At 62.6% G+C, this 115,343-nt stretch carries 80 protein-coding genes, 1 tRNA gene and 1 other RNA gene (2 of these 82 only partly in view); 40 read left to right on the forward strand and 42 right to left on the reverse strand.

Translation table 11 applies throughout. The features are described from left to right. The 3 genes in view from F600_RS29570 to F600_RS0123455 are tightly spaced (at most 34 nt apart) and all read right to left on the reverse strand, a layout consistent with a single transcriptional unit that may run on beyond the window. Positions 1-1,847, reverse strand: partial view of a helicase-related protein gene (locus F600_RS29570; protein ID WP_081629039.1) — the 5' portion only. 1,327 nt of this gene lie to the left of the window's left edge; the window shows 1,847 of its 3,174 coding nt (coding positions 1-1,847); it begins with the start codon at positions 1,845-1,847; its stop codon lies off the left edge, out of view. Then, positions 1,840-3,540, reverse strand: a complete 1,701-nt coding sequence (locus tag F600_RS0123450; protein ID WP_026306882.1) for a UvrD-helicase domain-containing protein — start codon at positions 3,538-3,540, stop codon at positions 1,840-1,842. The genes F600_RS29570 and F600_RS0123450 overlap by 8 nt, the downstream gene beginning before the upstream one ends. Positions 3,541-3,574: 34 nt before the next feature. Beyond that, entirely contained in the window at positions 3,575-8,203 is a 4,629-nt protein-coding gene (locus F600_RS0123455) for a DEAD/DEAH box helicase (RefSeq protein ID WP_245541614.1), read from the reverse strand. Positions 8,204-8,470: 267 nt separating this feature from the next. On the opposite strand from F600_RS0123455, the gene F600_RS29575 reads away from it, so the two are divergent. The 7 genes from F600_RS29575 (at position 8,471) to F600_RS0123510 (ending at position 16,659) form a co-directional block, all read left to right on the forward strand. Then, positions 8,471-9,544, forward strand: a complete 1,074-nt coding sequence (locus F600_RS29575) for a DNA cytosine methyltransferase (RefSeq protein ID WP_040632300.1) — start codon at positions 8,471-8,473, stop codon at positions 9,542-9,544. Between the two features lie 80 nt (positions 9,545-9,624). Further along, a complete protein-coding gene (locus F600_RS31385) occupies positions 9,625-10,041 on the forward strand; it encodes a very short patch repair endonuclease (protein WP_211220116.1) in 417 nt (138 codons plus the stop codon). A 1,233-nt stretch (positions 10,042-11,274) separates the two neighbouring features. Continuing rightward, positions 11,275-12,546 carry a DNA cytosine methyltransferase gene (locus F600_RS0123485; RefSeq protein ID WP_162141469.1) on the forward strand — a complete coding sequence of 424 codons (1,272 nt, stop codon included), beginning with the start codon at positions 11,275-11,277 and terminating at the stop codon, positions 12,544-12,546. Then, on the forward strand, positions 12,543-13,583 hold the full coding sequence (locus F600_RS0123490; protein WP_018163116.1) for a DNA cytosine methyltransferase: 1,041 nt from the start codon (positions 12,543-12,545) through the stop codon (positions 13,581-13,583). The genes F600_RS0123485 and F600_RS0123490 overlap by 4 nt, the downstream gene beginning before the upstream one ends. Positions 13,584-13,633: 50 nt before the next feature. Then, positions 13,634-14,431 (forward strand): hypothetical protein, encoded by a 798-nt coding sequence (locus F600_RS31950; RefSeq protein WP_162141470.1) that lies wholly within the window; start codon positions 13,634-13,636, stop codon positions 14,429-14,431. Then, a complete protein-coding gene (locus tag F600_RS30850; RefSeq protein WP_018163119.1) occupies positions 14,428-15,249 on the forward strand; it encodes an AAA family ATPase in 822 nt (273 codons plus the stop codon). The genes F600_RS31950 and F600_RS30850 overlap by 4 nt, the downstream gene beginning before the upstream one ends. A 27-nt stretch (positions 15,250-15,276) precedes the next feature. Further along, complete coding sequence (locus F600_RS0123510; protein ID WP_245541637.1) at positions 15,277-16,659, forward strand: McrC family protein; 1,383 nt, start codon at positions 15,277-15,279, stop codon at positions 16,657-16,659. A gap of 580 nt (positions 16,660-17,239) precedes the next feature. Here the strand turns inward: F600_RS0123510 and F600_RS0123515 are convergent. From F600_RS0123515 to F600_RS0123530, 4 genes are all read right to left on the reverse strand, one after another. Continuing rightward, a complete protein-coding gene (locus F600_RS0123515) occupies positions 17,240-19,441 on the reverse strand; it encodes a UvrD-helicase domain-containing protein (RefSeq protein WP_018163121.1) in 2,202 nt (733 codons plus the stop codon). Further along, positions 19,441-25,662 carry a DEAD/DEAH box helicase gene (locus tag F600_RS0123520; protein ID WP_018163122.1) on the reverse strand — a complete coding sequence of 2,074 codons (6,222 nt, stop codon included), beginning with the start codon at positions 25,660-25,662 and terminating at the stop codon, positions 19,441-19,443. Before F600_RS0123520 ends, F600_RS0123515 begins: the two co-directional genes overlap by 1 nt. Next, on the reverse strand, positions 25,659-29,114 hold the full coding sequence (locus tag F600_RS0123525; protein ID WP_211220112.1) for an Eco57I restriction-modification methylase domain-containing protein: 3,456 nt from the start codon (positions 29,112-29,114) through the stop codon (positions 25,659-25,661). Before F600_RS0123525 ends, F600_RS0123520 begins: the two co-directional genes overlap by 4 nt. A gap of 842 nt (positions 29,115-29,956) precedes the next feature. Then, a complete protein-coding gene (locus F600_RS0123530) occupies positions 29,957-32,587 on the reverse strand; it encodes a helicase-related protein (protein WP_245541615.1) in 2,631 nt (876 codons plus the stop codon). 385 nt (positions 32,588-32,972) lie between these two features. Here F600_RS0123530 and F600_RS0123535 point away from each other — a divergent pair, with 385 nt between their 5' ends. From F600_RS0123535 to F600_RS29595, 9 genes are all read left to right on the forward strand, one after another. Continuing rightward, entirely contained in the window at positions 32,973-34,250 is a 1,278-nt protein-coding gene (locus tag F600_RS0123535; protein ID WP_156024795.1) for a DUF6361 family protein, read from the forward strand. Beyond that, positions 34,247-36,007: a phospholipase D-like domain-containing protein gene (locus tag F600_RS0123540; RefSeq protein ID WP_018163126.1), complete on the forward strand. Its 1,761-nt coding sequence runs from the start codon at positions 34,247-34,249 to the stop codon at positions 36,005-36,007. Before F600_RS0123535 ends, F600_RS0123540 begins: the two co-directional genes overlap by 4 nt. Before the next feature lie 95 nt (positions 36,008-36,102). Beyond that, entirely contained in the window at positions 36,103-39,087 is a 2,985-nt protein-coding gene (locus tag F600_RS0123545) for a DEAD/DEAH box helicase (protein ID WP_018163127.1), read from the forward strand. A gap of 620 nt (positions 39,088-39,707) precedes the next feature. Further along, entirely contained in the window at positions 39,708-40,883 is a 1,176-nt protein-coding gene (locus F600_RS29585) for a DUF726 domain-containing protein (protein WP_162141472.1), read from the forward strand. Positions 40,884-41,353: 470 nt separating this feature from the next. Continuing rightward, on the forward strand, positions 41,354-41,623 hold the full coding sequence (locus tag F600_RS31780; RefSeq protein ID WP_156024797.1) for a hypothetical protein: 270 nt from the start codon (positions 41,354-41,356) through the stop codon (positions 41,621-41,623). A gap of 249 nt (positions 41,624-41,872) precedes the next feature. After that, the gene (locus tag F600_RS29590; protein ID WP_018163131.1) at positions 41,873-42,577 is read left to right on the forward strand and encodes a phosphate signaling complex PhoU family protein; all 705 of its coding nucleotides are present in this window, start codon (positions 41,873-41,875) and stop codon (positions 42,575-42,577) included. Positions 42,578-42,713: 136 nt separating this feature from the next. Continuing rightward, positions 42,714-43,991, forward strand: coding sequence for a serine hydrolase domain-containing protein (locus tag F600_RS0123575; protein WP_081629006.1), 1,278 nt, complete (start codon positions 42,714-42,716; stop codon positions 43,989-43,991). A 117-nt stretch (positions 43,992-44,108) separates the two neighbouring features. Beyond that, the gene (locus F600_RS0123580; RefSeq protein WP_018163133.1) at positions 44,109-45,578 is read left to right on the forward strand and encodes an APC family permease; all 1,470 of its coding nucleotides are present in this window, start codon (positions 44,109-44,111) and stop codon (positions 45,576-45,578) included. Between the two features lie 16 nt (positions 45,579-45,594). Further along, a complete protein-coding gene (locus F600_RS29595; protein WP_018163134.1) occupies positions 45,595-46,956 on the forward strand; it encodes an FAD-binding oxidoreductase in 1,362 nt (453 codons plus the stop codon). Here F600_RS29595 and F600_RS0123590 read toward each other — a convergent pair. Beyond that, a complete protein-coding gene (locus F600_RS0123590; RefSeq protein WP_018163135.1) occupies positions 46,928-47,872 on the reverse strand; it encodes an oxidoreductase in 945 nt (314 codons plus the stop codon). The two genes, F600_RS29595 and F600_RS0123590, sit on opposite strands and share 29 nt — an antisense overlap. Positions 47,873-47,923: 51 nt before the next feature. Next, positions 47,924-48,337 (reverse strand): MarR family winged helix-turn-helix transcriptional regulator, encoded by a 414-nt coding sequence (locus F600_RS0123595; RefSeq protein WP_018163136.1) that lies wholly within the window; start codon positions 48,335-48,337, stop codon positions 47,924-47,926. A gap of 92 nt (positions 48,338-48,429) precedes the next feature. Between F600_RS0123595 and F600_RS29600 the strand changes: the two genes are divergently transcribed. The 4 genes from F600_RS29600 (at position 48,430) to F600_RS0123615 (ending at position 52,473) form a co-directional block, all read left to right on the forward strand. After that, positions 48,430-50,238 carry an ABC transporter ATP-binding protein gene (locus tag F600_RS29600; protein WP_018163137.1) on the forward strand — a complete coding sequence of 603 codons (1,809 nt, stop codon included), beginning with the start codon at positions 48,430-48,432 and terminating at the stop codon, positions 50,236-50,238. A gap of 86 nt (positions 50,239-50,324) precedes the next feature. Continuing rightward, the gene (locus tag F600_RS0123605) at positions 50,325-51,146 is read left to right on the forward strand and encodes an SDR family NAD(P)-dependent oxidoreductase (RefSeq protein WP_026306884.1); all 822 of its coding nucleotides are present in this window, start codon (positions 50,325-50,327) and stop codon (positions 51,144-51,146) included. Positions 51,147-51,222: 76 nt separating this feature from the next. Then, positions 51,223-52,026 carry a transglutaminase-like domain-containing protein gene (locus F600_RS0123610; protein WP_018163139.1) on the forward strand — a complete coding sequence of 268 codons (804 nt, stop codon included), beginning with the start codon at positions 51,223-51,225 and terminating at the stop codon, positions 52,024-52,026. A gap of 96 nt (positions 52,027-52,122) precedes the next feature. Next, positions 52,123-52,473: a UBP-type zinc finger domain-containing protein gene (locus F600_RS0123615; RefSeq protein ID WP_026306885.1), complete on the forward strand. Its 351-nt coding sequence runs from the start codon at positions 52,123-52,125 to the stop codon at positions 52,471-52,473. Positions 52,474-52,477: 4 nt separating this feature from the next. On the opposite strand, the gene F600_RS0123620 is transcribed toward F600_RS0123615, so the two are convergent. The 3 genes from F600_RS0123620 to F600_RS30860 form a co-directional block, all read right to left on the reverse strand. Then, a complete protein-coding gene (locus F600_RS0123620; RefSeq protein ID WP_040632306.1) occupies positions 52,478-53,638 on the reverse strand; it encodes a S1C family serine protease in 1,161 nt (386 codons plus the stop codon). Between the two features lie 209 nt (positions 53,639-53,847). Beyond that, positions 53,848-53,920, reverse strand: a tRNA-Ala gene (locus F600_RS0123625). A gap of 53 nt (positions 53,921-53,973) precedes the next feature. After that, the gene (locus tag F600_RS30860) at positions 53,974-54,735 is read right to left on the reverse strand and encodes a maleylpyruvate isomerase family mycothiol-dependent enzyme (RefSeq protein ID WP_018163142.1); all 762 of its coding nucleotides are present in this window, start codon (positions 54,733-54,735) and stop codon (positions 53,974-53,976) included. A 91-nt stretch (positions 54,736-54,826) separates the two neighbouring features. Between F600_RS30860 and F600_RS29605 the strand changes: the two genes are divergently transcribed. Further along, on the forward strand, positions 54,827-55,405 hold the full coding sequence (locus F600_RS29605; protein WP_018163143.1) for a TetR/AcrR family transcriptional regulator: 579 nt from the start codon (positions 54,827-54,829) through the stop codon (positions 55,403-55,405). Here F600_RS29605 and F600_RS0123640 read toward each other — a convergent pair. From F600_RS0123640 to F600_RS0123650, 3 genes are read right to left on the reverse strand one after another with little or no spacing between them, the layout of a single operon-like run. After that, on the reverse strand, positions 55,386-56,102 hold the full coding sequence (locus tag F600_RS0123640; RefSeq protein WP_156024798.1) for a DsbA family protein: 717 nt from the start codon (positions 56,100-56,102) through the stop codon (positions 55,386-55,388). The two genes, F600_RS29605 and F600_RS0123640, sit on opposite strands and share 20 nt — an antisense overlap. Beyond that, the gene (locus tag F600_RS0123645) at positions 56,099-56,560 is read right to left on the reverse strand and encodes a MauE/DoxX family redox-associated membrane protein (protein ID WP_018163145.1); all 462 of its coding nucleotides are present in this window, start codon (positions 56,558-56,560) and stop codon (positions 56,099-56,101) included. The genes F600_RS0123640 and F600_RS0123645 overlap by 4 nt, the downstream gene beginning before the upstream one ends. Positions 56,561-56,569: 9 nt before the next feature. Further along, positions 56,570-57,754 carry an MFS transporter gene (locus F600_RS0123650; RefSeq protein ID WP_018163146.1) on the reverse strand — a complete coding sequence of 395 codons (1,185 nt, stop codon included), beginning with the start codon at positions 57,752-57,754 and terminating at the stop codon, positions 56,570-56,572. A gap of 70 nt (positions 57,755-57,824) precedes the next feature. Here F600_RS0123650 and F600_RS0123655 point away from each other — a divergent pair, with 70 nt between their 5' ends. Continuing rightward, positions 57,825-58,490: a TetR/AcrR family transcriptional regulator gene (locus F600_RS0123655; protein ID WP_018163147.1), complete on the forward strand. Its 666-nt coding sequence runs from the start codon at positions 57,825-57,827 to the stop codon at positions 58,488-58,490. Positions 58,491-58,528: 38 nt separating this feature from the next. Here F600_RS0123655 and F600_RS0123660 read toward each other — a convergent pair whose 3' ends face one another. From F600_RS0123660 to F600_RS29610, 3 genes are all read right to left on the reverse strand, one after another. After that, positions 58,529-59,209: an 8-oxoguanine DNA glycosylase OGG fold protein gene (locus tag F600_RS0123660; RefSeq protein ID WP_040632531.1), complete on the reverse strand. Its 681-nt coding sequence runs from the start codon at positions 59,207-59,209 to the stop codon at positions 58,529-58,531. Between the two features lie 74 nt (positions 59,210-59,283). Continuing rightward, positions 59,284-59,649 (reverse strand): hypothetical protein, encoded by a 366-nt coding sequence (locus F600_RS0123665; protein ID WP_018163149.1) that lies wholly within the window; start codon positions 59,647-59,649, stop codon positions 59,284-59,286. Next, positions 59,639-62,050, reverse strand: coding sequence for an AAA family ATPase (locus F600_RS29610; protein ID WP_040632534.1), 2,412 nt, complete (start codon positions 62,048-62,050; stop codon positions 59,639-59,641). Before F600_RS29610 ends, F600_RS0123665 begins: the two co-directional genes overlap by 11 nt. Positions 62,051-62,271: 221 nt before the next feature. On the opposite strand from F600_RS29610, the gene F600_RS0123680 reads away from it, so the two are divergent. The 6 genes from F600_RS0123680 (at position 62,272) to F600_RS0123705 (ending at position 70,801) form a co-directional block, all read left to right on the forward strand. Next, positions 62,272-65,292 carry a PD-(D/E)XK nuclease family protein gene (locus F600_RS0123680; protein WP_018163151.1) on the forward strand — a complete coding sequence of 1,007 codons (3,021 nt, stop codon included), beginning with the start codon at positions 62,272-62,274 and terminating at the stop codon, positions 65,290-65,292. Continuing rightward, positions 65,289-68,507: a UvrD-helicase domain-containing protein gene (locus F600_RS0123685; RefSeq protein WP_018163152.1), complete on the forward strand. Its 3,219-nt coding sequence runs from the start codon at positions 65,289-65,291 to the stop codon at positions 68,505-68,507. Before F600_RS0123680 ends, F600_RS0123685 begins: the two co-directional genes overlap by 4 nt. Positions 68,508-68,626: 119 nt before the next feature. Then, complete coding sequence (locus F600_RS31785; protein ID WP_018163153.1) at positions 68,627-68,800, forward strand: hypothetical protein; 174 nt, start codon at positions 68,627-68,629, stop codon at positions 68,798-68,800. A gap of 172 nt (positions 68,801-68,972) precedes the next feature. Next, positions 68,973-69,617, forward strand: coding sequence for a vWA domain-containing protein (locus F600_RS0123695; RefSeq protein WP_018163154.1), 645 nt, complete (start codon positions 68,973-68,975; stop codon positions 69,615-69,617). A 1-nt stretch (position 69,618) separates the two neighbouring features. After that, positions 69,619-69,879, forward strand: coding sequence for a hypothetical protein (locus tag F600_RS0123700; protein WP_018163155.1), 261 nt, complete (start codon positions 69,619-69,621; stop codon positions 69,877-69,879). A gap of 25 nt (positions 69,880-69,904) precedes the next feature. Next, positions 69,905-70,801 (forward strand): arginase family protein, encoded by an 897-nt coding sequence (locus F600_RS0123705; protein ID WP_018163156.1) that lies wholly within the window; start codon positions 69,905-69,907, stop codon positions 70,799-70,801. A gap of 54 nt (positions 70,802-70,855) precedes the next feature. Here F600_RS0123705 and F600_RS0123710 read toward each other — a convergent pair whose 3' ends face one another. The 4 genes from F600_RS0123710 to F600_RS0123725 form a co-directional block, all read right to left on the reverse strand. Next, positions 70,856-71,728 (reverse strand): DUF4192 family protein, encoded by an 873-nt coding sequence (locus F600_RS0123710; RefSeq protein ID WP_081629008.1) that lies wholly within the window; start codon positions 71,726-71,728, stop codon positions 70,856-70,858. Positions 71,729-72,373: 645 nt separating this feature from the next. After that, on the reverse strand, positions 72,374-72,607 hold the full coding sequence (locus F600_RS0123720) for a hypothetical protein (protein ID WP_018163159.1): 234 nt from the start codon (positions 72,605-72,607) through the stop codon (positions 72,374-72,376). Between the two features lie 255 nt (positions 72,608-72,862). Further along, positions 72,863-73,247: a transfer-messenger RNA gene (gene ssrA / locus F600_RS31390) on the reverse strand. A gap of 53 nt (positions 73,248-73,300) precedes the next feature. After that, the gene (locus tag F600_RS0123725; RefSeq protein WP_018163160.1) at positions 73,301-73,870 is read right to left on the reverse strand and encodes a TetR/AcrR family transcriptional regulator; all 570 of its coding nucleotides are present in this window, start codon (positions 73,868-73,870) and stop codon (positions 73,301-73,303) included. Positions 73,871-73,963: 93 nt separating this feature from the next. On the opposite strand from F600_RS0123725, the gene F600_RS0123730 reads away from it, so the two are divergent. Next, complete coding sequence (locus F600_RS0123730) at positions 73,964-75,664, forward strand: nitroreductase family deazaflavin-dependent oxidoreductase (RefSeq protein ID WP_018163161.1); 1,701 nt, start codon at positions 73,964-73,966, stop codon at positions 75,662-75,664. Positions 75,665-75,688: 24 nt separating this feature from the next. Here the strand turns inward: F600_RS0123730 and F600_RS0123735 are convergent, their stop codons facing one another. The 3 genes from F600_RS0123735 to F600_RS29615 all read right to left on the reverse strand — a co-directional run bounded on the left by F600_RS0123735 (position 75,689) and on the right by F600_RS29615 (position 77,957). After that, positions 75,689-76,549: a type IV toxin-antitoxin system AbiEi family antitoxin domain-containing protein gene (locus tag F600_RS0123735; protein WP_018163162.1), complete on the reverse strand. Its 861-nt coding sequence runs from the start codon at positions 76,547-76,549 to the stop codon at positions 75,689-75,691. Between the two features lie 86 nt (positions 76,550-76,635). After that, positions 76,636-77,475, reverse strand: coding sequence for a DMT family transporter (locus F600_RS0123740; protein WP_018163163.1), 840 nt, complete (start codon positions 77,473-77,475; stop codon positions 76,636-76,638). Further along, positions 77,472-77,957, reverse strand: coding sequence for a MarR family winged helix-turn-helix transcriptional regulator (locus F600_RS29615; protein WP_156024799.1), 486 nt, complete (start codon positions 77,955-77,957; stop codon positions 77,472-77,474). Before F600_RS29615 ends, F600_RS0123740 begins: the two co-directional genes overlap by 4 nt. A gap of 80 nt (positions 77,958-78,037) precedes the next feature. Between F600_RS29615 and F600_RS0123750 the strand changes: the two genes are divergently transcribed. Further along, positions 78,038-78,829 (forward strand): alpha/beta hydrolase, encoded by a 792-nt coding sequence (locus F600_RS0123750; RefSeq protein ID WP_018163165.1) that lies wholly within the window; start codon positions 78,038-78,040, stop codon positions 78,827-78,829. On the opposite strand, the gene smpB is transcribed toward F600_RS0123750, so the two are convergent. From smpB to prfB, 8 genes are all read right to left on the reverse strand, one after another. After that, positions 78,813-79,286, reverse strand: a complete 474-nt coding sequence (gene smpB, locus F600_RS0123755) for an SsrA-binding protein SmpB (protein ID WP_018163166.1) — start codon at positions 79,284-79,286, stop codon at positions 78,813-78,815. The genes F600_RS0123750 and smpB overlap by 17 nt on opposite strands. 18 nt (positions 79,287-79,304) lie before the next feature. After that, on the reverse strand, positions 79,305-80,204 hold the full coding sequence (ftsX, locus tag F600_RS0123760) for a permease-like cell division protein FtsX (protein WP_018163167.1): 900 nt from the start codon (positions 80,202-80,204) through the stop codon (positions 79,305-79,307). Positions 80,205-80,206: 2 nt separating this feature from the next. After that, the gene (gene ftsE, locus F600_RS0123765; RefSeq protein ID WP_018163168.1) at positions 80,207-80,896 is read right to left on the reverse strand and encodes a cell division ATP-binding protein FtsE; all 690 of its coding nucleotides are present in this window, start codon (positions 80,894-80,896) and stop codon (positions 80,207-80,209) included. 20 nt (positions 80,897-80,916) lie between these two features. Beyond that, positions 80,917-81,588: a class F sortase gene (locus tag F600_RS29620; RefSeq protein ID WP_162141473.1), complete on the reverse strand. Its 672-nt coding sequence runs from the start codon at positions 81,586-81,588 to the stop codon at positions 80,917-80,919. A 29-nt stretch (positions 81,589-81,617) separates the two neighbouring features. Further along, complete coding sequence (locus tag F600_RS0123775) at positions 81,618-82,664, reverse strand: hypothetical protein (RefSeq protein ID WP_026306891.1); 1,047 nt, start codon at positions 82,662-82,664, stop codon at positions 81,618-81,620. Positions 82,665-82,889: 225 nt separating this feature from the next. Further along, entirely contained in the window at positions 82,890-83,138 is a 249-nt protein-coding gene (locus tag F600_RS0123785) for an Rv3103c transmembrane domain-containing protein (RefSeq protein ID WP_018163171.1), read from the reverse strand. After that, entirely contained in the window at positions 83,135-84,037 is a 903-nt protein-coding gene (locus F600_RS0123790; protein WP_018163172.1) for a mechanosensitive ion channel family protein, read from the reverse strand. The genes F600_RS0123785 and F600_RS0123790 overlap by 4 nt, the downstream gene beginning before the upstream one ends. Before the next feature lie 54 nt (positions 84,038-84,091). After that, positions 84,092-85,192 (reverse strand): peptide chain release factor 2, encoded by a 1,101-nt coding sequence (gene prfB / locus F600_RS0123795; RefSeq protein ID WP_018163173.1) that lies wholly within the window; start codon positions 85,190-85,192, stop codon positions 84,092-84,094. A 135-nt stretch (positions 85,193-85,327) separates the two neighbouring features. Here prfB and F600_RS0123800 point away from each other — a divergent pair, with 135 nt between their 5' ends. The 8 genes from F600_RS0123800 to F600_RS0123835 all read left to right on the forward strand — a co-directional run bounded on the left by F600_RS0123800 (position 85,328) and on the right by F600_RS0123835 (position 96,100). Continuing rightward, on the forward strand, positions 85,328-86,182 hold the full coding sequence (locus tag F600_RS0123800; protein WP_156024800.1) for a type IV toxin-antitoxin system AbiEi family antitoxin domain-containing protein: 855 nt from the start codon (positions 85,328-85,330) through the stop codon (positions 86,180-86,182). A 46-nt stretch (positions 86,183-86,228) separates the two neighbouring features. Then, on the forward strand, positions 86,229-87,014 hold the full coding sequence (gene hisN, locus F600_RS0123805) for a histidinol-phosphatase (protein WP_040632539.1): 786 nt from the start codon (positions 86,229-86,231) through the stop codon (positions 87,012-87,014). A 102-nt stretch (positions 87,015-87,116) separates the two neighbouring features. Beyond that, complete coding sequence (locus F600_RS0123810; protein WP_018163176.1) at positions 87,117-88,508, forward strand: acyl-CoA dehydrogenase family protein; 1,392 nt, start codon at positions 87,117-87,119, stop codon at positions 88,506-88,508. Positions 88,509-88,544: 36 nt separating this feature from the next. Further along, a complete protein-coding gene (locus F600_RS0123815; RefSeq protein ID WP_018163177.1) occupies positions 88,545-89,771 on the forward strand; it encodes an acyl-CoA dehydrogenase family protein in 1,227 nt (408 codons plus the stop codon). Between the two features lie 139 nt (positions 89,772-89,910). Then, positions 89,911-91,230, forward strand: a complete 1,320-nt coding sequence (locus F600_RS0123820; protein WP_018163178.1) for an FAD-dependent monooxygenase family protein — start codon at positions 89,911-89,913, stop codon at positions 91,228-91,230. 67 nt (positions 91,231-91,297) lie between these two features. After that, on the forward strand, positions 91,298-93,058 hold the full coding sequence (locus F600_RS0123825) for an acyl-CoA synthetase (protein ID WP_018163179.1): 1,761 nt from the start codon (positions 91,298-91,300) through the stop codon (positions 93,056-93,058). A gap of 10 nt (positions 93,059-93,068) precedes the next feature. Continuing rightward, complete coding sequence (locus tag F600_RS0123830) at positions 93,069-94,724, forward strand: acyl-CoA synthetase (protein WP_018163180.1); 1,656 nt, start codon at positions 93,069-93,071, stop codon at positions 94,722-94,724. Between the two features lie 14 nt (positions 94,725-94,738). After that, positions 94,739-96,100, forward strand: a complete 1,362-nt coding sequence (locus tag F600_RS0123835; RefSeq protein WP_018163181.1) for an outer membrane protein assembly factor BamB family protein — start codon at positions 94,739-94,741, stop codon at positions 96,098-96,100. A 15-nt stretch (positions 96,101-96,115) separates the two neighbouring features. On the opposite strand, the gene F600_RS0123840 is transcribed toward F600_RS0123835, so the two are convergent. The 9 genes from F600_RS0123840 to F600_RS0123880 all read right to left on the reverse strand — a co-directional run bounded on the left by F600_RS0123840 (position 96,116) and on the right by F600_RS0123880 (position 108,497). Further along, positions 96,116-97,078 (reverse strand): zinc-binding metallopeptidase family protein, encoded by a 963-nt coding sequence (locus F600_RS0123840; protein WP_018163182.1) that lies wholly within the window; start codon positions 97,076-97,078, stop codon positions 96,116-96,118. Next, positions 97,071-97,961 (reverse strand): transglutaminase family protein, encoded by an 891-nt coding sequence (locus F600_RS0123845; RefSeq protein ID WP_018163183.1) that lies wholly within the window; start codon positions 97,959-97,961, stop codon positions 97,071-97,073. Before F600_RS0123845 ends, F600_RS0123840 begins: the two co-directional genes overlap by 8 nt. Then, on the reverse strand, positions 97,958-100,486 hold the full coding sequence (locus F600_RS0123850; protein WP_018163184.1) for a circularly permuted type 2 ATP-grasp protein: 2,529 nt from the start codon (positions 100,484-100,486) through the stop codon (positions 97,958-97,960). The genes F600_RS0123845 and F600_RS0123850 overlap by 4 nt, the downstream gene beginning before the upstream one ends. A 58-nt stretch (positions 100,487-100,544) precedes the next feature. Beyond that, complete coding sequence (locus F600_RS0123855; RefSeq protein ID WP_018163185.1) at positions 100,545-103,796, reverse strand: transglutaminase family protein; 3,252 nt, start codon at positions 103,794-103,796, stop codon at positions 100,545-100,547. A gap of 49 nt (positions 103,797-103,845) precedes the next feature. Beyond that, the gene (locus F600_RS0123860; protein ID WP_018163186.1) at positions 103,846-104,826 is read right to left on the reverse strand and encodes a patatin-like phospholipase family protein; all 981 of its coding nucleotides are present in this window, start codon (positions 104,824-104,826) and stop codon (positions 103,846-103,848) included. A gap of 4 nt (positions 104,827-104,830) precedes the next feature. Then, positions 104,831-106,039: an esterase/lipase family protein gene (locus F600_RS0123865; RefSeq protein WP_018163187.1), complete on the reverse strand. Its 1,209-nt coding sequence runs from the start codon at positions 106,037-106,039 to the stop codon at positions 104,831-104,833. A 71-nt stretch (positions 106,040-106,110) separates the two neighbouring features. Continuing rightward, complete coding sequence (locus F600_RS30865) at positions 106,111-106,404, reverse strand: DUF202 domain-containing protein (protein WP_018163188.1); 294 nt, start codon at positions 106,402-106,404, stop codon at positions 106,111-106,113. Beyond that, complete coding sequence (locus F600_RS0123875; RefSeq protein WP_018163189.1) at positions 106,405-106,764, reverse strand: YidH family protein; 360 nt, start codon at positions 106,762-106,764, stop codon at positions 106,405-106,407. A 23-nt stretch (positions 106,765-106,787) separates the two neighbouring features. Further along, positions 106,788-108,497, reverse strand: coding sequence for an AMP-binding protein (locus tag F600_RS0123880; RefSeq protein ID WP_018163190.1), 1,710 nt, complete (start codon positions 108,495-108,497; stop codon positions 106,788-106,790). Positions 108,498-108,947: 450 nt separating this feature from the next. Between F600_RS0123880 and F600_RS0123885 the strand changes: the two genes are divergently transcribed. Then, complete coding sequence (locus tag F600_RS0123885) at positions 108,948-114,947, forward strand: Ig-like domain-containing protein (protein WP_018163191.1); 6,000 nt, start codon at positions 108,948-108,950, stop codon at positions 114,945-114,947. A 28-nt stretch (positions 114,948-114,975) separates the two neighbouring features. Beyond that, on the forward strand, positions 114,976-115,343 hold the start of the coding sequence (locus tag F600_RS0123890) for an AAA family ATPase (protein ID WP_018163192.1). Its footprint extends 604 nt past the window's final position; only the first 368 of its 972 coding nucleotides appear in the window; the start codon lies at positions 114,976-114,978; its stop codon lies beyond the right edge, outside the window.

Raw genomic sequence — 115,343 nt, forward strand, 5'->3', positions numbered from 1 at the left:
TCGTCCTGGACGATCAGGTCTGGGCGTGAGTAAGGTCCGTCAACCGATAGCAGTGACCCGACCTCGGGCCGCCACGCCATCATCGCGAACTTATCGACCGTTCCGATGATCAGCGACGGCTTCGCCCGATACACGTCCTCGTCGGTCACCCAGCACGGCAGTCCCTCGCGGAATTCACAAAAGCTGCTGGAGCAGCGGATGTGAAGTTCGCTATCGGCCACGACGACATAGTTGCTATGAGAGAGCTTGCTGGCACACCACGGACAGCGAAGCAGCTGAACAGGTGTCGATCCCTCCACCTCACCGCCTGACGCGATCTTTCGGAGGATCGCCGCGGCATCCTTGACACTGTTCGGAGTCGCCTGGTTCCCCACCCACAGGCCGAGCGACACTGGGGCGGAGTCGGGGACCTCACGACGGCGTATGAGCTCGAGAGCACAGATCAGGCCTGCTGCGCGCTCGAACTGCTGGCGGGTCAACAGTCGCAAGGTGTACCGCATGATCGCGGAAACCCCACCATCCCTCGGATTTCGGAGCCGCCGGAACAGAATCGAGAAGCCTATGCAACCCAGGTAGGCCTCGGTTTTGCCACCACCAGTGGGAAACCAAAGAAGGTCCACAACGTCTCGGTCCGCGTGATCTGGCGACGCAAGTCCAGGCAGGTTCATGAGAATGAATGCGAGCTGAAATGGACGCCACTCCTGGGGGCGCGGCTTTGTCCCGCGGCTGCGATCTTGTGCATCGCGCTGCGAGACCATCGCTTCATTCATGAGTCGAAACGCGAGAGCCACCTCCTCGTCGGCAAGAGCATCGATTCCCAAGCGCATCCGTGCAGCGCACTGCTCAGCGAGCGCCAAATGTTCCAGAGCCGTCCCCCGCACACTCGGGTCGAGAGCCGCGGCCTCAACATGCCGTGCCGCGATCCATTTCGAATACGCTGCAACCATCGCTTCCAGTTGTTCGACGTCGGCGTGCTTCGCGAAGGCGTTCATTGATAACTGATAGGTCCCATAAGGATCGGATTCACCGCCACCGGCCGGGTTGGCAAGTCGAACCTCATGCGTTGGTAGGAACGTAGTCCGAAGCTCCGTCACTGGAGAGACGTCGGCATCCCATTCAACGGCGCATCCATGTCCGACCGCTAAGGACGGCACACTTCGGTACAGAAATTCGGCCGATCGGACGTCGGGGTCTGAGGCAACGCCAGAACGCTGCCGCCGTCGGTCGACGAACCCTGGCCCGACTGCACGCACGGTGAGAGTTGGCCTGAACCAACACACCGAGTCCGCATGTCCGGGTGCATCCTCGTTTGTGTTGAGGAGCGACAACGTCACACGAACCTGACCGTCGACCGGTGTCCGAACGAGCCCGACAAGCCGCAGATTCTCGTTGGTGGCGACGGCGACATCGACCGTACCTGGCTTTGCCATTGACAGGACGTGAGGCGTATCGAAAGCGACATCCACCGCACGCCAGTCCTCAGACTCGTCCTTGGCATAGCGCCGCGCACTGACGAAGACCTCGACATCCTGTGTCACACCCGCCAGCACACTGAAGGACAAGCCCATAGACGACGGCTTTTTCGAGCGAGAAAGTGCGACAGTCGTCTCCGCTGATTCGTCATTCGCACCGGCCCCGTCGGACTCCCCAGCCGCGTCATTCTCCATGCCCTCTAGGTATTCAGCGCTGGCACTATCCGGCCTGCGAGGATACAAGACCCCAACGATGATCCGGTCCAGGGGTGGCTCGGCGAGGGGGATGGGTTCGGCCGGCCCCAGCAGCTCGGCTTCCAGATCGTCGACTATCTGATCCCGCGCGTCGTACCACGACGACAGATCCTCAACCATCGCTTCCACCGCTGCCTTCCCTATCGAGGTGCGAGAACCCAAAGACTCTCGGATGTAACCAGAATTCGAGGTCGCCCTCGACGGACCACCGAGACTCCAAGCCCTCGAGCCACACGGGCCCAAGGCTGGCTAGGCCTGAACCCGTGCGTGCGACTTGCGCTACTGCCTTGCCGAATTCCGCTGTCGTCACTCCCACAGCTACTCCGCCGATACAGAGACGATAAAGCGGCCAGTCCGAAACAGAACTCATTCGTTGGATGCCTACTCGAGTCGGAGTCCCCAACCACCCACGGAGCGTCTGCTGGGCATCCGGTCCGCCAACGGGATAGTCCGTTCGGAGGTCGCGCGGCAGCACCTGGACGGCGACCGCACGATGGAACGGCATCGCAGTCTTGTAGAGCATCTCGGAACCAGGTCGTTGACGAGTCACGGGGCCTTCCCAGTTCACCGTGACTACCTTGTCTCGTGCTCGACTCAGTGCCACGAACAGAAGCTCGCTCTCGGGTTCACTCCGGCCGACGGGACGCAGCAGAGATCGAGTGTCGACCACCGCCACGTTGTCCCATTCGAGGCCCTTCGCCTGGTGGATCGTCGACACAACAACTGAAGCATAAGGACGCACGATGACCGGACAGTCGAGATCAGGAGTTCGACCGCACAGGTTCGCGATCGATCGCCAAGCGACCGACGAATGTGAGCCCGTCGCGTATACAAGCCACCGAAACCAAGCCTCGTCGACATGGTCGCGGGTTCGCGCGAATTGACGAAATGCGTCCGCCGTGACTGCGCTTCCACCAGTCTCGAACCACAACTCAGCAACCCACGGTGCAATGGTGGACCGTGAGTTCATCGCCGACTCGCGAATCGCGCACTGCACTCCGAGGCCCATCAATTGATCGAAGATGGCGAGCACATCGGCGTTCGTGCGCGCCAGCACTGCCACAGTCCCGGTCCAACTCCGAGAACGGATTGCCAAGTCCGACAACGACACAGGCGTCAGGTCACTCACCAGTTCGTCCAGTTGGTCAATTCGGTCGAGCGCTGAGGCGGAACGCATTCGGCTACCCGCCGCCATCACCTTCTTCGGGGCACGGCCGCGCGCGCGAAATTGCCCATCGAGCGACAAAGTCGTCGTGATGTTCAGCCCCTCCAGCTGCCGCTTGAGTTCCTGCCAACTGGAACGACCTTCGGACCGATCACCGTCCAGGAATTCATAAATTGACTGGAGCGGGTCGCCGAAGACTGTCACGCCAGCCTGGTTCGGGAGTCTCTCGATAATCGCGCAGAGGAGGTTTCTGTGGTCAGCCGACAGGTCTTGAGCCTCGTCCACGATCAGGTGCGAAACATCATCCAGGGATCCGTCATATTGGGCCCGCAGCATCGCCGCTGCAGAACGAACAATCTGATCGAACCGTGGAGCTCTTCCTTCGTCATACTGCTGCTCAATCAATTGACCGGCCAACGAGTCCAAAGTCGTCACGACAACGTTCGCGTCCTCGAAGCCTCCACCAGATTCGAACGCCCGCATCGCGGCACTTGCAGCAGCACGGGAAAAAACTACGAACAGAATTGACTCATCGCCAGCTGAACTTGCCTCAGCAATCCACTCGATCATCGCGATGCTGGTCGTTGTCTTCCCGCTGCCCGGTCCCGCTTCGACGATCAGACGACGTGAAGCCGGCCCTTCCAACACTCGCTGCTGCGAGGCGTCAAGATCCGCTCGCAAACTACTTCTCCTCGGCGTCGAGGATCTCGGTGAGGTCGAAGACAATGCTGTCTCCGAATTCCATGACGTTATCCATTAGATTGACGATCAGAACACGATCGCTGCCGCCATTCTTCGGACCACGCAATCCGCGACCGATCATCTGTAGGTAACGCACTTCACTACTTGTCGGCCGGGTTATGTAGACAGCGCGCGTCATCGGCGCGTCGAAGCCCTGCGATAGGACGGCGTAATTAGTCAGCACCTTCAGGTCTCCCGACTTGAACCGCTCAATCGCCAATCGCCGATCGTCAGGACTCGTGTCCTGATCGATCGAGGCCGCGGACCGACCCGACAGCGTGAGAAGAGTCGCGAGCGTCTGCGCATTTTCGACCGACGCGGCAAACACCAGGATCGGCCAGTCAGCAGGCTTGCTGAGGATGGAGTTCACCAGCTTCCGAGTGCGATCCTCGTCGCGCCCAAGCCGCCTTTCAGCGGCTTTCGGCATCCATTTCTTCTCCTTAAACTCTGTCATCTCCGCCGCGGACAGCTGTATGTCACTTCCCGACAGAATCTCTAGTTCAGCGCGGGCGAGAACCTGATCGCGCTGCAGCCGCACCTGTGGGATATCAGCACCGAAGACACCGCTGTCAAGAAGGTTGTCATCAAAGCGCTTGAGCAGACTCGCCGTTTCATCGGACTCACGCCTGCCGCGCATCGGCGTTGCGGTCAGGCCCAGTAACGGCTTGTCTCGCTGACGTGTTCCGCGCCCCAGCCACTCGAGGATCTTTGTATAGCTGGGGCTATATGCGCCGTGCGCCTCGTCGATGATGACGAGCGGCGATTCGGAGAGCCACGCGTACTCAGTGGAATCAACTGCACGTACGACCTTCTGCCAGTTCGCGACGACGACCTGAACGCCGCTGGTCTCCTCCTCGACGTCGTAGTTCGCCCAAAACCGGCTCAGCACCAGTTGCGTATCGCGACGTCCCGCTGCACGCCAGAGGAAGGACCAGGCGTCGATCGCCTGTTCGCATAACTCCTCACCGTCGGCGAGCCAAAGAATCGGACCTCGGAATTCGTGGTCCCTATCGAGGTCGCCGTCGGCGACTGCCCGGATGATCGATTCGACTGCAACGCGGGTCTTTCCGGCACCGGTCGGAAGTGAGATGATCCCGCGATTGTGCTTCCCCTCGCCACGCAGCAGGGCACGGAGTCTGTCAGAAACCGCCTGCTGGTAGTCGTGGAGCGGCGCGAGTTCGGTCGGTCCATCGATGTACTCTGCCGGCTTGTTGCGCTGCTTCGCCCGCTGTCCGGCCCACTCCTCTGAGAAGCCGATCTCCGCGGCCCACTTGCGCGTGTTAAACGACCCGTTCCATGTGGACGGAGGTGACACCGGAAGTGTGTGTGGATCCACTTTGCAAGCACGCTCAAGAGCTCGAACGCCGAGCGTAGTGACGACCAACTTCGCAAGGTCCAGCCCCGCGGGCACTCTCGCGCTCGAGTGACGTAGGTAGTCCAGCGCATCCTGCGGAATAAGCGATTTCAACCTGTTCTCGCCCGCCAACGCGAGCAGTCGGGCCTCGTCCGAGGGGGCCTGCCGTAGCTCGCGCATGAACTTCGAGTTCCGCTTTGCGTCGAGTGCTGACAGGAACGCACGAACCTGCTCATCCGAGCTGTCTGCACCCAAGCCGAGCAGGATCTGCTTCAGTAGCAGAAAATCCGATTCACCGGTGACGAGAATGGTGTTGCCCTCCCTGGCGAACTTGGCATCCGTTCGGAGCTCGGCACGTCCAGGGACCGCGGCAACCTTGCTGATCGACAGGCATTTCTGAACGAAGATCGTCTCGGGATCATCGTCGAGCTCGACTTCGTCGAAGATGTCGAACGCGTCGACCAGGCATACGAGTTCGGCACTCGTCTCGTAGCTAAAGGTGAAGGGAAGGTCACTACCGTCGATACAACCCCACCGTTCCCGGAGGTTGAAAACGTCCGCCGGGTCGTAGGCCAGCATCGACGGAATTCCGAATGCGTCGAATTCCGCTTGTGCTTCTTCATCCTTTGCGATTGCCACCTGCGTCGGCTCGACATCTCGCCATTCCCCGCCCAGCAGCACACGAATTGCGGGCGGCGGTTCCGCAGAGGCTTCGCACCACCAACAGTAGGCCAGCGCTACCATATCGCGATCTTTGCGCTGGACATGCGCATCGACCAGCCGCGGGTATTCGTCCGCACCGAGTTCATCAATCGTCTTGCGCAAGCCGAGTCGCGCCGTCAGCTCATCGGAAAGTTCCACGTCGACGAGCGTGGGCAAGAGGCCCTCGTACGTGGCCGCGGCGGATGGCACGAACGTTAGTTGGATGGGGAACGCCCCTTGCGTTGTCGGCAGGAGCCCGTGCTGCCGTAGCCACCACACTTCGGGCGAAACAGCCTTGATCGGCTTGTGTACCTGCGGATGCCGGACGCTCACACGCGGTTCATCAATCTGCTTGAGCACGGCAAGTGTCAGTGCGACCCGATTCGTCGCGCTGAGGCTAGGCAAGAATTCGAGCGGGTTCAAGACCGATCCGAGACCGTCGATCTGCAGGTTCTCGCGCGACTGAACGCCGAGCTTGAGATAGTCCCCCAGCTCGGCCCTGACGAATTTGACGTACGGCCCGATCCACGACTCCCGGTTGCCCTTTCGGAGTCGACCTGGTCGCGTTCGAACGCCGAGCAGGGCGAGGATATCGGCATCCACCCCGTGGAACGACGCGTCGACCAAGTAATGCGCATCCTCCTTGAGGGCCCGAAGCTCACCCGGAAGATAGAGATCGGTCGGGAGCACCCACTTTCCGTCCGCTCGAAGGACGTGGACGATCATCTCTGCCTTGCCTGCGAGCGTCTTGTCGAATCCCTCCTCGACCGCGGCCGCACCCGAGCCTCGCATAGCGGTCCAGAGTTCGGTCCAGTCCACTTTCTCTCCATGCGCCAACTGCGTGAGCAGTTGGAGCATCTCGCCGCCCTGTTCGAACTGAGTGATACCAAGGCTCTCGAGCGCCGAGCGGGTCGATTCGCTCTTCGTGACGATCGAGTGAACAAAAGCCTCGCCCTGCTGGGCTTTGTTCGACCGAATGAAGCATCGACCCCGAATCGGCCGCTCAAGCTTCCCGCTCTCGAGCAGCACGATTCGTGAATCGCGGACGTCCATTCGCGCCGCGTCCGAAACACCCGCCGTGTACTGAAGCATCGAGGCGATCTCCACAGCCGCAGCAGAGTTCTCAGGCTTCGCCACGGCGACGATACTCTGCAGCCAATCGAGAACACGCCCGGTCTGTTGGCCGCTCCCTTGCATTAGTCGCTCGACCTTGGAGCGCCGCTCGTCGTTGTTCGTGCAGTCGGGATGCACCCACTTGTCACGGTTTCCAGTGTGACGCATCCACATTTCGGTGAATTCTGCGACCAGCTTGTTGGGTACCCGCTGAACCGATGCCGGAGACCTCAGGTCCCCGTCCAGATCTGGCAGACAACGCGCATCGCGCAAGGCCGCGAAGATCGGCTCGTTGATCACTCCGTCGGCCCAACTGCGAACTTCCTTGCCACGAGCCGGCAGGACATCGATATAGCGTGCAGGCCCGAGCTCACTCACCAAGTCCTTGCGGGCTTCGACAACCAACATCGGCAGGACATCGGCAAGCAGCTCACGATTGAATTCGCACGGAATCACATTTATTCGGTCGTCGGAGAGCTTCCAGGGTGCGTTCACACGACCGCTGAGAGTGAGGTCCGACTGAACCGGAAAGTATGCCGCCATTTGGCCGACCCGGTTGCCGGTCTTCGGAACGGCCCACGTGATCTCGACGGCATCGCGTCGCGCCGAGTGGCCAGCCGATTCTAGGGCGGCCGGGGACGGCTTGTGCGGCCGCGAGAAAACCAGCCATTCACGCTCGCCCTCGTCGGTCGTGAGGGCGATGCGATTACCGGACTTCTTCGAGGAGAACTTCCGTGTCTTTCCGACCGTCTCGTCTCGCAACGCGAGTTCACGCACGTGCGGTGCAAAAAGGTTGAAGGACTCGTCGAACTCGGCGATCTCCTGCGAAAGCGCTGCCACAGCATTTGGAAGCAGAGGAATCTTGACAATGGTGACCGCCCAGGCCGAAAGACTCGCGAGCACAGCGTCGGTGCGCATCTCGGTTTCGGCATCGAGCACCCACGCGAGCCGTAATGCGGGCACCTCCGATGCCGAGTAGGCACGTCCAAGCGCGGCACTGAGTTCGCTGACCGTCTCGTCGCGGGAGAATTCGAAGGACACCGACTGACTGAAGATCTGCGGCTTGTCCGAAACGCCGCTGATCGACTTGAATCCGAGACCAAACCGTCCGATCTCACCGCCGACCTTGTTTGAAAGATGCGTGTATAGCAAGGCTCGAACGCCGGTGTCGACGAACGGTTTTCCTTCGTTTGCGACGTATAGGCAATCTCCGGTCAGCACCACCTCCACGCGACCGGGTGCACCACGTAGTGCATCGGCCGCGTTCTGCACGAGCTCCTGAGCCTGCTTGCGACCGTAACCGCCCTCGGCGATGCCGCGCTCCTTGCCGGCATCCTCTTCAACGCGGTTCGGGTCTTGCTTGTAGACCTCCAAGCACTTCGCCCGGAAGTCGTTTACCAACTTGACGAGGCTAGAATCCTGCCGACGCCAGGCCTGCCGAACCACTGAGCCCTCCAGTCGGCTGCACCCGGCAGCAGGTCGAAAAATGTGTTGATTCAGTCTTACCAACGACCTCTGACAAATTCGATCGTGCTGAGTCACAAGACGAATCAACCCGTCCCGAATGTATTTCGTTCGAATGACAGTCCCGTTGTGCCGGCGCAGGATCCACCGGCCACTCGTGGCAGTAGTTCGGGAGGCCCCAGACAGCGATTATGATTCGGCGACATGACCTCGTCACCCACTCCAGTGCAGGCGGACGTCGTCGACTTGTTCGCCGGTCCGGGTGGCTTGGATGTCGCCGCATCGTGGCTCGGGCTCGACGTGATCGGGGTTGAGATCGACCCGAACGCATGCGCAACTCGTGACACTGCCGGCCTCCGAACAGTGCAGGGAGATGTGCGAGCTTTTGGTGTCGAAGATTTCCCGACGGCCCGAATTCTCGCCGGTGGGCCACCGTGCCAGACGTTCACGATGGCTGGCACCGGGTCTGGCCGCAAGGCCCTCGACTCAGTGATCAGCCTCGTTGAGGACATGGCCGGCGGAGCCGACATCGGCAGCCGCACGGGCGAGTTCGACGACGAGCGCACAGGCTTGGTTCTCGAACCGCTCCGGTGGGCCCTGGCGGCAATTGAAGCAGACCGACCTTTCGAGGCGATCGTGCTCGAGCAGGTGCCCGCGGTGCTCCCAGTCTGGCAAGCCATCGGTGCTGTGCTGCGCGACCGGGGATACGGAGTCGACCATCGAGTCCTTCATACCGAGCAGTTCGGCGTTCCACAAACCCGTCGCCGTGCTTTGCTTGTTGCCCGCTACCAGGACTCTGTCGAACTGCCGCTTCCCACTCATGAAGGATTCCGTCGCGGCGCAGCCCACCAGCATTCGCTCGGTTTGCGCGCCTGGGTGTCGATGGGGCAAGCGTTGCGACGAACCGATCCCTTCGTTGTCGTCTCGAACTACGGAAGCGGCGGCGACCCCAGGAATCGCGGCACACGCAGCTCATCCGAGCCAGCGGCAACCATCACCGGCAAGGTGACCAGGAACCGGATCGTCAATGCCGACGGAAGCGAGTCACGTCTGAGTCACAGCGAGGCTGGCGCATTACAGACGTTCCCGTCGGACTTTCCCTGGTCGGGAAGCGACATATCGCAGCAGATCGGCAATGCTATCCCGCCGCGTTTGGCCCTACACGTCCTTGCCGCAGCTCTCAAGATCGAGATTGGTGAGAGTTTCGTCGACGAAATGGTTCGAGCTGACTGGCGTTCGTTTGCCGATCGCCCAGAACCCGTTTCGACTGTCGCCTGAGAGGATCTCCTTCTCACTCCGTCAGTAAACTTGGAGTTGTGCACACTTCGTGGGCATCCTCACCAGCTGCCCGTGCCACGATGCAGGCGAACCGCGGCCGCGATACGAGGCCCGAGCTGACCCTTCGCCGAGCACTCCATCGACGTGGACTGCGGTTCTTCGTCAACCGGCGGCCAATAGGTGACTTCAGGCGAACTGCCGATATTGTCTTCCCGCGCAAACGCGTGGCGGTATTCGTCGATGGGTGCTTTTGGCACGGCTGCCCGGAGCACTATAGTCGCCCACGCGCGAACCAGGAATTCTGGGATCGAAAGGTCGCGGCGAACATCGCGCGCGACAAGGAGACGACCGCTCGACTCGGTTCGGAAGGCTGGACAGCGATCCGCATCTGGGAGCACGTCTCAGTCGGCGACGCAGTCGAAATCGTCACCGCGGCAGTGCGGACATCGAGTGGCAGCGGCCCGTCAGATTCCGTTGCTAGTGTCAAGCCAGAGTGAGCGATAAGTCAGGTCTCGCCATGGCTCAGGGATCTCCGCCAACTGCAGGCGCATTGGACCAGAACGACCGATCCTTTCATACCGTTCGACGATGACAATGACGTCGACGGATGGGTCGACATCGTACAAACGGGTCGTGGTCATGCCATCGACCCCCGACGGCGCGACGAGATCCGGCAGGTCGGGATCCGGGAAATCAAAGGTGTGTACAAGTACCACCGGGCGATTCCAACCCGTCGCTGCGGATCATTTTCCGCGGTCTTCATCGGGTCAGCGCACCGCCGAGAGGATGAAGTGGCTGCGCATCGTGAATCGCGCAGACTGCGACGAGGACCTGCGGCTGACGATCAACGCCCCTGGCACCCTGTTCTGCTTCGTCGCCCCAGTGCTGCCGATCGGTTGCGCGCGCTGCCCGGTGAGCCGCAGGGATGACACTGCGAATTGGCGCGAGTTTGCAGGGCTAAATTGACAACCGCAGCGACAACGCAACAGGTCGGTCCGGCAGAGAGCGGAGCATGTCCGATCGCCCGCTATCCTGCCCAAAGCGTGCTGCGGTACGCCTCCGCCGGCGACGGCCCTGAGGCGACCACCGGAGTTCGTCTCGGCGCGCGCAGCGCACCGCTCGAATGATGGAAGCAAATTCGGCAGTCAGCTGGTCCTGTCGCTGTGCTCCGGCGGGTGATGCGCGACAGGTGTCCACCAGTTGATGTGCGACACCGGCCGCGCTCGGCACACTGGGTCGGGACGTATCCGTGGGCGTCCCGGACTCTGGGACGCGGTCCGGGGCCCTGTTGGCGGGCATGGCGATCACCGAGTCGCTGCCAGGCCGGGGTTCATCGCGCGACGGTGTACTGCTGCCGTGTTGGTCGATATCTGACGGGCCAGATCGGCGGGCTGGTGGATCCGTCGCACAAACCGCTGTCGTGCCCGCACCAGGTCGACGATGTCGTGGAGATCGCGGTCGCGGAGATGCGACGAGCCCATCCGCGCTGGGGGTCAAGACGTATCCAGACGGTAGAGACGAGGCATCCCCACCGCATCCGGAGCTCCTCCGCAAGGCAACGACCCTTGCGGCCTGTCACCAACGGTCCGGCCGAGTACATTGAGTCACCAGACAGCTGCATAAAAGCCCGCACACCTCGCCGTCGCTCCGAACCACACGATCGACGATCGTGTCCCGTCGACGATCGTGTCCCGTCAAAGATGTCGGACCCCTCCTGTAAGAATTGGCAGGTGTCAGCCATCGGTTCACCCGCCGCAATCGCCATGACAGATCAGCCCGAGTGGGAGAAGGTCGCCCAGATGGCGACCGAGTTGGCGACTGGTCGTGTCTTCGTACTGCCTGGTGGACGAGTTAAGGATCCGGCCGTCCAAATTGTCGACCTGTTTTGCGGGGCTGGTGGATTGTCAGCGGGCTTCGAGATGCTCGGCCGACGTACAGGACTATGCGCCGTCGTCGGGGCCGCGGACTTCGAATCCGAGTACCGCGATACCTTTGAAACGAACCTTGGCGTTCGTCCGTCCGACGCAGACTTGGGCGAGATCGCCGCCGACCCCACGGCAATAGAGTCTTTTATAAACTCGCTCGAGCTCGACAGGGATAGGCCTCTAATTCTGGCTGGCGGTCCCCCGTGCCAAGGTTTCTCTGCACATCGCAAGCGTCACTGGTCATCGGAGGACGTACGTAACCAGCTCGTGCCGGCATTTGCTCGCATAGCTGTGGCCCTGAGTCCCGAAGTGGTCGTCATGGAGAACGTGCCAGAGCTCTTGTCCGGCAAGTACTGGGCGCACTTCGAGACGTTCCGTGACCAGTTGGAAGCTGCTGGCTATTCTGTATCAGCGCAGATCCACAACCTCGCCGGCTTTGGTGTCGCACAGGAGCGCTTTCGAGCGCTCGTCATCGCGTCGCGCCGACCGATCGGCGGCCCATCGCCCGTGCTGACTGGGTCCGAGTTTCGCACCGTCTGGCAGCAGATCGGCCACTTGCCAGCGATCGAGCCGGGAAGTGCGTGGCCACTCGATCCGATGCACCAGTGTTCGCGCCATCGCAAAAGCACCATCGACGTGATTCGACAGGTACCAATTGACGGCGGCAACCGACCAAAGGGCGTCGGGCCCGCCTGCCTCCAGAATGTAGACGGCTTCCGAGACGTCTACGGACGGTTGGCGTGGGACCGTCCGTCTGTCACGATCACAGGCTCGGCCCGCAACCCGGCAAGTGGGCGGTACGTGCACCCCGATCAGAACCGTGGCCTGTCACTCCGTGAAGCGGCCCTTATCCAGGGTTTCCCTGACAACTACCTGTTCACAGGCACGAACGGGTCTCGCTACCAACAGGTGGGTAACGCCGTTCCGGCCCGCTTTGCCGTCATTCTCGCTGCTCACCTAGTGCGTCATATTCTCGAGCCTGCGTATAACCCAATTGGCGCCGACAGACTGTCAACTCCCGCTCGTGACTCGTTCTCAAGTTCGCTCTGGGGTCTAAAGAGTGGTGCCGCAGGATGACCAACTCCGCACTTACTGCGATCGACACGTTTGCTGGCGCCGGTGGCGTCTCCCTTGGACTAGCCTGGGCTGGCTTTGATGTCCGGGCTGCGTTCGACTTCAATGTGAAGGCCGTGGACACGTACCGACGCAATCTTGCGGGCCACATTATTGAGGCCTCGTCAGAAGAACTGTCCGCTCCCGATCTCCTTGGTCTAGCCGGCCTTGGTGCTGGAGAGGTGGACCTCCTGGCGGGCGGCCCACCCTGCCAAGGATTCTCGGTCCAGCGACGTGGCTCCGACGTGGACCCGCGCAATGCACTGATCGGTGATTACCTGCGACACATTCAGGGACTTCGTCCGCGGGCATTCATGATGGAAAACGTGCCAGCGCTCGCCGGCCGGCGCGGAGATGCGATCCTTGCCGAATTCACTTCGGGCGCGTCAGCCCTCGGCTACTCGGTGGCTATGCAGATTCTCGATGCCGCTGACTACGGGGTTCCGCAGCATCGCCGCCGCCTGTTTGTAGTCGGCCTTCTCGGCGCGCGCGCATTCGAGTTTCCAGCACCCACCCATAACTCACAGACATGGCTTACAGTTCGCGACGCGATTGGCGATCTCGCAGATCCTCGACTTTCCGGAGCCGTTTACCGCCTGGCCAACCATGATCCCGACAATGTTTCGGACATGAACCGGATCCGGATCTCGCACGTGCCTGAGGGCGGTGGGCGGGACGACATCCCCTGGGATCTCCGCTTGCCATGTCACCGAGTTCCTGTGGAAGTATCTGGGCATCGAGCGGTGTATGGCCGACTCTGGTGGGACCGTCCAGCGAGTACCGTTACCACGAAGTGCAATAGCTTCACCCGCGGCCGTTTCGCTCATCCAGCACAAGACCGCAACATTTCGATGCGCGAAGCCGCGCGTCTGCAAGGCTTCCCGGACGAGTTCGTTTTCCAAGGTGGTCGCGTGGACGTGGCTCACCAAGTCGGCAACGCGGTTCCGCCGCTGTTGGCGATGACAGTTGGAGCTGCAATCGCAAAACAGTTGAACCAGTAACAGACTCAGTCCGAAGACAGCTGGAACTCGCCGACACTAATGTCTGTCGAGTGGTCGTCGATGTCGTGTGGGATATCAATCTGCGGGCAAACCTGCGCCTGTGGCCAGAACCACTGCCCAACGTGCGGTCCTTGGCTGCCGCAATCGGCTCGCCCTGGGACGAGACGCAAATCGCTACCGAGTACTTCGGTGCTGAACCGGGTGAAGATCGTCGACGCGCCGTGCGCCAGACCTATGAGGCAATGGCCTATGAGGGACTCGTACACAGGACCTCTGAGGGGATCCTTGAGGCGACTCGGCTAGGTGACTTTGTTCTTAGGTTTCTTGGACTCACTGGCGACAGAACCTTCATCTGTGATGCGAACCGTGCGATTGCTGCGGGACCAATGATCTACGGCCTGTCGATCATTACCGAGGTCCGAGTCATCTGGAGTCTGATGCGGATGCTCGACAATAGACTCTCCAACGAAGAGCTGAACCGGGCGATGGCCCGGATACATTCGACTGCAGACGTCACCGCGACTGCGGCCTCAATCCGGAGCACACGTGAGTCCGGGGATGTCGCAGATATCGGACCGCGCTTGTACGACGACGCCGGATACGGAACTGGCAACGAAAGCGATCAACGCAAGGCCATGAACCCGCACTTCCTGCTCGCGGGCGGTGGCGGTCTCTTCATCAGCGTCGATGCAGGCGAGCGGCGCCTCCACCCTTCGGTGCTTCGCCAGATCGACGGAGCGCTACGGAGCAGCCCCCGCCAGATCCACGCTGGCACGGAAAGCCAGATCATTCAAGCAATCGCGCGCGCATCCATGGCACCGCGCCATTACATGAAGGACGCATCGTGACAGCGACCGCAGCGAAGGTACAGGAAGTCGTTAACGCATGCGCGACCTACGGCCACCAGGACATCATCGTTCTGTCGGGCGTCCCTGCCACGGGCAAGACGCACATCTCCAGGATCGCTGCAGAGACTGTCGCTGGCCACCCCGGCTTCGTGCGACGCACGCAATTTCACCCTGGCTACTCGTACGAGGACTTCATGGAGGGCCTCCGCCCACTGCCCACGGGTGGCTATCAGGTCGAGGATGGCGTTTTCCTTCAGTGGAACCGCATGTCGCTCGCCGACCCAGCCAACAAGTATGTGCTCCTTATTGAGGAGTTGTCGCGCGCCGACATACCCTCTGTGATGGGCGAGTTGATGACATTCATCGAGCACCGCAGCGAGTCCTTCGTACTTCCGGTTTCGCAGTCATCGGTCGAAGTTTCTGACTCGCTGATCGTGATCGCGACCATGAATCCTCGTGACCGGAGCGCCCTCGAGATCGACGAAGCCATGGCGCGCCGCCTACGCGTAATCGACTGTCCTCCTGACATCGACCAGTTGGCGGAGATGCTGACCAAATCGCTCTCGGTGCAGGACGACGAGGTAGCTGAGATTATCCAGAAGGCCACGACGATATTTACAACCTGCGAATCGGAATTCCCCGAGACGTACCTCTCGGACATGCCGTTCGGTCACGCGATCTTCGACAGGGTCGAGTCTACTGTGCAATTGGTCGACCTGTGGCATCAGCGAATCAAGCGCATCCTGTACCGCAGCCAAGGACTTACGCATCCATTTGCTGACGTTATCGACGCAACATATCCCTGGAAGAGCCGTTAGGTAGTGACGACCAGCACGAGCCGGTTGATGGTCAAGGAGCGTGGGACTGCATCAGTCTCACGATCGACGTACGCGTTCCTCAACGAGCACCAAGGATTCGCAGGACTAGTCGACGACGGCATCGTCACTCTTGTTCGATCGAAGAACGCGGGAGCCGCAATCCGGGCCGGCGCATACGTCGGCTCCGCGCACCTCGAGGGTTTTGGGACGATCTCGATCGTCCCAAAGATTCCCGGCGCATTCGAAGCGCTACTCGAGTGGGCGGTTCCGGATGACGTTCGCGAGTCCGTTACTCCGTCAGTGGTCGGGGCCGGAGCACCAATTCTCGACCAATTTCTCACGCGATTCCTCGATGCGATGGCAAGGTACCTCACTGATGGGAGGCGCCGTCAATACGACTTTCGCGACCGCGTTGGAGCCGTTCCCCATGGACGCCTCGACGTGCGCCGAACCGTCAAGCTCGAGTCACGCGGACGGGCGGGAGTCTTGGCCTATCGTGAGCGGCATCTCAGTCCAGCCAACGACTTGAATCGCTTCCTAGCGCTGGCGCTTTTTGCTGCCGAGGAGTACTGCGCTTCAGTTGGTTCACCTCGACAGCTCGCGAGAACACGCACGTACGCATCGCTGTTCGAGGACGTTGACTGGCGCGGCTTCGTCACAGCACCTCTGCAGCGGACCCTGGACCTCTTTCAGAATGCAGACGCCCTAACGACAACCGACTTCGCACACAACGCGGTGCAGTATGGGCGAGCCCTCCTCCTACACCTTGGAGCCTGGCCAACAGACGGATCGACGGGTGTGACAGTCCCGCACTCGTTCTTCCTCAACCTGGAGACCCTCTTCGAGGATGCCGTCCGGAACGTGCTGGCGAGCGTATCGCCCGTCGCCAAGGGTGCCACCTTGAAACGAACGATGTTCACGGACTTGCCCGGCATCTATGTAGCTGACCCCGACGTGGTCGCCGACGTGGACGAGTGTCGGATCGTCCTGGACATGAAGTATCGAGATCTGAAAGGCGGGACCCCAGACAACGGGGCCTTCTATCAATTGCATTCGCATGCGAAGACTCTCGGAGCTGCTGCCATGGCGCTCGTGTATCCGCTGGAGGCGGCCGGCGACGACGCGTGGACCGTCCGGGCACTTGGCCACACGCGGGACAAAATCAAATCGTTCGTGGTGCAGGTCGACGTATCACGGATCGCGGACGGCATGATCGGCGCATGGTACGAGCTAAGAAACCAACTCAGAGACGAGGACCGGGTCCGGCCAACACGCATCCCGCATAGTCGGGGCGCCCGCGTGGACTGGCGCGTCGAACCGAATCCTCCGACCTTTCTTCCGACTTGGCCATTCCGCGACAGCAAGGATCCGACAGGTACGCTGACTCGCTCGACGCTGTTTGATTACTGACACTCGGTCGAGTCGACCTGCAGAGTGATCACCGAAGCCGGCTCCCGGTGACTGTTGGGCGCCGCGCGCTAGCATTCGATCAAAACCAGAGATTTGCACTGCGAAAGACCTCGGCAACGCCCTCGCGCACGCGGCGAATGAACGGCGTAACTGGCGTCGAGTAGGCCCGCTGCGCATTTGTAGCGTGTCAGCGCCGATCTACTGCAAGGACGGGCCGGGATCACGGTCTGCGGCGTCGCGAACAGTCGGGGAATAGACGTTCTGACACGACATCCATCGGCGAATGGGAGTGGCTCAGGTCGGAGGGTTCCCGGTGTAGTCGACGCTTCCCTGACCCCGCGCAGTTATCCACGAATTTGCCACGTCACATCAGGTCGCTCCAGTGACAGAATCCAGGGAGGCGAGCCTCTAAGATTTCTCTTGGGGCCAAGAAACAACCCGATCGATCGATGAGACAAACGTGGCAGCCGACATCCGCCCTCGTTTGGTGAATTGATCTTGGTCGCCATGGCCAAACACGCGACAACACGGCGGAACTACGTCCGCTGGGATTTGATCGACAAACGTCAATGGCGATCCATCAGATTGCAGGCAGCAGATCACTCGGCTCACCGCTGTACAGGACCGCGAGGACGTCACGAGCCCTCGTCGCCGCCACGTACAGCAGAGACCTCTCCCGACGGAGAACTTCCGCACGCTCGGCTTCGGGTAGCAACGACATCCGATACTCCGACGGAATGCCGTCCTTGCTCACACCCAACAGGATGACCCGCGAGAACTCCATACCTTTGCTTCGGTGCATCGTCATAACGGTTGGCTTGCCGGCTACCGCCTGGCCGTCTCGATCAACGAAACGCGCCTCAGCACCGTGTTCCGCCAGCCGACGGGGAAGGTTCTCGCCGTCTTTCCGGGTGGAGACAAGCAGCCCTATTGGACCCACCGAATCTCCCCACTCGAGCAGCAGCTGGGCAGCCTTCGCGTACACATCTCCGAGTGAGTCGCACCTGATCACGAGCGGCTTGGGACCACTTCGCGCCGACCGGTAACCCGCATTCACGACCGGCTCGTCTCCAAGATCCACATACTGCTCGCCGCTGAGAATCCCGAGCGCGTACCGGAGATTCTCCTCGGTCGTTCGGTAGTTCAACGTCAGTCGACGAGACCGACCTCGTATGTCAAAGCCGAACCGACTCAGCACAATTTGGTTTCCGTAGATTCGTTGATTCGAATCCTCGGCCAGAAACACGTCGTTCGGACCAGGACGCACAAGCGCTCGAAGAAGAACCAGTCGTGTCGGACTCAAGTCTTGCGCCTCGTCGACGAGCACATGATCCGCTAATCGCTTGCCGGACATGTCGAGATACTTCGCAGCGACCATGGCGCGCTCGTCCCAGTCGCTCGCTCCACTCGCCGCCGCGGCCGACCGATACGCCTCGAACACATCCCAAACCATTGAACGCTTTGGACGGTCAAGCGCAACTCCGCGACCTGGCCGCCTGACCCGCAAGTACCCCTCCCGGGTCGTGATCCCGTTCGGAAGAACCACCAGCGAATACTCGGACGAGAGGAATCCTGGCGACCGAAGCTCGGACGGGAGGCTAGACCCTGCTGCTGCGTTCGCCCAGGCGCCGTCCTCCACCAGCCCCAGGATGTTCGCTCCACGCGGGCCGAGGACCGCTGCCACCGGACCCGAATCCTGGGCCGAGGCACCAAGCGCATGCCCGGCGGTTGTCAGAATGCGGTGACCGATCGCGTCAATGCCGCCGATGTAGATACCTGGTTGACCAAGGTCGGAGGCAATCTTTACGTCGCGGTCGAGGACTTTGAGTTGGTCTTCCAGGGCATCTGCCAGCGTGCGGTTGAATGTCGTAAGGATGATTCGGGCAGATGGATTCGCCCTCGCCAGCGCGCGCGCTCGGTGCAGCAGCACGACCGTCTTTCCGGTGCCCGCGCCACCCGAAAGCCGTGCTGAACCGTTGTAGTGCTTCTCGACATAGGCCCTCTGCTCAGGGTGCAGATACACCCGCCAGGCGTGAAAGTCGTTTTTCTCGAGAATGTCGCGAAGCGAATCGTCATCGCCGTTGATGAATGCAAATTCCATTTGCGCAGCTGGGTGCTTTAGAGCGACCAGCAGATCGTCGTCGGACTCTGCGTCTGTCGACGTCTCGGAGATCGCATAAGCCTCGCGCACTTCGGAGAGCGGCTTGCCGGTGTAGATATCGAGCAGCGCCTCACCTTGCCACTTCGCCGGGGCTGTCCCCGCATAGTCGAGCAGAACTGACGGGTCAGCGATGTCGAGAGCTCCTTCGGCAAAAGCTGCGTCGATGCCGAGGTTGCTGAAGTCCGCGACAGTGAATTCACGCTGCCGGAGAGTCTTTTCGCCGCTCGAAGGCGGCTCTGCGACAACAGGCTGTTCCGGAACGGCCGGCGTCTCGCCCGCCTGCGAATCAGCGTCTGCTCGAATGAGCTCGGCAATTCCATTGCGCGGATTGACTGACAGCCTGACCTTGCGGGCCATTGCGATCGCGTCATCGTGCGGGAGCGTTCCGAAGTAGATGTAGTGCGCCTCGGCACCACTCCCCTGCACCTTCACCAACACCGCGCGGTAGAAGTCGTTGACTCGGCCGGTCCGGACACGAGGATCAATGCAGTTGTTGATCGGCTCAATGTGCAGGCCTGGCGTGGTGTCATCCTTCTGCAACTTGGAAAGGAACGCGTAGACCGCTTTCTGCGCGCTGCCGTCGACTTCGGCAACCGGAGGTCCCAACACGATCTGCGGCATTAGGACGACACCTTTCCAATCACTGCGGAAATTGCTGATACGTCGGCTTCGACGAGCTGCCAGCCAAGTTTGACGAGGTCGTTCTTATCTTCGTCAAACAACTCGACGTCCACGACGACTCGGCTGTCGGGCCACGTAATGCTCGTAGGTATTCCTTCGACTTCGGCGCCGACGGTCGGCCTCGGAAGTCCCGACTGCGCGATCTTGACGAGCAACTCGACCTCGAAAGCCGAGGGCAGCGCGTCCGCCAGCTCCTGCCAGCCTTCGGGCAACCCCGACGCATCAACATCGGGTTGGGCGCCAGTCTCGACGGCAGGACCGCCAAGCGCCATGTGCTTCCGAGTTGTAATGACGGTTTCAGCCACCCGCAGATTCAGCAGATTCGAAAGCCAGAGCCATTCCTGCCAGGATTCCTTGCCGTCGAGTCCAGCCTCCTCGTCGTCAAGGACAACAGCGGCCGCAAGAGTCGATCCATCAGCGACCGGGCGCAATGCGACAGCCAATCGTTCGCGCCGCCACACGATTGCATCTTGGCCGGGCGAGAGAGCCTCGTCCAGCGCAGCAATTGCGACCTCAGCCAGGTCAAATCCGACACCAGTCTGGACCTGGGAGGCTTGGGGCACCAGGAAAAACGGAAGCCAATGCGCGAGCCCACGCTTCTCTTCCGCTGACGGCGACTGAATCCACGCGAGCAGTTGTTCCATCGGTCCGCGTGCGATCAGATCGACCGCTCGAGCTGAGAGCTGGTCTCCTGCAGCTGCAAGTACGTGAGGAACCACTGCAGCCGAGAACCACGACGGACTCCGCGCCTCATTTACGTCATCCCAGCTGAACGACATGACGATGTATCCCTGTCCCCGCAAGTTCTGTCGCTTCTCGGCGTCATCCCAGAGTCGGTTGTTCACCACGCTCGCGTGGAACTCGAAACCATCAGTAAAGATGGCGACCGGAGGCACACCCGGCTTCTTCGACCGGAGTACAAAATCCGGCTTACTGCCTGCGATGTTCTGCTGCGGCTGAAGCGTCCAGGCGGAACCCGAACCGAGCGAGAAGTTCCACGCAATTCCCGTACCAGTCCAGAACGGCTCAATCGTCGCACCGAGAGCCTTCAGTCGCTCCTCAAGCACATTCCGGAAACGGATCTCGAGCGTGGATTCGCCAGGCTTTGCTGCCGGCCAGTCATGATCGACCGCCCACTTCATTTCCGTCGAGTCGCCAAGCAATTCGCGCAAACGGTTCTCCGCATATGCACGGTCGGTGTACTTGACCTGCGGAAGCCAGGCGAAGGGCAGCAGGCACTTATCGCAAGCGAGCTTTCCATCGTCTTTACACGGGCACTCCGCGACAACGTCAAGTGCCAGCTTGAGAATTGACCACACGATCGTCGGGTCAGCCAACTCAGCGAGGTAGCCGGTTCCTCCGGGAACGATGTCGTGAATCAGGAGTGCTCGCGCACCGCTGTCCGGATCTTGGACGGAGGCGATCTGGAGATGATCGGGAGCACCGCCGATCCTCTGTTGTAGCCCTAGCAGGAGCGCGGCAGTCATTGTTGGAATCGCGAACGGGTCGCTGGCGGTGGTCCAGTCACTCGGCAACCGCATGACCAAGCCTTCGGTAACCATCTTGCGTGCCAGCGCAATGCTGACAGTCTTCTCTTCCGGCGCATTTCGCAGCGAGCACCACGGACGGTGCTCCCGAGCCGAGTTCTGACCAGTCGCGAGATCGAGCTTTCCGCACTCCGAGCACAGGCGGAACATCGCGGCATTCCACTCGTCACCGGCTATCCAGCGCGAAGTTCCGGGAGCGTGGATCTTTCCGACATTCAGCCAGCGGAGGGTCAGACCGCGGATATGCTTCGCTCCCAGCCCAACGTCCTTGGCGTACCACTTTCGAGACTCGCCAGCACCGTCGATATCCGCGGCGAGTGCGATGTCGAAGCGCTCCCGCGTGCGCTCGTCGCGTACGTCGTCAATCGTGGCTTCTTCGCGACGGATCGCAGATGAAACAGCGGTCAGTTCGACAATGGGAAGTCGTTGGCCAATATCCGAGATGCCTGCGTCTCCGCACCTGGGACAAGTTGCCGGCGTTGCCTCCTCGTCGATGAATCCGCACTTCGGGCAGCACGCCCAGCGCCGAATCGCCTCGCCTTCGACGCCCAGGTCAATTGCATCAATCGCGATCGCAAAACCGTTTGCATAGAAGGTCGACCCCGGCGCGAAATCCCGAAGAGCCTGAGCAGATCCGCGGGACAGCTCAAATGAAGTGTCGTCGTAAGTCTGCGTTTCGGGGTCCATCCACGACACAGACACGGCAAGAGTGACTGAGTCGTCGAGCAGCGTGTAGTTCGGGAAAAGCCCGAACGCTTCGAGCGTGCTGATCCAGTATTCGCTGCGCAGGTCGCTGATCTGCTTGTTGGTCAGGTTCAGGGCCGCCAAGGCGGTCCGATACTGTCGGCGATCGTCTTCAGTTGCTGCAGCTGAATTGGCTTTTTCCTGCAATGCGGGGAGTACGCCTTGAACCTGTGTGCGCCTGTGCCCCAACGTCTCCAGACGCTTGCCCCATGCCAGCGAAGCTTGGTGGCACCGCTCTGCAAGACCGCCGCCCGGCGCCGCCCACTCCCGAAGCCGCTCAACAACGTCATCATCAAGCGACGCGAACCCACTGACGAAAGCATCAATCAACGATGCGTCGCTTTCAGCCACGTGAATAAGCGTCCCAAGATAGGTGGCTTCGCCGGTCGACGACAGAGCTTCGACCGTGTTTCGGGGGTGCGGCATGTCCTTTGCACGCGCCAGCCGGTCCGCGACCGATGCGACGAACTGGCGACGAAGGATCTCTTCCGCATCAAGGTAAGTCGCGGGCGGCCTTACGGCCCCATTGATTACTTCAAGCGGACGCGAGAAGCGCGGTAGCTGATCACCCCGAGCAGTCACGAACGCCAGGTTGAAAGCATTGCCGGTGATGCGGCCGGCACGACCCACGCGCTGCAGGTAATTCGCGACGGTCTTCGGCAGCGATGCAAGCATGACCGCTGACAGGTCTCCGATGTCGATACCCATCTCAAGGGTCGGCGTCGCGACGAGCACGTTCGGCGCGTTCGGCGCCGGTTCCTTCGCCTTGAACTGGTCCTCGTACTCGAGCCGAACCTTGTCTTCGAGAAGGCTCGTGTGCTCCCGCGCGACGACTCGGCGGACGTCGTGCGATCCGTACATCTGTCGGTAGAAGTTGTCCCGCAACGGCATCGATCGCTGAGTTCCCGCGCACCGAGTGACGAAGCACGGTCCTTTCGCGAGCCGGTCGACAACGTGTGGAGCGGCGATCGTGACGGCATTGCAGTCGTCGCACTGTAGGGCGACGTCACCGCTGGCCATCTCGTCAGCAGTGACCGCCCGGACGACGACCTTGCGTGGGTCGAGGTGATAGGTCGTCGCGCCACTGGTCGAGGTCGCTGTCCCCAACACTCCACGGCTCGCCAACTGAAGAAACAGCAGGCGGGACAGCGTTGCACCGTCGTTGTTGCTGTCGAGCCCAAGAGCCTTCTTGGTCCATCCGGCATACCAGCCGCGGCTGGAAGCCACAGGCTCGAGATCGGCATCTTTGGTCTTGATCGTCCCGAGCACTGGGAAGCCTGGCGCGGAATTGCCCTTACCGAATCCGGGCATACCTTCTTGTCGTTTGCGTCCACCGGTAATCCACCAGCGGTTTCCGTCGTCATTCCGGAACTTCGCGAACCACTCGTGCTCGATCGCGCCGCGCGTGCGCAGGCGCTCGATGACCCCGACCACCCACCGCAGTAGGTCCTGCTCGGTCGTCTCCTCAATCGCCATCTGTGTTCCGACCGCTGCTTCCCAGACATCGCGTGCGCAACGTGTGAGAAGAGCCGGGTTCTCGTCGAGCTCGGCAATCGCGCTTCCCGAGAGTTCAAGGGTGCGACCTACGTCTGACCGCAAACCGAACTCAAGCTCGATATCCAGCAGTAGACGCTTCTCAACCCAGCCGCGAACCTGGCGCGGGACCTGTCGCAGCGTGGGTGCCGACCAGAACTTTTCAAACTTCTCGCGGGCCGCTAGCTCGGGCGGAAGCAGACGGTAGCGCTTACCTTGGTCGTCGCCGGCTAGGTCGACTACACGATCGACGAGCTTCGTCAGGCTGATTTCCTCGCCACCAATTGCCTGCCGGATCAACGATCGAAGCGTCAGGGCATGCGAACGCGCCTGAACAAAACCAGCGCGGTGCGCGGCGTCCTGAACGCTGTCGGTGAAAACCAGTGCTTTCTTTTCACGGGGATCCAGTCCAGGGGAACCGAACAGCCCGAATAGCGAGACCGACAGCATGGTCGCTATAGCTGAACCAAGGAACCGAATACCTTCCGCACGGAGGCACGATGGGCAGACGTCCTTGCCGGAGAGCTCGGCGGCGTTGTCGCCCTTGTGCGTCAGCACCGGCAGGACAACCGACTCCTCGTCGCCTGCGTGCTTCGAGACGAGCTTTCGCTCGCCGACGTCGAGCCACATCAGGCCAGAATCGTCCTCCGGCTTCTCCCCTGCGCGGTCCCCTTCCGCGGGTGCGTAGATCAGGGGACGGAATCGGTTGTCGCCTTTGAGGTGCTTGGACCGAATCGATTCGTCGTTGCTCTCAAGGTCCCACCCGGTCGGGGCAAGCACAACGCCCCACCCAGACCGGTGACAGTGCCGGCAGTAGATGGCTGGGAATGCACGAAGCTTGTGTCCGGCGTTGTCCGTGGTGATGACACCGTCGTCTTCCCAAACCAGTCGCGGCGAGCCGGCCGCTTCACGTCCGACGCGAGTGAGTTCACGAATCCATAGGTGCGCTTCAACCGAGACTGCAGCTCGGTCGCATTCCTTGCGGAGATGACTCAACATCCCGATAACGGCTTCGAAGAACGCCTCTACGTCGGCGGGTTTCGCAACGGCAATTTCGCGTGCATTGACGGTTGCGGCGGCGAGGTCAACCAGCGAGATCGCGTCAGTTGACACAGTGATCACCGACTGGATGAAGTGGTGCTGCTTCGCCAGTTCGAGAAGATCGCCTGGCTCCGAATTCGAAATCGCTTCGCGGGCCGCCGGCTCATATAGGGCCCCAAGAGTTTCAACTGCCAAATCGGCGGGACGAGTTGGCTTGGGGAGCTTCGCGATCCGTTCAGTGACCTCGCGAATCAGTCCTGCGTCGACCTCGACTTGCGTCCAGCCGGACGGTTTCGACTGGGCCCATTCTTCAATGCTGAGACGTGACTCAGTGACGACGGCCGACTCGTCGAACCGTTCACCGAATACGGTTTCGGCGAACGCAAGCATCGTCGTCGGATCGCCCTTGTCGCCCAGTGTTGCTGATGTCGCAATCGGCGTGATGCGACCAAGGGGCCGCTGCCAGTCCTCAGACGTGAGAGTCGAATCTTCCTTGTTCCAGTAGCTCTTGAGCGTTAGGCCGAGACGCCGCAGGAGCATCGAGACGTCGGTTCCTTGAGCGCCGTCATAGGTATGGAACTCGTCGAGCACCAGGTACTGGAGGCTGTGAGCGCTCTGCTGCCAGATCCTCGCGTCGGAGTGGCGCAGCAGGAGCTGGTCGAGCATCTTGTAGTTAGTCAGGAGGATGTCTGGCGCGGTATCGCGAATGATCTCCCGGCTTGTGATCAGGCCGTCGGCGCTGACCTTCGACCGTTCCGGGCCTTGCTGACCGGTGTAGAGAGCCGCTGTAACACCACTAATCGCGTCGTTGTTGACGATCATCGATGCCAAACGCCCGGCCTGGTCGTTGGCGAGGGCGTTCATCGGGTACAGAATGATCGCCTTGGTGCCAGTTGTGCCCTGCCGCTTGGCCCGTTGGACGTGGTCAAGGATTGGGTATAGGAATGCCTCGGTCTTTCCAGATCCTGTTCCCGTCGTGACAAGGGTTGGAAGTGGTCGCGTTCCGTTCAGGCTGCTCAGGCGCTCGAATGCCTTTGCCTGATGGCCGTACGGGATGAAGCCCTCGTACCACTCCAGACTTTTGCGCCATCCGTCGTCGGCGGGCCGAAACGGCAGGCGGAGACGAACGTAAGGCCCGCGGAAGAGACCGGTTTCCGGGTGCTGAAGGAACTCTTCCAGGGCGTTTCGCGCGTCGACATCTGCAAGCGAGAAGGTCGTCCCCAGGTAGTCGAGCAGGCTGTCGCGGATGGACGCTGCCTGCGAGGTGGGGAGCAGTTCGAAGTCGGCGGCTGTCATTCGACGAGGTCCTTGAACCGGCCGTATGCCTCACGCATCGCCATCTCGCGGTCGAAACCCGCCTTGCGGTCGTATCCGTGCAGAACGGGAAATTGGGTGCGATAGACAGTGCAGAGTTCGCTGGCAGAAAGCTGGAGCCCGAGCGCGACCAAAGCGTCGATCTCTATCAGGGCCAGTCGACGATCTGCCAAATTTCGGAGCGGAGTGCTCCACTTCCATTCTGTGCCCATTACGTCCTTCCAAAGGTCGCCGTAAGCATCCGTCACGCAATTCAAGCGAAGCGCACGCTCCACTAGATGCGGCCTAAGAGCAGGATGCGTCGCCATCGGCAGCCGCGAGAAGCTGTTTTCGTAGATGTTGCTCTTCGGAGCTGTCCGAACCGCAAAGTCCGCGACGAGTGACGCGGCATTAGCAGCGACAAGCGCCAATTCTTCCCTGTCACCTGACGCCACCGAAAACAGACCGTTGACGTGGGCGGCACCCGGCGGAATGATTGCAGCGATGAGCGTTCGCTCATTCTTATTGGCGGCCATTTTTCGCCATGCGACACGGTAATAGTCGCGAGCCTCAACCGACCGCCCGCCGACTTGCCACGCCGTGTAAGCCTTCCGGTATTGGCTGGTACTGCCCGCGGGACTATATGACGTTGCTGGAATCGCATCAGCGGCCAGAGTCTCGAAATTGGTCGCAGTCCAGTCCTGGTTGTGTTTCATTGTCGGATTGGGCGACTTGTTTATCGGAGTCGCGACATAGATATGCGGACCCTGCAGGATCGCATCAGCCCACGCATTAGGCACAGACCATCTGGCCTCAAGGAGCCCTTTCTTGCGATCAATCGTTTCGTCCCAGCCGCGCGAGAAGTTGAGTCCGAGCGCACCAATCCTCGGCGCCTGAGCAAGCCTTTCGAGAACAGTTGCAACAGCGCGATTGACCGTGTACACCATCCGAGATTGTTCTGGTGGGCAACTCCCTTGTTCCAGAATGTCGTTCCAGGACGACAGGACGGCTTTGTCCACCGTCGATATCCGCCCGGCATGCGGACTCAAGTCCCAACTACCGGCGTCATTCTTGATGCCAGGTTCAGCCCCGGACCCATCGTGGATGAGTGACCGGTCGATCGTATCCGGGTGGTAGATGGACGATGCGGTCATGAACCCAACCTGCCGACTTGGCCCATAAACATGGACGCCGAACTGTTTCTTGTCGTCAATCTCAAAAAGGATGAGCTCGTTTACAAACTGCCAGTGCCGCCGTAGTCGCCGGTAGGTGGCGGCTCTCAGCAATCCGGCCTTCTCATCCGTGAAGTGCGTCTCTGGATGGATTAGCGACACAACCCCGCGCTGCCCCATTGATCGCCACGTTCGCTCCATGAAGCACCGGTAGAGATCCGGCTGAAGGCCCTTCAGGTGCGGGTACAGCCGTTCATCCCCCACGAACGCCGCGAGGCAGACAACGTCTGAAGTACCTCCGACCACCAACTCACGCATGCCGGGCAGGGCGAGGGCCTGCGTACGGTGGTCCGCTGTCTCTTGTTCGGTCGATTTGCCTTTCAGCGAGAACCACGGGTCGCCCTCAGCAAGCAGGGCATCGACATCAGAGCGTGGCCGCACCCATGGCGGATTTCCGACTTGAAGGTCAAAGCCGCCGCGCGCGAACACTGTCGCGAAGTCAAGCTCCCAATGGAAGAACCCGTTCTGCTTCGCGATTCGGTCGCACTCAGCGAGCCACCGATACGTGTCCAGAAGGCGCACCGAATCGACCGCTCCAGCAAACATCAGGTCCGCTTCCTCGGCTTCGGCCAGCTCATCCCACGTCGCGACTTCCCCGAAGCTGATCTGGGCTTCATGCCCGCGCCGAACCTTGCCCTCGACACCTAGCAGACCCTTCAACGCTTCAATCCAGACAGAAACCGTCGGCGGGTTCACGTCTGTGGTCAGCGTCCAGAACCACAGTGCACACCAGGCGTCCATTGCTCGACGAAGACGTCGATATGCGCCATTCGGATCAGAAAGAGATTGCTCAATCTGTTCACGAGTAACGCCGCCGCCTACGGGCAGATCGTCGGCACCCCAGACCGTGATGTCCCGCCGAATCTCGGCCTCCGCGATCTGCAACCTGCGAGTTGCCAGATCCCAAAGTCGTTCCGCACGCAAAGTGAGATTCTTGAGATCCCTGACCTGCGCGGCGGTGAGCTTGGGTTTGATCGATGAACGCCACTGCTTGAGCCGGGAAAACGCCTCAGGCGCAAGAGTCTTCGCTTCCTTCGCCTCGACAGCGCTTGCCCACCCATCGCATGGCTTCAGGAACTCAAAGATCCCACCGGCGAGAAATTTCCGCGCGCCGACAAGTGAGTTTCCACGCCGCAAGTGCAGACCAAACCACGGCGCGGCGAGCCCCTCACCCATCGTCGCCAGCCACAGCGAGATCTCTGCGAACTCAACGGCTGTCGCATTGAGGTCCACTCCGTAAACCTGATGCAGAGCCAGATAGGCCTTGACCTTCTGCAATTCGGCAGCGTACTGATCAGGATCGATGCGCTTACCAAGCTCATGCTGACGACGAGTCAGATACTCCTCTGCCAGCTGCTGCACTGCCTCGATGGCGAATGCGCCCGAACCGAGTGCGGGCTCGCAGACAGTTAGGTCAAGAATCTCGCGTGCGGTCGTCTTCTTGCCGTCCTGATCGAGCAGTTCAGCGAGAGCCTGGCTAACGGTGAAACGCGTCAACACCTCTGGCGTGTAATAGGACGCCGACTGCTGCCGCTCACGACCAGCCAACCGGAACACGAATGTCCCGCGCTCATGAAGAACTGGCTTGCTCTCGCCAGTTGTCTCATCGACCGCCCGCACGAAGTCCGACTCGCTGATGCCGCCAATTCGGTCGTGAGGAACGACCCACGATCCCTTTGACGAGTCGCCGTTCTTCGCGACCTCGTACAGATCGGTCTCGGCGAAAAATCCGGTGTACGACATCAGGCCCTCGTAGACCGCTCCGAGCTGGTTAATACCCAGCTCCGCGTACGAGATGAATCCGCGATCACGCCCAGACTGCTTCTTGCTGAGTAGCAGGTGTCGCAGCACGCGCTGGAGCTCGCCGTTACCAAGCTTGACCTCATCGATGTGCTTCGTGGCGCGGTCGAGGAACAGATCCGCCTTCAGCGCATTGAAAGTCAGCCCCTCGGCCTGCGAACCGTCCTCGTCGTTAGCCTTCCCGCCGTCGTGTCCCCTGTCGATCAGTTTGAAGAGCACAGCGAGCGAATCGAACAGGTGCGTCCCGTTGAGCGATCGCGGACTCGCCAACTCAACCAGCGTGAGGTCCCGGAGCCTGTCGAGGCTGTACCCACGCTCGTAGGCCTGCTCCCCGATCGGCAAAACACCCAACTCAGGCGATGCCTCGGCGTACAGCAGGAAGAGAATCCGATAGAGGAAACGCAGCGACTGCTGGGCAAGCACCTGTGCCTGGTCCTGCGGTAGTGGGTCAAGCCCCTTGGCTCGGCGACGATTCACGACCTCGTTCGCGATGATCTCGATCGAGAGCCGTACGCCCTCACGCAAGTCCTGCGATACACCGACAGTGTGCTTAACCGATTCGTCGAAAACCTCCGTCCACCAGACATTTCCCTCAGCGTCAGGCGCAACCGACTCAGCGCAAATGCAGGTCAGGGCAGTATCGATCTCGCCGCCTTTGGTGGCGTCAGCGCGCTCGCCCACGAGCTGTAGATCGACGGCAAGGTAACGCCCCTCGGGCCACCGCTCACGCTCGGAGAAGACGAGCGTCGATCCCGCAAAGACAAGGGCAAATTGCGGACCCTCATCGGCGACGAACAGATGCGACAAGAGCCGTGCAACCGACCGCAGCTCTGTCTTCTCGTCGACCGCAAATGGCTGCAGGAGGGTGTCGGCATCCTTATCGAGCAGCGTCTCCAGTGACAGGCTCGCCTGCGCATCAATCAGTGCGAGTGGAGGTGCACCAGACAGTCCGCTCGCACGAACCGTCAAGATGCTGTCGAGCGCCTCAACGTCGAAGCCAAGGGCATCGAACCCAAGCACGGTTCGCAGCTGGCGATACAGCTCAGGCAGATCGACAGTGCCTTCTCCGAGATTCGCGAACGCCTTTCCTAGCGGATCCCGGGCCTCCATATATCGCGACCGCACAGTCGGGTCAACGTCGTTCTTGGACTCGTCCCAAGCCTTGCGGCGGGCCAGGACTCGCGCGCGAAAAGACTGTCGTGTCGCATCAGTGCCGAAGTAGTGCTCGCTGACGAACTCTCCGCCGAGGATGATCGTGTCACTCATCAGTTCTCTCCGATCAGGTCAGCGACTGTGGCGTCGACGGGGATCACTACAAGAAGTGGCCGAACAAGCGTGCGGTCTGGATTCATCTCCAAAGCGAGCTTGGCCTCCTCATCGACGCGGGATCGTCTGTCCTTCAGATCCCGTCGCTGGGTGAGAGCGTTCGCCTCTTGCTTCCACTTCTCTGCGCGATCAATCCAGCGCTCAATTCGACCTCTGGTCTCGGTCTTGATCGCGTCGATCTGGTCCCCGACCACAGCCTGCGCTGACTTCACAGCTTGCTGGACGTAGGGCTGCAGCTGCTCCACACCCTCGATCTCGCCAGTGTTGATCGGAGCCAGCTTCAACCGATCAATCGCCGCACGCGCCGATGGGAACGGCCGAGCGAAACCGTCGAAACCGAAAGGAAACTCGACATTGATGTAGCTCGAAGCGACGACCTGGCCGCGGGTATTGGTCAGCGTCGCCTGTGCCAAAACGGTCGGCACGGCAACGTCCCCTCGCACCGCGAAGACTTCGTTGCGGCCGAGCTCGGCTAGCGCTCGGTCGCTTGCCCAGTCGATGATCGGATGCAGCGGGGCGAGGTAGTGAGCCTCAGGCCAGGCAGACGTCGACTCTCCCGACCGGGCAGCGATGAGCTCCTGCTGGCCACGAGTCACCGTGAAAGCAAGCCGGAACAACTCGGTCACCTTGCGCGCTGTCAAATACGACTGTGGCAGGAGCTGCAGACGCTGCTTCAAGTCCTTCGGCGGTTTCAGTGCCGCCGATTTGTGTGTGTCGTTGCGCTTCCACGCCACTCCGTTGGGCGGTTCCTGCCCCGGGGTTTTGAGGAATTCGTCGAGCGCGTCAGACAAATAGTCAATCTCTGCCGCGTAGAGCCCTCCGGATTCGACGACCGGCTCGGCGGCTACCGGTTGCGACGGAAGCGCCAGCAACCGTGCAAGGAGGCCATCGAGTCCACCCGATGCCTGCACCTGTGCGACGGTCTTCACGACATCATCAAGGTTCTTCTTGCGGGCGAGAACGTCGCGGATCGCGTCTTCCTCAGCCTTCACGTCGTAGGTGCCGATGAGGGATGCCGAGTCGCCGAGCGCTCCATGCGCCTCGTGCTCGCGCTCAATCAGCCGCGTCAGAACCCTGATGTCACCAGCGAACTCGTCGGTGGTTGGCTCGAGAAGCAGCGTCGTGATCTCAGGACGGTGTTTCTGGCCGTAGCGGTCGATACGTCCGTTGCGCTGCTCAATGCGGATAAGCGACCACGGAATGTCGAAGTGGATCAAGTGGTGGCACTGACTGTGCAGGTTCACACCCTCGGACGCGACGTCGCCTGTGACCAGCACTCGAATCGGCGAAGACTCGAGCTTGAAGGATTCGACGATCGCCTGCTGTTCCTGATCAGACCGACCACCGTGCAGGATCTGGACCTGATCCTTGCTGAATTTGAATTCCTTCATCACTCGCTTCTGGAGCCAGCCGAGCGTCATGACGCGCTCAGCGAAGACGACGGCGCGAGTGCCGCTGCCCTGCTTGACGCCGATTTTTGCGAGGTACTCGACCAGTGCGTCGTACTTTGCTGACTTTCCAATTTCGGCTTGCTCGGCGAGCTTCAGGAGTCGGTTCAATGCGTCCTGCTCGACAGGGTCGATCTGGCGCTTGAGGCGCTCGTTGCACGACTGGACAAGCGCTGCGGGCGAAGACAGATACGCCTTTGCGAGCGTCCACGGGAAGAGCGGCACCGAAGTGGGAGCACTGCCAGCCTTCGGGTGGAGCCAGACGTCGTTAAGCTCATGGGCAATGTCGTTCTCGATAGGCGATGCCGGAACCATCACGTTGCGGGGTTCGAGACGCTCGGCCCAGTCCGAGCCGACCTCGCCCTTGACGTCTGGGTGGTGACGGTGGCGGCGAATGATGAGGCGCTTGACCTGTTCCTCATCGATCGTTCCGTCGGCCTTCACCGCACTCGGCTCGAGCATGCGGACCAGCTCGGCGAACGATTCCGCCTTGCCGTTGTGCGGCGTTGCAGACGCAAGAATGAGGGCGTCCGTGCGCGACGCCAGAAGTCGGGCAAGACGATTGTTCTGCGACATCGTGTTCGTCACGTTGTGCGATTCGTCGATGACCACCGCATCCCACCGCTGCTTGCGCAGGTGAGCGATGTACTTGTCGCTCTTCAAAGTGTCGATTGAGATGATGACGCGCTTGTAATAGGTGAACGGGTTGCGGTTCGCGGGCAGCTCCCGACGGATGCGCTGGATGCCGGCGGAGTCGAGGCGCACGAACGGCAGAGCGAAGCGGGTCCACATTTCCATCTGGAACTGTTCGAGCACGTGCTTCGGGGTGACGACGAGAATGCGTTCTCCACGGCCACGGCGAACAAGCTCAGCAAGAATCATGCCGATTTCGAGAGTCTTGCCGAGTCCGACGGCGTCGGCGAGAAGGATGCGGGGTCGGAGATTGTCGGGGTCGAGGGCTTGGCGGACTGCCTTCAGCTGGTAGTTCAGAGTGTCCGCGAGTGCTCGGTTCGCGACGGTAAGGTCCGGGTCCGCAATCGGCACGGGTGTCTTCCGGAGCATTGCTTCAAGCCACAGTCTCGTCTTGCGGTAGCCATCGGAGTTGTCGCTCTTGACCTGCATACCCGCTGGGTCGGACTCTATGATTTCGTCGAGAGCCGTTGAGAAGGTCGCTTCGGTGTCACGGACGAGCTCTGACAGACCAATGACGTGGACGAGGAAGCCGTCGGTTGCTGGTTCAACAGCACTAACGAGCCAATCCTCATCTCGCACAACAACTGTCGAACCGGGTGCAGCAGTGAACGCGACGGTCAACGCGAGATCCCCCTGGATTGGCTTTGGCCGAACATAGCCTTTTGCACTTTTCTACACCCCGGGTCTGACAGTTCTTCGCGCGATAGCGTCCACCGAGTCAATGTCCGTCGTATGAATGACATGGCGAACTCCTGAACATCCGTCCTTGACATTCGCAATCCGGGCGCCACGAGCTCCGGTAAAGATGGTCGACATGGTTAGCCAAGTCGCCTGGCTCAACTTCGATGCGGAACAGCAGCGCCGAACCCAACTGATGATGGCTGCGCTCACCTCTCAAGGCGCGGTCGACGAGCTCGGTCTAGGGATCGCCCGAGACCTCATTGCAGACGTACTTCACCCGGGACTAAGCGTTCTGCATACTCGCGCCCGTTATCTGCTTTTCGTCCCCCGTGCGTTTCGCCACTTGAAAGGTCACTCAGTAGACAAGCTGCAGGCTGAAGCCCAGCGAGCAGAGGGAAAGCTTGTCAATCAGCTCGTAGCCCATTACGCAAACATTGGCATCCCCGACGAGTACGGCATCATCGGTCGCCGAACTGCCGGCGACACGAAGCAGCCGCCTAGCTTTGCGTACTGGGGTCTGATCCGAAGCCTTGAGATTCTGCGCATCGGCGGCTCGTCCTCCGACTACTTCCGCGCTCTGGCCGGAATCAACTCCGCCGGAACGGCGCACTCGCTACTGCATAGTGAGGACGACGAGGCGGCTGGGACAGATTCACTGTGGCGTGAGATTCCTAAACAACCCGACGTTTTTGGTGGCTTCGAACTCACTGCCGATGAGGCGCACTTCCTACAGGACCGTGCGATCTCCTCAGAACGGCGAAATCCTGAGCATCGGTCTCTCTTCTCATGGCTGCTCGACCCAGCTCACGAATCGTGGTTCAGTGGGATGCGCTACGCGTGGGAATATCCACTCGCCAGCGAATTCCCTTCCCACACAAATTATGTGATGCATCTCGGTCGGGATCTCGACCGCTTCATTCACGGTGCGCGGATTCTCTACAACTACCTGTGTGCAGTTCAGATGCCGCCGACAGACAAGAAAGATGAGTGGATCGAACGCTATCGAAGCGCGATGGAAGCCTGGTCGGCTGAATTGTCTGCAGAACCGGTTTCCGCCGAAAGGCTCGACCAGCTAAACGGATGGGCGCTTTTTCAGATGGCGAACAGGAGGGCCTCGCAGGGCGCACTCGCGCGCTGGAGGTCGACCTACCGATTCATTAAGGACTGGGAAACTTGCCTTGGCCGCGGCACGAGCCTCCTTGCCAACTCGGTGGCGGCAGACCTGATCACCCGCCGCGAGAAGGCGCTGAAGCCCGGCCGAGCTCGACTTAACAACCCGGACAAGCTGCGCGTCTGGCTTGGCGCATCCGGATACTTCCGCTTCGACTACAACTGGGCTGTTTGCGATCGACTGCTGACCGATATCCACCGGGGCCTTGGCACCACGATCACGGCGGTCGATGCGCAATGACCCTGGCGCTGAACGAGATGGCGATGCTCCGAGATGCTCTCAAGCCACCCGCTGGAATGCAGCTTGACGCGGCCGTTGGGACCACCTTTACGCTGGATCTGACGGCACTGCTCGCGATACCGGTCGCGGCGACACTCGATCAAGAACCTAACGACGACCGCGCCGAAATTCTCGAAACCATTCGTCGGTACTCCGACTCAACCGTGCTGTTCTGCCAAGCGGGAGCGATCTCAGTACCGGCAAGGTATCGCGAGGCTCTCACGTTCGTCGAGCAGACAGTCGTCGAGGTGAAGAAGCCGAAGAACGGGATCTTCCATCCAAAGATGTGGGCGCTTCGGTTCACCAACCACGGGTCGGTGCACCACCGTGTACTCGTTCTGAGCCGAAACCTGACGTTCGACCGGGCTTGGGACATCATCATCCGCATCGACGAGGACGACGACGGGGTCAGTACATTCGACAGCTCCGACCTGGTCGAGTTTCTCCAGTCATTAGAGCCGCAAGCTGCGCGACTCATGACGACCAAGCAGAAGGAGCTTGTGCGGTCGCTGACCACGAGCATCACGGACGCAAAGCTAGCGATCCCGCGGCCCTTCGAATCCGGCCGCTTTCTGTCTCTACCCGGCCGCGGGCGCGACCGTCCGTTCCGCGGCGGCAGTGACAATGCACTCGCGATCTCACCCTTTCTGTCGGCGTCATCAGCCTCGAGGTTCTTTAAGGATGCGAAGCGATCGGCGGTCGTCTCACGGACGGCGGCACTGAACGCCTCCGCCAGCGGACTCACCGGGGTTCGGCGAACTTTGCGACTTCGCGACGACTTCTTCGACATCCAACGCGACCTTGAAACGGGTCTCGACGACCCTGTAGAAGGTGAGGACGAGCGGCCCGCAATGCGTGGACTTCACGCTAAGGTTCTGGTGAAGGACAGAGGGAGCAGGTCCACGTCGTGGTTCGGCTCGACGAACTTGACGCAGGGTGCATTCGCGACAAATGTCGAATTCCTTGTCGAACTCACCGGACCAACCGCGTGGGTTGGATGCAATGCGCTACTCAGTCCCAAACCCAGGCAGGACAACTTGTCATGGCTCGTCGAGGCCCACGACCTTGAACCATCCGACGACGAGGACAGTGAAGTCACTGAATTTGAGGGCCAACTGCAGGATCTGGCATCTCGCTCATTCACGATAAGCCTCGCGCCATCAGTCGACGATCAGTGGGATGCGACGCTTCGAGTCACACCATGGGACAGCCGCGCCTCGGCGTTACGCGTCTCCCTGCTGTCGCTGCCAAACGACGCCCGCGTGTTGGATAAGGAGGGCGGCGCAACCTGGGAGTACGTCCCAGTACGTCATCTGACTCCTTTCGTCCTGATCGAACTGACGTCGCCAAGGCAGTCACAGCGCACGGTTGTCCGCGCCGACCTGATTGGTGGTCCGGAAGGACGGCGCAACCTCGTGCTCGCGAACGCAATTGCTTCGCGCGAAGACTTCTACGCCTACCTCTACGCGCTACTCGGTGTCGAATCAGGGCTCGGAGCAAGCGCATCCACCGAATCGATGTTCTTGGGGTGGGCATCAGGCGCCGGGGCGGATCGCATACTCGAAGACTTGCTGACGACAGTGTCACGCGAGCCGAGCCGGCTGGACTCACTCGACCAGACGATTCAACAGTTGAAGGGAAAGGTCGACGTCGTGCCAGCTGAATTCCACGAGGTGTGGGACGCGATCAACGAAGTCCGGAAGTCTGCTCAGCGATGAATAGGCATGGGCCACGTCCTGACACTGTGCTGGCCAGCGTGCTCGACGGACTCAAACCCTTCCAACGCAAAACCTTCGAAACCGTCGCTGAAGCTATGTTCGATCACGGCCAGAGACGGTTCCTAGTCGCCGACGAGGTCGGTCTCGGAAAGACGAAGATCGCACGAGCGATGGTCTCGGAAACGATAAGGCGCTTATGGGATGACCAGTCGGTCGACCGGATCGACATTATCTACATCTGCTCTAACGGCCAGATCGCGCGGCAAAATATCGAGGATCTACGCATCCTCGGTGGCTCGTCGCCAAAGGTGGCTGATCGCATCACGATGCTTCCCCGGGTTCTAGCCGACCTAGGCAAGTCCAGAGTCAACGTAGTTGCCTTCACCCCCGATACGTCGCTGCGAATGGGTGTCAGCGCAGGCCGAATCGCCGAGCGGGCGATGCTGCACAAACTGCTTAGCCACCCCGATGTGCTTGGGTCACGGCTCCTTCGCCGCGGCGGCGCGATGCGCCTGTTTCAGGGCAAAGCCCATCGCGAGACGCTCAACCGAGAGCTCGGCTATCTCGAGAAATTCGCCCCCCCAGCAATCGTCACAACCCGCTTCGGCGAAACAATCCGCGAACGCCAGTTAGACGCCGATTTCGAGCGCTTCTCCGATGGCCGACTCAAGCTGACGGAAGCCGAACGGAACAAGTACATCGGAAGGCTCCGCACCGCGCTGGCTGAGGTGTGCATCGAGCTCCTCACGCCGGATCTGATCATTCTCGACGAGTTCCAGCGGTTCACATCGATCATGCGAGGTGAGGGCGATGACGGCGAACTCGCAAACCTGCTGTTCGACCAGGAATCCGCACGAGTACTCCTGCTGTCCGCAACTCCCTACAAGACTCTGACCGGATCCGACGACGGCGAGAGCCATCACGAAGGTTTCATCGAAACGATTCAGTTCCTCCTCGGCGACACGCGAAGCGAACGGCTCGACGTTCTGAGGGAAGGACTTCGTAACCTTCGGAGTGGCGTCACCTCGGGCGTGGAACCGAAGGCACTTTCGAAGACGCGCGACCAGGTGCAGGAGATTCTCCGGAGCGTGATGGTTCGCACTGAGCGCCTGGCGGCGACACCAGACCGCGACGGCATGCTCGATACTTCGGGCACCGTGAGGTGCACGGTGACTGCACAGGATGTCTCCAGTTTCGTCGCCGTGGACAAGGTCGCCCAGCAGCTCGACCGCATCCCATCAATGGTCGAATTCTGGAAGTCCGCTCCATACCTGTTCAACTTCATGGACGACTACAAGGTCAAGATGCATATCAAGGCGCGTTGGGGCTCCGACGACGACCTGCATGCGGCGATGCGCGGGTCGCACATGCTGGACCTATCGTCGTTCGAGAATTTCTCGATCGCGGACCCTAAGAACGGCCGCTTGCGCTGGCTGATTGATGACCTCGATGCGCAGCGCGCCTTCGACCGACTTTGGATACCACCCTCGCTTCCGCAGACCGAACTGCGGGGCGCGTACGCCGAGGCGGGTGGGTGGACAAAGAGGCTTGTCTTCTCGGGCTGGGGCGTCGTTCCTAAGGCGGTCGCAGGTCTCATTTCCTACGAGTACGAGCGGCGCCACCATAATCCGGACTTCACGCACGGCGACCGAGTCAAGGACGCGGACCACCTTGCGTTGCCGGCGCAAGGTGCAGCTTCTTTGCGCTTCACCAGCCTGTCGCTCCTACTGCCATGCCGGCGACTTGCCGAAATCGGAGACCCAATTCGGCTGGCACGGGTGCTCGACCAACCCCTTCCTTTATCAATCGAAGTACTTCGCGACCACGTTAGGAGTGAGCTCGAGGCCGCTCTTCGCGATCTGCTCGCCAGTTCAGATTCAGTCGGACCTGCTCAGAATCACTGGTACGCGATCGCTCTAGCCCACCTTGACCCGGACGTTCTGCTAATCGCCGCGCACGACTGGCATCGCACCGACAAGGAGCACCGTGGTCTGGACGACCACTTGGCGGAGCTTCGTCGACTGATGTCGGACCCAGGTACGTGGGGCCGTCCGCCAATGGATTTGCTCGACCGGCTCACTGACATTGCGCTAGCCAGCCCGACCATCGCAGCTCAGCGCGCACTCTTGCGTCTTGCCAGCCAGTTCGATCAGGAACCTTCTCGCCTGGACCTTGGGCGAAGCGCGGCGGCAATCGGTTGGGCATTTCGGTCAGTCTTCAATTCGCCCGAGGCCTATCAGATGATCGCCCGGTCTGGCGTCCCTTACTGGCGAGGAATTCTGGACCACTGCTCCGACGGAGGACTCGGTAGTGTTCTCGACGAGTGGTTCCACTTAGTGCCCGAACAGCTGAGACTCGGACGAACTTCAGAAAACCCGCTCCGTGAGATAACTGATGCCGTTACGCGAGTTCTGACGCTAGAAGGCGGTGGAATCTCGGCAGACTTCTTCGACGTTCTCGATGCAGACGGTCAGCCGACGTCCAAGAGCTTTCGCACGCACTTTGCGATGCGATTTGGCCAAGCACGCGGCGTGACAGCTGAAGGCGATAACCCGGTCGACGTGCGCAGAGCTTTCAACTCACCCTTCAGACCATTCGTTCTGGTATCAACTTCGGTCGGTCAAGAGGGGCTGGACTTTCACCACTACGCTCACGCCGTCGTGCACTGGAACTTGCCGCACAATCCGGTCGACCTCGAACAACGAGAAGGTCGAGTGCACCGGTATAAGAATCATGCGGTCCGGAAAAACATAGCCGCACAGTACGGCGCGTCTCGGGCGCTGGTTGCCGGCGAGGATCCATGGACCCAGCTCTTCTCACTAGCCAACGATGGGTCCGGAGGAATGACCCCATGGTGGGTTTTTAACGGCCAGTTCAAGATTCAGCGACTCGTGCCGACCCTTCCCCTCAGCCGCGAAGTCGTCAAGCTCCAGGAGTTGGTCAAAGCCACCACGCTTTACAGAATGACGATTGGCCAGCCGCGCCAGGCCGAGTTACTCGAGGTCTTGTCCGGAATGAGTCCCGAGGAGCAGGAAGCCGTGAGAAGCGCGCTTACGATCGACTTGGGGCCTAGGCGATAGGCACTCAGCGGGCCCTGCTGAGTTCGACGAGACAGGGTTCGACAACCGCTCTCAGCGATACAGAGTCGGTGACGATGAATCTGCGATTCCCCCGCAGCACTTTCGGGCGGTTTGCGAGGATCAGATCCATCGGCATTGAATCGACACGGGGTGTCAAATTGGCCAGGACAACATATGCACCCAGGGGCACTTCTGGATTTCACGTCACCCTCCTCACCAAGAAGGGCAATCGGATTTCTGTCGAAACGCTTCCCGATTCAGAACCCGAGGTTGGCGGCGATGTAGTTCTGAAATGGAACCCCCAGCTTTCTCTGGCACTCATCGATTTCGGAGCACACGAACGCTCCTTCCGACGAGTCAAGCTCAAGCAGAAGAAGGACAGCCACCGAGCGGCCGCCGATCGGGCAGAGAAGGTCGCGGTGAAGCTGAGTGAACTGTGCGATCTCACTACATCGGTCGAGCGGAGTGGATGGTGCTCCGCTTGCTGGGAGAAAACAGACCACGTCAAACTTGCCGCCGGGAAGGCAAAGTCGGGCCTCTTCCTATGCCGAAGCTGCGGTATGCCGACTTCGATTTGTCCGGTGCCGAAGTGCCCCCACTTTGCGAGTGCGGGATTCGAGGTGATCGCAACACCAACCTTCTGCGCCGAGCACCGCCACGCAATTCCCAGCTTCGACCGTCTCGCCAAACAGCTGGAGTCGATCGATGACTACCAGGACTGGGTTACCTACGAGAAGTTCAACGCGAAACGTGCGACAAAGGTGGCCACAGCTATCGTCAGTGCCGCCGCGACGGTCGGCCCTCTCGCCTACCTACGAGCTGCGCAGGTCGGCGGCGCCGTGGGTCACCTTGCCGCCAAGGCGGCGGGCAAGCAGCTGTTCGGTGCCGCGGCAAAGCAGTACGGCCTTGCCCTACTCGGCGGCGGTGCCGTGAACGCGGGCGGACTGGGTGTCGCCGGCGGGATCGGCGTGATCGCGGCAGCTGGCGCCCTGATCGGTGGCGCCGCAGGCGGAGCAGCGGTGTTGAGGTTCGTCAGCGAGGACAAGTCGTTCAGAGTCGTCAAGCTCCAAGATGGCGAGGGGCCGGCGGTCCTTCTGGCCAGCGGATTCATGACCGAACGATCTGATCATTGGGGAGATTGGCGAACCATCGTTGAAGATCGGTTCCCACATTCCCCCGTGTACCGCATCTTCTGGGGTTCCAAGGAATTGAAGGCTCTCGTGACCGCTCTTGGCGTGGGTGGAGTGAAGGTCGCGGGCGCGCATGGCGCCAGTTTCTTCGCGAGGAAAGCCCTCAAGAAGGCAGCGATGGGATCCCTCGCTGGCGTGTTTGCAGTCCCGGGTACGTTGGCAAACCCATGGAACGTCGCGAAGGCACGCTCGGAAAAGACGGGCACGATTGTTGGGGACCTTATCGAACGCACGGGCGAGAACCAATACATCCTGGTCGGGCATAGTTTGGGCGCGCGAGTCATGGTGACCGCGGCCCTGGAACTTGGGAGTAAGGGCGGTGCCCCGCGAATTCATTCCATGCACCTGCTCGGTGGTGCGCTCGGCAACGATCACGATTGGCGCTTAGTTTCTGACGCCGCGTCAACCAACGTCTGGAACTACTACTCAAGCAACGATGGGGTCTTGAAATACATATACCGGGTTGCTGGCCTCGGCAAGAAGGCGATCGGCCTGGTCGGGATCGACACAAAGTACCCGAAGTTTAGAAACAGAAACGTATCTCGACACGTTGCCGGTCACTCGCGATACTTCGACGGAAAGTTCAGGCTTCAAAACGACGCATAGGCACTGGCGGACCTGGGGAGCCTGACCCCGTCATGACTTGTGGCGCCCGAACCGAAAGCGGGCTGATCCTCTACACAGGGTTCAGGTCGGCCAACCCAAGGTGATCATCCCGCTCATGCACTGGCCAGTCGCGGACAGCGCCGACGTCGAGGTCCTCAACTGGCTCGACGACCATTCCAGGCTTTCTGATTCGCTGCGCCGCGACCAGACCTTCGCGGACTCCCGTAGCAGCCGATTTCCACGGCGCCCGAGACGGCTACGAACACCTACGCGACGGCGATTGGCATCAGCAAGAACGGCCTCCTCAGCCGCCTGCAAACCGATGGGCAATGCGCACCTATATGGCCCTCCTACCGGGAGCCTCCGACAACAACTCCCCCGCTCCCCGTCCTCCTCAAAATCTCCTGCGCCACCTCCGCCGGCCACATAAGCCGTCTGGCATTCCCAAACTCTTCACGACAAAGCATTTCGTGGCTCAGATCGCTCTCATGACCGCGGCCGGCGCTCACCAACCACTGCCCCACCTCAGCCGCAAGTTTCACAGCCGCGAGGTCCAATGGCTGCGGGTGCTGCCGATCGATGTGGTCCCGAGCAATCAGGACCTTGCGCCACAGTCTCTGACAATCTCCGAGCGCGGCGTTCGCCACGATGGCCTGCGCGAGCATCTCGCTCAGCTGTATCAATTCCTGTGCAGCAGTGGATTTTCCGAAGTTGCCCGCCATGTGACACATCCCCTTTGAGTGACGACTAGGGACCGAGAGCAGAAACACCCTGCGGTCGATTCTTGTCCGCTCAGACAGCCGTCCGCCACACCCAGTCTGTTAAATGTGCGAGACGAAAAACCGCTACCGCCACGCCCATGTTGCGGCCCGGAAACTGCATTCCCGCCGGTAGACGGCTTAGCAGGGTTGCCTGCGCGGAGTTCCTGCGCGTAACCCGCAGTTTTTCGCCCATTCACACCGAGCAGGATGCGGAGTTAGATGTGTGCCATGCTGACGCCTCCGAACAAGGTCGAAGAACCATCTGACCAGCTGCGGCAGATGTGTCTCGATATTCAGAGCGCGGTGCTCGCCGCGACCAAGGCACTCCTCGAGGCCAACCTCGAGCAGGCCAATCAGGCAATCTCATTCGGCAGCGAGATCGCGCTCGAGAGTGGCCGCTGCGAACATGCGGCAGTGACAATGTTGGCCACCCAAGCCCAATCCGTTTGCGACCTGCGGCAGGTGACCAGCGCAGTTCAACTCGTTGGGGATCTTGCCCGAATGGGTGCGCTCAGCGCCCACATCGCCAACGTCGCACGACGCCGACACCCATACAGCGCCGTTCCCGAGTCCGTCCGCCCCGTACTTCACCGAATGGGCGAGACGGCAGCCGCGATTGCGACGAGTGCCGTTGAAGTCCTGCAAACGAAAGACCCGGTCGCCGCCGCCCACATCGAAGGCCAAGACGACGCAATGGACGGCCTGTACAGACACCTGCTGGACAAGATCCAAACGAGCAATTGGGACGGCGGCGTGAGCGCTGCCCGCGACCTCGCGCTCGTCGCTCGCTACTACGAACGATTCGCCGACCATGCCGTCCAGGTAGGACGCCGCACCATCTCCCTGGCAACCGAAAGCGATCACCGGGTCCAGCGTCACGCCGCAACTTCCACTCCGCGCGCTGCGCGCAACAGGGCTGTCGTACGCGTTTGATCGTGCCTTAGCCGAACCTGCGGATGGGATGCGAATCCGCATGGTCTTCCCAGCGATACGATGCAAATGCGACAAACATCCAGCTAGTGCCGCCCATCTGAGCAGCGAGCAAAGCTGGGCCAAGGCGGTGACGCGCATGCGCGTATTCAGTGCTTCAAATGGGCGACGACGCATCGTGCGGTTCGCTTGCATCGCGTTTACCTGTTGCACTGTCGTCGGCCTCACGAGTTGCGCGTCGTCCCCCAAGTCGTCCGCGCTGAATTCCATTGATCCCGCTGCATTCCAAGCCACCGTGGCAGCCGCGGTAAAAGATCTCCACGTCCCCGGCGCTGTCGTCCTACTTCGGACGCCGCAAGGCGAATACACCGCACTAGTCGGCACCACCGAACTCGGGCAACAATCGCCGCCGAAAACGAGCACCCATTTCCGGATCGCGTCCAACACGAAGACGATGACCGCGGCGCTGATCGTGCTGCTGGCCCAGGACGGCAAACTCAAGTTCTCGGACCCGATATCCAAGTACGTCCCCGGTGTGCCGAACGGCGAAAACATCACCGTCGCCGAACTGTTGAAGATGCGCAGCGGGCTCTACGGATACACGAACGCGCCCGAACTGGCGGCGGTCATGGACTCCGACCCGTCCAAGGCGTGGACCCCACAAGAGGTGCTCGACATCGCATTCCAGCACCAGCCGAGTTTCGCACCGAACGAGTCCTACGAGTACAGCAACACCAACTACGCATTGCTGGGCCTGGTCGCGGAGAAGGTAGGTGGACATCCGCTGCACAACCAACTCCAAGACCGGTTGTTCACACCGCTCGGACTCGAGCAAACGGCGCTTCCCGCCGCTGACGCGGCCGGCACGATTCCGTCCCCCTACTCGCACGGCTACATGTATGGCGGATCGGCGTACGCGCTGGTCGACGAGCTATACCCCCCGGATATGCAGGCCGCCGCCGAGGCCGGAACACTGAAACCGATCGATTACACGAATCAGAACAGCTCCTACGCCACGGCCGCCGGCGGAGCCATCTCGACGGCAGACGACTTGGCCGACTGGATGAAGGCGTTGGTATCGGGCAAGGTCTTCAATTCCGAATACCAAAAGCAGTGGTTCGACAGCTTGCAGCCCGAGGACCCGGACCACCCCGAGCTACAGCAGTATGGCTACGGCATCAGCTACCAGCGTTTCGGACCGAAGAGCGCGATGTACTACCACGGCGGGGAACTGCCCGGATTCAACTCGTTCATCGGCTACGACCGGGACAACGACGTGAGTCTTGTGATCTGGACGAATCTGACGCTGTCGCCGGACGGCAGGACCACCGCGCAGGCTTTGCTTCCGATCGTTCTCGACGAGATTTACGCCGGCTCGAAACTCGCAGCCACTCCGGCCCCCACAACTACCAAGTAGCAGCGGACACCACAGCCACCGAATCGCGAAATCATTTACATTTCAACGTGATTGGACTGTTCCGCAGGTCGGGGTCTACGGTTGTTTCCGACCCTCCAGGAAGCTCAGGTGTCCGCCATGACGGTAGAGAAATCAATTCCTCCGGAGTCCGCGGACATCGAGTGTCGAGACTGTGGGTACGAACCCGAGCTGAAACGAACTCTCGGGCCCTTCCAGGTCTTCGCGGTGTCGTTCGCGTTCATCTCAGTGGCAGTCGGCATCTTCGGTACCTACGACGACGTCCTGCAGAACGCGGGCCCGGTGGGCATTTGGCTGTGGCCGATCGCTGCCGCGGGACAGACACTGATTGCTTTGGTGATAGCCCAGTTCGCTGCCCGCATCTCACTCAGCGGATCGTCCTACCAGTGGGCCTCGCGGCTGGCGAATCCGAAGGTCGGCTGGTTGTTCGGCTGGCTGGGCTTCTGCTACCTGGCGGCCGGCGTGGCGACGGTGGACAACGCGCTGGCGAGTACTGCGCTGATGCCTTTGCTCGGAATGGACCCGAACGAGGACACCGCGCGGGTGATCACGCTCGCTGTACTCGTCATTCAGGTCGTTCTCGTCGTGCTCTCGACGCGCATCGTCGGCCTGATCACATCAGCCGCGGTGGGACTCGAGTTGATCATTGTCGTCGTACTGACGGTTGCGCTGTTCATCGCCGTGGCAGTCACCGGAGACGGCTCGATCAGCAACTTGACCTCGGAGGGTACGGCGGCCGGCGCCTCCAACTATTTCGCCGTCGGCGGCGGGTTGGCAGCCGCGATGATCATGGGGCTCGCGACCCTCGTGGGTTTCGACTCCGCGGCAAACATGGCGGAGGAGGCCAAGGACCCATTCCGCAGCGTTCCGCGCGCAATCGTGGGATCCGTTGTGGCGGCTGGGGTACTGGGTTTCGTGTTCGTCGTTGCCATCACGATCGCGATCAAGGACATCCCCCGAGCCACGGCCACCGACTCGCCGGTTGCCTTGATCCTGCACGATCAATTGGGTTCGGTAATCGAGCGTTCGCTGCTGGTCGCGATCGTGTTCGCATTCTTCGGTGCCGGTTTGGTGACCCTCGCCACCTGCGCCCGCATGGTGTTCGCGATGTCGCGCGACGAGCGATTTCCAGGGCACCAACTGTTCCGCCGGGTTCACCCCGCCACCAAGACACCGATCGCGGCCACCGTGTTGCCTGTCGTCATCGGATTTGTCCTCATGGGCGTGCTGCCGGGTAACGCACTGCTGAAGTTGCTGACCGTGGGAAGTCTCATCGGGGCGGTCCTCTACGCCGCGATCATCGTGCTCTATCTGTCGGTGCGTAAGCGCTTGGACCACAAGGAGGGCGCGTTCTCTCTTGGGCGTTTCGAGATGCCGGTCGCCATCGGCGCGCTGGTGTGGTCGGTGTTCGTGGTGTTCATCCTCGTATCGCCGCCAGAGGCGCTCACCGACGTCTTGATTTCAGTCGGAATCCTCGTCGCAGGCGGGTGCTACCTCGCTTACCTGGTGATATTCCACCGCGAAATCATGGAAACCGAGCCCGGAGACGCGGACGTCTTCAAGCACTAACGACAGAGGTGCCGTTATGACGACCCCAACCGAGTTGACGGGCGAGGTCGTTCGTCCCGGAGACCCTGACTACGACGCCGCCAGGATGGGTTGGAACAAACTGCATTCCCGCCACCCCGAGGCGATCGTGTTCTGCAACGACACACAGGACGTCGTCGACGCGGTGAAGTGGGCCCGCGAGCAGGGAATCGCCCTACGCGCCCGCAGTGGGCGCCACAATCTCGAGGGCTGGTCCTCGCTCGATGGCGGCGTGGTCATCGATGTCAGCCGGATGAAGAGCGTCCAGATCGACGAAACCGCACGCACCGTGAAAGTCGGGACGGGCCTCACGCAGAAGGAAACCGTCCCGGCGCTAGGCAATCGCGGCTTCGTCGTGCCGACGGGATCGGAGGGTGCCGTTGGCCTCGGCGGTGTCGTTCTCGGCGGAGGCTTCGGATTGCTGACCCGCAAGTTGGGTTTGGCCTGCGACAACCTTCTCGCCGCAGAGATTGTGGTGGCGGACGGTCCGAACTCGGCGAAAGTCATCGAAGTCAATGAGCACTCCAACGCCGATCTCCTGTGGGCCTGCCGGGGCGGAGGTGGCGGAAACTTCGGGATCGCGACGTCGTACACGTTGAAACTGCACGAACTCCCCAACGTGGACTTCGTGATCGCCCACTGGGATGGACATGGACATCTCCCCGAATTGCTTCGCATCTGGCAGCGGGAGGCGCCCATCGCCGACGATCGCCTGACCAGCTCACTCGAGGCGGATTCGACGATGATCGAGCTCTCGGCGGTATTGCTGGGCGGGTCCCGCGAGGAGTTGGACGAACACCTGCGGCCACTGCTCGCGATCGGCAACCCAGGCCTGACCTACATGAACGATCCCTGGCCCACGATCTACCAGCATGTCGACCGAGCGCCCGAGGTCCCCTTCTGGAAGTTCTACTCCCAGTTCGTCACTCGTCCTTATCCCGAGGAGGCGATCGCACTCATCGTCGACTACATGGCGAACACACCCAGCCCAGCGAGCAACTTCTTCTGCTCCAGTTTCGGTGGGGCCGTGCGAAATGCACCGCACGGCGGGTCGGCGTTCCCGCACCGCGATGCGCTCTTCTACTGCGAGCCCGGCGCGGCTTGGGACGAGCCCGCGCTCGAGCCGCAGGCGCTCCGATGGGCAAGCGAATTCTCGGAAGCGCTGCGCCCGTTCGGTGCCGGCGCCTACGTCAACGTGCCGAACTTTCCTTCGCCGGACTGGGAGCACGATTATTACGGCTCCAACGTCGAGCGGCTACGTCAGGCGAAGGCGACCTACGACCCCCAGAATGTGTTCAGCTTCGAGCAGAGCATTCCGGTGGGCGAGCCGATCAGATCCCCTGGAACTGTGCGCCGGTGAGCTCGACCGATGCGTCCCATAACGCTGCGGCAAGTCCTTCACTGCGGGCGGCCCGCGTTCGCGATGACCGCGCCACGGGTCCGCGCATGCCGAACATCCGGTTCGGTCCCAGGTAGTCGCCGTTGCGCGCATCCGGCATCGTCGCCGCATACAGCGTGCTGAGTGCACCGCTTCGCTCACTGTTTCCGAAGACCCGAAGCGCCAGATGTGTCGCGGCGAGCGCACCCGGTATCGGTGGAACCATCGAGTCGAAGAGGTTCGTCGCGGCCACGCCCGGGTGTGCGATCACCGCGGTCAGGGGCAGTCCCGCAGCCTCGCTCCGGCGGGCGAGTTCAGCGCCGAACAGCAGGTTCGCGAGCTTGGACTGGCTGTAAGCGGTCATCCGGCCATACGGGCGGTGTTCGAAATTGAGATCGGCAATGTCGATGACACCGCGACGATGCGCGATGCTCGCGAGGGTCACCACTCGCGGCGAACTTGCTTTGAGCAGCGCAGGAAGCAGTGCGTCGGTGAGTGCGAAATGGCCGAGATGATTGGTCCCGATCTGCATTTCGAATCCGTCGGCGGTCCGTGCAAACGGAACGGCCATGAGTCCGGCGTTGTTGATCAACACGTCGATGACAGGTGCAACGTCGAGCGCCTGCTCGGCGGCAGACCGGACCGACCCGAGGTCGGCAAGATCGAGAGGTATCAGCGCGTGATCTGCAGGTCCGAGAGCGGAGACCGCGTCCAGCGCAATGCGACCGGTCTCCTGATTTCGGCAGGCCAACAGTATGCGGGCACCCGCTTGGGCAAGGGCCTTCGCCGAATTCAACCCCAGACCGTTGTTAGCCCCGGTGATGAGAATTGTGCGGCCGTGTTGGTCGGGAAGATCGCTGACGCCGAAGCGCTTGATGGCAAGTTTTGATGAACGCATGGTGAGGTCCAGTGTGTCGACCCCAGGGCTGGGTGTCGATGTGACGAGCAACTACTCGTCGGCGGCCAGCACCGAGAGGATACGGCGCAGCTGCTCGCGATCCTGAGCACTCAACGCTCCAAATGCTCGCTCCGACTCCGCCGCTCGAGCGTCGTGAATCGCTTGACCAACCCGTTCGCCCTCCGCGGTGAGCCGCACGATTGTCGCGCGACGGTCCCCGGGATCAGCCTCGCGCTCGATCAGGCCGTGCTCTTGCAGCGCATCGAGAACATCGGTCGCGGCACGCGGCGAGACGTGCAACCGCTCGGACAACGCAGAGGGCCGGATCGGACCGCGCCGGACGATCACACTGAGTGCCCGTGCGTGCGACGGTGCCAGTCCGAACGGCTCGAGCGTGGAGAGAGACGCGGCCCGCAGACGGCGCGCGACGCTCCAGAACAGTTCTGGCAGTGACTCCTCGCTCACCGGAATACGGTAGCAAGAATTGGTGTTGCTACCGGATAATGAAGCAACTTCACTAATGCGCGAAAGGGGTGGTCCGCACGGAAGCCTCGAGAATGTCCAACCGTCGGCGCAAAGTCTCTGAAGCCGAGCGCGCAGCCGCAAAGTCGGTGTCCTTGCGCCGCATCGCCGCGCTGTTCGCGCCGCACCGCGCTCCCCTTGCCCTGGTCGTCGCCATCATCGTCGCGTCGTCGATCATCGCGATGGCGTCACCATTCCTTCTTCGAAGCATCATCGACGACGCGATCCCCAAGCAGAACGTGCCTCTTCTGGCGTGGCTCGTCGGCGGCATGGTCGCGATCACGGCCGCCACATCGGTGCTCGGTGTCGTGCAGACATGGATCAGCACCCGAGTCGGACAAGACGTCATGCATCGACTGCGCACGTCAGTGTTCGCACACCTGCACCGTCAATCACTCGACTTCTTCACGCGCACGCGGACTGGCGAGGTTCAGTCGCGAATCACCAACGACATCGGCGGAATGCAGACCGTCGTCACCTCGACCGCAACGTCGATCGCCTCGAATCTCACGACTGTCGTCGCGACGGCAACGGCCATGGCCGCCTTGTCGTGGCGCCTTTCGCTGCTGTCGCTCGTCGTCTTGCCGCCGGCGATCTACTTGACTCGCAAGGTCGCAGGGATGCGGCGGGACATTGTCGCCCGTCGTCAGCGCGAACTCGCCGACCTCAACGTGACCATCGAAGAAGGTCTGTCGATCAGCGGTATCCAATTGAGCAAGACGATGGGCGCAGCGGACATCCTCATCGATCGATTCACCGCGTCGTCGGCCCGACTCACAGATCTGGAACTGCGATCCGAGCTCGCGGGCCGCTGGCGGATGGCCACGATGAGCGTCATCTTCTCCGCTATACCCGCACTCCTCTACCTGAGCGCCGGCCTGCCCGCGACCTCGAGCGGGATGACGATCGGCACGCTCGTCGCGTTCACGGCGCTGCAGTCGAACCTCTTCCGTCCCTTGATGGGCCTGCTCAGCGTCGGTGTTTCGGTCACCGCATCACTCGCGTTGTTCGCGCGGATCTTCGACTACCTCGACCTGCCGATCGATATCGCCGACCCCGTTCATCCGGTGAAGATCGACTCCCGGCGAGTGCGTGGTGACATCCGTTTGAAGAACGTCGGTTTCAGCTACAACGGAAACGAGTCCCAGGCTCTCGCGGGGATCAACCTCACCGTGCGGGCGGGCAGCACGCTCGCCATCGTGGGCGAGACCGGTTCCGGAAAGAGCACACTGGCGAACCTCGTAGCGCGACTGCATGATCCGACCGAAGGGCGCGTGATGGTCGACGGAATCGACATCCGCGAAATGGCCCTGGCCGACGTGGCGTCGATCGTCGGAGTGGTCAGCCAGGACACCTATCTCTTGCACACAACCGTGCTCGAGAACCTGCGCTACGCACGTCCGGATGCCACCGACGCGGAGATTTTGCGCGCGACCAAAGCGGCCCAGGTACACGACTTGATCGCCTCCCTCCCCGATGGCTACGACACCGTCGTCGGATCTCGCGGACACCGATTCTCGGGTGGCGAGAAGCAGCGGATCGCCATCGCGCGGACGCTGCTGCGCGACCCGAAGGTGCTCGTGCTCGACGAGGCGACGAGCGCGCTGGACAACCAAACCGAGCGTGCGGTGCAGGAAGCGTTCGATCGCCTGTCGCGCGAGCGGACGACGATCGTGATCGCGCATCGACTCTCGACCGTCCGTAACGCCGACCAGATCGCGGTGCTCGACCACGGTCGGATCGTCGAGATCGGCACGCACGACGAGCTGGTCGAGCGGGACGGCAGGTACGCACAGCTCCTCGCCGGTGGTTCCGACCAAGAGTTCGAAGCTGCGTTCGTGTAGTGGTTTCGACGGCTGTACGCGCCAGCCGGACCGCATGATGAAGTCGAGAACGGTCCGTTCACCAACGCACTGATGGAGTTGACGTCATGTCCGATGTAGTGCTGATCACCGGAACCTCGTCTGGCATGGGGTTGCACGCCGCCGTCGAGCTCGCACGCCGCGGCCGAATCGTCGTTGCAACCGTGCGCGACCTGGCCCGGACCGACGCACTCACGATCGCGGCGCGCGCTGCAGGCGTCGAGATCGACGTTCGGGCGCTGGACGTCGTCGATCACACTTCGGCGGCGCGCGTTGTGGGTGAGGTCGTCGCCGATCACGGCCGAATCGACGTATTGATCAATAACGCCGGCAGGGGGATGGTCGGGACCGCGGAGCAGTTGACGATGGACCAGATCCGGGCGCAGCTCGAGGTGAACTACCTCGCTCCGGTGAACCTGACCAAACTGGTTCTCCCCGGCATGCGTGAGCAGGGCCGCGGCCGCATCCTCACCGTGACCAGCGTGGGCGGTGTCGTCGGCCAGCCGTTCGCAGATGCCTACTGTGGCGCCAAGTTCGCTGTCGAGGGATTCATGCAGTCCTTGGCGGTCGTCGCGGAGAAGTTCGGCGTTCAGGTCGGAGTGATCGAGCCCGCCGCGGTCGCGAGCGAGTTCGTCGCCAACGTCGATCGGCCCGACAACGGTGGCCCGTACGGGGCACTCCTCGGCGCCTACGCCGCACGTACGGCTGGAGCCTTCGCGAACGCGCAGTCGGCAACGAGCGCAGGAGTCGCGATCGCCGATGCAGCCACGTCCGACGAGTTCCGATTTCGCTGGCAGACATCCGATGCGGCAGCCGCGTTCGTCGGCGTTTCCCTGGCCGACCCTGATGGGGAGCGCGTGCTCGGATTCACCCGCCCCTGGATCTCCTGACCCGCGAGCCCACGCGTTCCAGCGATCGGCAAAGCCTCACCGAGCAGACAGCGCGTTCCGCTGGCAGGATCATGACGTGAAACGCGACGTATCCGCCAACCTCGATGTCCAGATCAATGAGTCGACAACCCTTGAGCTGCAGATCGCTGTTGCTGAACAAGCGAACGTGGAATTGTCGGAAACGCTGGTCCTCGAGCTAAACGGCGAGAGGGTCGTACCGCAGGAAATCATCGGGTCCCACGGCACCCGCATTCACCGACTCGATGCTGGACCGGGAAATCTGCTGGTTTCCTACAGTGCGACGGTCATCGGCGCCGCAGCCCCGGTTCCGGCGTCCGATTACGACCTGGCGCTGTACCTGCGGCCGAGTCGATATGCCGAGTCGGATAAGTTCTTCGGTTTCGCCGCAACGGAATTCGGCAGCATCGAGCCGCACGCCGAACTTCTCGCGGCGGTGTCGTCGTGGGTGGGTTCTCGAATCCGCTACGTGCCCGGCAGCAGCGATCCGATCGACGGGGCGACCGACACTCTGCTGTCAGGTGCCGGGGTGTGTCGTGACTACGCGCACCTCGTGGTTGCTCTGCTTCGGGCCGTCAAGGTCCCCGCCCGAGTGGTGTCCGTGTACGCGCCCGGCTGTGTGCCGATGGACTTTCACGCCGTTGCAGAAGCCTTTATCGACGGGGTCTGGCGGGTCGTCGACGCGACGTGCCTGGCTCCGCGCTCGACACTGGTTCGAATCGCCACCGGTCGCGACGCAGCCGACACGGCATTCCTCGACAACCATGGCGGCGACATTGCGATCAACAACATGTGGGTATCCGCGACGGTCGACGGCGATTTGCCGTACGACGATATCGCCGAGTTGACGTCAATCGGATAGACCCCGAGTCTCGCCGAATCATGGGATGGCTCATGTCCGCCGGTTACGGAAGACTCAGTGATGAGTAGGCCGCGTCATTCTTGGATAGGGAGTCCGATGGGATCTGCCGACCACGTTATCGACGTCACGGTCCCACCCAGCGGGCCGGGTTGCGCTGAATGCGATGCGGCCAACGGCTGGTGGGTACATCTTCGGCGATGCGCCCTCTGCGGGCATGTCGGCTGTTGCGACAGTTCCCCCGGCCAGCATGCGTCGGGGCACTTCGCCGAGACGGGGCATCCGATCGTGCAGAGCTACGAGCCGGGCGAGTCGTGGTTCTGGGACTACGCGCGGCTCGACTACTACGACGGCCCGACGCTCACGCCGCCGGACAGCCACCCGCTGGACCAGCCCACGCCGGGACCGCGTGGGCGCGTACCCCAGGACTGGCGTTCGAAGGTTCGTTGATACCTCAGGCAATCGGACCCTGCCCGAGAACTACTGAGGCTGAGTGCGATTCGCCGTAGGCATCGATCCAGCCGACCTGCACTGCGTCACCCGGCGACTTGCTCGCGAGCATGTCGTGCAGTTGATTGCTGGTTGTGATCGGGGTGCCGTCGAGGCTCGTGATGGTGTCACCACGTTGGATTCCAGCGGAAGCCGCGCCGCTGCCGTCCTCGACCCCCACGACCAGCGGCGTATCGGTGCGAGGACTCATCGCGATGCCGAGGTATCCGCTGTATCCGATCGCGACTGTTGTCGTCGTCTTGCCGCTCAGAATCTGCGAGGCGACCGACTTGACCGTCGCGATTGGGATCGCGTAGCCGCTGACTTGCCGGGTTCCGCTGGAAGCGGCGACGTTCATCCCGACGACCTTGCCGTCACTGTTAAGCACGGCGCCACCCGAATCCCCCGGGACGACGTATGCATGCATTTGGATGAGTCCGGTCAGCTGCGCGCTATTTCCGCCGTTCTCGTCACTGGCGGTGATGCTTTGTCCGGTGGCCGTGACCGTCCCCGGGGAGGCCGTCAGTGAACCGCCGTCGCCTCCCGCGTCGCCAACCGCGGTGATCTCATCACCTGGTGACGCTGCGGTCGACGCGAGCGTAATCGGTGTCAGCCCAGAGGCGCCTTGCAGCTTCAGGACGGCGACGTCTGCCGTCGAGTCAGCGCCGACGTAGGTCGCGTCGTAAGTCTGACCAGTATTGACAACGGTGACCTCGACCGACGTCGCGCCTTCGACAACATGGTGGTTCGTGACGACCGTTCCGTCTTTGGTGAGGATCAGCCCCGTCCCGGTCGCCGTGCCGTTGAGCAGGGTCGACGAGATTTGGACGAGCCCGACAGATTGCTCGGCGGTGGCTTCGGACGCCGTCTCTGGGGCGTTTCGTGAGTCGAAATAGCGGGTGCTCTGCGCGTCGTTGCCGGGTGCGGCGAGCGCGGGGATCGCGACACCGCCGGCGACTCCGAGGTGGTCGATCTCGTAGGCGATAACCGCGCCTGCGGGCATGCCCAAGCCAACCAGGACCGCCAACACTGCGATGAGTCCAGCACTCGGTTTCCGCCTCGGTGCGGGGTACATCGCAGAGTAGGGGTGTCGGCTGGGCGGCATTTCATGGGGCGGCATCGTCATACTTCGACTCCGGCGTCGGTGCGGTCTGGGTTCTCTTTCGATCGTGCGCACGAAACCAATGGGTTTCCTGTCAGGACGCCGTGGAGTTGCCGCCAATCCGCGTCATGGTCCGCCGCGCTCGACGGCCGCAAGGACTTAGTCCCGCCCTGGCATGCCAGAAAATAAGAAACCCGCAAGCCAGAAAAATGCTCTGACCTGCGGGTTTTCTGTGGAGCTAAGGGGACTCGAACCCCTGACCCCCACACTGCCAGTGTGGTGCGCTACCAGCTGCGCCATAGCCCCTTGGTGCGGATTCGAAACTACACCAAAAGCGGGCGCAAGAACAAAATTGCAGGTCAGAACCACACCTTTGTCGCGAGCAACCCATCCCCATGCGCGCGCCCGGACAGCACTCGGCAGAACTCCACCGCATCCATCTCGATCCGCTCGCCGCCCTCGCCCTGGACGAACTTCCCACCAGCCGGCCCACCCAGAACCAGCTCGAACGGCGCAGAGTGCACCCGCGCCCACTCCCCGACCACATCCGCGACAACCCGCGCATCCACCTCAGACAGTTCGAGCCCGCGCCCGATCGCCCGCGCGATGTCGATCCGATGCAGCCAGGCATCGCGGGTCAGTACGGAGTCCATAAGGTGGCCCATCTTCGCCTTCGACGGAAATCCCGCCGTCGACCCGGTCGAGGCCACGGAGATCGACACGGCGCGAATCAAAGAAGGCGTAGCCATACGACCACGAACCGCATCCGTCGCTACCGCCTTCAACGCCGACACCCGCTCCGCAGGAGTCAACGAAGCATGCTTCTCGATCTGCCGCGCGTTCATCGCGTCCAGCGGATTCCCGTTGTACTCCGAAGCATGCAGACGTCCGCCCACCTGCTGGCGCACCATTTCGCGCATCGACGCGCACGCCTCGCCCATGCCGATCAGGTGCCCGACCATGTCCGAAACATCCCAGCCTGGGCAGTCCGTCTGCGCGGACCACTCCGAGCCCTCCAGCGATGCGACCAACGAGATCAGGTCGTCGTAAACCGACAGCGCGACCTCGCGGGCGTCGGACTTGCGGGTTATCGGACGAATGTCCTGGATCAACGTGGTCATGCGAGCCTCCGTTCGGCGTTCCTAACACCGTTAGGCTAACGCTGTTAGGAAAACTCCGCAAGAACTTTTCCGAACGCTGTTAGGATGAGTTGTGGACCAACGCCGGCAACGCCACCTGGCAACGAAAGACGAGCTCATCTCGACCGCCTGGAAGCTGACGGAAGAGAAGGGTCTCGCCGGCTGGTCGCTGCGAGAACTCGCGCAAGCCAACGGCATTAAAGCCCCGTCGCTTTACGTCTACTTCCCGTCAAAGGATCAGATCTACGACGAGATGTTCGCCCGCTCGTACGAAGATCTGCTCGAATACACGAAGCAGGCGGTACTCCCCGAGGACCCCCGCGAACGTCTGCACATCTTCGCAACGCGGTTCTTCGACTGGGCAGTCAGCAACCCCGCCCGACTTCAGCTCATGTTCTGGCGCGTCGTTCCCGGCTTCGAGCCGTCCGAGAACGCCTACGCAGCGTCGATCCAAACGCTGGACCTCATGAAGCAGAACTTCGCAGACTTGGGAATCACCGACCCACAAGCACTCGACCTCTGGACTGCGCTCTTATCCGGCCTCATCAGCCAACAGGTCAGCAACGAGCCCGGCGGCGACCGCTGGCGAAAACTGATTGGTCAGGCAGTCGACATGTTCGCCGACGAATACCTCAAGCCTGCTCGAGCTTGACCACCCACTGCGCGTCCTGCAGGTCAAGCGCACTTCCGTTCAAGAAGACCGACGGCGTTCCCTTGCCACCTGCCGCAGCAAGCGACGCCTTCGAAGCCGCAGCAGCAGCTTCCGCCATCTTCACATCAGCACCGGTCTTGATGCAGTTGATCGCCTGATCATTAGCCCCAGCGGCCTGCGCGAGCGCCGCAAGCTGCGCATTCGTGTAGTCCTTGCCGCTGTTTTCCTTCGGCTGGATATCCGGCGAGTACAGCTTCGCGTGGAATGCCGCGTACGCGATTCCGTTCTCGGTCGCGGCGATGCACTGAGTCGCAGCAATCGCACGCGTCGAGTAGTCCCCTGACGCCGACCCGGCATTCAAAAAGTTCATGAGGTGATAGCGGACCGCGAACTTTCCTTCGTCGATCGACTTCGCGACCTCCTGGCCGAACTTGCGCTCCATCTCACCGCAGAACGGGCACAGCGGGTCCTCGTAGACGTCGACGATCTTCGTGACACCCGGCAGGCCCAGCGTCGCGACTCCATCGGTGCCGAGCGACACGGTCAGCGCCGGGTTCTTCCCGGTGCCGTAGCCCTCACTCCGAACGGTGGTCCCGCCCGTCGTCATGAAATAGAAGATGGCACCGACCAAGGCAACCGCGATGACGGCCGTCGGGATGATCCACGGCGGCATCCCGCGAGATGAAGAGCGACTCACGCAGCCAGGCTAACCCGCGATCCTGAGCCAAGTGCCCAACGACTCTTAGGCCACACACACAACCACGCCGCCAGAACCGAAAATGCCAAGTCTCGCGACAGTTCGCGCACATAAGTCCAGCCGTCGACATCGGCAACCCCGCCACCGCCGAAACACCCACAATCGATCGAGAGTCCGCGCGCCCACGACGCGCTGATTACTCCCATCAGAACGGCCAGCAACACTGCAGACGCAATCGCCGTCTGGCGCACCGCGAACCCGATCAACAAGAAAAAACCGAGCAAGAGTTCAAGCAGCGGAAGTGCATTCGCCACGGGATAGATCAAAGACTCCGGCAACAGTCGATACGCACGCACGGCTACAACGGTCTGCAACGGATCGGACGCCTTGATCCACCCCGAGATCAGCCAGACCGCCGCGAGACCAAGCCGGGCAACCAAACTGATCCACGAACGCACGATCCGACCCTACCGACGTAACGTTTCCGGAGTCCGAACCCACACGAGCGAGCCGATCAACAGCACGACTCCCGTCACCACAAACGCCATCCCGAACGACCACTCTTGCGCCACGACACCGGCGACGACCGGACCGATCACCGCACCAAGATCGGACACCATTTGGAAGGTCGCCAAGACCGGGCCACCGCGAGATTTCGCACCCAGAACGTCCGCGACGACGGCCTGCATCGCGGGATTCATGAGTCCGGAACCAAGTCCAGCCACGAACGACATCGCCAGGAACGGTACGATCCCCGGCGACAAGCCCATCCCAATGGTCGCGACGCCCGAGACAAATAGTCCACTCACCAACATCGGCCGGCGACCGATGAAGTCCGCCCCGCGACCCGCCAACAACAGAACCAGCACGTTGCCGACCGCGAACACCGTCAGCGCCACACCCGACATCGTCGAGTCCTGATGCATGACTTCGACGACGAACAACGGCACGACCGCCATCCGCACACCGAACAACGCCCAACCGTTGATGAAGCTCGCCAAGACCGCCGAGCGATACGGCGCCGAACGCACGGCATCGGACAGCGCCATTCGCGACCCACTCGCGACCTCAGGCGCCGCCAGATGCGAACCGCGCAACGCGAAGTACACGACCCCCGCCGCCACCAATAACGCGACCGCGTAGATCACGAACGGCGCCCGCAGACCCAGGAACGCCAACGCTGAACCCAGCAGCGGTCCGCCGACGGAACCCACCAAGAACGACGTCCCGTACAGACCCGCAGCACGACCGCGGGCCGAGGCCGGCGAGATCCGGATCAACAATCCGAGCGCCGAAACGGTGAACATCGTCGACCCGATGCCGCCGGCAGCCCGAACGACGATTAACTGCCAATACGTCTGCGCGACAGCACAAAGCCCCGTCGACACCGCGACGATCAGGAGGCCGACGAGATAGACCGGCTGCTCGCCAAGCCACTGGACCAATCGCCCGGAGACCGGTGCGAACAAGAGCCGCATCCCGGCGAATGCACTGATAACCGCCGAAGCGGCCGTGAGGCTAACGCCGAAACTGTGCGCAAACTCGGGCAGAACCGGAGCGATCAAGCCGTATCCGAGGGCGATCACGAACGACGATGCGACCAGAACCCAAATTTCGGAAGGCAGCTTCTCTCGAGTCGCCGTCGTCGCCATGCCGCTAGCCTATCGCCCCATAAGCGGAGGTCACATCACCGTTTCAGGTCCAGTTGCTACACTCAGCCCTGTGACCACGATCGATGCGCCTACCTCGCCGACGGGGCGACGCCTGCGCGCGGATGCGGCACGCAACCAGCAGCGCATCCTGGAAGCTGCGCGAGAACTGTTCGCGCTCCGCGGTCTCGACATCAGCCTCGACGACGTTGCCGCACACGCGGGGGTCGGCGTCGGCACGGTGTACCGCCGGTTCGCGAACAAGCAGGAACTCATCGACGGCGTCTTCGAGGACGGCGTCAACCGCATGTCCGAGAGCGCGGAACTCGCACTCAAGACGGACAACGCCTGGGACGGACTCGTCACCTACTTCGAGTACGTCCTGCACAACTTCGCATGTAGCCGCGGATTCGCCGAAGTCGTCAAGGGCTCGACCGAGGGACGCGAGCGCTTCACTTCGATGCGGGACCGCATGCGCCCGGCGGTCGAAGAGCTGATCCAGCGCGCCAAGGACGAAGGCTCGCTCCGCGCAGACGCGGCGCCCCAAGACTTCTTCGCGATGATCTTCATGGTCGACTCGATCGCACAGTTCGCTCGGCCGGTGAACCCCGACGTGTGGCGGCGATACTTCGGACTCGTGCTCGATGGGTTGCGTGCAGACGGGTTCCCGCGGGAAGCCATCACGACTCCGCCGATGACTGATCGGGAGATCGAGACGGCGAAGACTTCCTGTCTTTAGCGCGCGGATTCACTCTGCGAGAGGGCCGGCCATGCACCCTAACGCCGTCTAGCTCGAGGCGGCCGTCCCTGTTCGAAAAGCCATCGCTCCAACAGATCCAACCGGTCCACACCGATCTCGTCGCGCCAATTCTCAAGCAGTTCGATGTAGCGCATGTAAGTTTCGGTCCACCAACCTGTTAGCGGCATGGTCGACCATCCTGCTGGCCGCAATGCCGATGCGACCCGCATGTCGAGAATTACGCACCGATGGTCGGCATTGCCGCCACCCGCCACGTACAAGTACTTCGTAAAGAAGGCCGGACCAAGGTAAGCGATCAAGTTGCGGTTACGACTGGGCCTGAGTGCTTCGTACGCCGCCGATGGGTCAATCCGCGCCAACTGGGCTGCCCTCATTAGCGCGGCGCTACAGCCTTCACGGTCCGCAGCAATCGCCCGAATCCGTCTGCTGTTGTTGCGCGCACCAGTTCCAGTTCCCCAGGCCAACGTGTTCCACAGCAGCATAAGAGCACCGTGCGGCGACGTAAGAGCCTCGTCGGCCATCGCAAACAAATCTCGTCGACGGATTACCGGCGTTAGAACGCCGTTTCCAAACCCGCTCTCAGCGAGCGCAATCCGCCACCAATCTTCATTCACCGTGACGGCGTGACCGAAAATGTACTCGGTGACGTCAACGCTTGACAGATAGCCGCACATCCCTTGAGGCGCATTGAGTTTCATTTGGTCGTCCACTTTGCCTTCAACTTTGAGCAGTGGAGGCTGGCACAGCTGACCCAGTCCCCATAACGATGCCGTCAGACACACAACCTGGTCCGAATCCCCGCCACCTCCTCCCGCCAACCCCTTAACTCCCCCGCCGTCGGAGCCAAGTCGTACTGGCTGTAGTGACAAGCCGAACTGAGCGCACCCCACACCGCCCGAGCTCGGCCACCAACCTCGACCGATGCGTACGCATCCAACGCAAGCAACTGCGAATGCCGAGTACACGCAACCATCGCTGGCACACGCGACATCCAGTACTCGTCCAGCGTCGACTCGAAGGCCATTCGAACGAGATACGTCGTCGCGCGCGGCCACAACCCGCGAGTGCCCTTCACGACTTCGGCGACCAACCGATCCGACAGCTCGAGGAGCTCTTCAGCAGTCAGGTCAGCCGACATCGGCGACCCGCTTGACCAGCTGCTCAGTCCCTTTGACGAGGGCTTCCAGATCACCCCTGAAAGCCGCGTGCCCACCGCCCTTGGCGGCCTTGAACACGTTTCCCGCCCAAGTACCGTACGCGTTGACTCGACTGAGCACCTTGTCCGCCTTCGACGAGTCGCCGAAGTACGCGAGTGCCGCGAACCCATATGCGTTCTTTGCGTTTTCGAGTTCCAATTCGACCTGGGCGTGGGGGATGCCCTTCTTGAGCCGCTCCCGCCGAGCAAAGTCAGCGAACGCCGCTTCCAGCGCACTTCGGCAGAATCCAGGAACCACGCGCTTCGCGACCTCCGGAGGGAGATCCTCGGTCTTCAACATCGCGCGAGCATCCAAGAGAGCACGCGTCACCGGATCACTCGTCCGTCGTACCTCGACGATCGACTTCTCCCGACGCACAACCTCCCACATCGACGCCGGCAGGTTCAGCCGGCGGACCGCATCCGGAAGTCGCATGTCGTGTGTGAACACGATGACCTGCCGATCCTTAGCCACCTCAGACAGCACTCGCGCCAGCCCTTCGACCTTCGCGGGATCCATTGACTGGACCGGGTCGTCAATAACAAGAAATCGGAATGGACTCTCGCCAATCGTGGCCCGCGGCAGGAAGAGTGACAAAGCGAGCGAGTGCAACTCCCCCTGGCTCATTACTCCCAGCGCACTGCTTCCCGCGCCATCAACGGTGACGTCGAGTTCCACCTTTCGCTGAGTCCCCCTACCGGCAAGCTTGACCGGGCCCAGACTGACATTGCTCTCCTGACGCAACTGACCCCAGATCTGTGCCGACCGATCCGCGATTGGCTGCAGCCGTTCGTTCCGGATACTCTGCCCTTCATCACGCAGCCACGAGTGGGCAGTCTTCAAGTCGTCATGCTGCGATTTCAGCGCCGCAGCTTTCCGCGTCGCCTCGACCCACGCAACGATGCGAGTCGCAAACGGACGCCATCGGTCCTCGATCTCGGCGAGCCGTTCGGTCGCGGCGGCGTAGCCGGCACGCAGGGCTTCGATGAGCGGACCGACCCTCGCGCGCAGATGCGCGGCGAGTTGCGTCGCCGACGCGATTGAACGCCCAGCCACCCAGCCGTCCCACGCCGACCTCACCGCGCCGGAAACGTGAGACGGCGGATCGGTCAGCAGTGCGCGTGCCTGCATCATCGCCGTGCGCTCGGCAGCGATCGCCCCATCAGCGTGAGCCGCTTCCACACGCAAACGCGCGGACTCGCGACTCGCGCGTTCGTGCCAGGCGCCGTCGAGAACATCCGCGGTGCCACACACCGGACACGACGGGTCGTCCGTGCGGCGGTCTCGGTGCGCAAGAGCCTTCTCCAACAGATCCGCCAGCCCGCGTGCATTCTCGGACGATTCGGACACGTTGTCCCGCTCTTCGGCAGCGTTCGTCAGTGCATCAATGACGATGTGCACACGCTGAATATCCGGTCCCTGCACCGCCATAGACCTGCGCAGATCGGCTACCTCAGGAGGCTCCTGACCGGCACTTCCCGCCGCAAGCTTGAGCAACATGTCTAAATCTGGCGTACTCGACCGAAGCTGCTGGATCGCTTGGGGCGCACGTTCGTCATCGACAAGACCTAGGTCCGCAACGAGTGTCGCGTCACTAGGCGCGACTCGCCTCATGTCCTGTCCACACCGCTTCGCGTAGTCCTCGAGTCGCTTCTCGGCGGCGGTGAGATCGTCAAGTCCGAGGATCGACGAAATAGCGTCGTGCATCTCCGAAGGCTTGCGGGTGAGCGCGGAGCCTAGCTCCGCATACGAGAGGAACGGGCGATAGGTGACTATGTCCTGGCTCCAGCCAAGGCTCGACACTTCCTCGCGCGGTTTGCCCGGACGCTGGACGTACGCCTTGGTTTCATCAGCAGCGGTAAGCCATTCGCGAGCAACCGTGGTCGTACCGGCGTCACCGTCGATGGCGAGTTCCACCACGACGGAGGGAGTGTCGTCGCTGTGCAGGTTCTTCCAGCCGGTTAGCCACTCCTTGGTCTTGCCCTTCCACCGGGCTGTTTCGCCAGTCAATGTGGCTTCGATGCCCTCCGCGAAGCTTGACTTCCCAGAGCCGTTGCGCCCGATGACGAGCGTCAGGCCGGGACCCGGCGTCAGATGCAGCGCGGCCTTGGCGCCGATGCCGCGGAAGCCTGTAACGGTGACGCGCTCAAGATAGCTGTGGACCGGTTGCTCTGCCAGTGGTCGTTTCCTCGTGGCGACAGGCTTGCCGCTGACCGCGTCGGCGAGGTCTTGATCCCCTTCAAGGGCTGCGAGTACGAGGAGCTTTCGATCCTCGGCCAGAGCGCTCTTGTCGAGGGCGTCGATGAGCCGTTCGATCGCGGCATCGGAGTGGGAGTCGCTCACTTCGGCAACGGTATTCGCACAATGTCCCACTTTGCTGTCGGATCCTGTCGGGCAGTGGAATTCATTCGATCGACAGACAAATTGGCGATTGATCGCGGGCCCGATCGTGTCATTCCATCGAATGACATCAGCCGCACCTGACCCGGCATACTTGCGCGCTTTGTCAGACCGCCGTGTTGTGATCGGGGCAGGCTCTGCACCGGCACTGGATCGGAGATCGAATGGTCGAATACGGGCGCGCAGCACTTGATGCCCTGCGGGACGCGGTCGCAGAACACAAAGCCGGAGACGCGTTGGCGCCCGTGACGGTCCTCGCGCCGAACAACCTCGCAGCACTAACGGCGAGGCGTCACCTAGCTCGCGGCGTGGGGGGTCGGGCCGGTGTCGTCAATGTCGACGTCACGACTCTTTCGAAACTCTCCGAGAAGATCGCCGCGCCCGCGATGCATCCTCGCAGGCCGCTGACCGGACCCGTGCTGACATCAGCTCTACGCCGCGCGCTCGATGAAGACCCGGGGTTGTTCGCGGAGGTAGCCGAACACCCCGCGACAGTCGAGGCACTCACGAAGGCCTACCGCGAAGTCCGAGACGTGAGTTCTGCTGCTCTGGACGGGATGGCGACGACGTCTGATGTCGCTCGCGAATTCGTCCGACTGTTCCGCCAGGTCAGAGAAACGCTTGAAGGAAGCTGGTACGACCCGACGGACTTGCTCCAGGCGGCCGCATCGCGTCCGGCCACAGGAACGTTCATTCTCTACCTGCCGCAAGACCTCTCCCAGGCCGAGTCGCGGCTTGCCGAGGCTCTGGCCGGCGGAGACGCCCTGTCCGTAATCCCCGGACTGACTGGAGCGACGCGGGCGGACGCCGGAGTGGAGCGCACACTTGCACGACTCAACGTCGCGAACATCGTTCCCCCGCAGATCCGCACAGCCACGAACGTCCTCAATGCATCGGATTCCGACGACGAGATTCGCTGCGTGGTCAGAGATCTCACCAAGACGCTGCAGTCCACACCAGCACATCGCGTTGCGGTTCTGTATACGGGCACTTCCCCATACGCACGACTCCTGTACGAGTCGCTCAATAGCGCGGGGATCACCACAAACGGACCAGGCGCACGCCCGGTCAGCGAACGCTCAGTTGCACGCATTCTGCTCGAGACACTCGCTCTCGTTGACTCCGGTGCTTCACGTCCCGAACTGTTCCGTGCCATCGCGAGCGGCCCGACCCGCGATTTTGCTGGCGAGCGCATACCAACCGCCCGATGGGAGCGAGTCTCGCGCGAGGCCGGCGTTGTCTCCGGTGATGATTGGCAAGTTCGGCTCGATGGTTTCATCGCCGCTGCCCAGCGGTCCCTTGAAGATCCCGGTGGCGAACCGCCCGAGGCATGGCGAATCGAGCGCATCCGGCGCAGGATTGACGAAGCGAGCCAACTTCGTGATTTCGCAGGCCGACTGCGTCAGGAACTCGCCGACGCGAGCGAAATGACGACCTGGTCCGGCCTGTCGAAGTGGTGTCTGACGCTGTTCACAACTCTCATTGACTCGGCGAAGTTGCCGTTGGAAGAGCAATACGCCTACGCGGCTGTGACCACCACTGTGAGCGAACTGGTTGGCCTCGACGCCGTTGACTCACACGCTTCCTTCGACGTGTTTCGGCAGGTGCTCAGCTCAGAATTCGAGCGGGTCCTGCCGCGTGTTGGCCGGTTTGGCGAAGGGGTACTTGTTGCTCCCGTATCCGCGGCTATTGGGCTCGACCTCGATGTTGCGTACGTCGTCGGATTGAGCGAAGACCTCTATCCCGGCCGTCTTCGTGAGGATGCGCTTCTACCGGACCGTGTGCGCGGGGCCGCCAATGGTGAACTTTCGCTGGCGTTAGACGGGCTGTACGCCAAGTATCGGTACCTTCTCGCTGCGTTCCAGGTCGCACCGCAAGTAGTCGCTTCGTTCCCGAGAGGTGACTTGCGCAGATCGAGCCACCGCCTGCCTAGCCGATGGCTGCTTCCGACGCTCCGTGAGTTGAGCAACGACCGCGAGCTGGCGGCAACCAAGTGGGAGACGGCGCAATACGGACAGGAAGTGACGCATTCGGGCTCGTTCGCCGGTCAACTCCTCACGACAAAGGACCTCGGAACGGAACAGGAGTGGCGGACTCGGCGCGCAGCAGCTGGCGGCCTCGACGACGCCACAGTAGACGCCGCGAGGGCAATGATCGAAGCCCGCACAAGCCATGAACTCACGCGGTTCGACGGCAACCTGACCGCGGAGTCGGGCCTACCCAACTACGCCGTCGACAACAAGGCGATCGCACCAACAGCCCTCGAGTCGTATGCCGACTGTCCGCACGCATACTTTGTCCGGCGCCTACTCGGCGTTTCACCGCTCGAAAAGCCCGAAGACGTCATCCAGATCTCACCCATGGACATTGGAAACCTCATCCACGAGGCGATGGACCGACTCATCAAGCGGTTCGAGGGGACGCTGCCGGGCTATGGCGCGCCTTGGAGTACGCAAGCACGAGATGCGCTCGCCGAAATTGCCGAGGAACTCGCGGAGGAATTCCAGCATCGCGGACTGACCGGGCATCCCCGATTGTGGGAGCGTGAGCGCACCCGGATCTTGGACGATCTGCATACGATGCTCGACACCGACGATCATTGGCGGGCCAGCCTAAACGCCCGCGTTGTCGCGAGCGAGATGCCGTTCGGTCAGAGCGGGCACAATCCGGTGGAAGTGCCGATCCAGGGCGGCCGCGTGCTGATGCGAGGCAGCGCGGACAAAGTCGACGAGACCACCCACGGCGAACTCTGGGTCACCGACGTGAAGACCGGATCGAAGAGCCCCTATGCGGATATCTCCACAACCGACCCGATCGCCAAGGGCACAAAGCTCCAACTCCCGGTGTATGCCCACGCTGCGAGGGAGCGCTACGGCAACGCGGAAACGGCGGTTCACGCGTCGTATTGGTTCGTTCGCAAGGACAAGGGCCGAGTCGATCTGTCATTGTCCGATGCGGTGGAGAAGAAGTACCAGGAGACCCTTTACGTCCTCGTCAGGTCGATCGCGAACGGCCTGTTTCCGGCCAAGCCCCCGGAGACAGACGACTTCGCCTGGGTGAAATGTGAGTACTGCAATCCGGACGGTGTCGGCTATGACGGTCGTGAGCGGTGGCAGAGCAAGCACGCCGATCCAGCACTGACCGAACTTGTCAATCTCATCGATCCCAGTGAGAGTGCGGAATGACCCTCAAGGACGAAGCCGCCCGGCGACAGATCACCACGGCGACCGGCAGCACATTGTTCGTCAACGCGGGCGCCGGGTCCGGGAAGACATCTGCGCTGGTCAAACGAGTCTATGCAATGGTCATGGAAGGCGGTGTATCGCTGCAGAACATCGCCGCCGTCACGTTCACGGAGAAGGCGGGAGCAGAACTCCGGGACCGGTTACGGAGCGAGTTCGAGAAAGCCCGTCGCAACGGGAAGATGAAGGTGGCGGCTGATCAGGCCCTGGACGAGCTCGATAGCGCGGCCATCGGCACCCTTCACTCGTTTGCGCAGCGCTTACTATCGGAACATCCGATCGATGCGGGCCTTCCACCGCTCGTCGAAGTCCTCGATGAGGTCGGTTCCTCGATCGCCTTCGAACGTCGGTGGATCGACATACAACGTGAGTTACTCGACGACGACACGATGGCGACGCCACTCCTTCTCGCGATGGCTGCCGGACTGCAATTGAAGCGTCTGAGATCGCTACTGCAGGCACTCGGCCGCGACTGGGACCTCATCGAAGAGCGAATTCTGGCGGCACCGCCCCCGACCTTGGACTTTTTTGACTGGACGACATTCCGCAACGAGGCACACGACGTCCTCGCGCTGCGAGATGAGTGTCGAAACCCTGCGGACAAACTGCTGCCAGCCTTCGAAGAGCTCGCCGAGTTGCTGACCGAGTTCGACCACGCGCCCGACGACGAGACGCGACTGACCGTCGTCAAAAAGATCGGAAGCTTCAAGATCGGCAACGGCGGGGCCCGTGCGAACTGGGACGACGTGAACTACGTCAAGGACGAACTCAAAGGCCTTCGCATTTCGGCCGACGCTTTAGTCGGCGAGATACTCGACTTCTGCCTCCGACTCCTTACTCCGTGGCTGGCACGCCGAGTGCTCGGCCTTGCGCAGGAACGCCGGCGTGAAGGTCGCCTCGAGTTCCATGACCTGCTCGTCACCTCTCGCGACCTGCTCCGCAATCAGCCGCAGGTCCGCGCCGCTCTGCATGACAAATATCGCCGGATTCTGCTGGACGAATTCCAAGACACCGATCCGATCCAGATCGAACTCGCGGTCCGCATTGCCGCCGGCGAAGCCGCAGACTCCCCCGAGTGGGAGAAGGTCGACGTGCCGCCAGGTCGACTGTTCGTCGTCGGTGATGCGAAGCAGTCAATCTACCGCTTTCGGCGGGCATCGATCGAAACCTATCTACGCGCCCAGAACCATATCGGCCAGCCAGTCAGCTTGACCACGAACTTCCGCACCGTGCCAGCCGTCCTCGAATGGGTCAACGCGGTGTTCGGCACGCTAATCCAGGAAGAAGAACGGCAACAACCGAAGTACGAGGCGCTCGACGACTATCGAAAGCCCGGGGGCAGCGGCGCGCCGCTGACAGTGCTCGGCGCCCAAGCCCACGAAGGCAAAGTGCTTGCGGCCGAGCTTCGCGATTACGAAGCAACTGACGTCGCGGCGATAATCCGCAAGATCATCGACGAACAGTGGCAGGTATTCGACGAGGTCACCCGGAGTTGGCGTCCGGCGCGACTGGCAGACATCGTGATTCTTGTGCCGGCACGCACGTCGCTCCCGTTTCTGGAGCAGGCGCTCGGGGAGGCACAGGTGCCGTACCGAGCAGAGGCGAGTTCGCTCGTCTACCACGCCAGTGAAGTTCGCGCATTACTTGCCTGCGCCCGCGCAATCGCCGATACCACCGATGAGTTGTCGCTGGTCACCGCATTGCGGTCACCACTCTTCGGCTGTGGCGACGACGATCTTTGGCGATGGAAGCAGGCGGGTGGGCGGTTTACGGTTTACTCCACGGTCGAATCCGAACTAGAAAGAGGGCCGGTCGGGAAGGCGCTCACCTACTTGCGGCGCTTCCACTTTGACTCTCGGTGGATGACTCCCAGTGAGGTGCTCAGCGCCATCGTTACCGATCGCCGCATGTTCGAGGTCGCCGCGAGTGAGCGACGTGCGCGTGATTCCTGGCGCCGTCTTCGCTTCATCGTGGATCAGGCGAGGGCATGGTCAGAGGTGTCGCATGGCGGTCTGCGCGACTACCTGACCTGGGCTGAGCATCAAGGAACGGAGGTCGGCCGGGTCGCCGAGTCGGTTCTGCCCGAGACGGATGTCGAGGCCGTTCGGGTCATGACAATTCATGCCGCGAAGGGCCTCGAGTTTCCGATCGTCATCATGTCCGGTATGACCGCCCGGGCAAACTCGCAGCGCGGAGTCCAACTGCTCTGGCCGGCCGAGGGCGGCTATTCAGTCAGTGTCGGCGGCGGGATCAAGACCGTTGACTTCGACGACGTTGCACCGATCGACGAGCAGATGGACGCGCAGGAGAAGTTGCGCCTGTTGTACGTTGCCGCAACGCGTGCCCGCGACCACCTGATCGTCTCGCTCCACCGCGGCACCACCGGTTCAACCGCGGCTCACCTGGTGGCCGAGGCAGGTGGGGCAACCACGGCCGGCGCGGTGCATTTCAGTGGCTACGACTTCACTCTGGCTCGCGATGCGGTCGAGCACATTGTGGAGCCGCCGGACTGGGATGAATGGTTTGCGGGCGTCAGCGAAGCACAGCGGCGAAGTCGCGCGAAGTCGACGATCACTGCTTCCGGCTTGGAGGGCACCGAGCCCGAGATAGTGCTCGACGACGAGGCAGAAGCCGGCAGCGCCAAGGGACCGCGAGACATCGAGTTGCTGCCGTGGTCGAAGGGTCGATATGGCTCCGCGATCGGTCGAGCCGTTCATGCGGTTCTGCAGTCCGTCGATCTCCGCACTGGCGACGGGATTGATCAAGCCGTCGCGGCGCAAGCAGTGGCGGAGGGCGTGCTAGGGCACGAGCCATTGATCAAAGACTTGGTCAAGTCTGCGCTTGCGTCGGACATTGTGAAACGTGCTGCAGCGGGCGAACACTGGCGCGAGATGTATGTCGGTACGGTTCGCAAGGACGGCAACGCCCTCGAAGGGTTCATCGATCTGACCTTCCGAGACCATGATGGTTCGCTACACGTCGTGGACTACAAGACCGACAACGTAACGGCAGGCGGCATTCCGTCACGCGTGACCTACTACAAGCCTCAGATGGACGCCTACGCGGAAGCCCTGAGCACGGCTGCCGAAACGGACGTGAAGACGACGCTGCTCTTCTTGCATCCGAACGCGGCAGTGTCGGTGCCGGTCACGAGGTAGGACATTCCGCTCGGGACGACGGCACCCTGAGAGTCGAGCGCTGCCCTATTTTCGCAGCTAGAAGCTACTTGTCGTACCCCTACCTCATACTTTCATCACACGAAAGAAGCGAGGACACAATGGGAGCACTCAGCGACCCCGACTCCTTCCAGCCGTACGTGGTGGAGGAAACACCCCAGCAGGTGACCACAGCGCGTAAGAACCTCGAGAAGACCCTCGGAATCTCCATCCCGGTCTGGCCGCACGAACGTGCACTCTACGAACAGCATGGTCGCGCAGTCCCAACTGACTAGATCCGCAGTTTATGCGTATCCGCATTTTTTGCGGTACACTTATCCTGTCCACGTCGGACCAACCATTTCAAAGGACGTCTACGCGTCCATCTGATGACCACCAACGCCACCTGGGACCTCCTGTGAGGCCCTGATTCCTTGCGCCCTAATTCAGGCACCGAATGGAGAACCCATGCCGAACCTCAACCTCGCTCACCTCGTCTTCCTGCTCGACCGTTCGGGCTCAATGGAGACCATCAAGTCCGACATCGAGGGCGGATTCGCCGCCTTCATCGACGAGCAGACGGCCGCCGACGGCGAATGCGTCGTCACCCTCGCTCAGTTCGACACGCACTTCGAGGTCGTCTACGCCGGCATGCCGGTCCTGGAAGTTCCGCCACTCGACCTACAGCCTCGTGGCGGTACCGCACTCCTTGATGCGATGGGCAGGCTCATCACCGACACTCGTACCGAGATCGCATCGCAGCCCGAGGAGCAGCGTCCTGGCACAGTGATCATCGCGATCATGACCGATGGCCATGAGAACTCCTCTCGCGAGTGGTCCTACCCGGCAATCAAATCGTTGGTCGAGCAGCAAACCGCCAGCCAGGACTGGCAATTCATGTACATGGGGGCCGACCAGGACGCGATCGAAGTCGGCGCATCGCTCGGCGTCAGCCGAGCCCACTCGGTCACGTACGGCAAGGGCAAATCACGCAGTGCGATGGCCGCCGCATCGGCGAACATCCGCGACTACCGCCGCGAGAAGATGCTCAACCTCGAGGCAGCGATGCCGGTGTTCAGCGACGTCCAACGCGCCGAGCTCGCCGAGGACTGACATGGGAAAGATCGTGCCGCTCTACCAATGGAGCGAGACCGCCGGCTACTGGGTGCGCGTCAAACAGGGCAAGTGGCCGGCGTGCACAGGCTGGGCGGAACACCGCGAAGCCCAGCGCATTTTCCGACCCAAGCTCGACGAGTTCATGGCCAAAGGCCTTCCCAAAGAAGTCGCGTGGGAACTCGCGGCCAAATACGCGACCGCAGAAATGTACGAGCGCACCAACCGCCGGCGCAAGGCAGCAGGCGGGTCGCCCGACTGACCACCATCTCCCTAAAGGCGCCTACATGCAGCTCTTCTATTCGCCCGACTATGTGGGCGCCAAGCATGGATTCGACACGACCCGGAAATCTGGGTGGATCGCCGAGTCACTCACCAACCGGCCCATCGACGGCGTCCAACTACGCCAGCCTGAGCCGATCACGCTTGAGCACTTGTCGCTGGTACACGACATCGAGTACGTCAAGGCCGTGCAGACCGGCGAGCCGGTCGACCTTGCCGAGAGCCAGGGGTTCACGTGGGACCCGGCCTTGTGGAGGATGGTCCTCGCCTCTAATGGCGGCGTTATATCCGCTGCCCGTGCCGCTCTTACCGACGGAGTCGGAGGCTCACTCTCATCTGGCTTGCACCACGCTCGCCGAGACAGCGGCGCCGGCTTCTGCACCTTCAACGGCCTCGCAATCGCCGCGAAAACCCTGCTCGACGAAGGCACTGTCCAGTCGGTGTTGATCCTCGACTTCGACGCACACTGCGGAGGTGGAACCGCCGACCTGATCGAAGGCGACGACCGAATCTGGCAGTCGGACGTTTCCGTCAGCGCGTTCGACCACTACTCGAACCGGTCGAATTCGGAGCTGTTGGACGTCACAGAGGCCGCCGACTACTTGCCGGCCATCGCATCGGCACTCGCGCAGGCCGATCGACTCGGCCCGTTTGATCTCTGCATCTACAACGCGGGAATGGACCCGTACCAAGGCTGCGACATCGGAGGACTCGACGGCATCACCGCCGATGTTCTGGCCGAGCGCGAGCACTTGGTCTTCGACTGGTGCCAGCAACGCTCCACTCCCGTCGCGTTTGTACTCGCCGGCGGATACGTCGGCAGTCGCCTCGATCAACGAGCGCTCGTCGACCTCCACCGACTCACGATCACTGCAGCAGCGACACGAAGAGTGACCGCGTAGAGCCCCAGCCGGACAAGCCCAGCGCCCCACCGCTGGGCTTGTCGGTCACCGGTCTCACCCCAACTCCTCCAGGACGCCCAGGCCTTCCCGCCTCAGGTCGTCCATGAGAAGGAACAGCTGACGGTCATCATCTGCGCGGAGCAGGATGTCCTCCGCTGCGTCGACAAATGCATCGCGCCCAAGACGTATCGCCGCGACTCCTGCAACGAACACCGCCCGCAGCCGCGCCTCCCCGGTCAACCTCCGAGCGCACGAAACAAACACCTCGAACACTCGCTTCCGGACTGCTTCGTCCGGCTCGGGCCACCAGTCTTCGCCCAGCTGCGCCATCCACTTGACGTTCTCGAAGTCTTCGAGCAACGCCGCGAGATGAGTGATCTTGACAGGCAGGCCCCGATAGATCGACCGCCGCACCCCGGACGCCGCATGTTCCCGATCGGCTCCACTGTTCAGTTGTGCGATCCGTGCCGGCCTGCCGACCGGCTCGAACACGGCCCGCAACGCTTCCACGGTCGAGTAGATCGGCCATCCATCGAACGCGAGTTCCGCAGCGAACTGTGTGGACTTGTAATCCGGGATCAGACCGGCTCCACCGTGAGTCACCTCGATCCACATCTCACCCGGGGTGAACGCTCGCACCGCGAACTCGCACAGAATTCGGCAGTTGAGGTAGTCCTCGGCCTTCTCGAGCGCGCTGAACGGGTCATCCCCCGAGGCCACCAGGATCACCGAGTCGTCCTCCCCGAACGCTCCGAGAACCAGTGCCAGAACGAAATCGTCAGCGTCTGCATTGAGGCGCCGCGGCCGCACAACTTCCTCGGGCGCTCCACCGAGAGGAATCACGACGAGCGAATCGGTCGGGACGTATCCCATCCGCGCTGGCAGCTCGGCCAGAAACTCCGCCGGCTCGTATTTTTCTCTGTTCATTTGTTCCTTTCTCCTTAAGCCCAGCTCGTGAGGTGGAAACCGTTGCAGCCGTCGCACCGGTAGGACCTGCACTCTCGCCGCCTCGTCTCGACACCCAGCTCCTCAGCGAGCTGCCGCATCATCCGCACGTTCCGGAGGGCGTGCTTCGCAAGCTCTCCGTCCCGGTAGCGCCGCTTGCCCGTCATCGGGCACCTCGTCGTTTGGTACTTCACAGACCTCTCCCTTCTATAGAGACGAACGCGGCCCGTGTCCTGTGAGTCGTTGAGACTCTGGGACACGGGCCGGAAGGCGGCACCTATTCAGTTATCCGCCGAAACGACGGAGGGCCCGGATTGACAAGTAGTCAATTCCGGACCCAGAAGGCGATCTCATTACTTGCTGAAGCCGCCCTATTAATAAGGCGTAAACCATCTCGGAGCACCCGATTTTGGACACAGCAAAGCTAGCTCACCGAGTGCTTCGGCTTGCTTTTGGGATCTTGGCCGGTGATCAGTCGGCCGGAGCGTGTTGTCGCAGCCACGCAACTACGACCTCGTAATCATACCACAGCTACCGAACAGCTCATTCTGAAGAGTCTTCGCAGGCACGGGCCCCGGCGAGCTCGCGGAGCCCGTGTAACTGAGCGTCAGATCACGCTACGAAGACTCACTCGTAGCTGTACTCAGACCCCGCGTAGTAGTCCGACGTGTACGTCGACCCGCACGGATCAGCACCACCGACGTACATGTCCGTGCTCTGGTTCCAGTCCGACCACGACTGGTCATTCCAGTACGACGATCCCGCGGAGTCCCCCGCGTTGTACGCGTCCCATGAGGAGCTGATTCGCCTTGTACGACGACCCCGAGCCATGTACCCGTAGTCGCTTCCGTAGTCGTCCATTGCCCATCCCTTTCCTGCCGTTGGGGTGTGGCAGTACGAGTCAGCAACCCAGCACGAAAGTTCCCCCGATCAGCGGATCACCGACTCACCCGACTCGACCTCCAATCGGCGGACACAACCGAATGCCCTGTTCAACGATGCTTTTCTCAAGCAAAACCGAGGAGAAAGGGCACGGGCGCCGGAACACACCGCGACAAAGGCGCCGCAGTTCTGACGCAACGGGAGAGGCCCCGATCCTGATGGATCGGGGCCTCTTCGTGGAGCTGCCGGGAATTGAACCCGGGTCCTCCGCCGTTTCGCTAGGGCTTCTCCGTGTGCAGTTCGCTATGCCTCTACTCGGATCTCACAGTCACGCGAACAAGCTGCGATGACGATCCCAGTCACTGTTTGATGTCCCGCTCGGTCCCGTGACCGGACCGCGCGGTTTGTCCCTCTAGCTGATGCCAGGATCCGGGCCGAGGGCGCTCCCGGTCTGACAGTGAAGAAACCTCAGCTGCTAATTAGGCAGCGAGAACGAGGTCTTCACGCGCAACGTTAGAGTTGGCGCTTAATTGGTTGCAGCGACGCTTAACGGTGGTCTCTTGCCTGCACCGACACGCTTCCCCTAATCCCACGTACGCAGTCGAAACCGTTCAGCCCCGTACGTTCCGGCTCCCTGCCGGACTTTCAACTTTAACACCAACCGCCACCGGTTTATTTCGCCGGCAAATGCAGGTCGAGCAGCTCCTCGAGATGCTTCTGCGTAGCCAGCAGCGGTTCCGCCGAAGACGACGACATGCAGCGGAAGGTCGCCCCTTCGACCGAACTGACCATGAACATCGCGAGCGACCGCGCCTTATCCTCGGGCACGCCATGCTCGAGGAGGTTCGCGTGGATCTTCGACTCCCAATCGACGAACGCATCCTCTGCGATCGCCGCAGCCTCCGGCAACGAGTTCTTCGCCATGGCCGCCGACACGATCGGGCAGCCCAGGCTGAAGCCGTCCGACTCGAGCCAGGCCTTCCACCCCTCGACGAACATCGCCAAACCCGCCCGTGGCTCCATCCGCGCACCGACGTCGAACAGCTGGCCAAGCAACGCGGCCGCATCCTTCGTCGCCTCGACCGCCACATCGGCGACTCCACGCGGGAAGTGCGTGTAGAGCGACCGTCGTGCCGTGCCACTGTCCGCGAGGATGTCCGCGATCGCCAAGTTGGCGAGGCCATTGCGCCGTCCGAGAGCAATAGCGCTCGAGATGATCCGCGAACGCGCTTCAGTTGCCATGAAACTAATACTAGACGATGCCGTCTACTTTGCGGTAGCGTCGGCGGCAATCGAGTAGACGACAACGTCTACTTCGCAGCCGAGGAGACTTCCATGCCCGCACTGAACGACCAGCTCGAACTTCCCAACGGGCAGATTCTGCCCAATCGCATCATGAAGTCCGCGCTGAGCGAGAGCCTGGCCGATCAGACCGGCTCCCCCAACGAGCGCCTCGAGCAGCTCTACACCACTTGGGGATCCGGCGGATTCGGGCTGCTCATCACCGGCAACGTCATGGTCGACGAGGATCACCTTGGCGAAGCGGGCAACGTCGTTCTCAACGAGAAGGCTGACCTCGAAGCCTTCACCAAGTGGGCCAAGGCCGGACGCGACCGCGGTACGCCGATCTGGATGCAGATCAACCATCCGGGACGTCAGGCCAACCCGATGATCACCGGCAAGAGGCCAGTAGCACCCTCGGCAATTGCACCGAATCTTCCCGGCCTCCCGGTTCCGGACGCGCTTACCGGAGAACAAATCAAAGAGATCATCGAACGCTTCGCCACCACCGCGAAGCTGGCCGAGTCCGCCGGCTTCGACGGCGTCGAAATCCACGCCGCACACGGCTACCTCGTGTCTCAGTTCCTCTCCCCGCTGTCGAACCAGCGCGATGACGAATGGGGCGGCGACATCGAAGGGCGCATGAAGTTCGCGATCGAAATCGTGCGCAGCATCCGCGCGGCAGTGAGCCCCGGCTTCGCCGTCGGCATCAAGCTCAACTCCGCCGACTTTCAGCGCGGCGGGTTCACCGAGGACGAGTCGCGCGAGGTGGTGAAGCGGCTTGCACAGGAGAAGATCGACCTCATCGAAATCAGCGGTGGCACTTACGAATCCGCCGCCATGATCGGCCGCCCCCAGGTCAAGTCAGCGAGCACGAAGGCGCGCGAGGCCTACTTCCTCGAGTACGCCGAGAAAGTGCGCGTGGACGCGGCCGGCATCCCGATCGCCGTCACCGGCGGATTCCGCAGCCGAGAGGCGATGAACCAGGCGATCGCCGACGGCGACTGCGATCTCGTCGGCATCGGACGCCCGACCGCGCTCATTCCGGACGCCGCGGAAGCCGTGCTCACTGGCGGCACCGATCGCCTGCCGACTCCGAAGATCACGCTGGGTGCACCGCCCGCCGTGCTCAAGCGTCTTCCGGCACTGAAGGCAGCAGAGGGAGGCCTCGACATGCAATGGCATCTCGACCAGATCCGCCGACTCGGCGACGGGCGTGACACCGACCCCGCGCGACCGGCATGGCGCACGGCGATCAGCGCCGCACGCCACCATGGCGTGGACGCATTTCGTCAAAAGCGTGGCGGCGTCTCGCAACCCGTAAAGAATCGGTCGGTGGACAAGTTCACCCTCGAACGCGCCGTCGGTCGCTACGTCGCCAACCCGCTCGTGAAAGCACTCGGCAAGGTCGGCATCCAGACGACATTCGCCACCGATCTCGAGACCACCGGACGCAAGACCGGCCTGGCCCGTCGCGTTCCCGTGTCGGCCTCCTTCGACGAGACCGGCGCTTGGGTGATCTCCCAGCACGGCACCCGGTCAGGCTGGGGCAGCAACGTCACCTCGAACCCAGCAGTCCGGATTCGTCAGGGATCGCAGTGGCGAACCGGCACTGCAGAGTTCGTCTACGACGATGACGTCGCGCAGCGGGCGCGTAGTTTCGCACCGAACCCAGCCTTCGGCGCGCTCGCGCTCGCCACGTTCCGCGCGATGCAGACCAAGCCGATCTCGGTGCGGATCACGTTTACCGACTAGGTAGGAGTGCAGGGAACTGATCGGTCAGCGGTCAGTTCCCTGCATTTTCAGTGCAGCTTCAATCTCCGCCAGCACTTCGCGAGGCTCCCGATCCGGCCGGTGCCAGTCGTACCGAAGGATCCGCCACCCGAGGTTGACCAGGTAGTTCTGCCGCCGTAGATCCTCACTATTACGCCTGGCATCCTTGTGCCACCTCCACCCGTCGACCTCGATCCCGAGCTTCGCCTCAACGAACGCGGCATCCAGATGAATCGGTCCGACGGCGAACTGCGGTTGCCACCCAGGCAACTCCCGAATGATGCGATGGAGACGGAGCTCAGCCGCACTTCTTCCACCGTCGGCCGCCACGCGGAGCAGCACTCCCGCACGCGCTGCACCACCACGAGGCAGGTTTCGCTCATGCGCAATCTGCAACTGCCGCAATGACACCCGCAACTGCAACGCCCGATCCATCAGCACCGAATCAAGCGACTCCAGCACGGTCAACGGAACAGTTGTGACGGCAAGCCCGGCGACGACAGTCAGGTCTTCCTCGGGCAACTTGCGTCGACGAATGTCCGCTCCGGTGCGTTCAATCCAGCGTTTGGTGGGGATGGTGATCGTCGGAAGATTTGGCGGATCTTCCGACAAACCGTGCCACCACGCCGCCGAGCGTCCAAATGTCGCCGCGTCTTTGCCGGTACTCAGAACAGCGGTACGCAGCCGGGTCCGGTGCGATCTCGGATGCCCGTCGGCCAAGTAGACACCTTTCGCCAGCCGTACCCACAGCTTTCCGGAGACCCGGCGCTGGATGGCCTGCACCGACAGCCCGCAGGTCAACGCCTGTTTCGTCGTGATGACGCCGTCTTGCAGAACCAGAATTTCCGCGAGTTTCTGCTTGTCCACACCGGTCAGACGGGCGTATTCGCAAACCGGTTCCCGGAACCGTAAGACTGCAGGGAATTGATCGATCAGCGATCAGTTCCCTGCAATCACGCCCCGGCCGCGATCATCCCGACCGCGGCCAGCGCACCCGCCAGCCCCACCAGCTGCACCTTCGACAGCCGCTCCTTCAGCAACGCCATCGCGAGGAACACAGTCGCCGCCGGGTAGAGCGAACCCAACACCGAGACGATCGACAGCAGCGAGCCCTGCAAAGCGAACATGATCGCGCCGGTTGCCGTCACTTCGAGCAGCCCCGCGAGCAGAGCCAGCGGCAGCACCGATCGCGGCGGGAACTTGAACTCCGAGGCCGCAATCGCCGCTCCCCACACCACGACCGTCGAAGCAGCACGTGACGCAAGCAGCGGATAAAGCCCGGTACCCGCCTCGATCTGATGCATACAGACGAACGCGATTCCGAAAGCGGACCCGGAGCCAAAGGCCATCCATGCGGCAGTGGAAGTAATCCGCTCACCGTCATGCCCAGGCTCGCGACTGACCATCACGACCGCGACGATCGCTACCAAAATTCCGACAATCGCCAAAACCTCCGGCCGCTCCCCGAGCCCGAACCCGACAACCACCGGAATGCCGGCGACCAGCACGGCAGTAACCGGCGAAACGATCGACATCGGCCCGATCGCCATGGCGCGGTAGAACCACCACATCGCCAATCCGGCGAACACGCCTGAAGCCGCACCCCAAGCGAGACCCGAAACAGAAGCAGACCCACCGAACACCGGCACCAACAACGCGACCAACAGAACCGACGCCGGATACGACACCGCCACGATTCTCAAGGCGGCAGTACGACGAGAAGCGACTCCCCCGACGAAATCGGCAATGCCGTAACCGAGCGCTCCAACGAGCGCCAAGACAACCGAAATCATCGACCGAGCCTCGACGCCGGGTCGGCACTATCTGCAATCGCCGCCAAGGCTTTCTTCACAGCCGCCATCGCCGAAGACCCAATCACCTGCTCATACCCGTTCTCGATTTCCCACATGAAGCCCAACGCCGTACGCAGCAAGGTTCTTCCAGAATCGGTATGCCCCACCAATGTCGCACGCCCGTCGTCCGGGTCCGGACGCCGCTCGACGTACCCACGCTTCTCGATGTCGACGACCATCTGGCTCGCGGCCTGACGCGTAACCCCAAGCCGCCGTGCGACTTCCACGAGACGCGTGCCCTCAGTGTCGATGTTGCCCAGCACCTTGATCTGCGCCGTCTGCACGCCGGGGTAGCCCGCATCAGTGAGTCGCTGACCCAAATCATTGGACTCAATCTGCGCAAGCCGGATCAACAGACGCAGGAGAACAGTCTCTCGATGCGCCCGGATCTCCCCGGCATCCATGTGCTCGAAATCAGGCAACTAGGCAACCTTCTTGACAATTTAGGCAAGCAACTTGACAATCATTTCTAGCACACGCCCGACTCTGCCGAGGAGCCGAAATGAACACCGTCATCAGCGAAACCACGATCGCCGGGTTCCCGGCACTCAAAGCAACTGGCAATGGAACCAAACCGTCGATCGTCCTTCTGCACGGCGCCTTCGCCGACTACACCGGATTCGAAGCCTGGCTCGCGGCCTTCTCTGAATTGGGCCACGACGTCATCGCGCCGTCGCGTTCCGGACGGAACGGAGTCGGACCCGCGAAGGCCGAAGGACTGACGTTCGACGACTACATCAACGACACCATCAAGGTCCTCGACACCCTGGACGAGAAACCGATCATCATCGGCCACAGCCTGGGCGGACTCATCGCACAAAAGCTTGCCGAGCAAGGCCGAGCTCGAGCGATCGCCCTCATCGCGTCTGCTCCCCCGGGCATGCTCACCGCGCAGCCGATCGCACTGTCGCGATTCATCCCCCAGATGCCGAAGATCATGACCGGACGCCCGTTCGCCATGAAACACAACACGTGCGACGTCCTGGCTCTCAACCAGATGGCGTCCGAGCAGCGGCAGGCGTTCTTTGACCACTACACCCACGAGTCGGGCAAGGTCTATCGCTCACTTCTGCTCGGCACCGTGCGGGTCAATGCGAAGAAAGTCACCGTACCGGTGTTCGTCGCTGGCGGCGCGAAGGACCGGATCGTCTCCACCGGCCTCGTGAAATCAACAGCCAAGCACTACGGAACCACGCCACACATCTACGACGACGGCGGGCATTTCCTGATCAGCGAACCGGTAACGCCGGCCGTGATCGCCGACGTCGCGGAATGGCTCAGCGCATCCCTTTGACCCGACGGCCCAACTCGCGCGTGACCTCACGCTCGACGGTTCGCTTCGCGAGGTCCTGACGCTTGTCGTAGTCCTGCTTACCCTTGGCGAGCGCGAGTTCGACCTTGACCTTGCCGTCGTTGAAGTACATCGACAGCGGCACCAAGGTCTGGTTGCCTTCGCGCGTCTTGCCGACCAGATGTTCGATCTCGCGCTTGTGCAGCAACAGCTTTCGGGTGCGGCGGGGCGCGTGGTTCGTCCACGAGCCCTGTCCGTACTCCGGAATATGCAGGCCGTGCAGCCACACCTCACCGCGGTCGACGATGGCGAACGCATCGACGAGGGACGCATGGCCGAGCCGCAGGCTCTTCACCTCGGTTCCGACGAGGGCGATGCCAGCTTCGTAGGTATCGAGGATCGTGTAGTTGTGCCGCGCCTTGCGATTCGTCGCAATGACCTGGCGGCCCTTCTCCTTCACTGCACTTCCCCTACTTATTCACTCACGCACATACATCCGCAGCGTCACATACGAAACCGCCGCGGCAAAGCCAACACCTGCCACCGCCAGAACAGGCGAGATGGTCAGTATGTCGCCGTTCGAGACTTTCGCAAAGTTGTTTACCCCGAACACCACGCGGAAGACCACGTCGAGCACGAGCGGCCGAGCCACAAACAACCCGCCGATCGCCAGTACCAGACCCGCGATCGCCGCGCACGTCGCCTCCAACACGAACGGCAACTGCGTGTACCAGCGACTCGCTCCCACGAGCCGCATGATTCCTACTTCCGTCTTACGGGAGAACGCCGCGACCTGCACCATGTTCGCAATCAGCAGAAGCGCGGCCACGGCCTGCACAATGGCCACCGCAAACGCGGCGCGCTGCATACCCGTGAACAACTGCGTCAACTGGTCGATGACGGTGCTCTGGTTCAACATGCTCTGCACGCCCCGGCGGCCATTCACCACGCTGGCGATCCCCGGCACGACATCGGTGTCCTTCATCTTCACCATGAACGACGCCGGCAATGCGTCCTTGCTGATGAGGTCGACGAACTCCGGCTGCCCCTCGAACACACGCTTGCGCGCATCCTCCAACGTGGCGTCCTGGCTCATGAAGTCGACGTCGAGAACGCCCTTGACGTTGGCCAGGTCCTTCCAGAGCTGAACGCACACTTCCTGATTGCACGTCGGGTCGAACTGCGTCAGCTCGGGCGTGATGAACACTTGTGTCTGAAGCCGGTCGAGGAACATGTTCTTCGACTTCTCCGCCATCTTCACCACGAGCAGACCGCCACCGAGCATCGCGAGCGAGATCGCGGTGGTCAGGATCATCGCGATGGTCATCGTGACGTTGCGGCGCAGGCCACGCCGAGTCTCCGACAAAACGAATCCCATGGCTACCGCCCCAGCCCGTAGACGGCGTGCTGCTCGTCGCGCACAACCTTGCCGAGCTGCAACTCGACGACGCGGCGGCGCATGGAGTCCACGAGGTGGTTGTCGTGCGTGGCCATGACGACCGTCGTACCCATGCGGTTGATCCGCTCGAGCAGGGTCATGATCTCGTTGCTCGTCTCGGGGTCGAGGTTTCCGGTCGGCTCGTCGGCGAGGAGCACGTCAGGATGGTTGACCAGCGCACGAGCGATCGCGACGCGCTGCTGCTCACCACCGGACAACTCGCTCGGCCGCCGGCCAGACTTGCCGGCAAGGCCCACGAGATCCAACACCTTCGGGACCTCGCGATCGATCACCGAACGCTTCTTACCGATCACTTCCAGCGAGAACTCGACGTTCTCCCGAACCGTCTTCTGCTGCAGCAGGCGGAAGTCCTGGAACACCGTGCCGACGCGCTGACGCAGCTTCGGCACCTTGCGTCCCGGCAACTTGTTGACGTGGAAGCCGGCAACCCACACGTCTCCATAAGTTGGGACTTCCTCCCGCAGCAACAGGCGCATGAAGGTCGACTTGCCCGACCCTGATGCTCCGATGACGAACACGAATTCGCCCTCGTCGATCTCGACGTCGACCTTGCTCAATGCGGGCCGAGTCGATGTCTTGTACGACTTGGTGACGTTCTTCAGCCGGATCACCGCTGCCTCCAAGGGTTCGGTTACTCGTATGGTTTGGCGTCAACAAGTTTCGTGATGACGATGAGGTTGTCGTACGTGTCAGCCCCCTCGGGGGTGGTGTCACACGTCTCGAGGATCAAGCGACCCTCGATGTTCGTCAGCAGGTCCGTCCGGCTCGCGAGGTCCTTCTTCGGAACCTTGAAAACCTGCTGGACCCGGTACGTCAACTCACCGTCCGGCACTCCGACCGTCACCGTGTTGCCGACGCGTACCTTCTCGAGCGCTGCGAACGGCACGATCTCTCCGCTCGCATCGGCGTAGTTGTGTCCGACGATGAAAGCCGTTCCCGGGGAATGTGATCCGGGTTCGTTGCTGTCTGAGCGCCATACGGGGCGGTTATCGACCGGAACCACGCGGCCATCGATCGCCTTGACGCCGTCCGGATTGAGGCCAGTCCGGGAGAGAACCCCGTGCCCGATCTCAATCCAGAGTGGTTCGCCCTGCGGCACAAATGGAATGGCGGCCGTGCTCGTATCGGAATCCGGAGCGACGATCGGGATCGTCGTCTGTTCCATTACGGGCAGGCCGCCGGTCTGCGCCGCCGTTGCGCTGTTGCCGGGGGCGGAAGCCCACACACCCAGCAACAGCGCACCGAGGGAGATTGCCACCACTGGCGTTGCGACTCGGACTCCGGAACCTTTCAGCTCCGTCACCGCGGGTGCATCACCATTGGTTTCGGTCATTAGCCGCGCTTCGAGCCCATCCGGCTGATCTGCTCGCGAGCCGTTGCGATCGCCGAGGTGACGATGGCACCGACCTTGGCCGGAGCAGCGCCGTCTGCCAGCAGGGCCTTGCGGCGAGCGACGACCGTGACCGCACCGAGAGCGATGAGGATCAGGCCGGCGATGCCGACTGCCCAGCGAAGCATCTGGCTGCTGGCGCTCAGGAGAACGTCCGCCGGGTTGCGACCGGTGACGACCTCAGCACCCGGGGTCGAGTTTGCGCACTCGGCACCCGAACCGTTGGAGCCATTCGAGCCGTTGGAGCCCGGAGCACCGTTCGAACCGTTGCCGTGTCCACCCGGAGCGGTGTACTCGCACGGGGTGCACGAGTGGCTGCTACCACCAGGCGTGTTGCCGCCCGGGGTTCCGTGGCTACCACCAGGAGTGTTGCCACCCGGGGTCGACTCCTCGCAAGGGGAGGTCGACTCGGCGGCGACGCCGCTGCCCGGGGTGCCCGGCGAAACGCTCTCGCTGCTGTCGCCCGAGCCGCCCGGCGTGGTGCTGGCGCTGTCGACGCCCGAACCCGGAGTGCTGCCACCGGGAGTGCTGCTACCCGGCGTACCCGGGGTCTCGCTCGCGCTGTCAACGCCGCCCGAGGTCGGGTGGGTCGGGAAGGTGCCGCCCGGGATCTCCGAACCGTGGGTCGGGAGCTCGGAGCAGTCCTTGGCCTGTTCGTAGTTCGCCTGCGCGGCGTTCAGGTTGTCGGCCGCCTTCTTCTGGTCGGCGAGGGCCTTCTGGATGGCCGCAGTATCGCCGGACTGCTGAGCCGTCTGGACGGCCTTGTCTGCGGCGGCCTTCGCGGTCTGTGCCTGCTGAACCTGCTTGGCGGCCTGCTCGGCCTCGGTGCAGCCGTAGTTAGGTGCTGGGGCAACGACTGCGGGGGACGTGGAACCCGCGCTCACGCCACTATCGGCGAGGGCGACGCCGCCACCCAGCAGTGCGCTGATTGCAATGACAGTAGCGACGGTAGTGGAACGCGCTCCCGCCCGGAGTTTGAGGCTGGTCATCAGTAAATCTCCAAATCATTTGCCGGTCTGCTCGCCGACCTGGATCGGCGCTCGGGGGTAACTTTCACCGATGTAAGTCACCTCGACACGGTCCGACTCGGCACAGAGACCACTCCGATACATAAGCCTTACTTTTTCGGTATCAAGAGCAAAAACCCATACCTGCTAACGAATAGCAAAAGCGGTGATGAGCAAACGCTCATCACCGCTTTGGTTTCGATCGAGTTATCCCTGGGAACTGCCGGATGTCGGCGTGGATTCCGTGGGCGGAGAAGTCGGCGTGGTAGTCGACGGTTTCGACGTCGTCGTCGCAGGTGCGTGCGTCGTCGTCGGAGCCGACTCCTCAGTCTGCGTGAGCAGCGGAATCATCTTGAGTGGCAAGCCACTTGACCCGTCCGGACGCACCAGGATGTACAGCACGAACGCCCCGAACCACACCGCCAGCATCACGGCCGTGGAGGTACGAATTTTCATTCTTCACTACCTCCCACGGGCATTTCTTTCGACTTCCCAACGGTGACCGCCGCGGCAGCACTGGAGTGTCCTTCTCGCCTCAAAGCGGCAGCGACACGCACGCGGAGCTCGCGGCTCACCTGGAATTGTTTGCCGGGCAATGTCCTGGCAACCATGCGGATGTTGATCTTGTCGACCTCAAGGCTTTCGATACCCATGACACTCGGCTCATCGAGGAGCAATGGTCGAAGCCGTTTGTCGGCGAAGGCCTTGGCCCCCACATCGTGGAGGATTTCGTTGACCTGGGTGATGTCTGCCGAGGTGGGAACGGGCACGTCAACGACCGCGCGGGCCCAATCCTTGGACAGGTTTGTGGACTTCACGATCTGCCCGTTCGGGATCACGATGACTTCGCCCTCGTTGGACCGGACACGCGTCACGCGGAGCGTCACATCCTCGACAGTTCCCTCGGCGAGGATGTTGCCCGCGAGGGTTATTGACACGGCGTCGCCGAAGCCGTATTGGCGCTCGGTGATGATGAAGAAGCCGGCCAATATGTCCTGCACAATCTTCTGCGCGCCGAATCCGACGGCCGCTCCGATGACGGTTGCAGGAGCCACGAGGCCCACAACTTCGAATCCCAAAAGTTGCAAGACCTGGATTGCGACCAAGACATAAATCAGTATCAGGACGACCCAGCTGATCACCATCGCCAAAACGCGACGGTGTTTCTGCGCTTCGGAACGCACCAAAGCGTCCGAATGCTGGAAGTTCTTGTCGATTCGCTCGACGATCGAGTTGCGGCTGTAGACGACAAACCGACTGAGAATCGCTGCTCCGAGGACGAGGAGAACGATCTCCAAGCCGTTGGAACGTAGCCAGTCTGTGAAATCGGTCAGGGGTGCGATTGCCAGATTCATCGGTTCCGAGTCTAGTGACGTTCGGGCGATGCCTCCCCGACCGAACAGTGTGATCTAGTCCTCGTCCCGCATCCGCCAGCGGATTCCCGCTTCGATAAATCCATCGATGTCGCCGTCGAGCACCGAATCCGGGCTGTTGACTTCGTAGTTCGTGCGCAGGTCCTTGACCATTTGGTACGGGTGCAGCACGTACGAACGCATCTGGTTGCCCCACGACGCGCTGTTGTCGCCCTTGAGGGCATCCATTTCGGCGCGTTCCTCAAGCCGCTTGCGCTCGAGCAACTTGGCCTGGAGAACGCGCATCGCCGACACCTTGTTCTGCAGCTGCGACTTCTCGTTCTGGCAGGTCACGACGATGCCGGTCGGGATGTGCGTGAGTCGCACGGCGGAGTCGGTCGTGTTGACGGACTGTCCACCAGGACCCGACGAGCGATACACGTCGACGCGAATTTCACCTTCCGGAATGTCGATGTGGTCGGTCGTCTCGACGACCGGCAGCACCTCGACCTCGGCAAACGAGGTCTGGCGGCGGCCCTGATTGTCGAACGGGCTGATGCGCACAAGGCGGTGCGTGCCCTGCTCGATCGACAGCGTGCCGTAGGCATACGGCGCCTTGACCGCGAAGGTCGCGCTCTTGATTCCGGCTTCTTCGGCGTAGGAGGTGTCGTAGACCTCGACGCCGTACTTGTGCTTCTCGGCCCAGCGGATGTACATGCGCATGAGCATCTCGGCCCAGTCCGCAGCGTCGACGCCGCCGGCGCCCGACCGGATCGTCACCAGCGCGTCGCGCTTGTCGTACTCGCCGGCGAGGAGGGTCCGAACTTCGAGCAGCTCGATTTCGACACGAAGGGCGGCACGCTCACCATCGGCGTCGGCGATCGCCTCCGCGCCTTCTTCTTCGGCGAGCTCGTACAGAACTTCGAGGTCATCGAGGCGGGTGCGGAGTTCGGTGACTCGACGCAACTCCCCCTGCGCATACGAAAGCTGGCTGGTGACCTGCTGCGCGTGCTCCTGGTCGTTCCACAGGCTCGGGTCCGAGGCCTGTGCCTCGAGCTCTTCGATGCGCTTGCGCAGATCCTCGACGTCGATCACCGTCTCGATGCTCGTGAGGGTGGTGTTGAGTTCGGCGATATCTGCCGCGACATCTGGCTGCACGAGGGTCAAGCGTAATCGCTGACTGGCTGGCCCCTACTACGGCCTGATCCGGTCGATTAGCCTGCGGGCTGCGCAGGCTAATCGACCGGATGCGAAGCCGGGAACCGGCACAACCACCCGTGCGTCGGAGTGGGCGTGACGATTTCCAAAGTTCTTGCCATCCAAGACGGCGTCATCACGATGAAGCAGGCTCGTGATTGCGGCCTTTCCGAAGATGCCGTCCTGCGCAAAGTGCGATCCGGGGAGTGGATTCGCCATGCCAAGGGCGTCTACCAGTCAGCAGGACACCGCCGAACCCACGTGACTCGCTTCCGTGTTGCGATGTTCAGCCTGGGCACGGACGCCGTCGCGCACGGACCAAGCGCGGCCTGGTGGCACGGACTGACCGACACCGCGCCGGCAAAGCACTCGATAACCGTCCCGCAGAAGCGGACTACCGGGAGGCCGGGCGTGAGCGTCCGTCGACGCAACCTCCGACCGGAAGACATTGCCACCGTCCGCGGAGTCAGGACCACCGACATACCGCTAACCGTGCTTGAAGTCGGGGACTCGGTACTCATGGATCAGGCACTGCAGAAACACATTTCAATGAACGACCTCGAAGCCGCCTACGCCCGGAACCGCAACTGCACGGGGTCACGGCGAGCGAAAGAACTACTCGACGTGGCGCGAACCGGCGGCCGCAGCGAGGCGGAGCGCCTCACACATCGGATTTTGAAACCAATCGCTGGCTGGCGGCCGCAGCTGACCGTAAACGGCAAGTACCTCGACATCGGATTTGAAGAACTCCGGATCGGCCTTGAGATCGATGGATGGCGCTGGCACAAGGACTCTCACCGAAACGGTAAGGATATGCAGCGGCAGAACAGCATCGTTCTCGCTGGCTGGACGATCTTGCGCTACGACTGGCACCGACTCGCGAATGACGCCGACGGGGTACTGGAAGAAGTCCAGGCCGCGGTAGGGCTGCGCGCGAGTCTTGTCGGTTAGCCTGCGCCTTCCGCAGGCCAATCAACCAGATCGAACGAATAAGGTTCTGACTGTGTACTCCGCAGACCTTCAGCTGGCCCACACGCTCGCCGACGCCGCCGACGCGATCACGCGGGAGCGCTTCCTCGCCCTCGATCTTCAGATCGACTCGAAGCCGGACCTGACCCCGGTTTCGGACGCCGATCTGGCCGTCGAACGAAAGCTTCGCGCGATCCTCGAAACCGAGCGTCCGGACGACGCGGTCGCTGGGGAAGAGTTCGGGGGTGACCAAGCACACACTGGTCGCCAGTGGGTGATCGACCCCATTGACGGGACGAAGAACTTCGTCCGCGGAGTTCCGGTCTGGGCAAGCCTCATCGCACTGCTCGAAGACGGCGTTCCGGTCGTCGGTGTGGTCAGCGCTCCCGCGCTGGGCCGTCGGTGGTGGGCAAGCAAGGACGGTGGCGCCTTCGCGAAGGCCGGCCACCAGGAGTCGCGCCGAATCACCGTTTCCAAAGTCAAAGACCTCGACCACGCCAGCCTCAGCTTCTCCAGCCTCTCCGGCTGGCGTGACCTGGGACTTCGCGATCAGCTCATCGCCCTCACCGACGAGGTGTGGCGAGTGCGCGCCTACGGAGACTTCCTCTCCTATTGCTTTGTGGCCGAAGGTGCCGTCGATCTCGCCGCTGAACCCGAGGTGAACCTCTGGGATCTGGCACCGCTCGACATCCTCGTGCGCGAAGCGGGTGGGATGTTCACCGCACTCGACGGCACGCCCGGTCCGCACCACGGAAATGCTGTCGCCTCGAATGGTCAACTGCATCACGCAATCCTGGCCCGTTTGGCCAAATAACAGACCAGACTGGTTGACGGATCAAAATGATGGTGCCAGCCTTACTTCTCAGTAATCTTACCGCCGAGTAAGGTACGGGCCACCAACGTTTCAACGCTGAGAATGGTGAACATGAGCAAGAAGGAAAAGAAGGCGCCGCGCGACACGTCCGCTGTGGGCCTCAACCCGATCAAGCGCGACTGGCAGGGTGCTGCTCTCCGCGTTCTGACCACGATCCAGGGTTCGGAGCTCGCTGAGAAGCTGGGCATTCGCAAGCCGCTGAACACCGCTGTCTACGAGGGCACCAAGTCTGGCTTCAAGGCCCTCGCTGCCACCACGCGCGTGTTCTCGAAGGTTTCCGGTGGAGGCAAGGCCAAGCGCCTCCCGGACAACTCCCTCAAGAACGCTGACTACTTCGACCTCACCCCGGACGAAGAGCAGCAGATGATCGTCGACACGGTGAAGGACTTCGCCGCCGAGATCATCCGCCCGGCCGCCTACGACGCCGACCACGACGCGGTCGCTCCGGCCGACCTCCGCGCTCGCGCTGCCGAGCTCGGCATCACCATGATCAACGTTCCGGAGGAGCTCGACGGAGCTGCTTCCGAGCGCGCTGCGGTCACCAACTCTCTCGTCGCCGAGGCGCTTGCGCACGGTGACATGGGCATCGCGGTCCCGATCCTCGCGCCGAGCGGTTTCGCCGTCGCGCTGACCCAGTTCGGTACCGAGGCTCAGCAGAGCACCTACCTCCCGGCCTTCACCGGTGAGAACGTGCCGATGTCGGCCGTCGTCGTGTCCGAGCCGCACCCGCTCGCGAACCCGTTCGACCTGCGCACCACCGCAACCCGCACCGCGGGTGGCTACAAGCTCAACGGTGTCAAGAGCATGGTCCCGGCCGCCGGTGACTGCGAGCTCTTCATCGTCGCCGCTGCTCTCGACGGCAAGCCGGCTCTGTTCCTCGTCGAGTCGAGCGCCAAGGGCATCTCGATCGAGTCGGACCCGGGCATGGGTATCCGCGCTGCCGGCCTCGGCCGACTGATCCTCCAGGACGTTGTCGTCGGTGACGACGCCATCCTCGGTGAAGGCGACGCCGACGAGCGCGCTGAGGACTACGCGAACGCGATCCGTCTCGCTCGCCTCGGTTGGGCTTCGCTCGCCGTCGGTACGGCGCAGTCGGTTCTCGACTACGTCATTCCTTACGTCAAGGACCGCGAGGCCTTCGGCGAGCCGATCGCACACCGTCAGTCGGTGGCGTTCATGGTCGCCAACATCCAGATCGAGCTCGACGGTCTGCGCCTCATCACCCTCCGCGGCGCTTCGCGTGCCGAGCAGGGTCTGTCGTTCGCCCGTGAGGCTGGTCTGGCCCGTCGCTTCGCTGCGGAGCGCGGTATGCAGATCGGTCTGGACGGTGTCCAGCTGCTCGGTGGCCACGGCTACACCAAGGAGCACCCGGTCGAGCGGTGGTACCGCGACCTGCGTGCCATCGGTGTCGCCGAGGGCGTCGTCCTCATCTAATCCGCCGCGAACAGCAGAAACTTTCAGGAGCAATAAATGGCAATCAACCTCGAACTGCCGAAGAAGCTTCGCTTCGCGCAGAACCAGGCACACCAGGTCGGCGCGCAGATCTTCCGCCCGATCTCCCGCAAGTACGACAAGGCTGAGCACGCCTACCCGGTCGAGCTCGACACCATGGCTGCCATGGTCGAGGGCCTCGAGGCCTCTGGCACCCAGGACATCGCGGGCGCCAAGGGTGGCCGTGGTGACGATGCTGGCGACGACAAGGCACTCATCGTCGCCAACAAGAACGGCGGCAACATGATGTCGCTCATGAACACCATGGAGGTGTCGTGGGGCGACGTCGGTCTGATGCTGACCATTCCGTACCAGGGTCTCGGCAACGCGGCCATCGCCGCCGTGGCGACGGACGAGCAGCTCGAGCGCTTCGGTAAGGTCTGGGCCTCGATGGCCATCACCGAGCCGTCGTTCGGTTCGGACTCGGCCGCGGTCACCACCACCGCCGTGCGCGACGGCGACGAGTGGGTCCTCAACGGCGAGAAGATCTTCGTCACCGCCGGTGAGCGCTGCACCCACGTCGTCGTGTGGGCTTCGGTCGACAAGTCGCTGGGCCGGGCCGCGATCAAGTCGTTCTGCGTGCCGCGGGACGCTCCGGGTCTGACCGTCGCTCGCCTCGAGCACAAGCTCGGCATCAAGGCGTCCGACACCGCGGTCATCCTCCTCGAGAACTGCCGCATTCCGTACGACAACATCCTCGGTTCGCCTGAGGTCAACGTCGAAAAGGGCTTTGCCGGCGTCATGCAGACGTTCGACAACACCCGTCCGCTCGTTGCCGGTATGGCCGTCGGTGTTGCTCGTGCCGCTCTCGAAGAGCTGCGCGCGCTGCTGACCGAGGCTGGCATCGAGATCGATTACGACGCTCCGGCTTATACGCAGTCCGCGGCAGCCGCTGAGTACATCCGCCTCGAGGCCGACTGGGAAGCTGCTTACCTGCTCACCCTGAAGGCCACCTGGATGGCTGACAACAAGCTGCCGAACTCGCTGCAGGCGTCCGAGGCCAAGGCCAAGGCCGGCCGCATGGGCACCGACGTGACCCTCAAGGCCGTCGAGCTCGCGGGTGCGATGGGTTACTCCGAGCGCACCCTGCTCGAGAAGTGGGCTCGCGACTCGAAGATCCTCGACATCTTCGAAGGCACCCAGCAGATCCAGCAGCTCATCGTCGCTCGCCGCATCCTCGGCCTGTCGTCGGCAGAGCTCAAGTGATCTGAGTTTCGACTAGTAAGCGGTCGCCGCAGCCCACTGGGTTGCGGCGACCGTTTCGTTTAGGGACCTTGGTCGTTTCGTGGCGGATTTTTCGTCGAATAAGTTGGCATTTGAGGCCCGAGTCGTTCACTGTTGCGATGTGACTGCGGAAAACTCTCAAAACTCGAGGGCCATCGTTGTCGGCGCCGGCTTCGGTGGCCTCCTCGCGGCGGGTGCGCTGAGCCCACATTTCGGTGAGGTGCTGATCATCGAGCGGGATACGTTGCCCGCGGAACCAGGCGGGCGCACCTCGATTCCGCAGCGCCACCACCTGCACATCATGCTCGCGCGCGGCATCGCGAACGTGCACAAGATCTACCCGCAGTACGGCGACGAACTCCTCGCCCAGGGCGCCTTCACCGGCGACGTCGGCGCATGCGCGACCGCGGCCGCACCGGGTGGCATGCACCGACTTCCGGTCGCCATCGGCATTCAGGACTTCTACGCCAGCCGAGACGCGATCGAATGGGCGATCCGCCAGTGCGCGTCGCGTCTGCCCAATGTCCGGATCATCGACAACACCGTCGTCACCGGGCTGGCGACCACCGAAGATCGCAGCACCGTCACCGGCGTGACCACCGCCGGAGAGACCTTCCTCGCCGACCTCGTCGTCGACAGCTCGGGGCGCGCCGCGCACGGCCCGGGCTGGCTCGAACACATCGGCTACGAACGTCCGCACGAGACGAAGGTGCCGGTCGGCGTCACGTACGGCACCCGTCGCTACAAGCGTGATCCCGTTCGCCACGGATCGATCTACCGCATCAGCGTCGCGCCGACCGAGGACGGTCACCGCGGCGGCGTGATGATCGCGCAGGAAGACGGCACCTGGATCGTCACGTTGTCCGGCTTCGGCAACCACCGGCCCGAACTCGACGAGAAGAAGTTCCACGAGTTCGCGAAGTCCTTCGTCGCTTCGGACATCGCGGACGCGATCACCGACGCCGAAGCGGTCGACGACGGTCACCGCTTCAAGATCCCCGCCATCGTGTGGCGCGACTACAAGGGCACCAAACTCCCCCGCAACTACCTGCCGCTCGGCGACACGATCTGCTCGCTGAACCCGATTTACGCGCAGGGCATGACGGTCGCCTCCGAAGAAGCCGTGATCCTCGCGAATTGCCTCGGTAGCGGGCGCGACGATCTGACTGCGCGCTTCCTCACCGACGCGGACAAGTTCATTGGCCGCGTATGGAATTCGACGGCTCCTCTCGACCGCAAGGCACTGGACACCACCGCCACCCCGAAGAAGGGTGCCCGCGACGTCATCATGACGGCATTCGGTCGGGCGATGGCGTCCGATCCGAAGGTCGTCGAAGCGTTTCTGCGGGTCAACGGCCTGCTCGACAGCCCCGCAAAGCTCACCAGACCGACCATTCTGGCGCGAGTGGCATGGGCCAACCGACCCTGGCGCCGAAGCTGAGCGTCGACTGATAAGTTTCAGATTGCGGTCTATGCCGCGGTCTGAAATCTCACTGCGGAGGTAGACAATGCCGGGACTGGATTCCGTACGCTCGCGACTCGTCGATTCGGCGCAAAACGTACGATCCAAGCTCACCGATGCAGCAAGTACCGCCGCCGACGCAGCGGAAACCGTCGGCGAGCGGGTCGCCGAGACGGCGACCACGGTCCGCACCCGAGCGATCACCGCGTTCGAAACCGGACTCGCAGTCAACAAGCTTCGCGAGCGCGGCATCTTCAACCCGCTGCGCCCCGACGAGGGCATCCGCACGCTCATCGACAACCGCCGCTACGGCCCGCAGGCCGGCGTTGTTCTCGCGACCGCGCGCCTCTACCCGAACCAGGCTGCGCTCACCGATGAAAAGGGCGAGCTCACCTACCGCCAGCTCGACGAGCAGTCGAACCAGCTCGCGCGCGGCCTCCAGTCGATCGGGCTCAAGGAAGGCGCGCACATTGCGCTCCTGGCCCGCGACCACCGCGGCCTGCTCTTGAGCATTCTCGCTGCCGGCAAGGGCGGTTACCGCCTCATCCTCATGAACACCGGCTTCGCGAAGCGGCAGTTCGCGGAGGTCGCCGAGCGTGAGAACGTCCAGGCGGTGCTGCACGACAGCGAGTTCATCGACCTCCTGAGCGCGATGCCTTCGGACATCCCGCACTACCTGACCTGGACCGATGAAGGCCACCAGGTCGAGGGCATGACGACGATCGACGCCCTGGCCAATGGCCAGTCGAAGAAGGCCCTGAAGCCGCCGAAGAAGTCGCTCGGATTCGTCATTCTGACGTCCGGAACGACCGGCACCCCGAAGGGTGCACCGCGTACCAAGACCTCGCCGATGATCTCGGCGCAGCTCGTCGACCGCATCCCGTTCCCACGCCAGAAGTCAGTCGTCATCGTCTCCCCGATCTTCCACAGCACCGGCATGGTGTCGTGGGCGATCTCGGCGCTGCTCGGCAACAAGACCGTGCTCGTTCGCCGCTTCAACCCGGAGAACACGCTCAAACTCATCCAAGAGCACAAGGCCGAGATGCTCGTAGCCGTTCCGACGATGCTGCAGCGCATCCTCGACCTCGGCCCGGACGTCATCGGCAAGTACGACACCTCGTCCCTGCGGATCGCACTTGTCGCGGGTTCGGCTGTGTCGCCGGAACTTTCGCGTCGCATGGCCGCGACGTTCGGCGACGTTCTGTACAACATGTACGGCTCGACCGAGGCCGCCGTCGTGGCCATCTCGACGCCGCAGGAGCAGCGCATCGCGCCCGGAACCGTCGGCAAGCCGCCGGTCACGTGTCACGTGGTCCTGCTCGACCAGAACGACGAGCCGATCGAAGGGGCCAACAAGTCCGGCCGCATCTTCGCGCAGAACGGCGGCATGTTCGAGGGGTACACCGACGGCCGCCACAAGGCGTTCGTCAAGGGCTGGATGTCGACCGGCGACACCGGGCACTTCGATGAGAACGGTCTGCTGTTCATCGACGGCCGCGACGACGACATGATCGTCTCCGGTGGGGAGAACGTCTTCCCGGGCGAGGTCGAGGACCTGCTCGTCGAGCGCGACGACATCATCGAGGCCGCCGTGATTGGCGTCGACGACCGCGACTTCGGCAAGCGTCTGCGCGCATTTGTGGTGCCGGCGAAGGGCTCGAAGAAGGACGTCGAGGAGATCAAGGCCTACGTCAAGGACAACCTCGCGCGATACAAGGTCCCGCGCGATGTCATCTTCATCGACGAACTCCCGCGCAACGCCACCGGCAAGCTGCTGCGGACCAAGCTCGCCGAATACGAGGCTTAACAAACCGCCAATGGTTTGGGGCATCCCGTCACCCGTCAAGGTCCTCGGCCAGGCCGTCGACTTCGCGCGTAGCGCGGAGGTACTGCGCCGACGCGGCCTCATCGATCTGCGCCGCCCGGAGGACATGCTCCGGGCGCTGCTCAACGCGAACAACTTCGGCCCGTTCGCGACCGCGGTCGGTCACGGCGCGGCCGTGGACGGGTCAGCTCCGGCGATCGTCGACGAGCGCGGCGAAGTCAACTACACGCAGCTCGAAGAGCTGTCGAACGGTCTCGCGCGAGGACTGGGCGCGAACGGAATCAAGCCCGGCGACGTCATCGCGGTGCTGGCCCGCGACCACCGAGGTCTGGTCCTGAGCATGGTGGCGGCGGACAAGATCGGCGCGCGCATCGTCCTCATGAACACCGGTTTCGCGAAGCCGCAGTTCGCCGACGTCTGCGCCCGCGAAGGCGTATCCGCGATCCTCCATGACAGCGAATTCACTGACCTGGTGAGCGTTCTCGACTCGTCGATTCCACGCTTCCTCACCTGGATCGACGTGACCGACAAGGTCGACAACACGGCCAAGCCCATCGAGTACGTCATCCAGGGGCAGTCGAAGGCGCCCGTTCCCGCTCCGAAGTCGAAGGGCGGCATGGTCGTCCTCACGAGCGGCACGACCGGAACCCCGAAGGGTGCCCCTCGTCAGCGGATATCCCCCCTGGACATCGCACAATTCGTCGATCGCATCCCGCTCCCGAGCAACGGCACGATCGTCATGGGCGCGCCGATGTTCCACACGACCGGGCTGTCGCAGTTCGTCATCGGCCTCGCGCTAGGCAACAAGATCGTGCTGCAGCGGCGATTCAACCCCGAGACCACGATCCGCAACCTCGTGAAGACCAAAGCCTCGACCCTGGTGCTCGTCCCAACAATGCTGCAGCGCATCGTCGACCTCGGCCCGCGCAAGCTCGCCAAGTACGACACCTCATCGCTGCAGCTCATCGTGGTCGCCGGCTCATCGCTCTCCCCCGATCTCTGCCGCCGGACCGCAGCGGCGTTCGGGAACGTTTTGTACAACATGTACGGATCGACCGAGGTGGCCGTCGCGACCGTCGCCACCCCCTCGGAACTGCGACGCGCGCCCGGAACCGTCGGGCGGCCGCCGGTGGGTTGCCAGGTCGCGCTGTACGACGACGATCGAAACCTCATCAAGACTCCGAACACTCTTGGCACGATCTTCGTGTCCAGCGGGCTGAGCTTCACCGGCTACACCGACGGCCGCAACAAAGAGATCGTCGACGGCCTGCTCTCGACTGGCGACGTCGGCCATTTCGACCACGAACGCCTCTGGTTCGTGGACGGTCGCGAAGACGACATGATTGTCTCCGGTGGTGAGAACGTCTACCCGCTCGAGGTCGAGAACCTGCTCGCCGAGCGCCCCGACATCACCGAAGCAGCCGTGATCGGCGTCGATGACCACGACTTCGGAAAGCGCCTGCGCGCGTTCGTGGTGGCTGCAAAGGGTTCGACGAAGAAGGACGCGGAGCACATCCGCGACTACGTGCGGGACAACCTCGCATCGTTCAAGGTTCCGCGCGATGTGTACTTCATCGATGAATTGCCGCGGAATGCGACCGGAAAGATTCTGCGGTCAAGACTGGCGGAGTTCACCCCGCCGGGCTAAAGGAGCTTGCAACGATGGCATTTCCCCCACCTCCGCCGCAACCGCAGCACTCGCGCGGTCGCGCCTGGAAGTGGTGGACCGCCGGGGCCGTATTCGTGCTGGTGGCAGCGCTCGTCGTGGGCGGCGTTTACTGGCTGCACTCGAGTTCGCCAGGCGAGCGACCAGCGGACCAGCTCGAGAAAAGCTACCCCACTGCCCCGGTCGCGGGCTGGACACTGCGGGCCGCTGATCTTCGGACCGGTGGCGTGTTCCGGGCCCTCAACATGGCTGGTAATCAGTACTACGCACCTGGATTCATCGATCTCGGCGACATCCTCGTCACCTCGGTATCCGACGGTATGCAATCCGGTACGAAGCCCCGCGGACCGCGGGAATTGATTGGCGTCGACAGCAAAACGGGTGAACTGCGGTGGCGAACCCCGCTCGAAGGTTCCCTGAACTGTGCCACCGAAGCGATCGATGGATTGCTCGCCTGCACCGGAAACAACACCATCCAGACGTTCCGGATATCGAACGGCGAACGCGTGCAGTCGGTGCCGGCAAACGGAATCGGCGTCGTCGAAGCGCATGCCGGCGCGTTGTATTCCTACGGCTATGACCACGAAGCCGGCACTTTGGTGCTCTCCCGCGGCACGGTGACCGACCCCAAATCCGACTGGCGAACGGAGTTTCAGCGGCCGACCGAGACGTGCGTGGGCTCCGGCGATTCGATGGAGTTTCGCGTCGAAGACGGCATCGTGTACTTCTCCAACGGCCTGGCCTCTGCGGCCGCGTCGGCAGCGGACGGACGGAACCTGCTCCCCGCCAACGTCGGCTGGATCAAGGTCCTACCGGGCCAGGGATATTCCGGGAACGAATGCCGAGACGGGGGACCAAGCCGCTCGGTCGTGGTGGTCGACCACAACGGTGTCGTTGTTCGCACGGTCGACGCAGATTACGGACCCCGACTACTGGCGTTGATGCCCGATCCCGACCGACCCGTCGCCCTGGGCAAGGACGTCATCAACCTGCGCAGTGGCAAACGGCTGTGGTCGATAGGCGCGGACTCCCGGTTCGAGTTGATGGTGGGAAAGGTAGTGCTCGTTCGTTCGGTCGACGAGCGCGGTACCGCTGGGACCCGAGTCTCAGCGCACTCCCTTGACACCGGTGAGCTGCTCTGGACCGCGAACCTTCCGAAGAGCACCTATTCGGCGCTGACCGACGGCGAACGGCTCATCATCCCCGACTCGTACACCTCCGACACGAGTCGAGTCGTCGCCGTCAATCTCACCAGTGGCGACATCGACTGGACAGCTCGGATGGGCAATCCGGCGAAGGCGCGTGACGGCATGGCGTCAATGACGCCCCAGGAACTCACCTATTACCCACCCCCATGACCGGTTGGGCCCGCTTCAGGTCGAGTTTCGAATGACCTCGTGTACGAATCCGAGCTTCTCGACCACGGGATCGGCGAGGACGAACGGGTAGAGATCCGGGTGTCCCATCGACCGGTTGACCTGGTTGAGTCCCCAGACGAGCGGGATCCACTGGCTGATGATCTCGCCGATCGTCACATCCCGGCGCCCGAGGGTGATTCCGGATGGCGAGAAGCCGAAGGCCGAGGCGGTGTCGAGCGTGTCCCGGATGTGCAGGTAGTGCGCGAAGGTCTCGGCCCAGTCCTCGGCGGCGTGCATCGACGCATACGCCGAGACGAAACTCGAGTCCCAATCTGCCGGCGGTCCCTGTTGGTAGTGGCGATCGAGCGCCGTCTGATAGTCCTCGTTCGCATCGCCGAACAACTGGAAGAACCGGTTGTTCCGGTCCGGTCCATAGATGAGCACCCCGAAGTAGTAGTGCCCGATCTCGTGCCGGAAATGGCCCAGCAGCGTTCGATACGGCTCGGCCATTTCGACGCGCATCTGCTCCCGGTGGACGTCGTCACCCTCGGCGAGATCAAGAGTGATCACCCCGTTGAAATGACCCGTCGTGACCTTTTCCGTCGCGCTCGAGAGGAGGTCGAATCCGAGGCCCCACGCCGGGTCGGCGTCCCGGCCCACGATCGACAACCCGAGTTCGGTCAGTTCCAGAATCAAGCGTCGCTTGGCTTGCTCGGCGTCGGCGAACGCCTCGATCGCGTCGGCATCGGAATCGGCCGGCCGCGTGATCGTCAAGCGGCATGACGGACAGAGCGGCTCGTCCGGTGTGGTCAGCCAATTACACCGGGCGACATGCAGATTGGCGCACATCGCATGGTCGCCAACGGGAACGAGCTGTCGTGACGACAGATCGAACCCAAGGTTCGAATTGCACGACAGACACAGCGAGTTCTCAAAAATCAGACGCTGCCCGCACACCGGGCAGTGGAAATCACGCATGGGAACCGATCGGGTTGAGGGGCGCGACGTCGACCGAAACGTGGATCGTGCTCGAATCCGCCTCGGTATAGATCACCCCGCGCAGTGGTGGGACGTCGGCATAGTCGCGTCCCCAGGCGACGACGACATAGCGTTCGTCGACGAATTGATCGTTGGTCGGATCGAAGCCGACCCACGCCTCCGGACCGATCCGTACGTCCGCCCATGCGTGTGTGGCGTCGACCCCGACCATCCGCTCCTTGCCGGGCGGCGGATCAGTCGCGAGGTAGCCCGACACATAGCGACTTGCGAGCCCCACGCTGCGCAAGCACGCGACGGCGAGGCGCGCGAAGTCCTGGCACACGCCCGAACGATCGCGCAGAACCTCGGCCACCCGGGTCGAGACGTTGGTCGCGCCGGACTCATAGGTGAAGTCGGTGAAGATCCGGTGGTTGAGTTCGGCGACGGCTTCGCCGATCGGACGACCGGGAGTGAATGAGGTCGCCGCGTAGGCCCGAACGTCCGGGGTGATCTCCGGCGGATCGAGATCGAGCATGAATTCGATCGCCGCGACACTCTCCCGCGTCGTCCCGTCCGGGATCGCCTTCTCCCAAGGCTGCGCGAGCGACTTCGGGTCGGGCGCGTGAGGATCGACCTCGACCGTCGACGTCCCGGTGACCACGAGGGTGCAATGAGGTTCCGTCACGTGGAAATACAGCTGGGAGTTGCCGTAGCTGTCCCGGCTGAGTGCGAAGTCCGCCGCCTGCGGATCGACTGTCACGCCGTGATCGATGAGTTTTTGGTCTGCGGTGTCACGAGGAGTCAGATACCCACGTCCGTACGAGGACGAAACCCAATTCGAATACTCGTATGTGGTGGTGTGCGTGATCGCGTAGCGCCTCATGACACGTACCGTCCTGCCGCCGTACCCCACAGCGGCTGGATCGCCGTCGGGACCGCCATCTTCTCACTGAGCACGTCGGAGAGTTCGCGCAGCAGCTTGTGGATTCCGGTCATGAGCTCGACGAGGTCGGTGCGCACACCGCTCTCGTCGGAACGCTCGAGGTCGTGCGGGTCGGCCCGGCGAAGCAGCGCACGCGCATCCTCGGCCAGCCGCTCGGCGGGCGTGGAGCCCGTCGCACCTGGCGTCTTCTGGAGGTCGATCCGCAGCCGCTCGAGCTGGAAGGCGAGCGATCGTGGGTTCGTCTCGTCGAGCAGGATGAGCTGGGCGAGAGCCGAGGCCTGCGCGCGACCACGGTTCCGGCGGCGGTAGGTCACCGACGATTCGGTCGCGGCCAGGACGAAGTCGATGATCGCGCGTTCCGCGCTCGGTGCGTGTGCGTGGGTCAAGGTTCCGGTGACCAAGAGCGTCAATTGGAGTGCCCGCTCGATGCGCTTGCCAGCGTCCGTGAGGTACCAACCGGCATCGTGGACCATCGACTCGGAGGCAAGGCCGGACAGCGACAGAAGCGCTCCGACAACGGCGCGGTGAGCCTCGGACTCGGTGACTTCGTCATCGTCATTGCGGGCCATGTTGACGGCTCGATCGAGCGTCGCCAGGAAAGCCCACGAATCGAGCGACATCTGGTCACGCACCGCACGGCAGGCGTCTTGCAGACAGTCGATCGACTGCTGGAGCGAACCGAGCCGTACCGGATCGATCGTCATCGACCGCAGCGTCTGGTCGGGAGTCATCCCCGCGTCGCTCGGCGAGAGAGCGTTGATGGCGTCGAGCAAGACCGGCAGGCAGTCGCCACCGGCGAGCCACGGGCGGTCGCGGTAGTCGGTCAGCTTGTCGCGTGCGGCCAGCAAAAGGCGCGCCGTCTGCTCGGTACGTTCCCCGTACCGCCCGATCCAGAACAGGTCGGAGAGAACACGCGGCGAGGTGATCGAATCCGGTGTCACGTGCTCGGCGGCCAGGATCTCCGGCAGCGCCAGGGCACTCGGCGATCCGACTTCGGCCTTCGCCGCAGGTCGGACCCAGACATCCTTGGCCGTGGTCGAAACGAGCAGGCCGTTGTCGTCGAGATGGTGGAGAACCGAGCCGAGGCCGCCGTTGAGCGCCACGTAGCCGGAGGTCCCGGCCACGGTGAACATCCGGAACTCGACCGGCGCCGACTGCATGGTCCCGCGGTATGACGTTGGCGCCGAGGAGAAGTGCGGAAGCTCGCGCGCAACCCAGCCCTGCGGATCGGCTTCGATCGCGGCCGCCAACTCCTTGCGACGCGGACGCGAGAGCATGCTCCCGACGATCGAGTGACCGCCGGAGATGCGCTCGAAAACCAGCGTGCCCGCACGCGCGATCATGTGTTGGCGCTCGGTGTCGACACCGGCCCAGTACCGGCGGACAGACGGCAGCATGAGGTCTTCATCGAGCAGGTCACGGCACAACTGTGGGAGCAGTCGCGGCAGGGTCGGGTTCTCGAGAATCCCGCTGCCCAGCGAGTTCACGACCGTGACGGCTCCCCTACGCATCACCTCGACCAGACCGACGACGCCCAGACGCGAATCGGGCCGGAGGTCGAGGGGGTCGGCGTACGCCGCATCGACGCGGCGGAGGACCACGTCGACCGGGCGCAGCGTGCCGAGTGCACGCATCCACAGTCGACCGTCACGGACGACGAGGTCCGCGCTCTCGACGAGCGGGAAACCGAGAACCGTCGCGAGATGTGCCTGGTCGAACGCGGTTTCCGAATGCGAACCCGGGCTCAGGACGACGACGAGTGGGTCGTCGGCGGATGACGGTGCCGCGTCGATCAGCGCGAGCCGCATGGCCTGCGCGAACCCGCTCAGGGGCCGGGGCCGAACTTCCTGGAACAACGCCGGCAGCGCGCGCGAGATGACCCGGCGATCGGCAATCGAATAGCCGACTCCCGACGGGGCCTGCGTACGGTCGGCGGACACGAAGAACGACCCGTCGGCCCGACGGGCCACATCGGCCGCGTGCAGAAACAGTTGGTGCCGGCCGGGTAGTCGAATTCCCCGCGCAGCCCGAATGTAGGCCGGGTCGGCGAACAGGACTTCCGGCGGAATGAGCCCGCGGCGAACCGTCTTCATCGGACCGTAGAGGTCGTCGAGAACAGCGTCGAGAAGCCGGGACCGCTGAATCATTCCCGCTTCGACGACCGCCCAGTCGTCCGCGGACACGATGAGCGGCAGTCCGTCGAGCTGCCACTTTCGAATACCGTGCTTGGGCGCGACACCGCGAGCGGCTTCGTCGATGAGCTCGTTGTAGGTGATGCCGTCGTTCTCGACGAGATGGTCGACACGAGCCCGCAAAACCGAGAGCACTGGTGAGTCACCGCTCAGGACAGACTGCGACAACTCCTGCCACTGCGGCCGCACCTGACCGTCCCGATCGACGTACTCGTCGAACACACGGCGCGCGGAAGTGCGATAGGCGGAGACTTCGTCGTCCAGAACCGTCATCGTTGCTTCCTCAGACGCTGATATCAAGCCCTACTTCCATCGCGAAACCGGATAAGCCTCATCGCAAAACTGCATAAACCCGGCGAAGGTCCAGAATGCCAGGTGCAGAAATATCGGTGGCAATTCGGGCTTGAATTTCTCGAAGTCGTGACACATCGACTTCGCCAGACGTGTAACCGATCGAATCGAATCGGCGATTCCGGCGCGATGCCGCGGCGACCGCATTGACCGGCGAGTCCTCGTACGCGCGGCCACCCGGGTGAACCACGTGGTACGTGCACCCGCCGCGCGAGACTCCTTGCCCCAGATCGACGACGTCGAAGACCAGTGGACTGTGCACCTCGATGCTGGGATGCAAAGCGCTCGGCGGCTGCCACGCCCGGTACCGAATCCCGGCGACCTGGACGTCGGCCTTGTCGGTCGCCTGCAGCGGAATCGGAATTCCGTTGACGGTCACCGCGAAGCGGCGCTGATCCGCGCCGGCGACCCGGACCTGCAAACGTTCGACCGACGAATCCACGAATCGAGCCGTCCCGGTTCCGGTGGCCTCCTCACCGAGGACGTGCCACGGCTCGATCGCGGACCGCAGCTCGATCTCGACCCCGGCCACGACGGCCGTTCCGATCCGCGGGAAGCGGAATTCGGTGAAGGGGTCGAGCCAGCTCGTCGGGAAGTCGATTCCGTGCTGGCGGAGGTCTGCAGCCACGTCGGCGATGTCGTTGATGACGTAGTGCGGAAGCAGATACCGGCCATGGAGATTGGAGCCGTGCTCGATGAGCGGCGCGTGGAGCGGCTCATCCCAGAATCGGGCAACCAACGACCGCACGAGCAGCGCCTGCACCATCGCCATCCGGTAATGCGGTGGCATCTCGAAGCCGCGCAGTTCGAGCAGCCCCAAACGCCCACGCGAGGAATCCGGACTGTAGAGCTTGTCGATGCAGAACTCGGCGCGGTGCGTGTTTCCGGTCAGGTCGGTGAGCAGGTGCCGCAACGCGCGGTCGACCTGCCAGGGGGCAGCCTCCCCCGAGTGCGACCGACCGGCGAGGCGCGCCAACTCGGCGAACGCGATCTCGAGTTCGTAGACCTTCTCGGGACGGCCTTCGTCCACGCGCGGAGCCTGCGACGTGGGGCCGATGAACCGTCCGGAGAACAGATACGACAGCGACGGATGGCGCTGCCAGTACGTCAGCAACGACACGAGCAGGTCAGGCCGTCGGAGCAGCGGCGAATCCCAGGGCGTCGGACCACCGAGGGTGATGTGGTTTCCGCCGCCGGTGCCGCCATGCGAGCCGTCGACGTCGAACCCTTCGGTGCTCAGCCGCGCCAATCGTGCTTGCTCATAAAGGGTTTCGAGGATCTCGCACTGCTCGGCGAACGACGCCGCGGGCTGCACGTTGACCTCGATGACGCCCGGGTCTGGCGTCACGGTGATCGACTGCAGGCGGGAATCGGACGGCGGGCCGTAACCTTCGACGACGACCGGGACACCTTGCTGCGCCGCCGCGCCCTCGACGACGCCCACGAGTTCGACGAAACCAGCGAGGTCGGGCAGCGGCGGCAGGAAGACATGAACGATTCCGTCGCGCATCTCGACGACGACCGCCGTAATCGAGACTTCCTTCGACATGTGCGCGACCGGCTGCGAGTTGGTCGGCAGTGGCCCCCTCCGGACGGTCGGGTCCTGTTCGGGCGTCGCCTCCGCCGGGTCCCACGCGATCGCATCAAGCGGAAGCCGCAGGCCAGCCGGCGAATCGCCCTCGGTCAGGACGATCCGGCCGCGCCGCATACGCCACGGCACGCTCTCCCAGCCGCCGGCGATGCGGTGCAGTGGCAGGACAAATGCCGTCGGCGAATCGACAGAAGCATCGAGCTCAGCGATCGAGAGTTTCCGCGGTTCATCTGGCGGAGGTCCGGCGGGCAGTCGAACGAGGCGAGCAAGCCGAGCCAACGGGTCTTCGAACGCCGGCTGCACGGCATCGAAGGACAAGCCGAAGGCTTTGGACACCGCTTCGGCAACGCGTAGCGCGTCGTCGTTGGTCGCATGCGCCTCCGCACCCGACCAGGGATCCGCGAGCAACGACGGATCCGACCACAGTGCAGATCCATCGGTTCGCCACATGATCGCGATCTGCCAGCGCGGCAGGGGCTCCCCCGGATACCACTTGCCCTGCGAGCGCTGAACCAACCCACCCGGCGCGAAGGTCTGTCGCAATCGCTCGGCGAGATCGCTGGCGCGCACCCGCTTGGTCGGGCCATCCGCCTCGGTCATCCATTCGGGCTCGTCGCGGTGGTCGATCGACACGAACGTCGGCTCGCCGCCCATGGTGAGTCGGACGTCGCCGTCCGCAAGCCTCGCGTCGACCTTCGCGCCGAGTTCGACGATGCGCGCCCACTGCTTCTCGGTGTACGGAAGCGTGACGCGCGGATCTTCGTGGATGCGGCGGACAGTGTTCGAAAAGGTCAGGGTTGCTTCGCACTTCCCCGTCGCGCCGGAAATTGCAGCAGCCGATGTCGGATGCGGTGTCGCGGACAACGGGATGTGGCCTTCCGCGGCGAACAAACCGGAGGTCGGATCGAGTCCGATCCAGCCCGCGCCCGGAATGTAGACCTCGACCCACGCGTGCAGGTCGGTGAAGTCCGCCAGCGGGCCGCTCGGCCCATCGAGTGCCTTTTCGTCCGCGGTGAGCTGGATGAGGTAGCCCGACACGAAGCGCGCGGCAAGCCCAAGGTGGCGAAGGGCCGACACGAGCATCCACGCACTGTCGCGGCACGACCCGATACCCGAGTTCAGCGTGTGATCCGGCGTCTGCACGCCCGGTTCCATTCGGACGGAGTAATCGACGTCCGCGCGGATCGCGTGGTTCAGCTCAACGAGGAAGTCAATGGTGCGCTGATCTGCGCGCCGAGTGAACCGATCCGCCCACGCCCATACGTCGTCGCTACCACTGACGGGCCGGAGGTAGGGCTCGAGATCCTCGAGCAGATCCTTCGGGTACTCGAATTTCGCCATCTCCGCGAACTCTTCGACGAAGAAGTCGAGCGGATTGACCGGCTCCATGTCGGCGACGAGCCCGACGGTGATGTCGAGCGTCCGCATCTTCTCCGTGAACACCAACCGCGCGAGGTAATTTCCGAACGCGTCCTGCTGCCAGTTCAGAAAGTGCTCGCCGCCGCCGATCTTCAGCGTGTATGCCTCGATCGGCGTGCGCGCATGTGGAGCCGGCCGCAGCCGGATGACATGCGGATAGACGTCGACCAACCGATCGAAGTGGTAGGTCGTCCGGTGTTCCAGCGCGACTCGGATGCCCATGGGACCGAACGTACCGGCTAGGTGTTTCCGACGCCTCCCGATAAGTGCGCTACGCGTTAACGACTGATGACACACCGGCCGCATCGAGTGCGTCGGCCATCAGTTTCTCACCGAGACGGATCAGTTCCTCCGCCCGGTGGAACTCGAGAACCTTCGCCGAATTCCGTGGCACCTCGATGAGGATGTCCGGCGGATTTCCGGCGCGCTGGTAACGCGCGAGCGCGGCTTGCATGAGTTCCAGCGAACGGTTCATCACCTCGAGGCGGCCAAGCCGGGGTTCAGTGCTCGTGGGCTCGGGTTCATGATCGGGCTCCTGCAGATTGGGTGCCCAGCGAGCGATCGCAGAGTTCACCGGGGCACGCAGACGCTCCGCGCCGCGCCGGAGGCGGCCCACGAGTTCGTCGACCGGATGCAGCCCGTCGCCGCCGCCCCACTCGCCATCGCTGGCGGGACCGTTGAGACTGACGCCGATGACGAGATCAGCGTCCATTCCAGTGGTCGCGATGACCGGGAGCGGCTCCAGGATGCCGCCGTCGGCGAGAATGCGGCCATTGGAGATGGTCGGTGTGATGAAGCCCGGGATCGCAATCGATGCGCGGATCGCGGAGTCGAGTGCTCCCCGCTGGAACCACACCGACCGCCCGTTCGAGAGGTCTGTCGAGACTGCGATGTACGGGATCGGGAGGTCTTCGATCTGGGTCTTGCCGAGGATCTCCCGAATACGGTCGAGGATCTTCTCGGCCCGGATCGCGCCTGGCTCGGCCATCGCGACGTCCAGCAGACGAATCATCTCGAGCTGCGTCAGCGTCTTGGTCCAGTCGGCGAATTCGTCGAGCTTGCCCGCGGCATAAACACCGCCGACGAGCGCGCCCATCGACGAGCCCGCGATACCGACGATGTCGAAGCCACGTCGCTTCAGTTCATTGATCACACCGATGTGTGCGTACCCACGAGCACCGCCACTACCCAGCGCAAGAACGACTCTCGTCGGTTCTGCGCCGTTCCCAGTTGTTGCGATCGCCTTGGCCATGCACTCACGCTAACCACTTGAGCAGGTGTTCGTACACCGCCTCGTGGTTGAGCAGAGTGAAGTGGTTGGCCTTGGAAAGGTGCAATCCGTTCTCTTTTTCGAACGGCAGAGTGCGGGTTCGGCTGCGGCCGCCGGCGCTCGCAACGAGAACGAGTCCGTCGCCGATGACGCGGCCGAGCGGATTGCGCGGATTCTTCGTGATCACCGCGGTGACGAAGTAGTACTGCGCGTCGGGCAGGAACGGAACTTCCTGAACCACTTGCGCTTTCAGCGAGTCCGGGGACCGGTCGAGCCAGTCTTCGTCGACCAGCGAGCCGAACCGCAGGTCGCGGATTCCCGCGCTGCGACGACGCAACAGGGTCGCGAACGGTCGCGTCTCAGGCGCCAGGTTCAGGGCTGCCGACCCGAAGTGTGCGAGCTTCTCGAGAGGCGCTCCGGTGTGCGGTGAGCCGAGGGTGACGACGTGACGAACGTAACGCGTCCAGGGCGCCTCCGTCACACACGCTGAACGGGACACGAGTCCCCCCATCGAGTGTCCGACCAGCGAAATCGATTGGACCTTCACGGGCCATTCGAAAACCAACTCGGTCAGCAGATCGCTCAGAATTCGACCGTTTTCGGAGATGTGCAGACCCGAGTTGTAGCGGATCTCGACACCGGTGAAGGGACCATCTTGGCCGAGTCGCTGAGCGTAGGTCGGGCGGCCGCCGAGGCGCCAGGCCCGTTCACTCTCGACGAGTCCATGGAGGAACACCACGATGTGGCTCTGCGCGTTGGGATAGGCCTTTGCGAGCGACCAGCGGTCGAGTTCGATGCGTCGGCCGTCGACCCGCACCGACATCTCCGTCGCGAGCGGCGATCCCTGCTCGACGAGTTTGTCGCCGATGAGACCTTGGACGACCGCGATCACACCGGCTGCGCGCGGGTCCTCCGAGAGCTTTCGGGATTTCGGGGCGAGCGTGTCGATCGCGTTCCCGATCTGGGGTCCGGCGGTCTTTGTCGACAGTTCGATCGCGCTGTAGATGCCGTCCGTGATCGTGTCGTGGAGGTACTTGACCGGCGTCGCGCTCGGCCCGGTGCCGAGACGGACGAAGCCGAAGATCCGATCCGAAATCGCACGGTGCACCTTGCGAATTCCTTCGGCGGCACCGCCGATCTCCGTAAGACCAAGTTCCGCGAGCGCACCGACTTCGGTGGGCTGAGGTTGCTGCATGCCAACGAGTGTACAAATGTGCACCGAATTTCGGAATACCCATTCATCGAGAATTTCGATCCGCGCCCAGATCAGCTGCGCAGCAGCGACGTCAGCTCGGTGAGTCCGCCCAGCACAGTGGCTATGGCAATGGCTGCCGTGGTCCTGCCGCCGGTGACAATTGAACCCAGTTCGAACTGGTAGCGGCGACGACTTTCGGCGTACACCCAAAGAGCCAGTGGGATGGAGATTCCGACCGCGATGATCGCCAGGAAGCCGATCTCACGAACGGTCAAGCGTGCCAACAACAACGACCCGAAGATGATCGACAGAGCGGTCCGCTGCCACGCGAGAGCCGTGCGTTCCGGCGCCATTCCCGGGTCCATTTACAGATCCACCAGAAAGAGCATCAGTCCGGCGCAGATGAGACCGACCGCGACCACGATGGTCGGGATTCCCATGGGGAGGGGTTGCCCGCGGCGCATGGCACGCTCGGCGAAAGCCCAGCGGAACCACGACGCGACCGCGGCTCCGATCCCGAGAACGACGAGCAGTAGAGCGAGCACTTTCTTGGCCACGGGTGAGATCTCAAGCGGGACCGCATGAACGGCGACGCCAGCGGCGAGAAAGGCTAAAGACGTTCGAATCCAGGCCAGGAAGGTCCGCTCGTTGGCCAGACTGAATCGCGGATCGGGTTCATCCCCGGTTTCGTAGATCCAGCCTGGCCATCGTTTCGGCGCTTCCACACCGTCACGGTACCCAGAAGGTACTAAGCCCAGACGACCTTTCCGGACTCCTTGACGAGAGCCGGCACCTTGTCGGCGTAGAACTTCTCGATCACCGCACGCTTGATCTTCATCGTCGGGGTGAGCATGCCGTTGTCCATCGTCCACTGGTCATGGACCACGATGAGCTTGGACAGATGCTCATGCGGCGGCAGCGTGGCGTTGACCTCCTCGCGGAGGGAAGCCAGCTCCTTGGTCAGAGCCTCTTTCGACGCACCATCTTCGGCGAGACGCTTCTGCGCCTCTTCGGACAGCATCATGAGCGCGATCGGCTGCGGCAGATCGAAACCAGCGACACAGACAACCTCGATCGCCGAATTGACGGCGAGCTTGTTCTCGATCGGCACGGGCGCGACGTACTTGCCCTTGCTGGTCTTGAACAGGTCCTTCACGCGACCAGTGATCTTGGCGTAGCCGTCCTTGTCGATCTCGGCCATGTCGCCGGTCTTGAGGAAGCCGTCCTCGGTGAGGTCCTCAGCGGTCTTCTCCGGGTTCTTGTAGTACCCGAGCATCTGGCCGGGGCTCTTGACGAGAAGCTCGCCCGACTCAGGGTCAACTCGATGCTCGACGCCGGGGTTGGCCTCGCCGACCGTGCCGACCTTCACGCGGCCCGGACGGTTCGCGTGCGAGTACGCCGCGTTCTCGGTCATGCCGTAGACCTCGAGCAGCTCGAGGCCGAGGGTTCGATACCAGCTGATGATGTGCGCAGGCAGCGGTGCCGAACCGGTCAGCGCAACGCGGACATGGTTCAGTCCGAGCTGCGTGAGGACCTTCTTCTTGATGACCTTGTTGAGGATCGGGATCTTGAACAGCACCCGCTGCTTTTCGAGCGGCAGCTTGTGGGAGACGCCCTGGTAGAACTTCGTCCACAGGCGCGGAACCGAGAAGAAGATCGTCGGCTGGGCGCGCTGGAGGTCCTCGACGAACGTGTCGAGCGTCCAGGCGAAGAATACTGAGCCGCCGAAGTACAGGGACAGCGTCTCGACAGCTTCCCTCTCGGCGACGTGGGCGAGGGGGAGGTACGACAGGAACCGATCGTTCTCATCCGCGTGGAAGATCTTCTCGAGTCCAAGCGCCGGGGTCAGCATCGTCTCGTGCGAGTGCATGACGCCCTTGGGCTGCCCCGTGCTGCCCGAGGTGTAGTGGATCGTCGCGAGCGCGGCCGGATCAATAAGGCTTGCACCACCCTCGAACGGCGGGGTCTTCGCAATGATCTCGTCCCAGTGCGCCACACCCTTGGGAGCCGCTGCACTCCCGTCTTCGAACGGCGAGAGCGGGGTCGAGATGATCGGAAGCTTCTTCGGCAGTCCATCGGCCGCGAACTTCCACAGCTCCTGCATCTTGCCGACGACGATCGCCTTCGAGTCACTGTGCTCGAGGACGTACGTGATCGTGGGGGCGTCCATCGTGGGGTAGATCGGCACCGAGACGTGGCCGGCCATCAGGATCGCGAGGTCCGCCATGAACCAGTGCGCACTGTTCTTCCCGAGGATCGCGATCTTGCTATCGGCCGGGTAGGTGGCCTTGAGGTAGGCAGCCATGCGACGAACCTCGTCGGCGACCTGCGTCCAGGTGTAGGTCGCGACGTCGCCGGCCTCATTGATCGGCTGGGTCAGGAAGACGCGGTCCGGCGTCTTCGCCTCCCAGTGAAGAAGACAGTGGACCAGGCTTTTTCGGTCGTCTGAACTTGACAATGCGGTTCTCCTAAAAGAGTGCTTTGGCGCAACCTACTGGATTCGGACATTCCGGTCCAGATCGTGCCGCTATTCTCACAGCCCCAACCGGGTATACCAGGCAGTTAGCGCCCCGCGGGACGTCATACCAAGTTTCCGCAGTGATCGACTTACCCGGCTCTCCACCGCACGCCGACCGGGCCTGGCCGAGAACCGGAACGATCGACTCGTGGAGTCTGCCGCTCTAGACGCAAAGGCGGCGCTGTGAACATCCCCGGCCGAGGCGCCAATTTCTGAAATAGATGGAGCCCCTTTGCCTTCTACAATTTCGACCCGAACATTCGTGGCCCAATGTCATTCAAATAGCTGACAGTCAACCAAATGAATTACCGTTTCCAATTCGTTGCATGTGAGCTGCGCCACCTAGCCTGGTGTTCTCCCGAGGACTGAAAGGCCTTCGAAAGGCGGCGAGTGGCTCAACCACCCTGGCGCAGCGCTCGCGAGCTGCTGCGGAGCAGCACTGCGTCAGCGCTCGTCGTCGCACTCGTTGCTGGCACCGTCATCTTTCTCGCGCTCCGCAGTGAAGGTTTTCCGGCGACTGACGTCAAACTAAACGCCGGCTCCGTTTGGGTCACCGACCAAAGTCGTGGACTTGCCGGCACCCTTAACCCGCAAATCGCTGAACTCACGGGCGCCGTCAAGGCAAAGGGCGCGGCGTTCGACGTCGTCCAAGAAGGCGATAACGCCTTCCTGGTCACCGACAACTCCCTTTCGCGGCTCGACGGCGCAATGATGCAGACCGCCGACCCCGTCACATTGGTCGCGGGTTCGTCGGTCTCACTCGGTGGTGGCGTGCTCGCCAGCATCGACGCGGCCAAAGGACAACTGCGAATCTCGCGCGCCGCAGCACCTGAGGGCATTGCGTCGGGCGCGACGCCGACCGCAGAACTCGGGCCCGGCTCAGTTGTCACCGTCGGTCCCGACGGATCGGTCCGCGCTTTCTCCACCAAGAGCCACGAGCTCATCAGCTGGACAGTCGACGAGTCCGGATCCGTCCAAGAAGGCGACCACTCGAGCCTTGACGGAGTCGAAGCCGGAGACCGGCTTCAGATTGCGGCCGTCGGCTCGGAAACAGCCCTGCTCGACGCAACCAAGGGTCGAGTCCTCACCGCCTCGCACGCTTTCGACACCGGCAACGCAGACCCGGCGAACATTGCACTGCAACTCTCCAGCGACGACGACAAGATCGTCTACGCGACCGACACCCACCTTGTAGAACAGCCTCTCGACGGATCAAAGGCAGAGGTTCGCGAGGTCGAGGGCGCCGGAAGTCACCCCGCCCGTCCGGCGGTCGTCTCCGGCTGCGTTCACGCTGCGTGGACGACCGGGACCTATGTTCGCCAGTGCGGCGAGGACTTTCAGAACATGGGTCCGGCGACGGCCGCGCTGACCTCGACCGACCCGCCCACGTTCCGCGTCAATCGACAGCTCGTGGTCCTCAATGGCATCGCCGGTGAGCTGTGGGTTCCGAAGGACAATCTCAAGCTCGTCGACAACTGGCAGGACGTCATTCCGCCGGACATGCAGACCGACGAACACGACGAGCAAAGCCTGCGTCGTAGCGATGCATGGACGACTCCGGAACGGCAGAACCAGAACCGCCCCCCGGTCGCTCAGGATGACCAGTTCGGTGCACGACCCGGACGAACGACCATGCTCACCGTTCTCGACAACGACTCCGACCCGGACGGCGACGTCCTCACGGTTCGACCGCTGTCTCCAGATCCCTCGGTGGGTGTCGCACGCGGCGGATCAGCGCTGCAAATCACGCTTCCGGCGGATGCGACCGGCGAGCGAACGTTCGACTACGAAGTCAGCGACGGCCTCGGCGGAACTGCGACCGCCCATGCGACCGTGGCGGTTCGGACGCCCGATCAGAACGATCCGCCGACCCAGAAACGAATTCCCGAACTGGTCGTCGCCGCTGGAAAGACCATCCGCTACAACGCCCTCAACGAGTGGAAAGACCCCGATGGCGACTCGGTCATCGGAGTCGGTGCCGCATCTGACGGCGATGACGTTCAGCTGCTGGCAAATGGTCTGTTCAGCTTCACCGACACGTCGAACAACCCTGGCCTACGTCAGGTCCGGGTCACGATGTCGGACGGGCGGAAGACCACCACGGGCGTCATCAACGTCAACGTCAAGCCGGCTGATCAGGTTCTTCCCGTGCCCAATGCCGACCACGTCACCGTGGCTGTGGGCAAGGTCGCGACGCTCCGGCCGCTGGCGAACGACTCCGATCCCGGCGAAGGCCAACTCCGCCTCGCCAAGGTCGGCGAAGTCCCCGACCTGTCGCTGACGCCGGACTTCTCCACCGGAGACGTGAAGGTCGCCGGCAGTCACCCGGGAATCTTCTACACCTCGTACACCGTCACCGACGGCCCGAACACCGCTCAAGGGCTCATCCGAGTCGACGTAATCGAGCCACAGGACGAGTCGCTTCCTCCGGCTGCCGCGAACGACGTGGCACTTCTCTCGGCCGGTCATCAGACGCTTGTCGACGTACTCGCGAACGACAGCGACCCGAACGAGCGCGTGCTCGTCGTTCAGTCGATCCAGATTCCGCCCAACTCGGGAATCAGCGTCGCCGTCGTCGACCACCGCGTTCTTCGAATCAGCGACTCCTCGGGCTTCAGCGATCCGATCACGGTGAACTACACCGTTTCGAATGGTTCCGCGTCTGCGGTCGGCGCCGTGGACGTCGTTCCGCTCGCACCTGCGGTCAATCCGCGACCACCGGTCGCGCAGGCCGACACCGTCAACGTGCGCGTCAAGGACGTGGCGACCGTTGACGTGCTCGCGAACGACAACCACCCAGACGGCGACGAGTTCCACCTTCAGCCGAAGCTCGCCGAGGAGATGCCCGGCACCGGCGGATTCCTGTTCGTGTCCAATGACCAGATTCGGGTCCGGGCCGGCGAGACACCCGGCACCTACAACGCGGTCTACACGATCGTCGACAGCCGCGGTCAGACGTCATCGGCGCAGGTCACGGTCAACGTTTTGGCGCGAGACGACGCGTCGAATTCGGCTCCGAAGCCGCCGACGGTCACTGCTCGCGCGCTTTCCGGATCGACCGTTCGCATCCCGATCGACACGAACGGAATTGACCCCGACGGCGACTCGGTGACGCTGACCGGCACGTCCGGCGCGCCGCAGAAGGGTGTCATCGCCAAGGTCGGCAACGGCTGGGTGGACTACACCGCGCTTGCTGATTCCACCGGTACGGACGGCTTCGACTACACCGTTGAGGATCGCCTCGGACGGCCGGCGACGGGACACGTCGACATCGGAATTGCGCCTCGGAACGCGCAGAACCAGCTCCCGAACGCCGTCGACGATCGCGTGAGCGCACGTCCCGATCGCGCGGTGACGATCCCGGTGTTGGCGAATGACACCGACCCCGACGGCGACCGAATCAAGCTGGCTGCCGAACCACTGGGCGGCGAGCCCGGCGCCAAGGATCTGGCTGCCGAAGTGCACGGTTCGAACATCAACGTGACGACGCCCAGCAAGCCCGGCACGTACACCTTCACGTACAACATCATCGACGACCGCGGCGCACGTGGACGCGCCTCCGTCGCGGTGACCGTGGACCCGAACGCACCGCTCGCGGCACCAGTGGCGATCGATGACTTCGTTTCCATCGCCGACCTCGTCGACAACGGCAAACTCCGCGACACCGTCGACGTGAAGCTGCTCGAGAACGACGCCGACCCGGACGGCTCGGTTGCGAAACTCGACGTGACGTCGGTTGACGGTCTCGTCAAGGACATTTCCGACGGCGTCGCCGAGGTCACGGTCGCCGATGATCCGCAGGTTCTGCTCTACACCGACACGGACAGCGACGGGCTCAAGAGTTCGGCGTTCATCCATGTGCCCGGCAAGACGTCCGTCGGCCCGACGCTCAAGAGCCGCCAACCGGTCGAGATTCCCAACAACTCAACGAAGACGTTCGACCTCGACGATCTCGTCGTTGTTCGGTCTGGCCACTCGCCTCGTCTGACGACGGAACAGAAGGTCACCGCGCTGCATTCGGACGGAGCTTCGCTCGTCTCGAGCGCCACGGCGCTGTCCTTCCACTGTGCTCCGAAGTACGTGGGTGAAGCGGGCTTGACGTTCGAGGTCACCGACGGAACAGGCCCTGAGGATGCGTCGGGCAAGGTGTCGACGCTGACCGTGCCGATCAAATGCATGGCCACGGAGAACCAGCAGCCGACCTTCACCGGCACCACGGTCGAACTGTCGCAAGGCGACCCGGCAACGGTCGACCTCGCCGCTTTGGCCAAGGACGCCGACGGCGACAACGTGACGTTCGATGTGGGTGCGGTCCCCTCCGGCATCAGCGCCAATCTGAACGGCTCCGAGTTGGTCTTGACCGCGAACGGCGCGCAGATCGGCACTGAGCTTTCGGTTCCGGTCACCGCAACCGACGGGAAGACCGATCCCGTTCCCGGCAACGTCGTGGTTCGAGTGTCGTCGAGCAACCGCCCACGGCCGCAGGCGAATCCAGACGAGGTGACCGACGGCAAGGCGGGCTCGACGTCGAACGTTGACGTCCTCGCCAACGACTTCAACCCCTTCCCCGACAAATCGCTGACGGTCCTGTCGGCATCCGTCGCGTCGGGGAACGGAACCGCGAACGTCAATGGCTCTCAGGTCGCGGTGACGCCCGCGGCCGGCTTCATCGGCAATATGACGGTCAACTACCGAATCGCTGACGCGACCGGCGACCCCGCGCGGCAGGCGACCGGCACGATCACCGTGACCGTCCGCGACAAGCCGGCCACACCGGGCACGCCGCGAGTCCAGTCCGTGCAGTCGCAGACCATCGTGCTGACCTGGTCGGCACCGGCCGATAACGGCGCCCCCATCACGAGCTACAAGGTCTCCGGAAGCGGCGGATTCTCGCAGGACTGCCCGCAGACGACGTGCTCGCTCACCGGCCTGACGAACGGGCAGGCCTACACGTTCACCGTGACGGCCGTGAACGCGGTCGGCGAATCCGCGCCATCGGCATCGTCGGCTTCGGCCACGCCCGACGGCAAGCCGGATACTCCGGCGGCGCCCACCGTCACCGCGGGTGACGCGTCAGTCCAGGTGAACTGGTCGCCACCGAACAACACCGGCACGCCGATCACGTCGTACACGCTGCAGATCTCCCCTGCTCCCCCGAGCGGCGGATCGCAGAAGACGGGCCTGACCGGCACGTCGTACAACTGGACCGGACTCGAGAACGGCGTTCCGTACACGTTCCAAGTCCAAGCGAAGAACGGTGCGCCGGACCCGTCCAACTGGAGTCCGTCCTCGGCCGCGGCAACACCGGCCGGAAAGCCGGCGACCCCGGCCGCTCCGACGGCAGCGCGTTCGACGTCCGTCGTGAACGGCGGCACGATCGACGTGTCGTGGGCGGCGCCGAACAGCAACGGCGCGGACATCACGTCGTACACGGTGACCGCGAGCCCTGGGGGGTCATCGCAGCAGGTCAGCGCGACATCGGCGACGTTCACGAGTCTGAACAAGTCCACCGCGTACACGTTCACGGTGACCGCGACGAACAAGGTCGGAACCTCGAGCCCGAGCTCTCCGTCGAATTCGGTGACGCCGTTCGGTCTGCCGGATGCCGTCACGTCGGTCAGCGCAACCGCTGGCGACGGCCAAGTGACGCTGTCCTACAGCGCTCCGAACGACAATGGCAGCCCGATCACCTCGTACGAGGTCTCGATGAACGGCGGCGCGTACTCCGCGTTCAGCGGAACGTCGTCGGGTGGAACCGTGTCCGGGTTGACCAACGGCACTTCGTACACGTTCAAGGTCCGCGGTGTGAATGCCGCTGGTCCGGGACCTGATGGTGGGACGTCGAGTGCAGTGACGCCGTTCGGGCCGCCGAAGGCGCCGGCGATCAGCGGCTCCGCGGCTGGTACTGCAGTCAACTTCACCTGGGACTCTGACAGCTCGCACATGCAAAACGGCCGACCGATCAGCTCGGTGACCGTCACATTCGACAGTACCGGCGTCGCAAACAACGGCAGCTACACCGGCGGCAGCGGTTACAGCCAGTCCCACTCGCTCAAGATTCATGTCTGCGACGACCAGAACACGTGCGTGGATTCGACCGGACAGGCTACTTCCGGACCGATGCCGACGTTGACGACGACCGACCAGAGCTGCCCGGAGCCGAGCATGTCCAGCGGTCCGACGCACACGACCGTCGGCGGCTCCTGCCCGTCGGGCTACATGAACAAGGGCTACAGCATGCAAGTGGACTGCTACTACGGCGGTGGAAGCCCACACTTCGGCGTTACCCGCTGGTTCCACATGGCAACGGGCAGCTGGGCGGGCCAATGGGTCGCCGGTGACTACTCGACTCTCGGCACGTCAGTTCCCAGCGGGATGCCGGCGTGCTGACCAACTTTTCAATGAGAGGACCTCGCTCATGACGATGACCACCGACCAGGCCGCCTGGTTCGCTGCCACGTTCGACAAACTCGTCTCGAACATCGGCGCCGCGGTGCTCGGCAAGCCGCAGACAGTTCGGCTCGTGCTCACGGCACTGCTGGCCGACGGGCACGTCCTGCTCGAGGACACCCCAGGCACCGGTAAGACGCTACTTGCGCGCGCACTCGCCGCGACGGTTGACAGCACGCACAACCGGATTCAGTTCACCCCGGACCTGCTCCCGAGTGACGTCACCGGCACGGAGATCTACAACCAGAAGAACGGTGAATTCAGCTTCCACAAGGGGCCGATCTTCGCGTCGATCGTTCTCGCCGACGAAATCAACCGCGCATCGCCGAAGACGCA

It is taken from the genome of Smaragdicoccus niigatensis DSM 44881 = NBRC 103563 (genome assembly GCF_000380645.1).
In the GTDB taxonomy this organism is placed as follows: domain Bacteria; phylum Actinomycetota; class Actinomycetes; order Mycobacteriales; family Mycobacteriaceae; genus Smaragdicoccus; species Smaragdicoccus niigatensis.

Coding starts and splice junctions, on each gene's coding strand:
- F600_RS29575 (WP_040632300.1), top strand. CDS start 8,471: ATGACCTCGTCACCCACTCCAGTGCAGGCGGACGTCGTCGACTTGTTC.
- F600_RS31385 (WP_211220116.1), top strand. CDS start 9,625: ATGCAGGCGAACCGCGGCCGCGATACGAGGCCCGAGCTGACCCTTCGC.
- F600_RS0123490 (WP_018163116.1), top strand. CDS start 12,543: ATGACCAACTCCGCACTTACTGCGATCGACACGTTTGCTGGCGCCGGT.
- F600_RS0123510 (WP_245541637.1), top strand. CDS start 15,277: ATGGTCAAGGAGCGTGGGACTGCATCAGTCTCACGATCGACGTACGCG.
- F600_RS0123515 (WP_018163121.1), bottom strand. CDS start 19,441: ATGCCGCAGATCGTGTTGGGACCTCCGGTTGCCGAAGTCGACGGCAGC.
- F600_RS0123520 (WP_018163122.1), bottom strand. CDS start 25,662: ATGACAGCCGCCGACTTCGAACTGCTCCCCACCTCGCAGGCAGCGTCC.
- F600_RS0123530 (WP_245541615.1), bottom strand. CDS start 32,587: ATGCAGGTCAAGAGCGACAACTCCGATGGCTACCGCAAGACGAGACTG.
- F600_RS0123535 (WP_156024795.1), top strand. CDS start 32,973: ATGGTTAGCCAAGTCGCCTGGCTCAACTTCGATGCGGAACAGCAGCGC.
- F600_RS0123540 (WP_018163126.1), top strand. CDS start 34,247: ATGACCCTGGCGCTGAACGAGATGGCGATGCTCCGAGATGCTCTCAAG.
- F600_RS0123545 (WP_018163127.1), top strand. CDS start 36,103: ATGTTCGATCACGGCCAGAGACGGTTCCTAGTCGCCGACGAGGTCGGT.
- F600_RS29590 (WP_018163131.1), top strand. CDS start 41,873: ATGCTGACGCCTCCGAACAAGGTCGAAGAACCATCTGACCAGCTGCGG.
- F600_RS0123575 (WP_081629006.1), top strand. CDS start 42,714: ATGCGCGTATTCAGTGCTTCAAATGGGCGACGACGCATCGTGCGGTTC.
- F600_RS0123580 (WP_018163133.1), top strand. CDS start 44,109: ATGACGGTAGAGAAATCAATTCCTCCGGAGTCCGCGGACATCGAGTGT.
- F600_RS29595 (WP_018163134.1), top strand. CDS start 45,595: ATGACGACCCCAACCGAGTTGACGGGCGAGGTCGTTCGTCCCGGAGAC.
- F600_RS0123590 (WP_018163135.1), bottom strand. CDS start 47,872: ATGCGTTCATCAAAACTTGCCATCAAGCGCTTCGGCGTCAGCGATCTT.
- F600_RS29600 (WP_018163137.1), top strand. CDS start 48,430: ATGTCCAACCGTCGGCGCAAAGTCTCTGAAGCCGAGCGCGCAGCCGCA.
- F600_RS0123605 (WP_026306884.1), top strand. CDS start 50,325: ATGTCCGATGTAGTGCTGATCACCGGAACCTCGTCTGGCATGGGGTTG.
- F600_RS0123615 (WP_026306885.1), top strand. CDS start 52,123: ATGGGATCTGCCGACCACGTTATCGACGTCACGGTCCCACCCAGCGGG.
- F600_RS0123620 (WP_040632306.1), bottom strand. CDS start 53,638: ATGACGATGCCGCCCCATGAAATGCCGCCCAGCCGACACCCCTACTCT.
- F600_RS30860 (WP_018163142.1), bottom strand. CDS start 54,735: ATGACCACGTTGATCCAGGACATTCGTCCGATAACCCGCAAGTCCGAC.
- F600_RS0123650 (WP_018163146.1), bottom strand. CDS start 57,754: ATGGCGACGACGGCGACTCGAGAGAAGCTGCCTTCCGAAATTTGGGTT.
- F600_RS0123660 (WP_040632531.1), bottom strand. CDS start 59,209: ATGAAACTCAATGCGCCTCAAGGGATGTGCGGCTATCTGTCAAGCGTT.
- F600_RS0123665 (WP_018163149.1), bottom strand. CDS start 59,649: ATGTCGGCTGACCTGACTGCTGAAGAGCTCCTCGAGCTGTCGGATCGG.
- F600_RS0123680 (WP_018163151.1), top strand. CDS start 62,272: ATGGTCGAATACGGGCGCGCAGCACTTGATGCCCTGCGGGACGCGGTC.
- F600_RS0123685 (WP_018163152.1), top strand. CDS start 65,289: ATGACCCTCAAGGACGAAGCCGCCCGGCGACAGATCACCACGGCGACC.
- F600_RS31785 (WP_018163153.1), top strand. CDS start 68,627: ATGGGAGCACTCAGCGACCCCGACTCCTTCCAGCCGTACGTGGTGGAG.
- F600_RS0123695 (WP_018163154.1), top strand. CDS start 68,973: ATGCCGAACCTCAACCTCGCTCACCTCGTCTTCCTGCTCGACCGTTCG.
- F600_RS0123700 (WP_018163155.1), top strand. CDS start 69,619: ATGGGAAAGATCGTGCCGCTCTACCAATGGAGCGAGACCGCCGGCTAC.
- F600_RS0123705 (WP_018163156.1), top strand. CDS start 69,905: ATGCAGCTCTTCTATTCGCCCGACTATGTGGGCGCCAAGCATGGATTC.
- F600_RS0123710 (WP_081629008.1), bottom strand. CDS start 71,728: ATGAACAGAGAAAAATACGAGCCGGCGGAGTTTCTGGCCGAGCTGCCA.
- F600_RS0123720 (WP_018163159.1), bottom strand. CDS start 72,607: ATGGACGACTACGGAAGCGACTACGGGTACATGGCTCGGGGTCGTCGT.
- F600_RS0123725 (WP_018163160.1), bottom strand. CDS start 73,870: ATGGCAACTGAAGCGCGTTCGCGGATCATCTCGAGCGCTATTGCTCTC.
- F600_RS0123730 (WP_018163161.1), top strand. CDS start 73,964: ATGCCCGCACTGAACGACCAGCTCGAACTTCCCAACGGGCAGATTCTG.
- F600_RS0123740 (WP_018163163.1), bottom strand. CDS start 77,475: ATGATTTCGGTTGTCTTGGCGCTCGTTGGAGCGCTCGGTTACGGCATT.
- F600_RS0123750 (WP_018163165.1), top strand. CDS start 78,038: ATGAACACCGTCATCAGCGAAACCACGATCGCCGGGTTCCCGGCACTC.
- ftsX (WP_018163167.1), bottom strand. CDS start 80,204: ATGGGATTCGTTTTGTCGGAGACTCGGCGTGGCCTGCGCCGCAACGTC.
- F600_RS0123775 (WP_026306891.1), bottom strand. CDS start 82,664: ATGACCAGCCTCAAACTCCGGGCGGGAGCGCGTTCCACTACCGTCGCT.
- F600_RS0123785 (WP_018163171.1), bottom strand. CDS start 83,138: ATGAAAATTCGTACCTCCACGGCCGTGATGCTGGCGGTGTGGTTCGGG.
- F600_RS0123790 (WP_018163172.1), bottom strand. CDS start 84,037: ATGAATCTGGCAATCGCACCCCTGACCGATTTCACAGACTGGCTACGT.
- F600_RS0123810 (WP_018163176.1), top strand. CDS start 87,117: ATGGTGAACATGAGCAAGAAGGAAAAGAAGGCGCCGCGCGACACGTCC.
- F600_RS0123815 (WP_018163177.1), top strand. CDS start 88,545: ATGGCAATCAACCTCGAACTGCCGAAGAAGCTTCGCTTCGCGCAGAAC.
- F600_RS0123825 (WP_018163179.1), top strand. CDS start 91,298: ATGCCGGGACTGGATTCCGTACGCTCGCGACTCGTCGATTCGGCGCAA.
- F600_RS0123830 (WP_018163180.1), top strand. CDS start 93,069: ATGGTTTGGGGCATCCCGTCACCCGTCAAGGTCCTCGGCCAGGCCGTC.
- F600_RS0123835 (WP_018163181.1), top strand. CDS start 94,739: ATGGCATTTCCCCCACCTCCGCCGCAACCGCAGCACTCGCGCGGTCGC.
- F600_RS0123840 (WP_018163182.1), bottom strand. CDS start 97,078: ATGCGTGATTTCCACTGCCCGGTGTGCGGGCAGCGTCTGATTTTTGAG.
- F600_RS0123845 (WP_018163183.1), bottom strand. CDS start 97,961: ATGAGGCGCTACGCGATCACGCACACCACCACATACGAGTATTCGAAT.
- F600_RS0123850 (WP_018163184.1), bottom strand. CDS start 100,486: ATGACGGTTCTGGACGACGAAGTCTCCGCCTATCGCACTTCCGCGCGC.
- F600_RS0123855 (WP_018163185.1), bottom strand. CDS start 103,796: ATGGGCATCCGAGTCGCGCTGGAACACCGGACGACCTACCACTTCGAT.
- F600_RS0123860 (WP_018163186.1), bottom strand. CDS start 104,826: ATGGCCAAGGCGATCGCAACAACTGGGAACGGCGCAGAACCGACGAGA.
- F600_RS0123865 (WP_018163187.1), bottom strand. CDS start 106,039: ATGCAGCAACCTCAGCCCACCGAAGTCGGTGCGCTCGCGGAACTTGGT.
- F600_RS30865 (WP_018163188.1), bottom strand. CDS start 106,404: ATGGACCCGGGAATGGCGCCGGAACGCACGGCTCTCGCGTGGCAGCGG.